Raw genomic sequence first — 111,814 nt, 5'->3', positions numbered from 1 at the left:
CAGACAGGCCCGCCGTCCACAGGCTTTCCTCGAAAGGAGACAGGTCATGCAACTCAAAGACGCCAAGCTGTTCCGCCAACAGGCTTACATCGACGGTTCGTGGGTCGACGCTGATGGTGGCAAGACCATCAACGTGAACAACCCGGCCACCAACGAAATCATCGGCACCGTGCCGAAGATGGGCGCCGCCGAGACCCGTCGCGCCATCGAAGCCGCCGATAAGGCCCTGCCGGCCTGGCGTGCGCTGACCGCGAAAGAGCGCGCCAACAAGCTGCGCAAGTGGTTCGACCTGATGATCGAGAACCAGGACGACCTGGCTCGCCTGATGACCATCGAGCAGGGCAAGCCGCTGGCCGAAGCCAAGGGCGAAATCGCCTACGCCGCCTCCTTCCTCGAGTGGTTCGGCGAAGAAGCCAAGCGCATCTACGGCGACACCATTCCGGGCCACCAGCCCGACAAGCGCATCATCGTGATCAAGCAGCCGATTGGCGTGACCGCGGCCATCACCCCGTGGAACTTCCCGTCCGCAATGATCACCCGCAAAGCCGGCCCGGCCCTGGCCGCTGGCTGCACCATGGTGCTCAAGCCCGCTTCGCAGACTCCGTACTCCGCCCTGGCCCTGGCCGAGCTGGCCGAGCGCGCCGGCATTCCGAAGGGCGTGTTCAGCGTCGTTACCGGCAGCGCCGGCGAAGTCGGCGGTGAGCTGACCAGCAACCCGATCGTGCGCAAGCTGACCTTCACCGGCTCGACCGAAATCGGTCGCCAGCTGATGGCCGAATGCGCCAAGGACATCAAGAAGGTGTCCCTGGAACTGGGTGGCAACGCGCCCTTCATCGTGTTCGACGATGCCGACCTGGACGCCGCCGTCGAAGGCGCGCTGATCTCCAAGTACCGCAACAACGGCCAGACCTGCGTCTGCGCCAACCGCCTGTACGTGCAGGACGGCGTGTACGATGCCTTCGTCGAGAAGCTGAAGGTCGCCGTGGCCAAGCTGAACATCGGCAACGGCCTGGAGCAGGGCATCACCACCGGTCCGCTGATCGACTCCAAGGCGGTCGCCAAGGTCGAAGAGCACATCGCCGACGCCGTTTCCAAGGGCGCCAAGGTCCTCTCCGGCGGCAAGCCGCACGCCCTGGGTGGCACCTTCTTCGAGCCGACCATCCTGGTCGACGTACCGAAGAACGCCCTGGTGTCCAAGGACGAGACCTTCGGCCCGCTGGCGCCGGTGTTCCGCTTCAAGGACGAGGCCGAAGTCATCGCCATGTCCAACGACACCGAGTTCGGCCTGGCTTCCTACTTCTACGCCCGTGACCTGGCCCGCGTGTTCCGCGTGGCCGAGCAGCTGGAATACGGCATGGTGGGCATCAACACCGGCCTGATCTCCAACGAAGTGTCGCCGTTCGGCGGTATCAAGGCTTCGGGCCTGGGCCGCGAAGGTTCGAAGTACGGTATCGAGGACTACCTCGAGATCAAGTACCTCTGCCTCGGCGGTATCTGAGCTGATTTTTCCGTGGGCGCGCGGGTGGCAGGCAAGAGCTGACAGCCACCTTCGCGTCGGCGTTTTCCGGTGGTAGCACCGGACAACCCGTCTGGCGGGCCGCAAGTTCCACGACAGTCGATCATCGTATGCTGTCGCGTGAGGCTTCTCCCCGCTTTCATCCTTTGATCCGGTCGCCCGATGAGCGGCCACTGAGGAAGCTATGAGCAAAACCAACGAATCCCTGCTGCAACGTCGTCAGGCCGCCGTACCGCGCGGTGTAGGCCAGATCCACCCGGTCGTCGCCGAGCGCGCCGAGAACTCCACCGTGTGGGACGTCGAAGGTCGTGAGTACATCGACTTCGCCGGCGGCATCGCAGTACTGAACACCGGCCACCTGCACCCGAAAGTGGTTGCCGCCGTTCAGGAGCAACTGACCAAGCTGTCCCACACCTGCTTCCAGGTGCTGGCGTACGAGCCCTACATCGAGCTGGCCGAAGAGATCGCCAAGCGCGTTCCGGGCAACTTCCCGAAGAAGACCCTGCTGGTCACCTCCGGCTCCGAAGCCGTTGAAAACGCCGTCAAGATCGCCCGTGCCGCCACCGGCCGCGCTGGCGTGATCGCCTTCACCGGCGCCTACCACGGGCGTACCATGATGACCCTGGGCCTGACCGGCAAGGTCGTTCCGTACTCCGCCGGCATGGGCCTGATGCCGGGCGGCATCTTCCGCGCCCTGGCTCCGTGCGAACTGCACGGCATCAGCGAAGACGAGTCGATCGCCAGCATCGAGCGCATCTTCAAGAACGATGCCCAGCCGCGCGACATCGCCGCCATCATCATCGAGCCGGTTCAGGGCGAGGGTGGCTTCTACGTCAACTCCAAGCCGTTCATGCAGCGCCTGCGCGCCCTGTGCGACGAGCACGGCATCCTGCTGATCGCTGACGAAGTGCAGACTGGCGCTGGCCGTACCGGCACCTTCTTCGCCACCGAGCAACTGGGCATCGTTCCGGACCTGACCACCTTCGCCAAGTCCGTTGGCGGCGGTTTCCCGATCTCCGGCGTTTCCGGCAAGGCCGAAATCATGGACGCCATCGCTCCCGGCGGCCTGGGCGGCACCTACGCCGGTAGCCCGATCGCCTGCGCCGCGGCCCTGGCCGTGCTGAAAGTGTTCGACGAAGAGAAGCTGCTGGAGCGTTCGCAGGCTGTTGGCGAGCGTCTGAAGGCAGGTCTGCGCGACATCCAGGCCAAGCACAAGGTAATCGGCGACGTTCGTGGCCTGGGTTCGATGGTTGCCATCGAGCTGTTCGAAGGCGGCGATCACAACAAGCCGGCTGCCGAACTGGTCAGCAAGATCGTGGTTCGTGCCCGTGAGAAAGGTCTGATCCTGCTCTCCTGCGGCACCTACTACAACGTCATTCGCTTCCTGATGCCGGTAACCATCCCGGACGCCCAGCTGGACAAGGGCCTGGCCATCCTGGCCGAGTGCTTCGACGAGCTGGCCTGAGCCTTGACGGTTTAGCCGCTGTAATGAAAAAGGCCCGCGCAAGCGGGCCTTTTTTTGTGTCCGAAATTGATGGTGCTCATGGGAAAGCGCCTAGGCTTTGGACTACGCTGCGCATTATTCCGTAGGCCTCACGCTGGCGGCATCCGAGGAAGCGCAGACCGGCAGGGACCGCTCTGGATCGGTTGTTCGTGCCGGCGTTGGGCGTCTGTCTCGAACGAGGTGATCCATGAGCGTTTCTCCTGGCGTGTTGGTTGCGGCCAGCGATCCCTGGAGCCGCGAACTGCTGGGCCAACTGGTGCTCAGCGTGCGTTGCGATGCCACAGTGCAGTTCTGCGAGGACGGGCTGGCGGCAATCGATGCCTGCAAGCGGCAACCGTTCGCCCTGGTGCTGGCTGAACAGGAACTGCCCGGCAGCGATGGCCTGGAGCTTCTGCGTCAGGTCCGCGTATTGCGCCGGGGGGCGGCGCAACCCTTCATCCTGATCAGCGCGAAGGCGGACGCGGCCAGCGTGCGCGCGGCCCTGCCGTTGGCGCCGACGGCCTATCTGGTTAAACCGTACAACGCCGAGAACCTGCGCGAACGCCTGCGCGCCCTGTTGCTGGCGCCAGGGGAGAACGTCGTCTGCGAGCTGCCGGCACTGGAGCAGAGCCTGTCGCTGGGGCGCTTTCTGCAGACCGAGCGCGACGCCACCGAGGGTGCCCCGCTGATGGGCGAAGTCGGCAAGGCGGTGAACCGCTGCATGGAGGCCGGCGACATCAACCTGGAGATGCTGGAGCAGGAGTTCGGTCATGACCCGCAGATCACCGCCTGCCTGATCTCCGCCGCCAACAGTGCCGCGCGGCACGTCGGCATGCCGTGCCAGACGCTCCTGCAGGCGCTGTCGCGGCTGGGTGTTGCCCATGCCCTGAATCTGATGCTGGCGGTGGCGCTGCAGCGTGCTGCGACGCTGGACGATCCGCTGCTCAAGGAGCATGCCGAACGCTTCTGGCAGCTCTCGCGCCACACGGCCGATGGCGCCTTTGCGCTGGCCGAGTCGCTGGGTGCGGATGCCGATCGTTGCTTCACCGCGGGCCTGCTGCATTGCCTGGGCGACCTGGCCTTGCTGCGTAGCCTGCAGGACTGGAACAGCGCGGGTGGAGCGCTCAGCGAGCGCGAAGTGGATGCAGCGCTGGCCGAGCATGGGGCAAGCTTCGGCTCGGCGTTGCGCACCCGTTGGCGCCTGCCGCTGGAGTTGCGCAACCTGATCGCGGCGGCCTACGCCCTGAACGGTGGCGTGCTCAGCCGCGAGGCGCTGATCGTCAACCTGGCCGCCAATGCGGCGCGCCTGCCGGAAGCTGAATTACCGAGCCTGTCGGAGCACAAGGCGGTGCGCATGCTGCAGCTGACGCCGGCGCAGCTGGGTTTTCTCAGCAGAAGCTGAAGAAGGGAAGGCCGCGCCTGGCGGCGCGGCCAATCACACTTAGCGCGCGGCGAGCAGTTCCTTGCCCCGCACGACGGCGGCGCGAACCTGCTTGGGCGCAGTGCCGCCGATGTGGTCGCGGGCGTTCACCGAGCCTTCCAGGGTCAGCACGGCGAACACGTCGTCGGCGATCTGGTCGCTGAACTGGCGCAGCTCGTCCAGGCTCATCTCGGCCAGATCCTTGCCGCTGTCCACGCCGTACTTCACCGCGTGGCCGACGATCTCGTGGCAGTCGCGGAAGGGCAGGCCCTTGCGGACCAGGTAGTCCGCGAGGTCAGTGGCGGTGGAGAAGCCGCGGCGGGCCGCTTCGCGCATGATCTCGCGCTTGGGCTTGATCGCCGGAACCATGTCGGCGAAGGCACGCAGGCTGTCGCGCAGGGTGTCGGCGGCGTCGAACAGCGGCTCCTTGTCTTCCTGGTTGTCCTTGTTGTACGCCAGCGGCTGGCCCTTCATCAGGGTCAGCAGGCCGGCGAGGTGACCGAACACGCGGCCGGACTTGCCGCGTACCAGCTCCGGCACGTCGGGGTTCTTCTTCTGCGGCATGATCGAGGAGCCGGTGCAGAAGCGGTCGGGCAGGTCGATGAACTGGAACTGGGCGCTGGTCCAGAGCACCAGCTCTTCGGAGAAGCGCGACAGGTGCATCATCGCCACGGCGGCGGCGGCGCAGAATTCGATGGCGAAGTCACGATCGGAAACGCCGTCCAGCGAGTTGCCGGAGATGGCTTCGAAGCCGAGCAGCTCGCAGGTGATGCTGCGGTCGATCGGGTAGGTGGTGCCGGCCAGCGCGGCGCTGCCCAGGGGCATGCGGTTGGCGCGCTTGCGGCAGTCGACCAGGCGCTCGTAGTCGCGGCTGAGCATTTCGAACCAGGCCAGCAGGTGGTGCCCGAAGGTCACCGGCTGGGCGGTCTGCAGGTGGGTGAAGCCGGGCATGATGGTGTCCGCTTCGGCTTCCGCCAGACCCAGCAGGCCCTGCTGCAGGCGGGTGATTTCGGCCAGGATCAGGTCGATCTCGTCGCGCAGCCACAGGCGGATGTCGGTGGCCACCTGGTCGTTGCGCGAACGGCCGGTGTGCAGTTTCTTGCCGGTTATGCCGATGCGGTCGGTCAGGCGCGCTTCGATGTTCATGTGCACGTCTTCCAGGTCGACGCGCCAGTCGAAGTTGCCGGCCTCGATCTCGCTCTGGATCTGCTTGAGGCCATCGATGATGGTGTCGCGCTCGGCGTCGGTCAGCACGCCGACCTTGGCCAGCATGGTGGCGTGGGCGATGGAGCCCATGATGTCGTGGCGGTAGAGGCGCTTGTCGAAGTCGACGGAGGCGGTGAAGCGGGCGACAAAGGCATCGACGGGCTCGCTGAAGCGGCCGCCCCAGGACTGGTTGGTCTTCTCTACGCTCATGGATTTCTCTCGCGGAAACGGGCAGGCGCGGCGCGCGGCCTGCATGACGGGCAAAGTGCGACGATAATAGCAGGCTGAACGACAAAACCGGCGGCGCTTTGGCGGTTGGGGTGGGGGAGTGGCCGGGAATCGCCGTGCAACCCCGGCCGATCCTTGCGCTCTCCGACAATTCCCGGCTCTGGTCGCACGCCGTGCTTGCCGCCGTGCGGACGCTTACGGAAACTGCGTCGATGCTCATACTTGCCAAGACCGGCACCCGACCGGCACCCGAAGACGACTTCTTCATTCCCGAGCTCTGCCAGCCCGAGGCGCTGTTCAGCCTGGTGGTGCTGGCCGAGATGCTGGTGCTGGTGATCGTGCTGGCCGAACCGATGACGCCCAGTTTCAACTGGGTACGCCTGTCATTGATCTCGCTTTTCGTGCAGTGGATCGTGCTGCTCTCGGCTGGCCTGCTGTGCCGCCTGCGGCCGCTGCTGGCACGCTGGCCAGCCTGGCGTGCGGGGGCGATCAGCTGCGCGCTGGTGGTGGCGCTGACCCTCGGATGCACGGCGGCGGCTGACTACCTGTCCCTGGGCGGGCCGATGTCGCGTACCGGCGAGGTGAATCTTTACCTGCGCCATGCATTGATCGCCCTCATCATGTCCACCCTGTTGCTACGCTACTTTTATCTCCTGAGCCAATGGCGGCGTCAGGAACAGGCCGAACTGCGGGCACGGATCGAGTCGCTGCAGGCGCGTATCCGTCCGCATTTCCTGTTCAACAGCCTCAATAGCATCGCCAGTCTGATCGAGCTCGACCCGGGCAAGGCCGAGCAGGCGGTGCTGAATCTGTCGGACCTGTTCCGTGCCAGCCTGGCCAAGCCGGGAACATTAATTTCCTGGGGGGAGGAACTCGAGTTGGCCAGACGCTATCTTTCCATAGAGCAGTTTCGTCTTGGCGACCGCTTGCAGCTGGACTGGCAGGTGGGTGGCGTGCCCGATGGCGTGCCGATCCCCCAGCTGACGTTGCAGCCCTTGCTGGAGAACTCGCTGATTTATGGCATCCAGCCGCGCATTGAAGGCGGACTGGTGAAGGTTGAGGCGGACTACCGTGACGGTGTATTCCAGCTCTGCGTGAGCAACCCGTACGACGAGTCGACGCAGACGTCGCCCACGAAGGGGACCAAGCAGGCGCTGCAAAATATTGCGGCGAGACTTGCGGCACTTTTCGGGCCAAAAGCTAGTCTCAGCGTCGAGCGCCGTGACGGACGGCACTACACCTGTCTACGCTATCCATGTGCGCGTCTCATGCAGGAAGCCTGAGCTTATGAATGTCCTGATCGTCGATGACGAACCCCTGGCGCGAGAGCGCCTGGCCCGGCTGGTAGGGCAAATGGACGGCTATCGCGTCCTTGAACCCTCTGCCAGCAATGGTGAAGAAGCGCTGACACTGATCGACAGCCTGAAGCCGGATATCGTCCTGCTGGATATCCGCATGCCCGGCCTGGACGGGCTTCAGGTGGCGGCCAGGCTGTGCGAGCGTGAAGCCCCGCCGGCGGTGATCTTCTGCACCGCCCATGACGAATTCGCCCTGGAGGCGTTCCAGGTCAGCGCGGTCGGCTACCTGGTCAAGCCGGTCCGCAGCGAGGACTTGGCCGAAGCATTGAAGAAAGCCTCGCGGCCCAACCGCGTGCAGCTGGCGGCGCTGACCAAGCCCCCGGCGGCCGGTGGCCCTGGCCCGCGCAGCCACATCAGCGCGCGGACTCGCAAGGGCATCGAGCTGATTCCGTTGGAAGACGTGATCTTCTTCATCGCCGACCACAAGTACGTGACCCTGCGCCACGCTGCCGGCGAGGTGCTGCTGGATGAGCCGCTGAAGGCGCTGGAAGACGAGTTCGGCGAACGCTTTGTGCGCATCCACCGCAACGCGCTGGTCTCCCGCGAGCGCATCGAGCGTTTGCAACGCACCCCGCTGGGGCACTTCCAGCTCTACCTCAAGGGGCTCAATGGCGATGCCCTGACCGTCAGCCGCCGGCATGTCGCAGGCGTACGACGACTCATGCATAACCTGTAGCGACACAGTGCCGCATTCCGCGTGAAGCCTGGGCTCCCCGCCCGGGTTTCTGCGCGCGCGAGCTGTTATGATGCGGGCAATCTCTTGCACGCTTCAATGCACGGAATTGTCCATGTCTTCTCGCGAAATCCGTATCGCCACGCGCCAGAGCGCGCTGGCCCTGTGGCAGGCCGAATACGTCAAGGCCCGCCTGGAGCAGGCCCATCCCGGCCTGGTCGTTACCCTCCTGCCCATGACCAGTCGTGGCGACAAGCTGCTCGACGCGCCGCTGGCGAAGATTGGCGGCAAGGGCCTGTTCGTCAAGGAACTGGAGACCGCGCTGCTGGAAAACGAGGCGGACATCGCCGTGCACTCCATGAAGGACGTGCCGATGGACTTCCCCGAAGGCCTGGGCTTGTACTGCATCTGCGAGCGCGAAGATCCGCGCGACGCCTTTGTCTCCAATACCTTTGCCAGCCTCGATGAGCTGCCCGCCGGCAGCGTGGTCGGCACTTCCAGCCTGCGTCGCCAGGCCCAACTCCTGGCCAGCCGCCCGGACCTGCAGATCCGCTTCCTGCGCGGCAACGTCAACACCCGCCTGGCCAAGCTGGATGCCGGCGACTACGACGCGATCATCCTCGCCGCCGCTGGCCTGATCCGCCTCGGCTTCGAAGATCGCATCCGCTCCTCCATCAGTGTCGAAGCCAGCCTGCCGGCCGGCGGCCAGGGCGCGGTGGGCATCGAGTGCCGTACCGCCGACAGCGAAATCCATGCGCTGCTCCAGCCGCTGCATCATGCGGAAACCGCCGTGCGCGTGACGGCCGAGCGCGCCCTGAACAAGCGTCTCAACGGTGGCTGCCAGGTGCCCATCGCCTGTTACGCCGTGCTCGAAGGCGATCAATTGTGGCTGCGCGGCCTGGTTGGCCAGCCCGACGGTAGCCAACTGCTGCGTGCCGAAGCACGGGCCGCGCGGGCCGACGCTGAAACGCTCGGCGTGAAGGTGGCCGACGCGCTGCTGGAGCAGGGCGCCGAGGAAATCCTCAAGGCGGTGTACGGCGAGGCCGGTCACCCGTGAGTCACTGGCGGCTGCTGCTGACTCGTCCCGAAGAGGAGTGTGCGGCACTGGCCGCGAGCCTCGCCGAGGCGGGCATCCACAGCGCCAGTCTGCCGTTGCTGGCGATCGCCCCACGGGAGGAGACCCCGGCCGAGCGCAGTCTGGTTCTTGACCTGGACCGCTACTGCGCGGTTATCGTGGTCAGCAAACCGGCGGCGCGCCTGGGACTTGAGCGGCTCGACCGCTACTGGCCGCAGCCGCCGCTGACGCAGAGCTGGTTCAGCGTGGGCGCGGCGACCGCGGCTATCCTCGAAGACTACGGCCTGACCGTGCACTACCCCGCAGACGGCGACGACAGCGAAGCCCTGCTCAGGCTGCCGGCGCTGGAGCAGGCCCTGCAGGTACATGATCCGAAAGTGCTGATCCTGCGTGGCGAAGGTGGCCGAGAATTCCTCGCCGATTGCCTGCGCGGCCAAGGCGTGGCGGTCGACTATCTGGAACTCTACCGGCGCGAAATGCCGTCTTATCCCGCGGGTGAGCTGTTGCGGCGCATCCGCGAAGAGCACCTGAACGCCGTGGCGATCAGCAGCGGACAGGGGCTGGAATATCTGCATCAGCTGGCGGCGCAGGACTGGCCGCAGGTGTGTGCTCTGCCGTTGTTCGTGCCCAGTCCGCGCGTGGCCGAGCAGGCCCGCGAACTGGGCGCGCAGCGGGTGATCGATTGTCGGGGCGCCAGCGCTGCGGCACTGATGGAGGCGCTGCGGAGCGTCGACAAGAACAATTTCTGAGCGAAGGATGGATCTGTGAGCGAAGCCGTCACTCCCCAAGAGACTCCCACTCCGACCAATCCGGCCCGTGAGCCTGCACCGCGCAAAGGCGGCACCGGCATTGCCCTGCTGGCTCTGCTGGTCGGCGCCGCCGGCCTTGCTGCGGGCGGCTGGGGTGTCTGGCAAGTCCAGCAGCTGAAGATCGCCGAGCAGCAGCGCGCTGCCCAGCTGGAGGACGCCCGCGCGCAGGCGCAGAGCGTGCAGAACAGCAACGCCCTCCTGAACAAGCGTCTGGACGCCTTGCCGAGCGCCGAAGAACTCGATGCCCGCCGCCGCCTGGTGGTGGAGCTGCAGGGCGACCAGCAGCAGCTGGCCAAGCAGCTCAAGCAGGTGCTGGGCCAGAGCCGCCAGCAATGGCGCCTGGCTGAAGCCGAGCACCTGTTGCGCCTGGCTGCGCTGCGTCTGTCCGCACTGCAGGACATCGACAGCGCGACCGAACTGGTGCAGGGCGCCGACGATATCCTGCGCGTGCAGAACGATCCGGGTGCCTTCGCTGCCCGCGCGCAACTGGCCAAGAGCCTGGAAGCGCTGCGCAGCCTGCCGCGTCCGGACCGCACCGGGCTGTTCCTGCAACTGGGCGCGCTGCGTGACCAGGCTGCACAACTGCAACCGTTGAACCCCGCCTTCAAACCCGCCGATGCCGGCACCGGGCCGAAGACCGCCTGGAGCGATGGCAACGATCGCTGGAGCGAATGGTGGGATCGCATCTCGCAGTACGTGCGCATCGACTTCAACGCCGGCCAGGACATCCGCCCGCTGCTCTCCGGCCAACAACTCGACCGCGTGCGCCTGGCCCTCAGCCTGGCACTGGAACAGGCGCAATGGGCGGCTCTGAACGGCAAGCAGGAGGTCTACCAGCAGGCGCTGAAACAGGCCCGGCAGATCGTCGGCGACTTCTTCAACGCCGATCTTGCCGACAGCCGCGCCCTGGCGACCCGCCTCGACGAGCTGAGCAGCCAGGCCGTCACCGTGCAGACGCCGGACCTGGGCCCCGCCCTCAGCTCGCTGCAGGCCTATCTCTCGCGCCGCGACGCCGCTGCCGCGCAGCAGGAAACCGTCGCGCCTGACGCGGGGGCCCAGCCATGAGCCGCGTCTATGTGCTGATCCTGGCCGTCGTGCTGGCGGCCACCCTGATCGGTCTGGCCGTTGCCGAGCAGTCGGGCTACGTGCTGATCGCCTACAAGAGCTTCCGCTACGAATCCAGCCTGTGGACCTTCCTCGCACTGCTGGTGGTGTTCTGGGCGGTCTACCTGGCGGTACGGGTGGCGATGCGTCTGCTGGGCGTGTCCGGGCGGGTGGTCAACCCCTGGTCGCGCTTCAACCGTCGCCGCCGTTCGCTGTTGGCCGAGGAGAACGGCCAGCGAGACCTCGCCGAAGGGCACTGGCAGCAGGCGCTGCGTCACCTGCGCCGCGCCGCCGAGTTGAGCGAGCGTCCGCTGCCGCACTTCCTGGGCGCTGCCCGCGCGGCCAATGAACTCGGCAAGACCGAAGAATGCGATGAGTTGCTCGATCACGCCCTGAAGCGTGAGCCGGGCGCCGAGCTGGCCGTGGGCCTGACCCGTGCCCAGCTGCTGATCAACCGTGGCGATGTCGGCCAGGCGCGTACCGTGCTGGACAAGCTGCACCAGGACCATCCGCGCCATCCCACCGTGCTGCGCCTGCTCCAGCAGCTGTACGTCAGCCTGCACGACTGGCAGGCGCTGTGCGTGCTGCTGCCCGAGTTGCGCAAGGAGCGGGTGCTGCAGAACGCCGAGCTGGCCGACCTGGAGCGCCGCAGCTGGATCGCCTCGCTGGGCGAGGCCGGCGAGCAGGGTATGGGGCAGGGCGAGCGCAGCCTGCATGCTTTGACCCAGCGCTGGCAGAGCGTGCCGTCCAATCTTCGCGCACAGCCGCCGCTGGTGGCGGCGTACGCCGAGCAGCTGCTGCGCCTGGGCGCTCCGGAAGAAGCCGAAGACGTGCTGCGCAAGGCCCTCAAGGAAGGCTACGACAGCCGCCTGGTGTACCTGTATGGCCGCGCCCGCGGTCGCGATGGCGCACACCAGCTGAAGACCGCCGAAGGCTGGCTGAAGCAGCATGGGGACGACCCTGAGCTGCTGCTCACCCTCGGTCGCCTGAGCCAGCAGAACAAGCTGTGGGGCAAGGCGCGCGAGTACCTGGAGGCCAGCATCGCCCGCCAGCGCAGCGCGGAGGCCTGCGCCGAGCTGGCGCGTCTGCTGGCGCAACTGGGCGAGGTGGAGCGCAGCAACCAGCTGTTCCAGGAAGGCCTGGGCCTGTTGGCGCCGTCGGCTTCGTTGCCGGTGGCGGCTCGGGCCTGATCCCGATGCCTGAAGAAACGGCGCCTGCGGGCGCCGTTTTGCTTTCTCAGGGCTTGTCGTAGCTGATGCGATATATCGCGCCTTTCTGGTCGTCGCTCACCAGCAGCGCGCCGTCGGGTGCCACCAGTACGTCGACGGGGCGGCCATGCACGCCGCCGTTCGCGTCCAGCCAGCCTTCGGCGAATACGCTCTGGCGCTTGAGCGAGCCGTCCTCGTTGAGCTCCACCCGCGCCACGCGATAGCCGATCTTCTGGCTGCGATTCCAGGAGCCGTGCTCGGCGATGAACAGGTTATTGCGATACTCCGGTGGGAACTGGTCGCCCGTGTAGAAGCGCAGCCCTAGCGCCGCCACATGCGGACCGAGCTTGGCTACCGGGGGAGTGAAGGCGGAGCAGGGCGTCTTGCCTTGCTCGGGGTCGGCAAGGTCGCCCTGGTGGCAGTCGGGATAGCCGAAGTCCTCGCCCACGCGGCTGACCTTGTTCAGCTCGTCGCTGGGCAGGTCGTCGCCCAGCAGGTCGCGGCCGTTGTCGGTGAACCAGAGTTGCTGCGTCTGCGGGTGCCAGGTGAAGCCGACGGTGTTGCGGATGCCGTAGGCGACCACTTCGCGGTCGCTGCCATCGAGGCTCATGCGTTGCAGGTTGGCGTAGCGTTCGCGGTCCGGGCGGCAGATGTTGCAGGGCGCTCCGACCGGAACGTAGAGCTTGTCATCCGGCCCGAAGGCGATGAATTTCCAGCCATGGGCCGTCTCGGCGGGGAATCGGGCGGGCAGCTCCTCGGGCGCAGGCGGTGCGTCGAGGTGCTTCTCGATATCGCGCAGGACCAGGACGCGGCTGATGGCCGAGACATACAGGTCGCCCTTGCGGAAGGCTACGCCCACGGGCATCTGCAGCTTCTCGGCCACCACCGAGACACGGCCGTCCGGGCGCACGGCATAGACCTTGCCAGCGCTCGAACTGCCGACGAACAGGGTGCCCGCATCGCCCCAGGCCATGGCGCGTGCGCAGGCACCTGGTCGGTAAACAGGCTGATGTGGAAGCCCTCGGGCAGTCGGATGAATCCCAGTGAGTTGTCCGAACAGGCTGGCAGGCTGATCAGACACAACAGCGCAAAAAGCGGCAGCGGACGACGCATGGCATGGATTCCCGGATGAGTGCCACCGGCAGTTTAGACAGCCGCCTTGAAACGGCGCCGGTCTTTCCTCTACCGTAGCGCCCTTCCTGCAGCAGCCCATTCAGCGGAGCCGCCATGAACCTGGCCAGCCCTCGTTCCCTGTTCTTCCTCGCCTTCATCGCCTGCGCCGCCATGCTCGGCACCGGCTTCTACCTGCAGTACGTGATCGGGCTGGAGCCCTGCCCGTTGTGCATCCTGCAGCGCATCTTCTTCGCGGGCGCCGGACTCTTCGCGTTGATCGCCGGGCTGCATGGCCGTGGCGCTCGCGTGTACTCGGTGCTGATCCTGCTCTGTTCACTGGCCGGTGCCGGCACCGCGGGCCGGCAGATCTGGCTGCAGACCCTGCCGCCGGACCAGTTGCCGGCGTGCCTGCCGCCGCTGGATTACATGCTCGAAAGCATGCCCTACACCAAGATCATCTACACCATGTTCCACGGTTCGGCCGACTGTGCCGAGGTCAGCTGGACCCTGCTCAGCCTGAGCATTCCGGAGTGGAGCCTGCTCGCCTTCATCGCGTTCTCGCTGTTCGCCATCTTCCAGTTCTTCCGCCGCGGCTGAGCGTCGCAGCCCTTTCGGCCCTGGTCTGCGCTGTGCGGCGCAGGCCAGAGAGGCCGCGGCTTGCCGATTAAACGCTCGTATTAATTTTCCGCGCACCGGTGTCTTGAAGGCAGAATCGGGCGGGCATACTCTGGATTTCCATTCCGCCGGAAAGCCGCCACCGAAGAAAACCAATTTCGCGGATGTCGAACGTCGACAGAATATTGTCCCGGGGCGGACATTGCCGGGACGGCGACAAGGGAAGTGAGGACAACATGCTCGAGAGCTGCCGTAATGCCCAGGAACGTTGGGGAGGCGTACACCAGCTGATCGACCGCTGGCTGCGGGATCGACATGAATTGGTCCGGGCATTCGATTCCCTGGACGGTGTCCAGGCGCCGAAGACCAACGCCCAAGACCTCCAGAGCTTCTGCCAGCTTCTGCTCGACTACGTGTCGGCAGGGCACTTCGAAGTCTACGAACAGCTGATGAACGAAGCGCAGGCCTTCGGTGACACCCGGGGTCTGGAACTGGCCAAGCAGATCTACCCCCGCCTCGAAACCATCACCGCCAACGCACTCAACTTCAACGATCGCTGCGACAACGGCGACTGCCGCGAAGGCACCTGCCTGACCAGCGAGTTGAAGAGCCTGCGTCAGCAACTGCACGAACGCTTCGAACTGGAAGATTGCCTGATCGAAGTGCTGCACAACGCACACGGACAGAACGTCGCCACGGTCTGATCGATCGCCTTGTGCGAAAACGGCGCGAGCGCTTTGAGCGATCGCGCCGTTTTTGTTTCAGCGACTCTCCAGCAGCTCGATCTCGAACACCAGGGGCGCGTAGGGTGGAATCAGGTCGCCCGCGCCGTCGGCGCCATACGCCAGTGCCGAAGGCACCACCACTCTCCAGCGAGCGCCTACCGGCATCGCCTGCAGCGCCGTGCGCCAACCGGGAATGACCGCGTCGAGACGGAACCATTGCGGTGAGGTGCTGGCATCGAACGGGCTGCCGTCCGCCAGGCTGCCGCTGTAGTTCACCCGTGCCTCGCGCAACTGTGGATTGCTGTTGCCGCGTCCGGCTTTCAACTCGCTGACCAATACGCCACCGGGCAATTCGCGAACACCGTAGCGGGCCTTTTCGTTGACCAGAAAACGCTTCTCCGCAGCCCTTGCGGAGTTGCTGGAATCGGTGGGCGCAGGGGAGTTTTTCTGCTCCTGATCGTGGGCGCCGAGCACCGTCGCCATACGCTCGGGCGGCAGTGCCAGCGGCTCGCCGCGATAGCTCTGGCGCAGGCCTTCCAGCAGGTCGTTGATGGCGATGTCGGGGACTTCCTGATGCAGTCTTTCGCCCAGTTGCACACCCAGGCTGTAGGCCAGTTCATCCTTGGGTGGTGCGGCGCTGGCCAGCAGAGGGGCGAGGAGCAAGCAGAGCGGGGCAAGACGAAGCATGGGTTCTCTCGGCTGTGAAATCCGCTGGAGATTATGCCGGGCGCGGCCTCCAGCTCAATCAGGACAGTGGCGAGCGGCTTCTGACGGGGCTAGTATGGGCGCAACCACGTCCGCCAGGAGGCACGTCATGTCGGCCAACAAGAAACCAGTCACTACCCCTTTGCACCTGCTGCAGCAGTTGTCCCACAGCCTGATCGATCACCTCGAAGACGCCTGCAAGCAGGCCCTCGTCGACGCAGAAAAACTCCTCGCCAAACTCGAGAAACAACGCGGCAAGGCACAGGAGAAACTGCACAACGCTCGCACCAAGCTGCAGGAAGCCAGCAAAGAGGGCAAGGCCAAGGCTCAGGCCAAGGCGAAGTCCGCCATCGCTGAGCTGGACGATGCGCTGGAAACTCTGAAGACCCGCCAGACTGAAACCCGTGCCTACATCGCTAACCTCAAACGCGATGTTCAGGAAAGCCTGAAGCTCGCCCAGGGCGTGGCAAAAGTGAAGGAAGCCGCAGGCAAGAGCCTGGCCAGCCGCAAGCCGGCCGCCGCTGCCAAGCCGGTTGCCAAGCCTGCTGCTAAAGCTGCCGCCGCGAAGCCTGCTGCCAAACCGGTTGCCAAGGCTGCTGCCGCGAAGCCCGCCGCTAAACCGGCTGCCAAGGCTGCTGCTGCGAAGCCCGCTGCCAAACCGGCTGCCAAAACTGCTGCCGCGAAGCCCGCCGCCAAGCCGGCTGCCAAAGCTGCTGCTGCGAAGCCTGCCGCAAAACCGGCTGCCAAAGCTGCTGCTGCGAAGCCCGCCGCCAAGCCGGCTGCTAAAGCTGCTGCCGCGAAGCCCGCCGCCAAGCCGGCTGCTAAAGCTGCTGCTGCGAAGCCCGCCGCCAAGCCGGCTGCTAAAGCTGCTGCTGCGAAGCCCGCCGCCAAGCCGGCTGCTAAAGCTGCTGCTGCGAAGCCCGCCGCTAAACCGGCTGCCAAGGCTGCTGCTGCGAAGCCCGCCGCCAAGCCGGCTGCCAAAGCTGCTGCTGCGAAGCCCGCCGCCAAACCGGCTGCCAAGGCTGCTGCTGCGAAGCCCGCCGCCAAACCGGCTGCCAAGGCTGCTGCTGCGAAGCCCGCCGCCAAACCGGCTGCCAAGCCTGCTGCTGCGAAGCCCGCCGCCAAACCGGCTGCCAAGCCTGCTGCTGCGAAGCCCGCTGCCAAACCGGCTGCCAAGCCTGTTGCAGCCAAGCCGGCCGCTCCGGTAGCGCCTGCCGCACCGGCTGCTCAACCGACCGCGCCGGCTGCTCCTGCCGCTGCTCCGGCCGCCAGCGCCACTCCGGCACCGGCAGCTCCGGCCAGCACCAGCAACCCCTCCTCCAGCGCTTCCTAAGGCTCAGGAGAGGCTCGCCGCGATGCGCAGGGTTTCCCGCGCATCGCGGCGCAAGCTGCCAGCGTCTCCCGCCGCTGCATCCAGCCAGCGCGACAAGTCTTCCGCTTCACCCCGTGGCCAATCCTTCGCCACGCTCTCAAGCCGCTCCAGCAGGACCTTTTCCGCGTCCAGCTCCAGTTGCTTGAGTCGTTCGCGCAGACCGGCCAGCGCCGCATCCTGCTGCGCCGCTTCGCGCCATTGCTGACGCAGCGAACGCAGCGGCACTATCACTTGATCTCGCCAGTTTCGCGCTGCGCTTTCCAAGGCACTGATGCGTGCCGGCGAAAAGGCCACGCCAGTGCTTCCCAGCCACGTCGAAGCGAGCAGCAGGCAGACATCCGCACCGCCTTCCTGCAGGGACAGGCAGGCCGCCTCAACCCCGGGGCGGGCGTAGAGTTGCAGCGCATACGACCAGACATCATCAGACATAGACCACCCACAGCGATTGCCAGGCGAAGCTGATAAACTCCGCCGCCATGATTCGACTACAAAATCTTACGCTACAGCGTGGCCCCCAGCGCTTGCTGGAAGGTGCCGAACTCACCCTGCACGCCGGACAGAAAGTCGGCCTGATCGGCGCCAACGGCGCCGGCAAGTCGAGCCTGTTCGCCCTGCTGCGCGGCCAGCTCGGCCAGGATGCCGGCGACTGCTACCTGCCGGCGGACTGGCGCATCGCGCACATGCGCCAGGAGGTCGATACCCTCGACCGCCTTGCCGTCGACTACGTGCTCGACGGCGACGTGCACCTGCGCAAGATCCAGGCGGATCTCGCCGCGGCTGAAGAGGCCCACGACGGCACCGCCCTGGCGCGCCTGCACAGCGAACTGGACAGCGCCGACGGATACACCGCCGATGCCCGCGCGCGCAAGCTGCTGGCCGGCCTGGGCTTCACGCCCGAGCAGATGGATCGCCGTGTCGGCGACTTCTCCGGTGGCTGGCGGATGCGCCTGAACCTGGCGCAGGCGCTGATGTGCCCCTCCGAACTGCTGCTGCTCGACGAACCCACCAACCACCTCGACCTCGACGCCATCCTCTGGCTGGAAGAGTGGCTCAAGGGCTACCCGGGCACGCTGCTGCTGATCTCCCACGACCGCGACTTCCTCGACGCCGTGGTGGACAACATCGCCCACCTCGAACAGCGCAAGCTGACCCTGTACCGCGGCGGCTACTCGGCCTTCGAGCGCACCCGCGCCGAACGCCTCGCCCAGCAGCAACAGGCGTACGAGAAGCAGCAGGCGCAGCGCGCCCACATGGAAAAATACATCGCCCGCTTCCGCGCCCAGGCCACCAAGGCCCGCCAGGCGCAGAGCCGGATCAAGGCGCTGGAACGCCTGGAAGAACTGGCGCCGGCCCACGTCGACTCGCCGTTCGACTTCGCCTTCCGCGAGTCCGACAAGATTTCCAGCCCGCTGCTCAATCTCTCCGAGGCCCGCCTGGGCTATGGCGAGAAGACCGTGCTGGAGAAGGTCAAGCTGCAATTGGTGCCCGGTGCGCGTATCGGCCTGCTCGGCCCCAACGGCGCGGGCAAGTCGACCCTGATCAAGACCCTGTCCGGCGACCTGTCGCTGCTCTCCGGCGAACTCGGTCGCGGCGAGAACCTCGCCATCGGCTACTTCGCCCAGCACCAGCTCGATTCGCTCGACCCCAAGGCCAGCCCGCTGCTGCACCTGGCGCGCATCGCCCCGGCCGAACGCGAACAGACCCTGCGCGACTTCCTCGGCGGCTTCGACTTCCGTGGCGATCGCTGCGACGAGCCGGTGCTGAATTTCTCCGGTGGCGAGAAGGCGCGCCTGGCCCTGGCGCTGATCGCCTGGCAGAAACCCAACCTGCTGCTGCTCGACGAACCGACCAACCACCTCGACCTGGAAATGCGCCTGGCGCTGACCCTGGCGCTGCAGGAATTCTCCGGCGCCGTGGTGGTGGTGTCCCACGATCGTCACCTGCTCAAGAGCACCACCGACGAATTCCTGCTGGTGGCCGACGGGCGCATTCGCGAGTTCGACGGCGACCTCGACGACTATGCCCGCTGGCTGGTGGATTTCCGCGCCCGGCAGGCGCCTTCCACCCCTGCCGCACCGGCCGGCGACAAGACCGACAAGCGTGCCCTGCGCCAGGCTGCCGCTGCATTGCGCCAGCAACTGGCCCCGCACAAGCGCGAGGCGGAGAAGCTGGAGAAGGAGTTGGGCAAGGTCCACGAACAGCTCGCCGAGCTGGAAGAGCGCCTGGGCGACAGTGCGCTCTACGAAGCCGCGCGCAAGGATGAATTGCGCGACCTGCTGGCCCGCCAGGCAACCCTCAAGACCCGCGAAAGCGAGCTGGAAGAGGACTGGTTGATGGCGCTGGAAACTCTCGAAGAGCTGCAACGCCAATTGGAAGCCAGCGAATGAGGGCGGGCGTGAGCCCGCCGCTGGCGCGGATCGAATCTCCCCACCACCCCTGACGGATATCCCCCACTATGGAATGGCTCACTAGCCCCGAGATCTGGGTTGCCTTTCTGACCCTGACCGCCCTGGAAATCGTTCTGGGCATCGACAACATCATCTTCATCTCGATCCTGGTCGGCCGCCTGCCGGCCGCCCAGCAACCCCGCGCACGTTTCTTCGGCCTGGCGCTGGCGATGGGTACGCGCATCCTGCTGCTGCTGTCGATCACCTGGGTGATGCGCCTGACCGCCGACCTGTTCACGGTGTTCGAGCACGGCATTTCCGGGCGTGACCTGATCCTGTTCTTCGGCGGCCTGTTCCTGCTGTTCAAGAGCACCCTGGAAATCTTCCACAGCCTCGAAGGCGCGGAAGAGGGTGGGCAGCAGGGCGGCAAGACGCGCGGCTTCATGGGCATCATCATCCAGATCGCGATCATCGATATCGTGTTCTCCCTGGACTCGGTGATCACCGCAGTCGGCCTGGTGCAGCACGTACCGGTGATGATCGCCGCGATCGTCATCTCGGTCGGCGTGATGATGCTCTCGGCCGGCACCATCAGCGCCTTCATCGACAAGCACCCGTCGCTGAAGATGCTGGCGCTGTCGTTCCTTATCGTGGTCGGCACTGTACTGATCGCCGAATCCTTCGAAGTCCACATTCCCAAGGGCTACGTGTACTTCGCCATGGCCTTCTCGCTGGCGGTGGAAGCGATCAACATCCGCCTGCGCGGCGCCATGGCGCGCAAGCGCGGCGAAGAGCCGGTGAAGTTGCGCAAGGATGTGCCGAGCTGATTGCTCCGACGTCATCGAAAAGCCCGGCCATGCGCCGGGCTTTTTATTTGTGTGTAGGAGCGGGCCATGCCCGCGATCGCGCGCATGGCGCGCTCCTACAGGTCGACTCCTTGCGATGGGAAATGCGTCTGTCGGCAACACTGGGCGGCGCTACACGACTAGGGCACACTGAGCCTCCGTAACAAATTATTGCGCCTGCCTGGGCGCCGTGAGGTTCGAGATGCTCGCCAGTACCTGGTTCGCCTTCTTCATTGCCTGCTGGGTGATCAGCCTGTCGCCTGGCGCCGGGGCGATCGCCTCGATGTCCTGCGGGCTGCAGTACGGCTTTGCGCGCGGTTACTGGAACGCGCTGGGCCTGCAGTTCGGCCTGGCCCTGCAGATCGCCGTGGTGGCCGCTGGCGTCGGCGCACTGCTGTCCGCCTCCGCGCTTGCCTTCAGTGCGATCAAATGGTTCGGCGTGGCCTACCTGGTCTACCTCGCGTACCGCCAATGGACCTCGCCGCCCCAGGCGATGGTTGCGGAAGGGGAACGCCCCATCGGCCGGCCGCTCTCCCTGGTGCTGCGTGGCTTCCTGGTCAATGCCAGCAACCCCAAGGCGGTGATCTTCATGCTCGCGGTGCTGCCGCAGTTCGTCGATCCGCACCGGCCGATGGCGATCCAGTACGTGATCATGGGCGCGACCATGATCACCGTCGACCTGATCGTCATGGCTGGCTACACCGGTCTGGCCGCCCGTGTACTGCGTGCATTGCGCTCGCCGCGCCAGCAGCGGCTGATGAATCGTACCTTCGCCACCCTGTTCGTGGGCGCCGCCGGGCTGCTCGCCAGCGTGCGCCGCGCCGCGGCCTGAGGGCCTTTGCGCCGCCTCCGCGGCGTCGTCACTGACGCCTCGGAAGCGGCCTTGCAGGACATTGTCCTTGCATAGACGGAAACCTGAGGTGACAATTTAACCTCATTCATTCTCATTTAGCTTCCGTTATGCAACCCTCCAAACTTCTCGTGTGGCTGTTGCCGCTGGTCGGCCTTTTCAGCCTTGGAGCTCAAGCCGACACGGTTGTCGACCCGTCCCAAGCCCTTCATCTGCTCAGTTATCTCGCCGCCGACTACCCGGCGACCGTTGCTGACGGCCAGGTCGTTGATACCAGCGAATACAAGGAGCAGCTGGAGTTCGTCGGCAACCTCCACGCGCTGATCCTGACCCTGCCGGCCCGCCCTGAGCGCGCCGACCTGGAAAAGGCGGCCGATGACCTCAAGCAGGCCATCGAGCAACGCCAGCCGGGCGCACAGGTCGCCCAGCAGGCGCGTCACCTGGAGGCGCGCGTCGCCGATCTCTACCAGGTGGTGCAGACCCCGGCGATCACGCCCGATCCGTCCCGCGCCGCCGACATCTACGCCCAGCAGTGCTCGATCTGCCACGGCGACGCCGGCAAGGGCGACGGCCCGGCGGGCATCGGCCTGGAGCCGCCGCCGGCCAACCTCACCGACCGTGCGCGCCTGGATCACCTGAGCCTGTACGACCTGCACAACGTCATCGGCCTGGGCGTCGCCGGCACCGACATGCCGGCCTTCGCCGACCAGCTCGATGAGCGTCAGCGCTGGGACCTGGCAACCTACGTCGCGAGCCTCAGTGCCGGCCAGGCCAAGGCCGATCCGGCCCATGCCTACCCGCTGGCGACCCTTGCCACCCAGACCCCGGCCGAAGTCGCCGAGCGCGATGGCGAGGCTGCGGCCGAGAGCTTCCGCGCCTTGCGCGCCCGCCCGCCGCTGGAACACCGTGGCCCGGCGCAGCAGATCGACTACACCAGCGCGACCCTGGACAAGAGCTTCGCGGTGTACCGCGCCGGCGACCGCGACCAGGCCTACGACCTCTCCGTGGCAGCCTACCTGGAAGGCTTCGAGCTGGTGGAAAGCTCGTTGGACAACGTCGACGCCGACCTGCGCAAGGCCACCGAGAAGCAGCTGATGGCCTACCGTCAGGCCCTGCGTGATGGCCTGCCGGAGGCTGAGGTAGCGCAGCAGCTGGAACTGGCCAAGGCCAAGCTGGCGGCTGCCGCCAAGGCTCTGAGCGGTGATTCGCTGAGCTTCTCCATCAGCTTCGTCTCGGCCCTGCTGATCCTCCTGCGCGAAGGCGTGGAAGCGATCCTGGTGCTGGCGGCCATCCTCGCCTTCCTGCGCAACACCGGGCAGGAGAAGGCCGTGCGTGGCGTCCACGTCGGTTGGGGCCTGGCCTTCGTCGCCGGCTTCGCCACCTGGGCGGTTGCGGCTTACGTGATCGATATCGGCGGCGCCCAGCGTGAGCTGATGGAAGGTTTCACCTCGCTGTTCGCCTGCGTGATGGTGCTCTGGCTCGGCGTGTGGATGCATGACCGCCGCCACGCCGCCGCATGGCAGGACTACATCCGCAGCAGCCTGGTCGGTGGCGGTGGACGCTTCGGTTTTGCCGTGCTGGCGTTCTTCTCGGTGTATCGCGAGCTGTTCGAGGTCATCCTGTTCTACGAGACCCTCTGGCTGCAGGCCGGCCCGGCCGGCCACAACGCGGTGATCGCCGGCGCGGGTACGGCCGTGGTGATCCTGATCGCCATCGCCTTCGTCATCCTGCGCGGTTCGGCGCGCCTGCCGCTGAAGCTGTTCTTCACCGTCAACGCCGCGCTGCTCTGCGCGCTGTCGGTGGTCTTCGCCGGCCATGGCGTGGTGGCGCTGCAGGAAGCCGGGGTGATCGGCACCCGCCCGGTGCCGTTCTTCGACTTCGACTGGCTCGGCATCAAGGCCGACGCCTATTCGCTGTCGGCCCAGGCCTTGGCGCTGCTGGCGGTGGTCGTGCTCTACGGCCGCAGCTACCTCAGCGAGCGCCGCAAGGCGGAGAGCATCGTCTCCTCCTGATGCGATAACCACGCGGTTCACAACGGCCAGTGCGATACTGGCCGTTGTGCTTTTCGAAGGAAGGTTTTCCCTGATGCGTATCTGGATCGACGCCGACGCCTGCCCTCGGGCGGCCAAGGAGCTGGTGGCGAAGTTCGCCTTGAAGCGCAAGCTGGAGGTGGTGATGGTCGCCGGCCAGCCCGTGGCCAAGCCGCCGTTCGCCTGCGTCAGCCTGGTGGTGGTGCCCAGCGGGATGGACGCCGCCGACGACTACCTGGTGGAGCAGGCCGAACCCGGCGACCTGGTGATCTGCAGCGACGTGCCGCTGGCCGACCGGCTGGTGAAGAAGGGCGTCGATGCCCTCGACCCGCGTGGCCGCGAGTTTGACGAGAAGAACATGGGTGAGCGCCTGGCCGTGCGCAACCTGTTCACCGACCTGCGCGAGCAGGGGCAGGTGGGAGGCGGGCAGGCGCCCTACGGCGACAAGGACCGGCAGGCGTTCGCCAATGGGCTGGACCGGCTGCTGACGCGGTTGATGCGCGAGGCGGATGCCCGCAAGCCATGAAAAAACGCCCGGCATTGCCGGGCGTTTTCATTCAAGGCTGAGCGTAGGAGCGGACTTCGTCCGCGATAGGTCCGCAACGCGCCGGAAACCATCGCGGACGGAGTCCGCTCCTGCGAGGTCAACGGCCCATCAGGCTCAGGCCAGCTCCAGCACCCGGTCGACCGCCTTGTTGATGCCGCTGGCGGCCTCGGCGATGGATTGCGCGAGCATGTAGGCGGGGGTGGTGACCAGCTTGTGGGCCTTGTCTTCGACGATCTCTTCCACGCTGCAATCGATGTGCTTGGCGCCCATCCTGGTCAGCGCCTGAGCGGTGCCTTCGTCGGTGCCGATGGTGCATTCCACGCCGGCGCCGTAGATGCGCGCGGCCATGGCCGGGGCGATGCAGATCAGGCCGACCGGCTTCTTCGCCGCGGCGAAGGCCTTGGCCAGGGCCAGCACGTCCGGCTGCACTTCGCACTGGTCACCCTTGAAGGCGAAGTCGCTGAGGTTCTTCGCGGCGCCGAAACCGCCGGGGACCAGCAGTGCGTCGAAGTCCTCGACCCTGGCTTCGCGAACGTCCTTCACCTCGCCACGGGCAATACGCGCGGATTCGACCAGCACGTTGCGGCTCTCGGCCATTTCCTCGCCGGTCAGGTGGTTCAGCACGTGGTGCTGGGCGATGTTCGGGGCGAAGCACTGCACCTTGGCGCCGCGCTGGGACAGGCGCAGCAGGGTGATCACGCTTTCGTGGATTTCAGCGCCGTCGTAGACGCCACAGCCGGAGAGGATGACGGCAACTTTCTTTTGCATGGACTGCTCCTGTTCGGGAATGCCGGGCGTGTCGCGATATGCCGCCCGGGTTGTCACCGGCGGTCGGGGCCGGCGATGGGCAAGGGGCTAGGATCAATCATCAGGGCGCGTCGGCCCTGAGGCCTTCCCATAAGCATAACGACTCGGCCGAGCCATGAACTACATCCTCTTCGCCGTACCCTTCTTTTTCCTCCTGATCGCGATCGAGTTGCTCGCGGACCGCTGGCGGGGCATCAGCACCTATCGCCTGAGCGATGCGCTGAACAGCCTCAGTGCCGGGGTGCTGTCCACCACCAGCGGACTGCTGACCAAGGGCCTGGCGCTGGTCACCTACACCCTTGCCTGGCAGCACCTGGCGCTGTTCGAACTGTCGGCGCAGAGCCTCTGGGTTTGGGTGTTCGCCTTCGTCTTCTACGACTTCTGCTACTACTGGAACCACCGCCTGGGCCACGAGCGCAACGTGCTCTGGGCCGCGCATTCGGTGCATCATCAGAGCGAGGACTACAACCTCTCCACCGCGCTGCGGCAGACCAGCACCGGCTTCCTCTTCGGCTGGATCTTCTACCTGCCGATGGCCGTCGCCGGCGTGCCGCCGCTGGTGTTCCTCACCGTCGGTGCGCTGAACCTGCTGTACCAGTTCTGGGTGCACACCCGGCACATCCCCAAGCTCGGCGTGCTCGAGTGGGTCTTCATCACGCCGTCCAACCACCGCGTGCACCACGCGCAGAACCCGGTGTACATGGATCGCAACTACGGTGGCGTGTTCATCGTCTGGGACCGCCTGTTCGGCACCTTCCAGGAGGAACTGGACGAGGAGCCGGTGGTGTTTGGCGTGACGGTGCCGCTGGCGAGCTGGAACCCGCTGTGGGCCAACCTGCAGGTCTATGCGCATTTGTGGAACGATGCACGCCGTGCCGGCAGCGTCCGGGACAAGCTGCGTATCTGGTTCATGCGCACCGGCTGGCGTCCGGAGGATGTCGCCCGGCGCTATCCCATGGTCAAGCCGGACCTGGCCGCCTTCCGCAAGTTCGAGGTGCCGCTGACGCGCGGTCGAAAGGGGTATGCCGGCGTGCAGTTCGCGACGTACGTGGTGGCCGGCACCTGGCTGCTGGGCGTGGGGGAGGGCTGGCAGGTGCTGCCGCTGGCGGTTGGCCTGGCCTGGATGGCGTTCGGGCTGTACGCCATTGGCGCCTGGCTGGAAAACCGCGCCTGGGCACTGAAGCTGGAAGTGCTGCGCCTGGCGCTCAACGTCCCGGTGCTGGCGGCATTGGTGCTGTGGGGCGGGATCGAATTGCCGCAGTGGGCGCCTTGGGCGCTGGCGGTCTACACGCTGGCGAGCCTGATCGGACTGCTGGGCCTGCGGCGCACCGAGAGGCTGCCCCAGGCCGTCTGAGGGCTCAGGTCTTGCTGGCGTTCCTGAAGCGGCGGTGCAGCCAGAGCAGCAGGCCAATGACGATCAGGCCGCCGAGCACCATCAGCTCGTACTTCTTGATGTTGCCCAGCACGCCCTCGAGCACGCTGCCAAAGTAGTAGGCCGCCGAGCCCAGCACGGTGGCCCAGACGATGGCGCCGATGCCGTTGAGCAGCAGGTAGCGTCCCGGCGGATAGCCCGACAGGCCGATGGCCACCGGCATCACGGTACGCAGACCGTAGACGAAGCGGAAGCTCAGGACCCAGACGTCCGGGCGACGGCGCACATGCTCCAGCGCCTTGTCGCCCATCTGCTGCCAGCGCGGCTTGCGCGCGAGCAGCTTGCGGCCATGGCGACGGCCGAGGAAGTACCACAGCTGGTCGCCGGCGTAGCTGCCCAGGAAGGCTACGGCGATCACGTATTCGAGCTGCATATAGCCGCGAAATGCCAGGAACCCGGCCAGAACCAGAATGGTCTCGCCCTCGAAGAAGGTGCCGAGGAACAGGGCGATGTAGCCGAAATCCTGCAGGAATTGTTGGAGCATTATCGAGGCAACGCAGCGAAATGAACGCGAAGCCTAACCCGGTTGTCGCTCCGGGGGAAGGCGTGCCAGTCGTCACCCCTGACCTGGGGCAACTCCCCGCAGCCGCCAGCCGCCGCTCGTCCGGTGCGGCGGGATGCCGCGACCAAGGGTCACTGTTACCGCTTGTTACCAATCGGTCATAATTCACGGCTATAACTGTCACACTGTGCCTGCCTGTCCAGGCCCCGGAGTACGCCGTGAGCTTCATTCCTGCCGATCGTGCCTTCCCCTTCGCCCGCCTGCGCCGCAATCGCCGCGACGACTTTTCCCGTCGCCTGGTGCGCGAGAATGTGCTGACCACCAACGACCTGATCCTTCCGGTGTTCGTCCTCGACGGCAAGAACCAGCGTGAAGCGGTGCCCTCGATGCCGGGTGTGGAGCGCATGTCCATCGACCTGCTGCTCAAGGAAGCCGAGGAGCTGGTGGAGCTGGGTATCCCGGCCATTGCGCTGTTCCCGGTGACCCCGCTGGAGAAGAAGTCCCTCGACGGCGCCGAAGCCTTCAACCCCGACGGCATCGCCCAGCGCGCCACCCGCGCCCTGCGCGAGCGCTTCCCGGAGCTGGGGATCATCACCGACGTGGCCCTGGACCCCTTCACCAGCCACGGCCAGGACGGCATCCTCGATGAAGACGGCTACGTGCTCAACGACGTGTCCGTCGATGTGCTGGTCAAGCAGGCGCTGTCCCATGCCGAAGCCGGCGCCCAGGTGGTTGCGCCCTCGGACATGATGGACGGTCGGATCGGTGCGATTCGCGAGGCCCTGGAGTCGACCGGTCACCTCAACACGCGCATCATGGCCTATTCGGCCAAGTACGCCAGCGCCTACTACGGTCCGTTCCGCGACGCCGTCGGCTCGGCCGCCAACCTCGGCAAGGGCAACAAGGCCACCTACCAGATGGACCCGGCCAACGGCGACGAAGCGCTGCACGAGATCTACGCCGACCTCGCCGAAGGCGCCGACATGATCATGGTCAAACCGGGCATGCCGTATCTCGATATCGTTCGACGGGCGAAGGACGAATTCCGCGCGCCGACCTTTGTCTACCAGGTCAGTGGCGAATACGCGATGCACATGGCCGCCATCCAGAACGGCTGGCTCAGCGAAGCGGTCATCCTGGAGTCGCTGCTGGCCTTCAAACGCGCCGGCGCAGATGGCATCCTGACCTACTTCGCCAAACGCGCTGCAGAACAATTGAAAAAGGGGGGCTGACCCCCGCCGACGAGACTTGCGATGAATACCGAAGGCCTTAGCGAAACCGAAGTTATCGACGCTGACATCACCGAGATCGCCGTGGCGGAGACCACCGAGGCGACGCCTCCGCCGCCGGAGGTGACCGCTCCTGCGGTCAACGTGGACGACAGTGCCCTCTACATTCATCGCGAGCTCTCGCAGCTGCAGTTCAACATCCGCGTGCTGGAGCAGGCGCTGGATGAGTCCTACCCGTTGCTGGAACGCCTGAAGTTCCTGCTGATCTTCTCCAGCAACCTCGACGAGTTCTTCGAGATCCGCGTTGCCGGCCTGAAGAAGCAGATCACCTTCGCCCGCGAACAGGCCGGCGCCGACGGCCTGCTGCCGCATCAGGCGTTGGCGCGCATCAGCGAGCAGGTGCACGAGCAGGTCGCCCGCCAGTACAGCATCCTCAACGACATCCTGTTGCCGGAGCTGGCCAAGCACGACATCCGCTTCATCCGCCGCCGCTACTGGACGCCGAAGATCAAGGCCTGGGTCCGCCGCTTCTTCCGCGACGAGATCGCACCCATCGTCACCCCGATCGGCCTCGATCCGACCCATCCGTTCCCGCTGCTGGTGAACAAGAGCCTGAACTTCATGGTCGAGCTCGAGGGCCTGGACGCCTTCGGCCGCGACTCGGGCCTTGCGATCATCCCGGCGCCGCGCTCGCTGCCACGGATCATCCGCCTGCCGGAAGAGGTCGCCGGAGCCGGCGACAACTACGTGTTCCTCTCGTCGATGATCCACGCCCACGCCGACGACCTGTTCCACGGCATGAAGGTGAAGGGCTGCTACCAGTTCCGCCTGACCCGTAACGCCGACCTTTCGGTGGACGCCGAGGACGTCGAGGACCTGGCCCGCGCGCTGCGCGGTGAACTCTTCTCGCGCCGCTATGGCGACGCCGTGCGCCTGGAGGTGGTGGACACCTGCCCGACGCACCTGTCGAATTACCTGCTCAAGCAGTTCGGTCTGTCCGAGACCGAGCTGTACCGCGTGAGCGGCCCGGTCAACCTGACCCGCCTGTTCAGCGTCACCGGCCTCGCCAGCCACCCGGAGCTGCAGTACCCGCCGTTCACCCCGGCGATCCCCAAGCTGCTGCAGAAGAAGGAAAACCTGTTCAACGTCCTGGGCAAGCTCGACGTGCTGCTGATGCACCCGTTCGAGTCCTTCACCCCGGTGATCGACCTGCTGCGCCAGGCCGCCAAGGACCCCAGCGTGCTGGCGATCAAGCAGACGCTGTACCGCTCCGGGGCCAACTCCGAGATCGTCGACGCGCTGGTGGAAGCCGCGCGCAACGGCAAGGAAGTGACCGTGGTGATCGAGCTGCGGGCGCGCTTCGATGAAGAATCCAACCTGCAGCTGGCCAGCCGCCTGCAGCAGGCCGGCGCCGTGGTGATCTATGGCGTGGTGGGCTTCAAGACCCACGCCAAGATGATGCTGATCCTGCGTCGCGAAGACGGCGAACTGCGCCGCTACGCGCACCTGGGCACCGGCAACTACCACGCCGGCAACGCCCGCCTGTACACCGACTACAGCCTGCTGACCGCCGACGTGGCGCTCTGCGAGGACCTGCACAAGCTGTTCAACCAGCTGATCGGCATGGGCAAGACCCTGCGCATGAAGAAGCTCCTGCACGCGCCCTTCACCCTGAAGAAGAACCTGCTGGAGATGATCAACCGCGAGGCCGCCCAGGCCGCCGAAGGCAAACCGGCGCACATCATGGCCAAGGTCAACTCGCTGACCGACCCGAAGGTCATCCGCGCGCTGTACAAGGCCAGCCAGGCCGGCGTGAAGATCGACCTGGTGGTGCGTGGCATGTGCTGCCTGCGCCCGGGGGTGCCGGGGGTTTCGCACAATATCCAGGTACGCTCGATCATTGGTCGCTTCCTCGAGCACAGCCGGATCTACTACTTCCTCAACGGCGGCGACGAGAAGCTCTATCTCTCCAGTGCCGACTGGATGGAGCGCAACCTCGATATGCGCGTGGAGACCTGCTTCCCGGTGGAAGGCAAGAAGCTGGTGCAGCGGGTGAAGAAGGAGCTGGAGTCGTACCTGGCCGACAACACCCAGGCCTGGGTGCTGCAGGCCGACGGCAGCTACGTGCGCCAGAGCCCCAGCGGCAACCAGAACGCCCGCAACTCCCAGGCGATCCTGCTGGAGCGCCTGTGCACGCCGGTGATCAGCTCGCGCTGATCTGCCGTCTGCGTAATGGAAAGCCCTGCCGTTCGCGGCGGGGCTTTTTTATGTGCGCATCAGGGGTGCTTTTCGTAGGCGCGAGCTTGCTCGCGAACCCATGCCCCGCTGCGGGGATCGTTCGCGAGCAAGCTCGCTCCTACAGGTTCCAGTATGCGTTGGGCGCCGCACACCTCCGGAAACCAGAAGGCCCCGGCGCTTGCACACCGGGGCCTTCTATCTTGCCTGGGGGTGATCAGCTCACGCTGATCGAATACCCCACGCGCTTGAGCCACTCGGCTTCCTGCTCGAAGTCCGCCTGGGTCAGCGGGTTGGCCGCCAGCCAGCCGTCCGGGAAGCGCACGTCCAGCGACTTGCCGGAGGCCTTCAGGGCCACCGCCGGCATTTCCTGGGTGCCACGGATGTGGTGGAAGAGGATGGCGAAGCGCAGCACGATGCACAGGCGGATCAGCTTGTCGCCTTCGTCGCCCAGTTCGTTGAACTTGTCCGCCGGGATGTTGCGGCGATGGCCGCGCACCAGCAGCGCCAGGGTCTGCTGGTCGACGCGGGAGAAGCCGGCCAGGTCCGAGTGTTCGAGCAGGTAGGCGCCGTGCTTGTGGTAATGATAATGGGCGATGTCCAGGCCCAGTTCGTGGACGCGGGCGGCCCACATCAGCAGTTCGCGATGGCCCTCGTCGTTCAGGTCCCAGGCCTCGGCGACCTGATCCAGGGATGCCAGGGCCTTGGCCTCGACGCGCGCGGCCTGCTCCGGGTCGACGTGATAGCGCTCCATGAGCGCGCTGATGGTGCGTTCGCGGACGTCCTCGTGGTGATGGCGGCCGAGCAGGTCGTAGAGCACGCCTTCGCGCAGGGCGCCTTCTGAGTGGTCCATGCGGCTCAGTTCGAGGGCGTCGAACAGCGCCTCGAGGATCGCCAGACCGGCCGGGAAGATCGGTCGGCGGTCGGGCTTGATGCCGTCGATGTCGAGCTTCTCGACTTCGCCCGCCTTGAACATCTTGCGCTTGAGCCAGGCCAGGCCCTCGGGGTTGATCTCGCCGTTGCCGTGGCCGCCGGCCTGGATCGACAGGCAGATGGCGCGGATGGTGCCGGAGGCGCCCACCGCCTCGTCCCAGCCCAGGCGGCGCAGGCTGTTCTCGATGCTCATCAGTTCCAGGCGCGCCGAGGTGTAGGCCTGGGCGTAGCGCGCAGGGGTGATCTTGCCGTCCTTGAAGTAGCGCTGGGTGAAGCTCACGCAGCCCATCTGCAGGCTCTCGCGCAGTTGCGATTCGAAACGCTGGCCAATGATGAACTCGGTGCTGCCGCCGCCGATGTCCACGACCAGGCGGCGACCGGCGGTGTCCGGCAGGGTGTGGGACACGCCCAGGTAGATCAGGCGCGCTTCTTCACGGCCGGAGATGACTTCCACGGGGTGGCCGAGGATCTGGTCGGCGACGCGGATGAAGTCGGTGCGGTTGCGCGCCTCGCGCAGGGCGTTGGTGCCGACCACGCGTACCGAGCCCGGCGGCATGCCGCTGATGAACTGGGCGAACTGCTTCAGGCAATCGAAGCCGCGCTGCATGGATTCGGCGGTGAGCATGCGGTCTTCGCCGATGCCGGCGGCCAGCTGGACCTTCTCGCCCAGCCGCTCAAGGATGCGTATCTCGCCGTGATCGGCCTTCGCCAAAACCATGTGGAAACTGTTCGAGCCGAGGTCGATGGCCGCGATCAAGGGAAAGGTCTTGGCTGGGGTATAGGGCATGTTTGAAGGTCCGGACGAATACAGGAGACATCCTGCCATTTTAGGCAAGGAGTGCCAATGAAGAGGGTGTCACCGATCAGCGAATGCCGCATCAGCGATAGATAGACTCAATCAGCTGTGCCTTTCGGTGCGGGCCGAGGCGGGATATGATGACGGACACTTTTTCGCATCCGATTGACGGAGAGAATACATGAGCGAACATATCGTCAATGTTACCGATGCCAGCTTCGAGCAGGACGTACTGAAGTCCGACGGTCCCGTGCTGGTCGACTATTGGGCCGAATGGTGCGGCCCGTGCAAGATGATCGCCCCGGTACTCGACGAGATCGCCAAGGACTATCAGGGCAAGCTGAAAGTCTGCAAGCTGAACATCGACGAGAACCAGGACACCCCGCCGAAGTACGGCGTGCGCGGTATCCCGACCCTGATGCTGTTCAAGGGCGGCAACGTCGAAGCGACCAAGGTTGGCGCACTGTCCAAGTCCCAGCTGGCAGCTTTCCTCGACAGCAACATCTGAGTCGAAGCCTGCATGAAAAGCCCCGCAAATCAGCGGGGCTTTTTTCTTTTTACCGCTATTTTTCCCTAGACGCTCCGAAACCCGGGTGTTAAATTCGGGCGCACAACGTTGATTTACGTTGTTCCCTGCAAGCCGTCGCCGACGCACTTCCTATTCGAATTCCAAGCGATCCTGTCCGTCATCTGCGGCACGGCTCTTCAAGCATCACGCTTGTTCCCTTTTCCCCTTTCAGCGTATTTACGTCCCCTTCTATGAATCTGACCGAACTCAAGCAAAAGCCGATTGCCGAATTGCTGGAAATGTCCGATGCCATGGGCCTGGAAAACATGGCTCGTTCGCGCAAACAGGACATCATCTTCGCGCTGCTGAAGAAGCACGCGAAAAGCGGTGAGGAAATCTCCGGCGACGGCGTGCTGGAGATTCTGCAGGACGGCTTCGGCTTCCTGCGCTCCGCCGATTCCTCGTACCTGGCCGGCCCCGACGACATCTACGTCTCGCCCAGCCAGATCCGGCGCTTCAACCTGCGCACCGGCGATACCATCATCGGCAAGATTCGTCCGCCGAAGGAAGGCGAGCGTTACTTCGCGCTGCTCAAGGTCGACACGATCAACTTCGACCGCCCGGAAAACGCGAAGAACAAGATCCTGTTCGAGAACCTGACCCCGCTGTTCCCGAACAAGCGCCTGACCATGGAAGCCGGCAACGGCTCCACCGAGGACCTCACCGGCCGGGTGATCGACCTCTGCGCCCCGATCGGCAAGGGCCAGCGCGGCCTGATCGTCGCACCGCCGAAAGCGGGCAAGACCATCATGTTGCAGAACATCGCGGCGAATATCACCCGCAACAACCCCGAGTGCCACCTGATCGTCCTGCTGATCGACGAGCGCCCGGAAGAAGTGACCGAGATGCAGCGCACCGTGCGCGGCGAAGTGGTCGCCTCCACCTTCGACGAGCCGCCGACCCGCCACGTGCAGGTCGCCGAGATGGTGATCGAGAAGGCCAAGCGCCTGGTCGAGCACAAGAAGGACGTGATCATCCTGCTCGACTCCATCACCCGTCTGGCCCGTGCCTACAACACCGTGATCCCCAGCTCCGGCAAGGTGCTCACCGGCGGTGTCGACGCCCACGCCCTGGAAAAGCCCAAGCGCTTCTTCGGCGCCGCGCGCAACATCGAGGAAGGCGGTTCGCTGACCATCCTCGCCACCGCGCTGATCGAAACCGGCTCGAAGATGGACGAAGTGATCTACGAGGAATTCAAGGGCACCGGTAACTCGGAGCTCATCCTCGACCGTCGCATCTCGGAAAAGCGCGTGTTCCCGGCGATCAACATCAATCGCTCCGGCACCCGTCGCGAAGAGCTGCTCACCGGTGAGGAAGAGCTGCAGCGTATGTGGATCCTGCGCAAGATCCTCCATCCGATGGACGAGATCGCCGCGGTCGAATTCCTGCTCGACAAGCTCAAGCAGACCAAGACGAACGATGAGTTCTTCGACTCGATGAAGCGCAGCAAGTAAGCGCCGCCGACAAATCCGTTCTGGCGTTGTTGCCTGGCCTTGCCGTACGAGATGTACTGTCTGCGGCCAGGCGCCTGGCCAGAACCGCTTCGCTCGGATTTGTCAGCGACGCTATGTGCTTCTGAGTACAACGAGGCCGGGGAAACCCGGCCTTCGTGTTTCTGCGAAGCGTTGTTAGCGGCTAAACTGTCGCATCTTCACCTTCGCATCGAGATTCCTCATGCAGTATCGCGACCTGCGCGAGTTCATCGCCGCCCTGGAGCAGCGTGGACAGCTCAAGCGCATCCAGGCGCCGGTTTCCCCCGTGCTGGAAATGACCGAGGTGTGCGACCGCACCCTGCGCGCCAAGGGCCCGGCCCTGCTGTTCGAAAAGCCCACCGGCTATGACACCCCAGTGCTCGGCAACCTGTTCGGCACGCCCGAGCGCGTGGCCCTGGGCATGGGCGCCGAGGACGTCTCCGAGCTGCGCGAGATTGGCAAGCTGCTGGCCTTCCTCAAGGAGCCCGAGCCGCCCAAGGGGCTGAAGGATGCCTGGTCCAAGCTGCCGATCTTCAAGAAGGTCATCAGCATGGCGCCCAAGGTCCTCAAGGACGCGCCCTGCCAGGAAGTGATCGAGGAGGGCGACGACGTCGACCTGTCGAAGCTGCCGGTGCAGACCTGCTGGCCCGGCGACGTTGCGCCGCTGATCACCTGGGGCCTGACCGTCACCCGCGGGCCGAACAAGGAACGGCAGAACCTGGGCATCTATCGCCAGCAGGTGATCGGCCGCAACAAGGTCATCATGCGCTGGCTCAGCCACCGCGGCGGCGCGCTGGACTACCGCGAGTGGTGCCAGAAGCACCCAGGCAAACCCTACCCGGTGGCCGTGGCCCTGGGCGCGGACCCGGCGACCATCCTCGGCGCCGTGACCCCGGTGCCGGACACCCTCTCCGAATACGCCTTCGCCGGCCTGCTGCGCGGGCACAAGACCGAGCTGGTGAAGTGCATCGGCAGCGACCTGCAGGTGCCGGCCAGCGCCGAAATCGTCCTCGAAGGGGTGATCCATCCCGGCGAGATGGCCGACGAAGGTCCGTACGGCGACCATACCGGCTACTACAACGAGGTGGACCGCTTCCCGGTGTTCACCGTCGAGCGCATCACCCGCCGGCAGAAACCGATCTACCACAGCACCTACACCGGCCGCCCGCCGGATGAACCGGCGATCCTCGGCGTGGCGCTGAACGAAGTCTTCGTGCCGATCCTGCAGAAGCAGTTCCCCGAGATCACCGACTTCTACCTGCCGCCCGAGGGCTGCTCCTACCGCATGGCGGTGGTGACCATGAAGAAGCAGTATCCCGGCCACGCCAAGCGCGTCATGCTGGGTGTGTGGTCGTTCCTGCGACAGTTCATGTACACCAAGTTCGTTATCGTCACCGACGACGACATCAACGCCCGCGACTGGAATGACGTGATCTGGGCCATCACTACGCGCATGGACCCCAAGCGCGACACGGTGATGATCGACAACACGCCGATCGACTACCTGGACTTCGCCTCGCCGATCTCGGGCCTGGGCTCGAAGATGGGCCTGGACGCCACCCACAAGTGGCCGGGCGAGACCAGCCGCGAGTGGGGCAGGGTGATCGAGAAGGACCCGGCGGTGACCCGCCGCGTCGACGAAATCTGGGCGAGCCTGGGCATCGATTGAGGCGCAGGTAACCTTGTAGGAGCGAGCTTGCTCGCGAACAGGCGAGATCAAGAGCCCTCACCCTAACCCTCTCCCGCAAGCGGGAGAGGGGACCGTTCGGTGCAGGATGAAGTCATGTGTCAGCCGGCACGGTCTAGCCCCCTCTCCCTGAGGGAGAGGGTTGGGGTGAGGGGAAAGTGCTGGCACGGAGTATCAAGAGACAGTCAGTTGCTCCGACGAAATCAAAATAACGAGAACAACGCTTGAAAGTGACCTTGCAACCCTCCGGCGCCCAGCTTGAGCTGAAGCCCGGCGAACGTATCCTCGACGGTGCGCGGCGCCTGGGCTACGAGTGCCCGCAGAGCTGCCGCAACGGCAACTGCCACATCTGCGCGGCGCTGCTGGTGGAGGGGCGCGTGCGCCAGGATGGCGAGGTGCGCGACCACGGCGAACTCTTCACCTGCCTGGCCGAGCCGCTGGAAGACTGCGTGCTGCACTGGGACGGCGTGCTCGCCCCCGGCGAGCTGCCGGTGCGCTCTCTGGCCTGCCAGCTGACCCTCTGCGAGCCGGTGGGCGGCGACGTCTGGCGGGTGCGCCTGCGCGCGCCGGCCGGCAAGCCGCCGCGTTATCACGCCGGGCAGTACCTGCTGATCGAGCGCGAGGGCAGCGATCCGGCGGCCTTCTCCATGGCCTCCGCGCCGCAGGAAGGACGCGACCTGGAGCTGCACATCCTGGCCCGCGAGAACAGCGCCATCGACCTGCTGGCGCAGTTGCAGCGCGACCGTTTCGCCCGTGTGCAGATGCCCTTCGGCGACGCGCACCTGGCCGACCTGCCCGACGGCCCGCTGGTGCTGATCGCCGCCGGCACCGGCATGGCGCAGATGCACAGCCTGATCGAATACTGCCGCGCCGCCGGCTTTAGCCATCCGGTGCACCTGTACTGGGGTGTGCGTCGTCCGGAAGACTTCTACGAGCTGCCGCACTGGGAGCAGTGGCAGGGCGTGCCCAACCTGTACCTGCACAAGATCGTCAGCGACCTGTGCGGTTGGGCGGGGCGCTGTGGCCTGCTGCATGAAGCGGTGTGCGAAGACTTCGCCGACCTCTCCGGCCTGCGCGTCTACGCCAGCGGTTCGCCGGCGATGGTCTATGGCACTCTGGATGCGTTGGTGGCGGCGGGCATGGACCCGCATCAGATGCGCGCCGACGTGTTCGCCTACGCGCCGCGGGGCTGAGCCTAAGGGGGCTTTTGTAGGATCGAGGGGGACGCCTAGTTCTTGCTCGCGAACCCGGCCCCCGCTGCGGGGCTTGTTCGCGAGCAAGCTCGCTCCTACAGGGTCACGCCCTGGATGCGTAGCGCCTCGCGACTCAGTTAAACGGAGACCCGCTGGAAAACTCTTCCTGCAACGCCGCCCGAATCCACTCCTCGAACCACGCCACGTCGGCACTGACCGGCCCCGGCGGCAGCAGCAACTGGTAGCTCTCCAGCGGCACTTCCTCGGTCAGTGGCCGCACCAAGGTGCCGGCGGCGAGTTGGTGCTTCACCAGCACCAGGTTGGCCAGGGCGATGCCGTGGCCGGCCTCGGCCATGGACAGCGCGTGGTCGTTGCTGACGTAGAGCACTTCCGGGCTCACCCGCAGGTCCAGTCCGATGGTGGACAGCCAGAGGTTCCACCATTCGCCGTCGTCCACGTGGATCAGTGCATGTTGCGCCAGGTCGCGGGCGCTGCTCAGCGGGCCGTGTTCGGCCAGGTACGAGGGTGAACACACCGGGAACACCGCCGGACGGATCAGCGTCGCGTGGCATTGCGGGTAGATGCCCGGCAGCCCGTAGACGATGCCCAGGTCCGCGCTCTTGCCGTCCACCTCGGTGAAGGTGGGGTTGGGCTCCACGGCGACCTTCAGGCCCGGCCGCTGCTGGCGCAGGGTTTCCAGACGCGACATCAGCCAGCGCTTGGTGAAGGCCGGCACCGCCATGATCTTCAGCCAGCGCGCCGAGCCGCCGGGAGCCAGCTCGTGGCCGGCGTCGGCGATCTGCTGCAGGGCTGTGGATATCTTCGCGTAGTAGCGCTGCCCGGCCGGCGTCAGGCTGACCCCGCGTGGGGTGCGTTCGAACAGCTGCACGCCCAGCCAGTCCTCCAGCAGCTTCACATGGCGGCCGATGGCCGGCTGCGTGACGTGCAGGTCCCGGGAGGCCGCGACATAGCTGCCCAGCCGGGCGGCGGCCTCGAAGGCGCGGACGGCATTGAGCGGCGGAAGGCGCTGGATCGACATGGACATGGCCTCGGTGGTGGCTGTTAGTTTTTTTAATACCGACTGTAAGAAAATTGAGCTTTTCGCTCAACTGCCTTTCTTCGAATATCCGCTTCAGGAGCACCACGATTTTCAGGGCCGAGCATACGGCCGGCGCTGCTTCCAGCGTTTCTCTAGTCCTGCCAGAACAACTACAAGATCCCCCGACCGCCAGCGTGCGGCGGACGGGAAGGATGCGGAGGTTTCACCATGAATGCCCTGCACAGCCTGCAGACGGCGGCGGTCTCGATCCGCTCCGTACGCAAGGTCTACGGCGACCCGGCCAGCGGTCCCGTCGCGCTCAAATGCGTCGACCTGGACATCCGCGACAACGAGTTCTTCACCCTGCTCGGTCCTTCGGGCTGCGGCAAGACCACTCTGCTGCGGATGATCGCCGGCTTCGAGTTCCCCACCGCCGGGGAAATCCGGCTGTACGGCGAGAACATCGCCGACCGCCCGCCGTTCGAGCGTCCGGTGAACACCGTGTTCCAGCACTACGCCCTGTTCCCGCACATGACCATTGCCGAGAACCTGGCCTTCGGCCTGGAATCGCACCCGATGGGCAAGCGCATGAGCAAGGCGGAAGTCGCCGAGCGCGTCCGCGAGATGCTCGCCCTGGTGCAGATGGAACGCTTCGCCCAGCGCAAGCCGACCCAGCTCTCCGGCGGTCAGCAACAGCGCGTCGCCCTGGCCCGCGCCCTGGCGCCGCACCCCAAGGTGCTGCTGCTCGACGAGCCGCTCTCCGCCCTCGACCTCAAGCTGCGCCAGGCCATGCGCGAAGAGCTCAAGGCGATCCAGTCCAAGACCGGCATCACCTTCATCTTCGTCACCCATGACCAGGAAGAAGCCCTGACCATGTCCGACCGCATCGCCGTGCTCTCCGAGGGCGAGGTGCAGCAGGTCGGCTGCCCGGACGAAATCTACGAGCATCCGCGCAACCGCTTCGTCGCCGACTTCATCGGTGAGACCAACTTCCTCCCGGCACGGGTCGAGAGCATCGCCGGCGACTGTGCGCAGTTCCGTATCCCCGGTGGTCAGCTGATCCAGGCGGCCAGTCGCGAGGGCCTCAAGGCCGGCGCCGAAGTCACCCTGTCGATCCGCCCGGAGCGCCTGCAACTGGTGGCCGAGGACAACCCGTCTGCCACGCCCTGCAGCATCGCCCAGCAGATCTACCTGGGCACCGACCTGCAGTACCAGGTCAGCCTGGCCGACGGCACCCGCCTGACGGTCCGCGCGCCCAACAGCGCCGGCCAGCGTCAGCGCCTGGTGGCCGGGCAACGCGCCGGGCTGCTGTTCGAAACCGGCAGCGCCAGTGTCCTGCTGGACTGAGCGGGGGTGAGCATGAACCAGATATCCACCACCGGCGGCGCGCTGGAGCGGCGCAAGGCGCTGAGGAGCTTCCTCGGCGTATCGCCCGCGCTGGCCTCCATCGGGCTGTTCCTGATCGTGCCGATCTTCATCGTGATCGGCTATTCGCTGATGCAGGCCAATCCCTATGGCGGCGTCAATCCGCACTTCAGCACCGACGCCTACGTCTCGCTGCTGTTCGAGCGCCAGCTCGACGACAGCCTGGCCTTCGCCGACTCCTACATGGTGATCGCCCTGCGCTCCATCGGCATCGCCGCCGCGACCACCTTCATCACCCTGCTGGTGGGCTTCCCGGTGGCGGTATGGCTGGCGATGCAGCCGGCGCACCGCCGTGGCCTGCTGATCTTCCTGATCACCGTGCCGTTCTGGGCCAACCTGCTGATCCGTACCTACGCCTGGATCCTGCTGCTGCGTGGCACCGGCGTGATCAACGGCACGCTGATGAGCCTCGGCATCATCCACCAGCCGCTGGACCTGCTCTACACCGACGGCGCCGTGCTGCTGGGCCTGGTCTACACCTACGCGCCCTTCGTGGTGCTGCCGATCTACGCAACCCTCGAGAAGATGGACATGCGCCTGCTCGAAGCCGCCCAGGACCTCTACGCCGGGCGCATTCGCACCCTGCGCAAGGTGGTCCTGCCGATCGCCCGTCCGGGCATCCTGGCCGGCGCCATCCTCACCTTCGTGCCCTGCCTGGGCGCGATGATCGCCCCCGAGCTGCTCGGCGGCGGCACCAAGATGATGCTCGGCAACCTGATCTTCCGGCAGTTCAGCGATGGCCGTAACTGGCCCTTCGGCGCGGCGCTGTCGCTGGTGCTGATGGCCGCGGTGATGCTGGTGCTGATGTTCTACGCGATGCGCGCCGAGCGCCTGCGCATTGCCCGGGGAGGTGAATGATGCTGTCGCTGCTGAGCAAGCGCCGTCTGGGCGTGCAGGATTTCCGTGGCTTCGGCGCCCTGAGCCTGCTGTTCTATATCTACCTCTATGCGCCCATCGTGGTGCTGGTGGTGCTCTCGTTCAACGCCAACCAGTCCGCCACCGTGTGGACCGGCTTCAGCCTCGACTGGTATCGCAGCGCCTTCGCCAACCAGGCGCTGCGCCAGGCCGCCGGCAACAGCCTGCTGATCGCCGTGTGCGCCTGTGTGATCTCCACCGCGATCGCCACCCTGGCCGCGCTGGGCACCTCGCGTGGCGCCAAGTTCAAGGGCCTGCGCCTGTCCATGGGGGCGATCATGCTGCCGCTGGTGCTGCCGGAGATCGTGGTCGGCGTCGCCACCCTGGCGCTGTTCTCCACCCTCGGCCTGTCGCTGGGCTACGGCAACCTGATCATCGCCCACACGGTGTTCTGCATCCCGTTTGCCTACCTGCCGATCCGCGCCCGGCTGAACGACATGGACCTGTCCCTGGAACAGGCCGCCGCCGACCTCTATGCCGGTCCCTGGCGGACCTTCCGCAAGGTCACCCTGCCGCTGCTGACCCCGGGGATCGTCTCCGGAATGATGCTGGCCTTCATCGTCTCGCTGGATAACTTCGTGATCTCGATGATGGTCTCCCAGGCCGGTACCACTACGTTGCCGATCTTCATCTTCGGCCTGCTGCGCATGGGCGTGACGCCCGATGTGAACGCGGTGTCGACCCTGATCCTCGGTGTTTCCGTGCTGTTCGTAACGTTGTCCTTCCTGCTTGGCAAGAAGAAAGCCTGAGCCACTTCCGGAGAATAAGATGAGCAAACTGATCGCTGCTGTAGGCGCCACCCTGACACTGGGCCTGGTGGCCCAGGTGCACGCCGCCGAACAACTGAACGTCGTCAGCTGGAGCGGCTACTTCACGCCGCAGATCCTGGAGAAGTTCGAGAAGGAAACCGGCATCAAGGTGACCGTGGATTCCTACGACTCCAACGAGACCCTGCTGGCCAAGCTCAAGCAAGGCGGCACCGGCTACGACGTGGCCATCCCCTCGCACCAGTTCATCCCGATCCTGGTGAAGGAGAAGCTGCTGGAACGCTTCGATCCCGTCAGCCAGCCGTACTACGCCAACCTCGTGGACAACCTGAAGAAGCCCACCTGGGACCCGGAAGGCGCCTACTCGGTGCCCTTCATCTGGGGCACCACCAGCGTGGTGCTGGACACCGCCAAGTACAGCGGCCCGATGGACAGCTACTCGGTGCTGTTCACCCCGCCCAAGGAGCTGCAGGGCAAGATCAACATGCTGGACTCCTCCAGCGACGTGATCGACACCGCCAGCCTCTACCTGGGCATCCCGCTGTGCAGCGAGGACCCCAAGCAGATGCAGCAGGTACTGACCCTGCTGAAGAACCAGAAGCCCTTCGTGAAGACCTACAGCTCCAAGGCGGGCTCGATCCGCGAGAACCTGGCCTCGGGCGAAGTCGACATGTCGATGTTCTGGGGCGGCTCGTCGATGCGCGCGCGTGAGATGAAGCCGAGCCTGAAGTACCTCTACCCGAAAGAAGGCGTGACCGCCTGGGTGGACAACCTGGTGATCCCGGCCGGCGCCAAGCACCCGGACAGCGCCAAGAAGTTCATCGCCTTCCTCAGCAAGCCCGAGAACTCGGCGATGACCCAGAACTTCCTCAAGCACCAGAGCCCGATCAAGGGCGTGGAACCCTTCCTCGATGCCGGCCTGAAGGATGCGCCTGAGCTGCATATCCCCGAAGGCACCAAGGTGGTGTTCAGCCAGACCTGCGGCGAAGGCGCGATCCGCCTGGCCGACCGTGTCTGGACCAACCTGATGCGCTGAGTGCGTTAGCTGGACCCCCGCGTTCGCGGGGGAGACGGGGAGTGGTGAGCGTGGTGCTTCCAGGCGCCAGGGCACCGCTCGCCCCGACGAGACGCGCTGCGAATGAGCGCAGCGCTGTCTTTCCCTGAGCGTCGGCATGCCTGGCGCCCGCACTGTCCGTGATCCGTCATCCCTGCGAACGCAGGGATCCAGTAGAACGCAAGGCAACGCCGTATGAGCCAGAACCCGCACAACGAAATCGTCCAGCTCCAGGCCCACGAACTGGCCGAGCGTATCCGCCTGCGCCAGGTGTCCTGCCGCGAAGTGATGCAGGCGCACCTGGCGCAGATCGAGCGCTACAACCCGGCGGTCAACGCCATCATCAGCCAGCAGCCTAGCGAAACCCTGCTCGCCGAGGCCGACCAGCGCGACGCCGAACTGGCCCGTGGCGAGTACCGTGGCTGGATGCACGGTCTACCCCACGCGGTGAAGGACCTCTCGCTGACCAAGGGCATCCGCACCACCCTCGGCTCGCCGCTGTACCGCGATTACCTGCCCGAGCGCGACGGCATCATGGTCGAGCGCATCAAGGCGGCCGGCGCGATCATCATCGGCAAGACCAACACCCCGGAATTCGGCCTCGGCTCGCACAGCTACAACCCGATCTTCGGTGCCACCGGCTGCGCCTACGCGCCGGACCGCACCGCCGGCGGCAGCAGCGGCGGCGCGGCGGCGGCCCTGGCGCTGCAGATGGTCCCGGTGGCCGACGGCAGCGACATGATGGGCTCGCTGCGCAACCCGGCGGCCTTCAACAACATCGTCGGCTTCCGTCCGTCCCAGGGCCGCGTGCCCTTCGACGACAGCGCCGACCTGTTCATCGACCAGCTCGGCTACGAAGGCCCCATGGGCCGCAGCGTGCGTGACGTGGCGCTGCTGCTGTCGGTGCAGGCCGGCTTCGATGCCCGCGCGCCGCTGTCCATCGCCGAATCCGGCGAGCAGTTCGCCGGCAGCCTGGAGCGCGACTTCAAGGGCGCGCGCCTGGGCTGGCTGGGCGACCTCGGCGGCCATCTGCCGATGGAACGCGGCGTGCTGGAGCTGTGCCGCAAGGCCTTCGCCGACTTCGAAGCCATCGGCTGCCACGTCGAAGACACCGCCATGGGCTTCTCCGCCGAACGCCTGTGGGATACCTGGCGCACCCTACGTCACTGGATGGTCGCCGGCTCCCTGGGCGCGACCTACGCCGACCCGGCCAAGCGCGAGCTGCTCAAGCCCGAGGCGATCTGGGAGATCGAGAACGGCCTGAAGCTCTCGGCCGTCGAGGTGTTCCGCGCCTCCGCCGCGCGCAGCGACTGGTACCGCGCCATCAGCCAGTTGTTCGAGCGCTACGATTACCTGCTGCTGCCCAGCGCCCAGGTGTTCCCGTTCGACAAGACCTGGGACTGGCCGAAGGAAATTGCCGGCAAGTCCATGGACACCTACCACCGCTGGATGGAGGTGGTGATCCCCGGCACCCTGTCCGGTTGCCCGGTGATCAACGTCCCGGTCGGCTTCAATGAACAGGGCCTGCCCATGGGCCTGCAGATCATCGGCAGGCACCAGGCCGACATGGCCGTGCTGCAACTGGCTCATGCCTACGAGCAGGCCTCGCGCTGGTACCAGCGCTGCCCGCCGCCGCTGTTGAAGGGCGACTGACCCACTTAGCCACACGTGAGGGGGACGCATGAATATCAGCTTCTTCCAGGAACTGCTTCAAAGCATCACCGAGCGCGGCCGGCAGCTGCTGGAATCGCGCGAGCCGGCGCCGGGCAATGCCCAGGCGCTGGCGCAGGCTTGCCACAAGCTGGTTTCCAGTCACGGCGAAGCCTCGGGCGTCGCCCTGGCGCAGCAGGTGCTGTGCGCCTACCGGGATTGCCCGCAGGACCAGCAGAAAGCCTTCTTCGACATCCTGCTGAAGGACTTCGCGCCGCCCCATGACGCACTGGCGCAAGCCTGCCAGCGCTACCTCGACGATCCGTCGTCGGCCAACACCACGGCGCTGTTCCAGGCCAGCGAACCGCCGCGCCAGGAACTGTTCCGCCGCCTCAACCAGGCCCCCGGCGGCACCGCCGAACTGATCGCCATGCGCCGCCTGCTGCTGCAGGAGCTCAAGGCCAGGCCGGAGCTCGCGGCGGTCGACCACGACCTGCAGCACCTGCTGGCGTCCTGGTTCAATCGGGGCTTTCTGGTATTGCGTCGGATCGACTGGTCGACGCCGGCGTCGATCCTGGAAAAGATCATCAAGTACGAAGCCGTCCACGCCATCAAGGACTGGGACGACCTGCGCAGCCGCCTGCAGCCGGCCGACCGCCGCTGCTTCGCCTTCTTCCACCCGGCCCTGGCCGACGAGCCGCTGATCTTCGTCGAGGTGGCGCTGACCCGCGCAATGCCCGGTGCAATCGCCGACATTCTTGAGGCCAAGCCAGAAGCGCATCCGGCGGAGGAGCCGGACACCGCGGTGTTCTATTCCATCAGCAACTGCCAGGACGGCCTGCGTGGCATCTCCTTCGGCAACTTCCTGATCAAGCAGGTGGTGGAGGAACTGGCGCGGGAGATACCCGGCCTGCGCCAGTTCGTCACCCTGTCGCCGGTGCCCGGCTTCCGCCGCTGGCTCGACAGCCTGGGCGACGACCCGCAACTGGGCGCGGCCGCCGCCGAGCTGCTCAAGGCGCTCAAGCCCGACGCAGCGCCACCGCCGCGCACGGAACAGCCGTTGCTGGCGCTGGCCGCTGAATACTTCCTGCACGCCAGGAACGGCGGCGGCCTGCCGCTGGACCCGGTGGCGCGCTTCCACCTGGGCAACGGCGCCCGCCTGGAGCGCCTGAACTGGCGCGGCGACCTCTCCGCCAGTGGTCTGCGCCAGGCCGCCGGGCTGATGGTCAATTACCGCTACGAACTGCGTCAGATCGAAAAGAACCACGAAGCCTACGCCAACCAGGGCGCTGTCACGGCCTCTCCCGAGGTTCGCAAACTGGCCACCCTGTCAGCGAAAACGAAACGCTAGGACCCGCACATGAACCAGAGTCTTTTCGCCGAAGTCGGCAAACACCTGCCCAGCGACCTTTCCAAGCCCTTCATCCGCACCCCGGACGGCGGCGGCTACAGCTACGCCGACATGCTGCGCAGCACCTCGCAGTTCGCCCACGCGCTGGTGGAGCTCGGCGTGCAGCCGGGCGACCGCGTCGCCGTGCAGGTCGACAAGAGCCCCGAGACGGTGATGCTCTACCTCGCCGTATTGCGCGTCGGCGCGGTCTACCTGCCGCTCAACAGCGGCTACACCGGGGAGGAGCTGCGCTACTTCCTCGACGACGCCGAGCCGTCGCTGTTCGTCTGCGCCCCGACCTTCGAGGCCCAGGCCCGCGAGCTGGCGAAGGTCAGCGGCGTGGCCCACGTGGAGACCCTGGGCGACGCCGGCAACGGCTCGCTGATGGAGCGGGTGCAGGGCAAGCCGGGGCGCTTCGCCGACGTCGAGCGCGCCGCCTCCGATCTCGCCGCGATCCTCTACACCTCCGGCACCACCGGGCGCTCCAAGGGTGCGATGATCAGCCACGGCAACCTGGTCTCCAATGCCCGCGCGCTGGTGGATTACTGGAAGATCAGCGCGGACGACTGGCTGCTCCATGCGTTGCCGATCTTCCACATCCACGGCCTGTTCGTCGCCTGCAACAGCCTGCTGATGGCCGGCGGCTCGATGCTCTTCCTGAGCAAGTTCGACGCTGCGCAGATGCTCAAGCTACTGCCGCTGGTGAACCTGCTGATGGGCGTGCCGACCTTCTACACCCGCCTGCTCGACCAGCCGGGCCTGACCCGCGAGGCGGTGGCGCACATGCGCCTGTTCATCTCCGGTTCCGCGCCGCTCACCGCCGAGACCCACAAGGCCTTCTCCGAGCGTACCGGCATGGCCATCCTCGAACGCTACGGCATGACCGAGACCGGCATGAACACCTCCAACCCGCTGGACGGCGAGCGCATCGCCGGTACCGTCGGTTTTCCGCTGCCGGGCGTCGAACTGCGCATCACCGATCCGGCCAAGGCCGAGCCGACGCTGCTGCCCCAGGGCGAACCGGGGATGATCGAAGTGCGCGGGCCGAACGTGTTCCAGGGCTACTGGCGGATGCCGGAGAAGACCGCCGAGGAGCTGCGCGCGGACGGCTACTTCATGACCGGCGACATCGGTTTCGTCGACGAGCGTGGCTACGTGCAGATCGTCGGCCGCAACAAGGACATGATCATCAGCGGCGGCTTCAACGTGTATCCGAAGGAGCTGGAAGAGATCCTCGACACCCTGCCGGGCGTGGCTGAGTCGGCGGTGATCGGCGTGCCGCACCCGGACTTCGGCGAGGGCGTGACCGCCGTGCTGGTGGCCAGCAAGGGCGAGGCGCCGACCGAGGCGCAGGTACTCGCCGCCCTGGACGGCAAGCTGGCGCGCTTCAAGCAGCCCAAGCGGGTGATGGTGGTCGACGCGCTGCCGCGCAACGTGATGGGCAAGGTGCAGAAGAACGTGCTGCGCGAGCAGTTCAAGGGGCTGTATTCCTGATACTGCGCCCAACACCGGTACCCCCTTGTAGGAGCGGGCCATGCCCGCGATCGCGCGCATGGCGCGCTCCTACAGGGGGCTTCGGCGTTTGCGCTTTCGTAGGAGCGGACTTCGTCCGCGATGCTCTTGCTTCTAGTTGAGTATTTCTGCGCCGCTTCGGTGTACGCGCGAGCATCCTGTTTCGCCCCCTCGGGCGACCTTCTTTGGCAAACGACCCAAAGAAGGCAAAGGTCTTGCCCCGGACATCCGGTTTTTCGCCTAGGCGAAAAATACCCTCGTTGAAGCGAAGTTTCAGGGGCACGCGTTGACGGGCCATCCCTGGCCCGACAACGCTCTCGCGGCATCCATGCCGCTCAACCCCTGAAACTCCGCTTCAACGAGGCCTCCTGAACGGGGCACTCGGCGTGCGCGGACATTTCTCTGGAAGCCTTCTAAAAGCCAAAGCCGAGGCGATGGTGCTCTTCGTAGGAGCGAGCTTGCTCGCGAACCGCTCAACGCCGGATCGCCCCTGTAGGAGCGCACTGGAATGAAAAAGCCCCGCATCAGCGGGGCTTTTTCGTGTCGCGGGAGGCAATCAGCGAACGGTCACCACCACCTTGCCCACCGCCTTGCGCTGGCCCAGGTGATTGATCGCATCCGCTGCCTTCTCCAGCGGATAGGTCTGCGACACCAGCGGCTTGATCCTGCCCTCGGCGAACCAGGTGAACAACTGCTGGAAATTCGCCGCATTGTCCTGCGGCTGGCGCTGGGCGAAGGAGCCCCAGAACACGCCGACCAGCGACGCGCCCTTGAGCAGGGTGAGGTTGGCCGGCAGTGACGGGATGGTGCCGCTGGCAAAGCCCACCACCAGCATGCGGCCGTTCCAGGCGATGGAGCGGAAGGCCTCCTCGAACAGGTCGCCGCCCACCGGGTCGTAGATCACGTCCACGCCCTGGCCGCCGGTAATGGCCTTGAGCTGGTCCTTCAGGCTGCCTTCGCTGTAGTTGATCAGCACGTCGGCGCCGGCGGCTTTCGCCACTTCCAGCTTGGCGTCGCTGCTGGCGGCGGCGATGACTTTCGCGCCCATGGCCTTGCCGATCTCCACCGCCGCCAGGCCGACGCCGCCGGAGGCGCCGAGTACCAGCAGGGTCTCGCCCGGCTGCAGGTTGGCGCGCTGCTTGAGCGCGTGCATGGAGGTGCCGTAGGTCATGCCGAAGGCGGCGGCACTGGCGAAGTCCATGCCGTCGGGGATCGGCATCACGTTGTAGCCAGGCACCGCCACTTCCTCGGCGAAGCTGCCCCAGCCGGTCAGCGCCATCACCCGGTCGCCGGGCTTCACGTGGCTGACCTTTTCGCCCACCGTCGCGATCACGCCGGCGGCTTCGCCACCCGGCGAGAACGGGAAGGGCGGCTTGAACTGGTACTTGCCCTCGATGATCAGCGTATCGGGGAAGTTCACCCCGGCGGCGTGCACCTGCAGCAGGACTTCGTTCTTCTTCGGCTCGGGGCTGGCGATGTCTTCCAGCACCAGGGTTTCGGCGGGGCCGAAGGCTTTGCACAGCACGGCTTTCATGCGGAGTACTCCACTCTGGGTATCGGCGCAGTGTAGGAGTGCGCGCCGAGGGGGCAAATCACCATGGTCCCGGCTTATGCCCCGATATAGCTTGGGCGGCGGCGCGAGTGTGGCTATCCTTTGGACCATCGAATCCGGAGACACCGCCTTGAGAGCTTTCCTCGCCCTGTTGCTGGTCCTTTCCTTCAGCCCCTTCGTCATGGCCTCCGAGTCCGAAGAGGGCAAGGCGGAAGACGCCAACAAGCCCGTGTTCATCGACCTCACCCCGGCGCTGGTGGGCAACTACGGCAGCGGCCCGAAGCTGAAGTACTTCAAGGCCGACATCGCGCTGAAGGTCACCGGCAAGGAGGCCTCGGAGAAGGTCGAGCACCACGAGCCGCTGATTCGCAACCAGCTGGTGATGCTGTTCGCCCAGCAGACCGACGACTCCCTCGGCAGCGTCGAGGGCAAGGAGAAGCTGCGCCAGGAGGCCCTCAAGCAGGTGCAGGACGTGCTGCAGCAGGAAGAGGGGAAGCCGCTGGTGGACGAGGTCCTCTTCAACAACCTCATCGTCCAGCCCTGATCGCGGGGCTCAGGCCCCCGCCACATCTGGCGTGTAGGAAATTTCCTAGTCACGCCTGACTTGCATCAAGCCCCATTCGCCACCGATCACCGATGATCCCTTCATGATTCGCTCGAATCAGAGCGCAGCAGACGAGGATCATCGGATGACAGGAATCGCAAAAAGCTGGCGCACCCGCGGACTGATCGTGGTGGTGGCTGCCGTGCTCGCCGCGCTGGCCTGGCAGACCTTCAAGCCGACCGGCCTCCCCGAAGGCTTCGCCAGCGGCAATGGACGCATCGAGGCCACCGAAGTCGACGTGGCCACCAAGCTGCCCGGCCGCGTGGCGGAAATCCTGGTGGACGAAGGCGACTTCGTGAAAGCCGGCGACGTGGTGGCGAAGATGGACACCCAGGTGCTCCAGGCCCAGCTCGCCCAGGCCCAGGCGGAGGTGCGGCGGGCGCAGAACGCCCAGCTCACCGCCGAATCCCTGGTGGCCCAGCGCACCAGCGAGAAATCCACCGCCGAAGCCGTGGTCGCGCAACGCCAGGCGGAACTGACCGCCGCGCAGAAGCGCTTCAGCCGCACCGAGCAGTTGGTCAAACGCAATGCCCTGCCGCAGCAGCAACTGGATGACGACCGCGCGGTGATGCAGAGCGCCCAGGCCGCGCTGGCCGCATCGCGCTCGCAAGTGGTCTCGGCCCAGGCTGGCATCGCTGCCGCGCGTTCCCAGGTGATCGAGGCGCAGTCGGCCATCGAGGCCGCCACCGCGAGCACCGTGCGCCTGCAGGCGGACATCGACGACAGCCTGCTCAAGGCACCGCGCAACGGCCGCGTACAGTACCGCGTGGCGCAGCCGGGCGAAGTGCTGGCGGCCGGCGGCAAGCTGCTCAACATGGTCGACCTGGCCGACGTCTACATGACCTTCTTCCTGCCCTCGGGCCAGGCCGGCAAGGTCGAACTGGGCCAGGAAGTGCACCTGGTGATCGATGCCGTGCCGCAGTACGTGATCCCGGCGAAAGTGTCCTACGTGGCCAGCGTGGCGCAGTTCACGCCCAAGACCGTGGAGACCGCCAACGAGCGCGAGAAGCTGATGTTCCGCGTCAAGGCGCGCCTCGATCCGGGCCTGCTGGCGAAGTACATCACCTACGTGAAGACCGGCGTACCGGGCATGGCCTACCTGCGCCTCGATCCGCAGGTTGAATGGCCGGCGCAGCTGCAGATCAAGGTCCCGCAATGAACGCCGCCGACTGCGTGGCCCGTCTGGCTGGCGTCTCGCTGCGCTATGGGCAGACCCGCGCAGTGGACGACGTCACCCTGGAAATCCCGGCCAACCGCATGGTCGGCCTGATCGGCCCGGACGGCGTCGGCAAGTCCAGCCTGCTGGCGCTGCTGGCCGGCGCGCGGAAGATGCAGGACGGCGAGATCCAGGTGCTCGGCGGCGACATGCGCGACGCCCGCCACCGCCGCGCCGTGTGCCCGCGCATCGCCTACATGCCCCAGGGCCTGGGCAAGAACCTCTACCCGACGCTCTCGGTGTTCGAGAACGTCGATTTCTTCGGCCGCCTGTTCGGCCACGACAAGGCCGAGCGCGAGCGGCGCATCGCCGACCTGCTGCACAGCACGGGGCTTGCGCCCTTCGCCGAGCGCCCGGCGGGCAAGCTCTCCGGCGGCATGAAACAGAAGCTCGGACTGTGCTGCGCGCTGATCCACGATCCCGACCTGCTGATCCTCGACGAGCCCACCACCGGCGTCGACCCGCTGTCGCGCAACCAGTTCTGGGAATTGATCGCGCGCATCCGCGCCGGCCGCGAAGGCATGAGCGTGCTGGTGGCCACTGCCTACATGGAGGAGGCCGAGCGCTTCGACCACCTGGTGGCGATGGACGAGGGCAAGGTGCTCGCCACCGGCACGCCCGCCGAACTGCGCGAGCACACCGGCACGCAGAATCTCGAAGAGGCCTTCATCGCGCTGCTGCCCGAGAGCAAGCGCGCCGGGCACCACAAGCTGGTGATTCCGCCGCGCGCGCAGAATGAAGGCGCGCCGCAGATCGCCATCGAGGCCGAGGGACTGACCTGCCGCTTCGGCGATTTCGTCGCGGTGGACCGCGTCAGCTTCCGCATCGAGCGCGGGGAAATCTTCGGCTTCCTCGGCTCCAACGGCTGCGGCAAGTCCACTACCATGAAGATGCTCACCGGCCTGCTGCCGGCCAGCGAAGGGACCTGCGCGCTGTTCGGCCAGCCGGTAAACGCCAACGACATGGCCACGCGCCGGCGCGTCGGCTACATGTCCCAAGCCTTCTCGCTGTACGCCGAGCTGACGGTGCTGCAGAACCTCGAACTGCACGCGAAGCTGTTTCACCTCCCGCACGAGCAGATCGCGCCTCGCGTGCAGGAAATGCTCGAACGTTTCGATTTGGGCAAGGTGAGCAACGAGCTGCCCGACAGCCTGCCGCTGGGCATCCGCCAGCGCCTGTCGCTGGCCGTGGCGGTGATCCACAAGCCGGAAATCCTGATCCTCGACGAGCCCACCTCGGGCGTCGACCCGGTGGCCCGCGACGGCTTCTGGGAGCTGATGGTGGAGCTGTCGCGCAACGACGGCGTGACCATCTTCATCTCCACCCACTTCATGAACGAGGCCGAGCGCTGCGACCGCATCTCGCTGATGCACGCCGGCAAGGTGCTCGACAGCGACACCCCGCAGGGGCTGATCGACAAGCGCGGCCTGCCGACCCTGGAAGCCACCTTCATCGCCTATCTGGAAGAGGCCGCCGGCAGCGCGCCGGTGCCCGACGCCACTCCCGCCCCCGAGCAGCCTGCCGCGCCCACCCGCTACCAGGGCAGCGACCGCTTCAGCTGGCTGCGCCTGTTCAGCTACGCGCGCCGCGAGGCCATGGAGCTGCGCCGCGACCCGATCCGCCTGACCCTGGCGCTGCTGGGCACCGCGCTGCTGATGTTCATCATCGGCTACGGCATCAACATGGATGTCGAGGACCTCACCTACGCGGTGCTCGACCGCGACCAGACCACCACCAGCCAGGCCTATGCGCTGAACATCTCCGGCTCGCGCTATTTCATCGAGAAGGCGCCGATCCAGAACCCCGAGGAACTGGAACGGCGCCTGCGCAGCGGCGACATCAGCCTGGCCGTGGAGATACCGCCTAACTTTGGCCGCGACCTGAAGCGCGGCGCCGACCCGGCCATCGGCGTATGGATCGACGGCGCCATGCCGACCCGGGCCAACACCGTGCTCGGCTATGTGCAGGGGCTGCACGCCAGCTACCTGGCCGACCTCGCGCGGCAAAACGGCAACGCCGCCGCCAGCGCGGCGGCCAGCACCGAAGTGCGCTTCCGCTACAACCCGGACGTGGAGAGCCTCAAGGCCATGGTGCCGGCGGTGATTCCGCTGCTGCTGATCATGATCCCGGCGATGCTCACCGCCCTGGGCGTGGTGCGCGAGAAGGAGCTGGGCTCGATCACCAACCTCTACGTCACCCCGGTCACGCGCCTGGAGTTCCTGCTCGGCAAGCAGTTGCCCTACATCGGCATGGGCATGATCAACTTCGTGCTGATGCTGGCGATGGCCGTGCTGCTGTTCCAGGTGCCGCTCAAGGGCAGCTTCCTGGCGCTGCTGGTCGGCGCGTTCCTCTACGTGGTGACCAGCACCGGCCTCGGCCTGCTGCTCTCGACCTTCATGAAGAGCCAGATCGCCGCGGTGTTCGGCACCGCCATCGCCACCATGATCCCGGCGATCCAGTTCTCCGGGCTGATCCACCCGGTGTCCTCGCTGGAAGGTGCGGCGGCGGTGATCGGCCAGCTCTACCCGACCTCGCATTTCCTCATCGTCAGCCGTGGCGCCTTCTCCAAGGCGCTGGGTTTTGCCGACCTGTGGGTCTACTACCTGCCGTTGCTGGCGATGGTGGTGGTGCTGACGTTGCTCAGCGTGGCCTGCCTGAAGAAGCAGGAGGTCTGAGATGAACACGCTGGCGAACATCTTCAACCTCGGCATCAAGGAATTCCGCAGCCTGGGCCGCGACTACGCGATGCTGATCCTGATCGCCTGGGCCTTCACCCTGGGCGTCTACAGCTCGGCCACCGGCGTGCCGGAAACCCTGCACCACGCGCCGATCGCCATCGTCGACGAGGACCAGTCGCAGCTCTCCTCGCGCATCGTCAACGCCTTCCAGCCGCCGTATTTCCGGGTGCCGGAAATGATCGGCCACGCACAGATGGACCGCGGCATGGACGTCGGCCTGTACACCTTCACCCTGGACATTCCGCCGGACTTCCAGCGCGATGTGCTGGCCGGGCGGCAGCCGGCGATCCAGGTCAACGTCGATGCGACGCAGACCGGCCAGGCCTTCTCCGGCGCCGGCTACATCCAGAACATCGTCGGCACCGAGGTGCGCGAGTTCGTCAGCCGCTACCGCGCCGAAGCGGCGATGCCGGCGGAGCTGGCGGTGCGCATGGAGTTCAACCCGAACCTGACCCAGGCCTGGTTCGGCGCGGTGATGGAGGTGATCAACCAGATCACCATGCTGTCGATCATCCTCACCGGCGCCGCGCTGATCCGCGAGCGCGAGCACGGCACGGTGGAACACCTGCTGGTGATGCCGCTGACCGCCTTCGAGATCATGATGGCCAAGGTCTGGTCCATGGGCACCGTCGTGCTGGTGGCGGCGGCGATCTCGCTGCAACTGGTGGTGCGCGGCTGGCTGGACGTGCCGATCAGCGGCTCGGTGGGGCTGTTCCTGCTGGGCGCGGCGTTGCACCTGTTCGCCACCACGTCCATGGGCATCTTCCTCGGCACCGTGGCGCGCTCGATGCCGCAGCTGGGGCTGCTGGTGATCCTCACGCTGATGCCGCTGCAGATCCTCTCCGGCGGCACCACGCCGCGCGAGAGCATGCCGGAGCTGGTGCAGCACATCATGCTGGCGGCGCCGACCACCCACTTCGTCAGCCTGGCGCAGGCGATTCTCTACCGCGGCGCGGACCTGTCCATCGTCTGGCCGCAGCTGCTGGCCATCGTCGGGATCGGTGCGGCGTTCTTCTTCTGCGCCCTCTGGCGCTTCCGCCGGACCATCGGGCAGATGGCGTAGGGGCTGCTCTTCGTAGGAGCGAGCTTGCTCGCGAACCCGCTTGACTCCGGAGCTGTCGGACAGCTTGTTCGCGAGCAAGCTCGCTCCTACACAAACGCCATCCTCACTCCACCGGCCACACGCACGTCTGGTTCCGTCCCTTGCGCTTCGCCGCATACAGCGCCTGGTCCGCCTGGGCGATCAATTGGTCCGGCTCGCTGTCCTGACCAGGCTTGGCAATGGCCACGCCGATGCTGATGGTCAGTCGCCCCAGCTCTGTCGCCGGGTGGGCGATGGCCAGTTCGGCGATGTGCTGGTGCACCCGCGCGGCCACATGGGTCGCCCCATTCAGGCTGGTATCGGCGAGGATGATCACGAACTCCTCGCCACCGTAGCGGCAGGCCGCATCGCCTTCGCGCTGCAGACAGCCGCGCAGGGCCCCGGCGACCCGGCGCAGGGCGTCGTCGCCGGCCAGGTGGCCGAGGCAGTCGTTGAACAGTTTGAAGTGGTCGACGTCGAGCATCAGGATCGCCAGCGGTGAATCGGAGCGGCGCAGGCGGCGCCATTCGCTCTGCAGCTGGCGGTCGAAGTAGCGACGGTTGAACAGGCCGGTGAGGCCGTCCTGCTGCGACTGCTTCTGCAACTGGGCTTCCAGTTGCAGGCGTTCGCCATTGTCGCGGGCCACGGCGATCAGGTACTCGCGTTCGCCCTGGCGGGCCAGCTGGGTATTGATTTCCGCCGCCTGCAGGCTGCCGTCACGGCGCTGCATCTCGCGCTGGAAGATCATCGCCAGGTTCAGCCGGTTGGCCTGCTGCACCAGCTGCAGCCAGGCGAAGAAGCCGGGGATCAGCCGTTCCGGGTCGTCGCGCAGCAGCTGGCGAAAGTCCTCGGCGCTGTAGCCCAGACTGCTGTAGGTGGCGCGATTCATGTGCAGCAGCTCGCGGGTCTGCAGGTCGAAGATGAACAGGGCGTCGCGGCTGGAGTCGGTGAGGTCCAGGACCAGTTGCAGGCGCTCGCGGCTGTCGAGCAGGTGGCCCTCGATGGCCTGGCGCTGCTCGGCTTCCAGGTTGAGCAGGCGGTTGCTGGCGCTCAGCGCGGTGGCGCGGCGGGCGTTGTCCCGCGCCAGGGCGAGGGCGGCGACCAGCAGCAGGCTGATGGTCACGGCAGCGCAGAAGACAACCGTCGGCAACGGTGTGGAGAGCGACTGCACCAGCGTCGCGCTGGGGCTGAGCTCCAGCTCGAAATTGCGATTGTTCAGCAGCTGCAACGGCAGGCGCAGGGTGTCCTCGGCCCGGCTGTCCGGCTGGTCGCGGGTATAGAGCGGCTGGCCATGTTCCAGCAGGCGCACGCTGAACAACTGGTCGTCGGCCTGCTTCAGCAGATGGTCCATCAGGTTGCCGACACGGAAGATGCCTTCCATGAAACCGTCGAATATCCGCGTACCGTCTGCGCCGCGCAGGTAGACCGGTGTGTAGAGCACGAAGCCGCGCCCGCCCTGGAGCAGCTCGATGCTGTCGCTCAAGCCTGGCTTTCCGGTGTCGCGGGCGGCGATCGCAGTGGCGTAGCCGGGGCTCATCGGCGACAGCCAGTAGTTCAGCGCCACCTCGTTGCCTTCCAGAGGCTCCACCCAGCGGATGCGCAGGCCCGCATCGGCCCACTGGATCGACTGGTAGCCGGGGAAGTTGTCGATGTAGAAGCGCGCATTGAGCTCCCACTCCGAGCGCGGGATGCGCCCGTGGTGGGTCCAGATCTGCGCCAGCAGGTTCAGGCCCTGAACCTGTTCGTGCAGGTTGGCTTCCAGCTGGTGGGCGAGGGCGCGCGCCTGGTAGCTCAGGCGTTCGCGAACCCGTTGCCGCTCGCTGCTGGCCAGCTCATGGCCGAGCCAGGCACTGGCCAGCAGCAGAACACAGAGCAGGCCGCCAAGTCCGAGATAGGTGGCAAAGGAGGACTTCAGGCGATCCATGCGGTGAATTCCGAAAGCGTTCCTTACCTAATAGCACAGTGCCATCGGTCTTTCACGGCCGGCCATTTCCGGAAATGGGCTCCTATCACCGCCGGGCCAGACCCAGCACGATCTGCCACTGCTCCTCGGTCACCGGCATTACCGACAGACGGCTGCCGCGCTGCACCAGCGGCATTTCCTCGAGGCCCGCCTGGGCCCTGAGCGCGGCCAGCGGCAGCACCGACCTGAACGCCTCGACGAAGCCCACGTCGCGGGCGGTCCAGGGGTTCTTTTCCGCGCTGGCCTTGGGGTCGTGGTAATGGCTCTGCGGGTCGAGCGCAGTGGGGTCGGGGTAGGGTTCGCCTTCGATCTGCGCGATGCCGGCGATGCCCGGTTCGGGGCAGCTGGAGTGATAGAAGAAGAACAGGTCCCCCGGCTGCATGCTGCGCATGAAGTTGCGCGCCTGGTAGTTGCGTACGCCGTCCCAGCGCGCGGTCTTCAGACGCTCGAGGTCGTGGATCGAGAGTTCGTCGGGTTCGGATTTCATCAGCCAGTAAGCGCGTGCCATTCGCGAGGGCCTCCTTGTGTGTGGCGAATTTCCGGACGCGGTCGCGAGGTCCGGCCGGGGACTAAGGGTAGGTGCTTCCCCTGCGACAAGCTGCCGGCTCGCAGGAGATTTTCTGTAGGAAGAAAATGTAGGAAAACGGCATGAACCTTGCCTGAAAGTGCCCGAAGTTTTGGCAGGCGAGCCTCCTCCGACGATCGGTTGGCGTCAGAATTGCGGGAAGCTTTTCATTGTCGGAGAATGCCGCCGTTTTTAGCTTGGCCCGCCGGACGGACAAAAAACCACCGCCGGCCATCGTGGACAGTTTGCCTGGAAGGGGGAGGCAATCGATGAAACGCAAGCCTGATCTTTTGTGGGTTCTGGTAATCCTTTTCGGCCTGGGGGTCGTCACCACCGGTTACACCCAGAGCCTCTGGGAACGCCAGGGCAATATTCCTGCCCAGGTGACTCAGCAGCCGTGATTCCCCGCCGGGTGTCGCAGGGATCGCGACGCCTGTGCGAGACGGCCATACCAGCCGCCATCCGTCACCGTGCCCATCAGCGGTACGTCCCAGCTGGCCAGTTCCAGCCGATCGACTTTCTGACATTCGTGCGCCAGACCCAATAGCGTCGGTGTGTGCCAATTTTTGCGCATGCCCAGGTACGCCAGGGTGCGGTCGTAGAAGCCTTTGCCCATCCCCAGGCGTCCGCCTTGCGGGTCGAAGCCCACCAGTGGCAGCAGCAGCAGGTCCAGTGCCCAGGCAGGGCGCTGCTGGCCGCGATTGGATACCGGTTCGGCGATGCCGAAGCGGTTGCGCGTCCAGCGTTCGCCAATGCCGACGCGCTGGAAGGTCATATGGGTCTTCGGCCAGTCCGACAGCACCGGCAAGTAGGTCGCCTTGCCGCGCTTCTGCGCCGCCTTCATCAGCGGTCGTGGGTCGATCTCGCCGTCAGCCGGCAGGTACAGGGCAATGTGCTTCGCCCGGCGAAACAGCGGATGCTGCGCGAGCTGGCGGTACAGGGCCTGGGCGGCGAGGCGTTGCTGAAGGGGCGTGAGCGTGCGCCTGGCCTGGCGCAGCTGGCGGCGCAAGGCAGGGCGGGAGAGACCGTCGGAGTGGATCATGGAAGGGTAAAGCTCCCCGGACATGCCGCTGTCGGGTTAGCCCTTGAACCCGAGAGTTCAAGGTGGTGGTTGCAGTAGGCTTTAAGGCTTTCCGTCGTGCGGACATGCACACCAGCCCAACTGGCAACCCCCGTTGTTGCAATTATCGGCTCAGGGACATCACCGACTGGCAAACACACCAGGGAACGGTGTGGATTATACCCCAAGGAAATTTCCAGGGTCAGACTTCACCCGGTTCCTTATCGGTGGTAAGGGCACGGTCCACGCGCTCGAGCAGTTCGCGCACGCGCTCGCGAGTGGAGCTGGAGTCGTGGTCCTGGCGCTCCTGCTTGTGCAGCAGGTCGTGGGTGATGTTCAGCGCGGCCATCACCGCCACGCGGTCGGCGCCGATCACTTTGCCGCTGGAACGGATCTCGCGCATCTTGCTGTCGAGATAGCGCGCGGCGCTTTCCAGGTTGACGCGCTCGTCCGGAGGGCAGGCGATGCAGTACTCCTTGTCGAGGATTTGAACGTTCAGGGTATTCGACTGGCTCATGAGTCCTGCTCCAGGGCTTTAAGACGCAAAATCATCGCTTCGACCTTCTGCCGAGCCAATTCGTTCTTCTCGATCAGATGGGCGCGTTCTTCCCGCCAGCTTTTCTCGTTCGCCCGCAGCAGCCGGTTCTCGGCCTTGAGCTGCTCCAGGCGCTGGAGCAGCTGGTCGAACTTGGCGATCAGCGCGTGCAGGTCGGCGTCTTCCATGGGTTCTCGCTTGGCTCTTCAGACTGAGAATGGGAGTGACCGCAGACTATATAGGACCGCTGTGGGGGCGGGTCAACGCGGCGACCCGTTACATGGTCTTGCACCGGGCGGCGGTGCTAGGATACGGGACCACATTCTATGCGCGGCGCCCGATGGCGCCTAGCTGCCTTACCCCGGGTTCGATCATGTCCACGTCAAGTTCCGCCTATTCCGCCTTTGCCACCCTGCTCGCCGAGGCCGCCCTGCCGATTTCTCCCGCCGAACTGCACGGCCATCTGCTCGGCCGCGTCTGCGCGGGTTCCGGTTTCGACCAGGACGAATGGCTGCAGGCCGCGGGTGAACTGCTCGGCGGCGAGCCGGGCGAGCGCCTGGGCGCGGCCCTGGGTGGCCTGCTGGGCATGGTCCAGCAGGACTTCAGCGCCGGCGAGATGGCCGTGGTGCTGATGCTGCCCAACGACGACGCGCCGCTGGCCGAGCGCGCCGCGGCCCTGGGCCAGTGGTGCCAGGGCTTCCTCGCCGGCTTCGGCCTGGCGCTGCGTTCCCCCAGCCTGTCGGATGAAGCCGACGAAGTGCTGCAGGACATCGCTGCCATCGCCCAGGTCCAGGGCGCGCTGGAAGATTCCGAAGACGGCGAGGCCGACTATATGGAAGTGCAGGAGTACCTGCGCGTCGCCCCGCTGCTGCTGTTCTCCGAATTCGGCAAGGTGCCGGCACCGGCCGAGAAACCGTCCCTGCATTGAGGTTGCTGCATGATCCGTATCGCCAAGTCGGAATACGCCCGTCGGCGCAAGGCGCTGATGGCGCAGATGGAGCCCAACAGCATCGCCATTCTCCCGGCGGCGCCGATGTACATCCGCAACCGCGACGTCGAGCACGTCTACCGCCAGGACAGTGACTTCCAGTACCTCACCGGCTTCCCCGAGCCGGAAGCGGTGATGGCGCTGATTCCCGGCCGCGAGCATGGCGAGTACGTGCTGTTCTGCCGCGAGCGCGATCCGGAGCGTGAACTCTGGGACGGCCTGCGCGCCGGCCAGGACGGCGCGATCAGCGCCTTCGGCGCCGACGATGCCTTCCCCATTGGCGATATCGACGACATCCTCCCCGGCCTGATCGAAGGCCGCGACCGCGTCTACTACGCGCTGGGCGCCAACCAGGAATTCGACCGCCGGCTGATGGACTGGATCAACGTGATCCGCTCCAAGGCCCGCCAGGGCGCGCAGCCGCCGAACGAGTTCGTCGCCCTCGACCACCTGCTGCACGACCTGCGCCTGTACAAGAGCGCCGGCGAGGTGAAGGTGATGCGCTATGCCGCCGAGGTTTCCGCCGGCGCCCACGTGCGTGCCATGCAGATCTGCCGTCCGGGGCTCTACGAGTACCACCTGGAAGCCGAGCTCGACTACGCCTTCCGCAAGGGCGGGGCGAAGATGCCGGCCTACGGCTCCATCGTCGCCACCGGCCGCAACGCCTGCATCCTGCACTACCGCGAGAATGACGCGCAGATCAAGGACGGTGACCTGATCCTGATCGATGCCGGCTGCGAGATCGACTGCTACGCCAGCGACATCACCCGCACCTTCCCGGCCAATGGCACCTTCAGCCCCGAGCAGAAGGCCATCTACGAGCTGGTGCTGGAAGCCAACATGGCGGCCTTCGATTACATCGCCCCCGGCCGCCATTGGAACGAGGCCCACGAAGCCACCGTGCGGGTCATCACCGCCGGCCTGGTGAAACTCGGCCTGCTCAGCGGCGAGGTCGACGAGCTGATCGAAAGCGAAGCCTACAAGGCCTTCTACATGCACCGCGCCGGCCACTGGCTGGGCATGGACGTGCACGACGTCGGCGAATACAAGGTCGGCGGCGAATGGCGCGTGCTCGAAGTCGGTATGTCGATGACCGTCGAGCCGGGCATCTATATCGCCCCGGACAATACCGACGTGCCGAAGAAATGGCGCGGCATCGGCGTGCGCATCGAGGACGACGTGGTGGTGACCAAGACCGGCTGCGAAATCCTGACCAACGGTGTGCCAAAGACCGTTGCCGAGATCGAGGCGCTGATGGCGCAAGCCAAGGTCCAGGCCGCCTGACATGCACCGTACGCAACTGGCCATCATCGGTGGCGGACTGGTCGGCGCGAGCCTGGCGCTGATTCTCCAGGCTGGTGCCCGCGAGCGAGGCTGGCGGATCGTGCTGGTCGAGCCCTTCGCCCCCGGCGATGCCTACCAGCCCAGTTACGACGCGCGCTCCTCCGCGCTGTCTTTCGGCAGCCGGCAGATCTACGAGCGCCTGGGACTCTGGCAGCAGATCGCCCAGCGCGCCGAGCCGATCTCGCAGATTCACGTCTCCGACCGTGGCCGCTTCGGCTCCGCCCGTCTGACTGCGGTGGAAGAGGGCGTTCCGGCCCTCGGCTACGTGGTGGAGAACGCCTGGCTCGGCCAGTGCCTGTGGCACGCGCTGGACCCGGAGGTGGTGAGCTGGCGCTGCCCCGCCGAAGTGCGGCGGATGGAAGCGCTGGGCGATGGCTACCGCCTGACCCTGGACGACGACACGCAGCTGGACTGCGACCTCGCCGTGCTGGCCGACGGCGGCCGCTCCGGACTGCGCGAGCAGTTGGGGATCAACGTGCGCGCCTCGTCCTACGGACAGACCGCGCTGATTGCCAATGTCAGCCCGTCCGAGTCCCATCGCGGCCAGGCTTTCGAACGCTTTACCGAGAACGGCCCGCTGGCCCTGCTGCCCTTGCCGGATAACCGCTGTGCGCTGGTCTGGACCCGCAACGGCCGCGATGCCGAGCGCCTGCGCGAACTGTCCGATGCAGCCTTCCTCGCCGAGTTGCAGGACGCCTTCGGTTATCGCCTGGGTGCCTTCCGTCAGGTTGGGGCGCGCCATGGCTATCCGCTGAGCCTGATTGAGGCCGAAGAGCAGATTCGCCCGCACCTGGTGGTGCTGGGCAACGCCGCCCACAGCCTGCACCCGATTGCCGGGCAGGGCTTCAACCTGTCGCTGCGCGATGCCCAGGCCCTGGGCGACCGGCTGCTGCAGGAAGAGGCCGCGCCGGGCGATTTCGCCGTGCTGCAACGCTATCTGGACGGCCAGCGCCTGGACCAGCAGATGACCGTCGGTTTTTCCGACCGCGTCACCCGCCTGTTCTCCAACGCCCAGCCGCTGCTCGCCACCGGCCGCAACCTGGGGCTGCTCGGCCTCGACCTGCTGCCGCCGGCCAAGCGCTGGTTCGCCCGCCAGGCCATGGGCCTGGGCGCCCGCCCGGTGTGACAGCCCCCAGCCATAAGGAAATTCGATGCACGCGGATCTGGTAATAGTCGGCGCGGGAATGGTCGGCAGCGCCCTGGCCCTGGCCCTGGAAGGCAGCGGCCTGGACATCCTGCTGCTGGATGGCAGCCCGCTGAGCGTCAAACCGTTCGACCGCGAGGCGCCTTTCGAGCCGCGCGTCAGCGCCCTGTCCGAGGCCAGCCGGCGCATCCTCCAGCGCCTGCACGCCTGGGACGGCATCGCCGCGCGTCGCGCCGAACCTTATCGCGAAATGCAGGTGTGGGACGGCTCCGGCACCGGGCAGATCCACTTCAGCGCCGCCAGCGTGCACGCCGAAGTGCTCGGCCATATCGTCGAGAACCGCGTGGTGCAGGATGCTCTGCTGGATCGCCTGCATGACTCCGCCCTCGGCCTGCTGCCCGGCGCCCGTCTTGAACAGCTTCGCCATTCCGGCGACGACTGGCTGCTGACCCTGGCCGATGGCCGGGAAATCCGCACGCCGCTGGTGATCGCCGCCGACGGTGCCAACTCCGCCGTGCGCCGCCTGGCTGGCTGCGCCACCCGCGAGTGGGATTACCTGCACCACGCCATCGTCACCAGCGTGCGCTGCGAGAAGCCGCACCTGGCGACTGCCTGGCAGCGCTTCACCGACGACGGCCCGCTGGCCTTCCTGCCGCTGGCGAAGGAGGGCGATGCGCACTGGTGCTCGATCGTCTGGTCGACCACGCCGGAGCAGGCTGAAAAGATCATGGCGCTGGACGACGACGGCTTCCGCGCCGCGTTGGGACGGGCCTTCGAATACCGCCTGGGCGCTATCGAACATGCCGACCGCCGTCTGTGCATTCCGCTGCGCCAGCGCCACGCCAAGCGCTATGTGGAACCGGGGCTGGCGCTGATCGGCGACGCTGCGCACACCATCCACCCGCTGGCCGGGCAGGGCGTGAACCTCGGCTTCCTCGATGCCGCAGTGCTCGCCGAGGTGATCCTGCATGCCTACGAGCGCGGCGAGAACATCGCCGAAGAGCGCGTGCTGAGCCGCTACGAGCGCCGCCGGATGCCGCACAACCTGGCGATGATGGCGGCGATGGAAGGTTTCCAGCGCCTGTTCCAGGCCGACCCACTGGCGGTGCGCTGGCTGCGCAATGCCGGGCTGCGGCTGGTGGACAAGCATCACGAGGCGAAGGGCATGTTCGTGCGGCAGGCGCTGGGGCTGTCGGGGGATTTGCCGGGGCTGGCGCGAGTGTAGAAGGCAGCCTTCGGCCCCCTCACCCTAACCCTCTCCCGGAGGGAGAGGGGACTGATCGGCGTAAGCTGAATGTTCCGAGCTCGCCGGCTAACTCTTTGAGTAACCACGCACTCCGAACTGCCCCCTCTCCCTTTGGGAGAGGGCTGGGGTGAGGGGCTCTTGCTCTGTATCCCCGCGACCCCGCACCGCACCCTACCGAAACACCCCGACACACCTGCGCGACCCAATGGCAAATGCGGTTCCTTATCATTTGCGGGGTATCTTCACCGCAAAGGACACGCCCATGCTCATGCGCAAAGGTCTTCTCGCCACCCTCCTGCTGGCCGCCATCGGTAGCACTGCCCAGGCCGCCGACGAAGTGGTGGTCTATTCCTCGCGCATCGACGAGCTGATCAAGCCGGTGTTCGACGCCTATACCGAGAAGACCGGGGTGAAGATCAAGTTCATCACCGACAAGGAAGCGCCGCTGATGGCGCGGATCAAGGCCGAAGGCGCCAACACCCCGGCCGACCTGCTGCTGACCGTCGACGCCGGCAACCTCTGGCAGGCCGAGAAGATGGGCATCCTGCAGCCTTTCGACTCGCCGGTGCTGGATGCCAACATCCCACCGCAGTACCGCTCCGGCACTGACAGCTGGACCGGCCTGTCGCTGCGCGCGCGCACCATCGTCTACTCCACCCAGCGGGTGAAGCCCGAGGAGCTGAGCACCTACGAGGCGCTAGCGGACAAACAGTGGGAAGGCCGCCTGTGCCTGCGCACGGCGAAGAAGGTCTACAACCAGTCGCTGACTGCCACCCTGATCGAGACCCACGGCGAGCAGAAGACCGAGCAAATCCTCAAGGGCTGGGTGGGCAACTTGGCCACCGACGTGTTCTCCGACGACACCGCGCTGCTCCAGGCCATCGCCGCCGGTCAGTGCGACGTTGGCATCGTCAACACCTATTACTTCGGCCGCCTGCACCAGGAGAAGCCGGACCTGCCGGTGAAACTGTTCTGGCCGAACCAGGGCGACCGTGGCGTGCACGTCAACCTGTCGGGCATCGGCCTGACCAAGTACGCGCCGCACCCGGAGGCGGCGAAGAAGCTGGTGGAGTGGATGACCGGCCCGGAGGCCCAGGCGCTGTTCGCCGGCATCAACCAGGAATTCCCGGCCAACCCGAAGGTGGAGCCTTCGAAGGAAGTGGCGGCCTGGGGCGCGTTCAAGGCCGACAGCATCCCGGTGGAAATCGCCGGCAAGCGTCAGGCCGAAGCGATCAAGCTGATGGATCGCGCCGGCTGGAACTGATGGGTAGCTCTCAGGGCGCGGGCTGGTACTGTACTGACAGCGGCTTGCCGCTGTCCGCCAGCAGGCAGGTGAAGTGTCCGTCCAGCTGTTCGCCCTTGCGCAGGGTGGCGCGCAGCGCCTTGCTGGCGACCACGCCCTTGACCTCGCCGGTGTAGCTTTCCTCCCGCACGCTGCTGGCATCCAGCCAGGTCTGCTGCCAGCGTTGCTGCATCGTCGGATCGCTGGCAAAGGAGCGCGAGGCCAGGTCCATGCAGGCTTCGAGCGAGCTCGGTGGCTCGGCAAAGGCGGCGCCGCACAGCGAGCAAAGCAGCAGGGCGGGGAGGGTTGGGGTGAGCCGCATGGGGTTTCTCCTGAGGGACGGCGGTGGCAAAGTGGCCGATTCGACCGCTCTACCTTGCGCTTTATCCCTGCATCCTCGCGATCAGTTGATTTCGAGTCTGCGAGCGGATATTTCCCGGTGTCATTCGGATACGCCTGACACTGATGCTCTTCAAGCGAGAGCGCCCACGGACGTTTCTGGATAACCCGTTACATGCGCTTCAACCGCTGGTATCCCATCACCTTCATCGTTGCCGCCCTGGTATTGCTGCCGATCAGCGTGCTGCTGCTGAGCTGGGCGGAGATCGACCGGGAAATCTGGGCGCACCTCTGGGATACCCAGCTACCGCGCCTGCTGGGCAACACGCTGGTGCTGGTCGGCGGCGTCGGCGTTGGGGTGACGCTGCTGGGCGTGAGTCTCGCCTGGCTCACCAGCCTCTGCGAATTCCCCGGCCGGCGCTGGCTGGACTGGGCGTTGATGCTGCCCTTCGCGGTGCCGGCCTACGTTCTGGCGTTCGTCTTCGTCGGCCTGCTGGACTTTGCCGGACCGGTGCAGACGCTGCTGCGCGAGTGGTTCGGCAGCGGCCTGCGGCTGCCCCGGGTGCGCTCCACCGGCGGGGTGATCATCGTCCTGGTGCTGGTGTTCTACCCCTACGTCTACCTGCTGGCGCGCACCGCCTTCCTCGCCCAGGGGCGCGGGCTGACCGAGGCGGCGCGGGTCCTCGGGCTGTCGCCCTGGATGGCGTTCTGGCGGGTCGCCCTGCCCATGGCGCGGCCGGCCATCGGCGCGGGCCTTGCCCTGGCGATCATGGAGACCCTGGCGGACTTCGGCACCGTCTCGGTGTTCAACTTCGATACCTTCACCACTGCGGTGTACAAGACCTGGTATGGCTTCTACAGCCTCTCCAGCGCCACCCAGTTGGCCAGCCTGCTGCTGCTCTTCGTCATGCTGGTACTGCTGGGCGAGCGTTACAGCCGGGGCCGCAGCGGAGTGCCCAGCGAGCGGCCGCGTGGTGCTGCCCTGTATCGCCTGCATGGTTGGAAGGCGTTCGCGGCGACGGCCTGGTGCCTGCTGGTATTCGCCTGCGCCTTCGTCATTCCGCTGCTGCAACTGCTGGCCTGGTGCTGGCAGAAGGGCCGCTTCGACCTCGACGAGCGTTACTGGGGGCTGATCCTGCACAGCCTTTACCTGGGCGCGCTTGCCGCGCTGTTGACGGTGGCGGTGGCGCTGTTGCTGGCCTTTGCCCGCCGCTTGTCGCCCACCGCGGCGGTGCGTTCGGCGGTCGGTATTTCCAACCTTGGCTACGCGCTGCCCGGCTCGGTGCTGGCGGTGGCGATCATGCTGGCCTTCAGCTGGCTGGATAACCATGCGGTGATCCCGCTGTCCTCCGCCTTGGGCGGCGCCGGCAAACCCCTGCTGCTGGGCAGCCTCGGCGCGCTGCTGGTGGCCTACCTGATCCGCTTCATGGCGGTGGCCCACGGCCCGCTGGAGGGCGCCCTGGCGCGTATCCGTCCGTCGCTGCCGGAGGCATCGCGCAGTCTCGGAGTGGGCGGAGCGGGACTATTCTTCAGGGTCTACCTGCCCCTGTTGCTGCCGGGGACGCTGAGCGCCGCGCTGCTGGTGTTCGTCGATGTGCTCAAGGAAATGCCCGCGACGCTGCTGATGCGCCCCTTTGGTTGGGACACGCTGGCCGTGCGCGTCTTCGAAATGACCAGCGAGGGCGAGTGGGCGCGGGCCGCGTTGCCGGCCCTGACGCTGGTGCTGGTGGGGCTGTTCCCGGTCATCGGCCTTATCCGTCGTTCAGCCCGCGCGGCCGGTTGCGCCGATCGCTGAGATTCGACCGTCGGACCCGCTGTCCACGGGCCGGTCATGCGACTACAATGCGCGCGTTTCGTGCGGGCCGTACTCGCGCTCCGCACCCGCCTCGCCCGGAAGGAGACCACCCATGGGACAGCGCACACCGCTCTATGATTTGCACGTCGCCCTCGGCGCCAAGATCGTCGATTTCGGCGGCTGGGACATGCCGCTGCACTACGGTTCGCAAGTCGAAGAGCACCACCAGGTACGTCGCGACTGCGGCGTGTTCGACGTTTCCCACATGACCGTGGTCGACGTCACCGGTCCGCAGGCGAAGGAATACCTGCAACGACTCCTGGCCAACGACGTCGAACGACTGCAAACCCCGGGCAAGGCGCTGTACAGCGGCATGCTCAACGACCGTGGCGGGGTGGTTGACGACCTGATCGTCTACCTCGGCGTGTACGGCTACCGCGTGGTGGTCAACGCCTCCACCCGCGACAAGGACATGGCCTGGATGCAGGCCCATACCGAAGGCTTCGACGTCACCCTGACCGAGCGCGCGGACCTCGCCATGCTGGCCGTGCAGGGCCCGAATGCCCGCGAGAAGACCGCCGAGCTGGTCACCCCCTCGCGCGCCGCGCTGATCCGCGAACTCAAGCCCTTCCAGGGCAAGGCCGACGGTGACTGGTTCATCGCCCGCACCGGCTATACCGGTGAGGACGGCCTGGAAATCATGCTGCCGGCCGCCGAGGCGCCGGGCTTCCTCAACGAACTGGTCGGCGCCGGCATTGCCCCGGCGGGCCTGGGCGCGCGCGATACCCTGCGCCTGGAAGCCGGGATGAACCTCTACGGCCAGGACATGGACGAAGACATCTCCCCGCTGGCCGCCAACATGGGCTGGACCATCGCCTGGGAGCCGGCCGGGCGCGACTTCATCGGCCGCAAGGCGCTGGAAGCGCAGAAAGCTGCGGGCGATACGCCCAAGCTGGTCGGTCTGGTGCTGGAAGAGCGCGGCGTGCTGCGCGCCCACCAGGTCGTGCGCGTCGCCGGTGTCGGCGATGGCGAGATCACCAGCGGCAGCTTCTCCCCGACGCTGGGCAAATCCATCGCCCTGGCCCGCGTGCCGGCGGCCACCGGCGACCGCGCCGAAGTGGAAATCCGTGGCAAGTGGTACCCGGTTCGCGTCGTTCAGCCGAATTTCGTGCGTCATGGCAAAGCCCTGATCTAAATTGCATGATCTAACTTGAATAGGGCGGCACCGCCGCCCGTCGCCCAGTCACCGAGGAAAAACAACATGAGCAATATCCCCGCCGACCTGCGTTACGCCGCCAGCCATGAGTGGGCGCGCCTGGAAGCCGACGGTACCGTGACCGTGGGCATCTCCGACCACGCCCAGGAAGCCCTGGGCGACGTGGTCTTCGTCGAACTGCCGGAAGTGGGCAAGACCCTCGCCGCCGGCCAGGAAGCCGGTGTGGTCGAGTCGGTGAAGGCCGCCTCGGACATCTATGCCCCGGTGGGCGGCGAAGTCATCGCCGTCAACGACGTGCTGGCCGACACCCCTGAAGAAGTGAACAACGACCCGTACGGCTCCTGGTTCTTCAAGCTCAAGCCGAGCAACCCGGCCGAGCTGGACAAGCTGCTGGACGCCGCCGGCTACCGCGCTGCCAGCGACGCCGACGCGTAAGACACCGCTGTACACACAGGCCTCGATTCGTCGGGGCCTGTTCTTTTCAGGCACGACCTTTCGAGAGCCGACGCCATGTCGAACACCCCTTCGCTGTCCCAGCTGCACCAGCCCGACGCCTTCCTCGCCCGCCATCTGGGCCCTGATGCCGTCGAACAACAGGCCATGCTCGACACGCTAGGCGTCGCCAGCCGCGATGACCTGATCGTGCAGACGGTGCCGCCGGCCATCCGCCTGAACCGGCCGCTGGACCTGCCTGCCGCGCTCGACGAGCAGGGCGCGCTGGCGAAGCTGAAGGGTTACGCGCAGAAGAACGAGCTGTGGACCAGCCTGATCGGCACCGGCTACTACGGCACCCTGACCCCTACGGTCATCCTGCGCAACGTGCTGGAGAACCCGGGCTGGTACACCGCCTACACGCCGTACCAGCCGGAAATCGCCCAGGGTCGTCTCGAATCCCTGCTGAACTTCCAGCAGATGACCATCGACCTCACTGGCCTCGACCTCGCCAGCGCCTCGCTGCTCGACGAAGCCACCGCCGCCGCCGAGGCCATGGCCCTGGCCAAGCGCGTGGCCAAGTCCAAGAGCAACCTGTTCTTCGTCGACGCCCAGTGCCACCCGCAGACCATCTCCGTGGTGCAGACCCGCGCCGACGCCTTCGGCTTCGAGGTGGTGGTCGATGAGGTGGAGAACCTCGGCCAGCACGCGGTGTTCGGCGCGCTGCTGCAATACCCCGATACCCGTGGTGAGATCCGCGACCTGCGCAGCCTGATCGACGCGCTGCACGCCCAGCAGGCCATCGCCTGCGTGGCCAGCGACCTGCTCGCGCTGCTGCTGCTCACCCCCCCGGGCGAGCTGGGCGCCGACGTGGTGCTGGGCAGTGCCCAGCGCTTCGGCGTGCCGATGGGCTATGGCGGCCCGCACGCGGCCTTCTTCGCCTGCCGCGACGAATACAAGCGCGCCATGCCCGGCCGGATCATCGGCGTGTCCAAGGACGCCCGTGGCAACACCGCGCTGCGCATGGCCCTGCAGACCCGCGAGCAGCACATCCGCCGCGAGAAGGCCAACTCCAACGTCTGCACCTCGCAGGTGCTGCTGGCCAACATCGCCAGCCTGTATGCCGTCTACCACGGCCCGCAGGGTCTGAAGCGCATCGCCCAGCGTGTGCACCGCCTGACTGCCGTGCTGGCCGCCGGCCTGACCGCCAAGGGCGTGAAGATCGTCAACCAGCACTTCTTCGACACCCTGACCCTGGACGTCGGCGCGCAGCAGCAGGCGATCATCGAGCGCGCCCGCGCCGCCCGCGTGAACCTGCGCATCGACGGTGAGGACCGCCTGGGTGTGAGCCTGGACGAAACCAGCAGCGCCGACACTCTCGCTACTCTATTCGACATCCTGCTGGGTGCCGGCCACGGCCTGGACGTCGCCCAGCTCGACGCCGGCAAGGTTGCCGATGGCATCCCCGCCGATCTGCAGCGCAGCAGCGGCTACCTGACCCACCCGGTGTTCAACCGCCACCACAGCGAAACCGAGATGCTGCGCTACCTGCGCCAGCTCGAAGGCAAGGACCTGGCGTTGAACCAGGCGATGATCCCGCTGGGCTCCTGCACCATGAAGCTCAACGCCACCAGCGAGATGATCCCGATCACCTGGCCGGAATTCGCCAGCCTGCACCCCTTCGTGCCCCGTGAGCAGGCCGAGGGCTACCGCCTGATGATCGAGGAGCTGGAGCGCTGGCTCTGCGCGATCACCGGCTTCGACGCGATCTGCATGCAGCCCAACTCCGGCGCCCAGGGCGAGTACGCGGGCCTGCTGGCGATCCGCAAGTACCACGAGAGCCGTGGCGATGCGCATCGCAACATCTGCCTGATCCCGTCCTCGGCCCACGGCACCAACCCGGCCTCGGCGATCATGGCGAGCATGCGCGTGGTCATCGTCGAGTGCGACAAGGGCGGCAACGTCGACCTGGAAGACCTCAAGCGCAAGGCCGAGGAAGCCGGTTCGCAGCTGTCCTGCCTGATGATCACCTACCCGTCCACCCACGGCGTGTACGAGGAAGGCATCCGCGAGATCTGCGAGGTGATCCACGCCCATGGTGGCCAGGTCTACATGGACGGCGCCAACCTCAACGCCCAGGTCGGCCTGGCGCGCCCGGCGGATATCGGCGCCGACGTGTCGCACATGAACCTGCACAAGACATTCTGCATCCCCCACGGCGGTGGCGGTCCGGGCATGGGCCCTATCGGCGTGAAGAAGCACCTCGCGCCCTTCGTCGCCAACCACCCGGTGATCCGCATCGAAGGCCCGAACCCGCTGAACGGCGCGGTGAGCGCCGCGCCCTGGGGTAGCGCCAGCATCCTGCCGATCAGCTGGATGTACATCGCCATGATGGGCCCGCAGCTGGCGGATGCCACCGAGGTGGCAATTCTCAATGCCAACTACGTGGCCAGCAAGCTCGACGGCGCCTTCCCGGTGCTCTACCGCGGCCGCAACGACCGCGTCGCCCACGAATGCATCCTCGACCTGCGTCCGCTCAAGGCACAGACCGGGATCAGCGAGGAAGACGTGGCCAAGCGCCTGATGGACTACGGCTTCCACGCGCCGACCATGTCCTTCCCGGTGCCCGGCACGCTGATGGTGGAGCCGACCGAGAGCGAGTCCAAGCATGAGCTGGACCGCTTCATCGAGGCGATGCTGTCGATCCGCGGAGAAATCGCCAAGGTCGAGAGCGGCGAATGGCCGGCCGAGGACAACCCGCTCAAGCGTGCGCCGCATACCCTGGCGGACGTGACAGGGCTGTGGGAGCGCCCGTACGAGATCGCCGAGGCGGTGACGCCGACCGAGCATACCCGCGCCTTCAAGTACTGGCCGGCGGTGAACCGCGTGGACAACGTCTACGGCGACCGCAACCTGTTCTGTGCGTGTGTGCCGGTGGATGACTATCGCGAGTGATCGCTGAGTCGAACTGAAAAAGCCGCCTTCGGGCGGCTTTTTCGTGGTGATGATTTCGCCGCTATGGACGGGCTTTTCGTAGGAGCGAGCTTGCTCGCGAATTGTCCCAGTGGCGGAGGCGCCTGTAACCACGTTTCGTAGGAGCGGACTTCGTCCGCGATGCTGCTGCTCTTCGTAGGGCGAATAACGCCTCTAGCGTTATCCGCCGTCTTGGCTTTGGGTGTTTCTGCGCCGCATCGGCGTGCGCTGAAAGATTTTATTTCGCCCCCTCGGGCGAGTTACTTCTTCCAAACGCCGAAGAAGTAACCAAGAAGGCTTGCCCCATCATCCGGGTCCCGCTTCGCGGGACTCCCCTCGCTCCATCGAAGTTTCAGGGGCACGCGTCGACGGGCCATCCCTGGCCCAACGACGCTCTCGCGGCATCCATGCCGCTCAACCCCTGAAACTCCGATTCCACTCGGCCTCCTGAAGGGGCCGTTCGGAGTGCTCGGATGTTTTTCTGGAAGTCTTAAGGAGCCAGAACCAGAGCCAGAGCCAGAGCCAGAGCGTGGCGCTCTGGCTCCCGTAGGAGAGACGGGGGCGCCTAGCCCTTGTCCGCGAAATCCCGCGCGGAGGACCCCGTTGCTACAGGAAAACGTCAGGGCCTTGCGCCTCCTGTGGCGAACCTGGCTGATCTGCCGGTGCATCGCGGGCATGGCCCGCTCCTACAGGGAGGCAGTCAGCACGAGGGAATGGCGCTGGGCGGGCGGAGTAACCCGATCCTCCCGCCGGCCCCGCCAGCAGGGAACGGCCCGTGGCGAGCGCCAGGGGCCGCGTCGGTGGGGTTCAGTGGGCAGGTGCATCGTCGCCGCGGGCCAGGATGGCGTTGGCCAGGTCCATGTCGCTGCGATCACGCAGGCTGGGATTGTCGTTGCGCAGGCGGGTCAGGGCGGATTCAAGGTAGGGGCCACGGATCGCACCGTCGCTGGCGACATAGGCGCTGGCGTCGTCCTGGGCGGCGACGATCAGTTTGTGGTCATGCCTGAAGGTCAGGTAGAGCGACGCGGTGGTCGCGCCGGACGAGATGATATCGCGCAGGAAGTCATCGGCCAGGGCCGAGGTAACGGGCAGGGCGAGCAGGGCGAGTACGGTGGCCAGTTTGGCGGTGTGCATCAGAATCACCTCCGGAGGGTCCGTGTACAGGTGAGATGCGCGGGGTTTGCGGGGAGTTCCACCTTTGCGCCGGGCGGCGCGCACTGTGTGGGGAGGCAGCGCGCGCCGTGGCGGTCAGCGTTGGCTGGCGAGCAGGGCGGTGGCCAGTTCCGCGTCGCTGGCGTTGGCCAGCGCCGGGTTGCCGGTGCGCATCTGCTGCAGCGCGGCCTCAAGGTAGGGGCCGCGAATGGCGCCATCGGTGGCGATGAAGCTGGCGGCATCGTCCTGGGCCGGGCCAACCAGTTTGTGGTCGTCGCGGCTGGTCAGGTAGCTCGAGGCGGTGGTGGCGCCGGAGGTCAGGACCGAGTGCCAGAAGTCGCTGTCTTCGGCCATGGCCGAGGCCAGCGGGAATAGGGTGAACGCAATGACGGCGGGGATGAAGCGGCGACGCATGGTAACTCCTTGGTTGAGTGCGTCTGTCAGAGCGTTTGCCGCTTCCCGAGTTCCCGCCTGCTCGTCGGAAGATTCACTCACGCTTGAGCGTGGGATCGTCCGGATTCTGTTGCTCCAGTTCCGCCAGCAGCATCTGCACTTTCTGCATCTGCCCGGTCTCGCGCAGGTAGCCGATCAGCGCCAGGCGTGCCGTACGGTTGGCCGGGTGGCGCTGCAGCAGTGCCTCCAGCTCATGGGCGGCGGCGTCGGCTTCGCCGCTGTCGTGCAGGGCGATGGCCAGCACGTAGCGGAACTGGTCGTCGTCCGGCGACAGGCGCACCGCTTCACGCAGCTCCTTGAGCGCCGCCGGGCGCTCGCCCTGGCGCACCAGGGCGAGGCCCTTGACGTGGTGCAGCAGCCCGGCGGACGGATGCTGGCGCAGGGCGTCGTCGAGCAGTTGGCCGGCATCGGCCTGGCGACCGTTGGCTTCCAGCCACTGGATCAGCGTGACGGTGGCCGGCAGGAAGTCCGGGTTGTGCTGTATCGCCGCGCGGAGCGCCGGCTCCACCTGGTCGCTCCGACCGGTGCGCTGGTAGAGCATGGCGAGGTTGAGGTTGGCCTCGGCGCGCTCCGCCAGGCTCTTATGGACGTCCTCGTATTCGCGCAACCCCTTGTCCAGGGCCTCGTCGAGGCCGGGGCGAGCCTGCGGCGGCAACTGCGACAACTGCCAGGCCGCGGTGATGCGCACGGCACGGATCGGGTCATTCAGCAGGGGAGCCATCAGGGGCACCAGCACCAGGGCCTGCTGCGGCCCATTGGCGAGAGGCATGACGACGTTGATGGCGGCCGTGCGCACCAGCGGATCGGGGTCCTTCAGGCCCTGCGCCGCCAGCTCCAGCGAACGGGGGCTGGGGTAGTCAGGCAGTTCGGCCAGCAGCGTCGCGCGGCGGATCGCCGGCAGCTCGGGCGAGGCCAGCAGCAGGTGCAGCGCGCGGGAGGCGCCCGGCTTGCCGCCACGGGCCTTCCAGAGGGTGTCGTCGTAGCGTGGCGTGGGATTGCCCGAGGCGTTCGGCCTGGCCGGCTGTTCGCTGGCGTACCACTGCTGGAACTGCTCGGCGATCTTCTTCGCCGGGGTGTCCTTGTGGCAGGCCAGGCAGGCGTCGGGCGCGCCGATGCGCCGTGCGTGCGCAGGGTCGGGCAGGCTGAAGCCGTGGTCGTGGCGGTAGTCGTTGACCATGTAGTAGCGGCCCGGCATGTGACAGGACGTGCACTGCGCGCCGGGGCTGCCGGGTTCGTGGTGATGGTGCTCAGGCGAGTCGTAGTTCTTCGCCTTCAGGCCCTTGCCGTCGATCTGCGGGCGCACCGGCTTGCCGGCGGTGTTGTGGCATTGCAGGCAGACGCCATTGCCCGGCGCCTTCAGCTCGCCGCTGTGGGGATTGTGGCAGTCGGTGCACTGCACGCCCTTGGCGAACATCTTGCTCTGGGTGAAGGAGCCCCATTCGAAGACCTCGTCCTTGATCTTGCCGTCGATCTCGTAGAGCTCGCGGGTCAGGGTGCTGGGCAGGTAGTCGTCCATGAAGCGGTTTTTGTTCTGGTAGCCGTCGCCCAGCGGCGCGCGGCGGGCGTGGCAGCGTGCGCAGGTTTCCACCACGGTGCTCTGGCTGGCATTTTTCAGCGGCACCTCGAAGCCCTTGTCGGCGCTGCGATCCGGTTTCTGCGCCCATTCCAGGTGCTTCGATGCCGGGCCGTGACAGGCCTGGCAGCCGACGCCGAGGCTGTTCCAGTGGCTGGCGAAGCTGTCGGTTTTGGCGTCGTAATTGCGCTTGAAGCCGGTGGTATGGCACTCGACGCACATGAAGTTGGCGTTCTGCGCCGGACGGGTCCAGTGCAGCTCGTCCTTGTAATCGATGCGTTGGCCGGGCATCAGCTGGAACCAGTGCTGCTTGCGGCTATCCCAGGCGACGCCGAGGGCCTGCAGGCGGCCGCCCGGGTACTCCAGCAGATACTGCTGCAAGGGTTCGATGCCGAAGGTGTAGGCCACCTTGAAGTCCGCCGGCTTGCCGTCGTTGCCAGGGGTATTGACCCAGTATTCGTCGCCCTTGCGGAAGAAACGGGTGGTCTCGACCTCGCCCTTGAAGGTGACGTCGGCGAAATCGCCGAGCACGTTGCCTTCGCTGGCCGGCTTCATCGCCTGCTGGTGATGGGAGCCCTGCCAGTCCTTGGTCTGTGTCTGGTGGCACCCGGTGCAGGTGGATTCGGCAACCAGTTGCGCGGATTGCGGCGCAGGTGTCGGCGCCTGTGCAGCCGGTGCGGAGTTCTGGACCGGCGGATGGCCGCTCGGCAGGGTGACGCCGTTGTCCTGCTCAACCCAGATCCAGGCGCCGACGGTGGCCGCCAGCAGCAGCCCGGCCACCACGGCGAGCCAGGTGCGGCGCGGTGCGGACGGTTGGGGCGCGTGGGGAGTGGGGCGAGGCTTCTTGGTCTTGTGGGACATGGACATCCGTTGTTCCGCGACGACTCCAGGGGTAAGGGAGCTTCCGCGAGCAGGGGGAGGCTGTCAACGCGGGCGGGCCGTCTTCGTCGTGGGGTGGCGGCCCGCCACTATGTCGGGATGAGGCTCAGGGCTGGCGTATTTCCGCGACCCGCGCGCTGTCGACTTTCACCTCCGGATTGCCGAACTGCGCGGTGAGGTAGTTCACCAGGGTGGCGATCTGCTCGTCATTGAGCGTCCCCGCGAAGCCCGGCATGAACAGCTCCTGGTCGCCGACCTTGCGGTGCACGCCGCCGAGTACCACCTGCACCAGGTTGTCCGGTTGCAGGGCGCCGACCGCGCTGTTCTTCAGCAGCATCGGGTAATAGCCGTCCTTCACCCCTTCGCCGCTCCAGGAGTGGCAGCTGGCGCAATTGCCCAGGTAGAGGCGGGCGCCGTCGACCTGATTTTGCGTGGCGAAGTCCTGGCCGCGCAGGGTGACCACGTCCTCGGCCGGCTTGCCCCACTGGAAGCGCGCCTTGCGCTCGCCATCGCTGAACGCCGGGACGCTGCGCAGGTAGGTGGCGATGGCTTGCAGGTCCGCTTCCGTCAGGTACTGGAAGCTGTGCTCCACCGCCTCGCCCATGGGGCCCGCGGCCTGGGCCTTGCCCGGCACGCCGCCGGTCTTGAGGTACTGCACGATCTCCGCGTCGCTCCAGCCGCCGATGCCGCTGTGGGTGTCGGGGGTGATGTTGAAGGCGTACCAGCCGCCCAGGGCGGCACCGGCGAGGAAGCCGGTGCCCTGTTCGTTCATGGCCTTCTCCTGGAAGGCCATGCCGCGAGGGGTGTGGCAGGTGCCACAGTGGGCCAGGCCCTGGACCAGGTAGGCGCCACGGTTCCAGGCGGCACCCTGCTTCGGATTGTTCTGGTAGACCGCATCGTCGTGGAACAGCAGGTTCCAGATTGCCAGTGGCCAGCGCACGTCCAGCGGCCAGGCGATGTCCGAATCCTGGTTGGGCTGCGCCACCGCCTGCACGCCGCCGTTGAGGAACCAGGCGTAGAGCGCCTTCATGTCGTCGTCGTTGATCTTCGCGTAGGCGGTGTAGGGCATCGCCGGGTAGAGGCGGGTGCCGCCCTTGGCCACGCCGTCGCGCAGGGCGCGGGCGAAGTCGTCGTAGCTGTAGCTGCCGATGCCGGTTTTCGGGTCGGGTGTGATGTTGGTGGAGTACACCGCGCCCAGCGGCGTGGTCAGCGGCAGGCCGCCGGCGAAGGGCTTGCCGCCCGGCGCGGTGTGGCAGGCGGCGCAGTCGCCGGCACGGGCCAGATACTCGCCACGTTGCAGCAGTTCCTGTGGCGCCGGGTCCAGCGCATTGGCGGCGTGGCCCGAAAGAGGGGCAGCGAGTAGGGCGAGGAGTGCCAGGGTTTTCATCGTCAGGCCTCCCGCTTCAGCTGGTCGGCCAGGCGCAGGGCCAGGGCGGCGATGGTCAGGGTGCAGTTCACCGAGCCGACGGTGGGCATCACTGCGCTGCCGGCGATGAACAGGTTGGGGTGGTCGTGGCTGCGGCAGTGGCTGTCGACCACCGAGTCCTTCGGGTCGGCGCCCATCAGGGTGGTGCCGGTGATGTGGTTGTTGTTGGCGAAGTTGTCCTCGAACACCACCTCGGTGCCGCCCAGCAGTTTCGCCGCATGGGTGTACACCTCGCGGGTGTGCGCCGCGCTCTTGTGCACGTAGTCGTCCATCGCGTAGGTGAACTCCGGCTTGGGGATGCCCACGGCATCGCGCTCGCTGGCGCTGGGGACGATACGGTTCTCCGGGTGCGGCAGGATTTCGTGGAAGCTGTCGAAGCGCACGAAGCGCGCGGCACGGTCGCGGATCTGCGCTTCCAGCTCGCGGCCCAGCAGCAGCGGGCCCTTGCGGATCAGCTCGGCGGCCACCTGGTCGGTGCGCGAGAGGTTCGAAAGGTGGATCTTCTTCGAGGCGTACTGGCTGCGGAACGCGCCATCGCGGAAGCCCACCATGGAGGTCATTTCCTGCGGCCCACGGCCTGGCCAGAGCTTCTCGTCGGCATAGAACTGCACGGCGGTGCCGGGGTGGTCCATGAGGTTGCGGCCGACCATGTCCGAGCTGTTGCCGATCTCCGACATCAGCATCAGCTTGGGCGTCTCGATGCCGTTGGCGGCGAGGATGAAGGTGTCGCCTTCGACCCGGTGCTCGTTGCCCTGCGGGTCCTTGTACAGCGCGGCGCTGATCTTGCCGCCGTCGCCCTTCTCCAGCTTGAACACCACGGCGTTTTCCACCAGTCGCGCGCCGGCGGCTTCGGCCTTCTCGACGTGGACGATGCCGTTGTACATGGCGCCGATGGGGCAGATCGGCATGCAATTGTTGTTGCCGCAGCAGGTGGGCCGCGCGTCGTAGGGGCGGCTGTTGCGCGCCACCGGCTCGGTGACTACGCGGTAGCCATTGGCGTTGAGCAGGGTCTTGATGCGCTGCTCGTTCCACGACAGCGGCAGTGGCGGCATGGGGTAGGGCTGGCTGCGCGGAGAGTCGAGTTCCTCGTCGCCCGGCCCCCAGACGCCCAGCTCCTCCTCGGCGCGCTGGTACCAGGGTTCGAGCTCCGCGTACTCGATGGGCCAGTCGCGGCCCACGCCGTAGAGGCTCGCCAGCTTGAAGTCGTTGGGCAGGAAGCGCCAGGCCGAGGCCGCCCAGTGCCAGGTGGTGCCGCCGACCACGCGCAGATACTGCACGTCGTAGGGGTGGGTGCCCTTCTGGATCAGGTAGTGGTTGTCCGGCTTGAACTGCGGGTGCGGCGCGTGCGGGCTGGACGGGTAGGCCGCCTGGTTGTCGGACTTGTCCGCCTGGTTGCGGAAGCGCTCGACGATCTCCCAGCGCGCCATGCGCGGCCCGGCCTCGAGGATCAGCACGTCCTTGCCGGCCAGCGCCAGTTGATGAGCCACCAGTGCCCCGGCGACGCCGGAGCCGACCACCACGAAATCCGCGCGTTGCGTCTCGGCCATGTTCACACCTCCCGCTCGGCCGGCTGGGCCGCCCAGAAACCCGGCTTGTTCGGGCAGTAGCTGCGGATCACCAGCACGTCGTCCACCGCCTTGAACATCAGCGCCTGCTCATAGCTGATCAGCGTGGCGTTGCTGGCATCGCCGATCTGCCCCAGGTACCAGCCACCGAGGATCTGCCGGGCCAGCCACTGCTGGCGCTCGCCCCAACTGGCGGGCGGGTCGGCCAGGTGCGCCTGCAGCTCGGCGAGACTCTGCTTGAGCGCGGTATCGCGCTGGGCCAGCGCTTCGAACAGGCGCTGACCGATGCGCGGGTCGAGGTTGCTGCGGCCGGTCAAGCGCTGGGAGAGGGTCATGAAACTGGCCAGCTCCGCCTCGGCCTGGGGCGTCAGCGCGGCCCAGGTGCGGACAGCGGGGCTGAGCAGTACGCTGCCGACAGCCGCGGCGGTGCAGGCCGCCGCCAGCAGTTGACGACGGGAAAGGGGGAAGTCGGGCAATTGAACGTCGGACATGCAGACCTCTCTGGCACCAGGCAAGGGCGGCGGCGGTCGGACGCCGCCTGCGTCGTGTCGTTCGAAACGGAGTGCGGCCACCGGGCCGGTCGGGGTGGCGAGAGCGGGCCGCGCCCCTTAGTATTGCCGCTTGTTCAGATTCTGCATGGGCGGATCGACCCGCCGGCGGCCACCGCGAGCCGCGCCGCAGAGCCTCACCGGATAAAACAGCACCGATGAAACAGTACCTCGACCTCATGCGCCACGTGCGCGAACACGGCACCTTCAAGAGCGACCGCACCGGCACCGGCACCTACAGCGTGTTCGGCCATCAGATGCGTTTCGACCTGGCCGAAGGCTTCCCGCTGGTGACCACCAAGAAGTGCCACCTGAAATCGATCATTCATGAGCTGCTGTGGTTCCTCAAAGGCTCGACCAACATCGCCTACCTGAAGGAAAACGGCGTCTCCATCTGGGACGAGTGGGCCGACGAGAACGGCGACCTCGGCCCGGTCTACGGCTACCAGTGGCGCTCCTGGCCGGCGCCGGACGGCCGCCATATCGACCAGATCGCCAACCTGATGGCGATGCTGAAGAAGAACCCGGACTCGCGCCGCCTGATCGTCTCCGCCTGGAACCCGGCGCTGATCGACGAGATGGCCCTGCCGCCGTGCCATGCGCTGTTCCAGTTCTACGTCGCCGACGGCAAGCTCAGCTGCCAGCTCTACCAGCGCTCGGCCGACATCTTCCTCGGCGTGCCCTTCAACATCGCCAGCTATGCGCTGCTGACCCTGATGGTCGCGCAGGTCGCGGGCCTGCAGCCGGGCGAGTTCATCTGGACCGGCGGTGACTGCCACCTGTACGCCAATCACCTGGAGCAGACCGACCTGCAGCTGACCCGCCAGCCGCTGCCGCTGCCGACCATGAAGATCAACCCCGAGGTGAAGGACCTGTTCGACTTCCGCTTCGAGGACTTCGAGCTGGTCGGCTACGAGTCCCACCCGCACATCAAGGCGCCGGTCGCTGTCTGACCTGACCTTGTGAAGAAAAGGCCGGCGCAATGCCGGCCTTTGCGTTTCAGTCGTGCCTTCTTTCGCCGTCCTCTCCTGGCTGCTTGGTGGTATTCAGTTTGTGAATAATGGTTTCGCATAGCGATACCTGGTTCCGTGAATTAGTGGGCTGTTTGCTATGCTGGCCGTCTTTCCCCTTCCAAGGGAGGGGAGGAGGACCCGTGACGGCAGATTATTCTCGCTGTCCTGGCCGGCCCGCTCTGCGATGGGGCTTGCAAGCACAACAAGAAGGGGACCGCCATGCAGCCTTTCAGCTTTGCCACCACCGCGCAGATCCTCTGCGAGAGTGGCTCCGCCGCCCGCCTGGGTGAACTCTGCCGCGAGCGCGGCGCCCAGCGCGTCCTCATCGTTACCGACCCTGGAATTACCCGGCTGAACATGCTCGACGATGTTCTACCGGGCTTCGCGAGGGCTGGCGTGGCGGTGGAAGTCTTCGACCAGGTACTGGCCGACCCGCCGGAAGGCGTGGTGCTGGCCGCCGCGGGGCAGGCGCACAGGATGGCCGCGCAGCTGGTGATCGGCTTCGGTGGCGGCAGCTCGATGGACGTGGCCAAGCTGGTGGCGCTGCTGGCGCACCAGCTGGCGACGCAGGGCCTCAAGGATATCTTCGGCGTCGGCAACGCCCGCGGCCCGCGTCTGCCGCTGATCCAGGTGCCGACCACCGCCGGCACCGGTTCCGAAGTCACCCCCATCGCCATCGTCACCACCGGCGAGACCACCAAGATGGGCGTGGTCAGCCCGCATCTGCTGCCGGACCTGGCGGTGCTCGACGCCGACCTCACCCTCGGCCTGCCGCCGGCAGTCACCGCCGCCACCGGCATCGACGCCATGGTCCACGCCATCGAGGCCTATACCAGCAAGCTGAAGAAGAACCCGCTGTCCGACCTGCTGGCCCGCGAAGCGCTGCGTCTGCTGGCGCTGAATCTGGATGAGGCGGTGAACAACGGCCGCAACCGCGAGGCGCGCCAGGCCATGCTGCTGGGCGCCTGCCTGGCCGGACAGGCCTTCGCCAATGCGCCGGTGGCCGCGGTGCACGCGCTGGCCTACCCGCTGGGCGGGCACTTCCACATTCCCCATGGCCTGAGCAATGCACTGGTGCTGCCGGAAGTGATCCGCTTCAATGCGCCCAATGCCGGTGCGCTGTATGCCGAACTGGCGCCGCTGCTGCTGGGTGAGCGCCTGCGTACGGATGCCGACCGCACCGAGCAATTCATCGCCGAACTGGCCGAACTCAGCCCGCGCTGTGGCCTGCCCTCGCGCCTGCGTGACGCCGGTGTGCCGGAAGACAGCCTGCCGCGCCTGGCCGCAGACGCGATGTTGCAGCAGCGCCTGCTGGTGAATAATCCCCGCGAGGTCAGCGAGCGCGATGCGCTGGCCATCTACCGAGCCGCCTATTGAGAGAGCGATGAGCGAACAGCATCCCAGCCGCGCCGATTACGCGCACTTCCAGCCGATCACCACCCGCTGGCATGACAACGACATCTACGGCCACGTGAACAACGTGACCTACTACGGCTTCTTCGACACGGCGGTGAATACCTACCTGATCGAGCGCGGCGGCCTGGATATCCACGACGGCGAGGTGGTGGGCTTCGTGGTCAGCTCCAGCTGCGACTACTTCGCGCCGGTGGCCTTTCCCGAGCGCATCGAGGTTGGCCTGCGGGTCGGCAAGCTGGGCAACAGCTCGGTGCAGTACGAACTGGCGATCTTCCGCGAAGGTGAGGAACTGGCCTGTGCGGCGGGCAGGTTCGTGCATGTGTTCGTCGACCGCGCGAGCAACGGCCCGGTGCCGATCCCGGTGCCGTTGCGCGAGGCGATGGAAGTATTGCTCCGCGCCTGAACGGCTTTTCGTAGGAGCGGACTCCGTCCGCGATGCTCTTGCTCTTCGTAGGGCGAATAACGCCTCTGGCGTTATCCGCCGTCTTGGCTTTGGGTGTTTCTGCGTCGCTTCGGCGTACGCTGGAAGATTTTATTTCGCCCCCTCGGGCGAGTTACTTTCTCAAACGACAGAAAGTAACCAAAGGTCTTGCCCCTGCATCCGGCCCCGGCTTCGCCGGGGTTCCCTCCTTCCATCGAAGTTTCAGGGGCCCGAACTAGGCGTCCCCCCGTCGAAGGGCCATCCCTGGCCCATCGCGGCTCTCGCGGCATCCATGCCGCTCAACCCCTGAAACTCCGATTCCACTCGGCCTCCTGAAGGGGCGCTCGGCGTGCGTGGGTGTTTCGCTGGAAGTCTTCAAGAGCCAGAAAAGGGGGGCGATGCTCTTCGTAGGAGCGGGCCATGCCCGCGAAATCCTTCGCGGATGGATTCTTCTCTTACCGGAAAACACCCATGCTGAGCGCCCGCGTAAGAGCGGACTTTGTCCGCGATGGGCGCGATGCCATATGGAAAGGGCAGCGCTCACCACCCCATCGGATAATGCTGAATCCGGCAGGGCTTGGGATTGCCGTCGTTCTTGCACTCTCCATCCAGGTACTGATAGCGCATCCACACCCGCTGGCCCGGCTTGGGCCAGTGCCTGCGCGCAATCATGCTCTGGTAATCGGCGCTCTCCGGCGCGAAGGCGATCACTTCGCCGCGAATCGGGCACTCGGTCGACGCCGCCTGGGCCTTCACCGACTCCACCCGCCCCTTCAGGGCAGGGTGGGGCTGGGTCACCGTCCCGGTGATCTCCACCTCCATCCGGCAGACCTGCCAATTCGCCGCCTGAGCGCAGGGTGCAATGAACAGAGGCAGGAACAGTCCAGCAGCAACTTTCACGACAAGAACTCCTTGTAGGCAGTGATCCTTCACCCGCAAGCCTATACCAGACGCGCCGGGTGGGCGGGCGGCCACCGGTCGAGCTGAGCGCGCTGCTCTCGGTGCTGCCGGCTCGCCAGGCCTGAAATGAAAGAGCCCGCCGGAAGGCGGGCTCTTTCTGGGCTCAACGCAGCATCAATCGTCGTCGTGATGCTTGTGTTTGTGCTTATGGTGGCCCTTGGCCTTGTGATAGCCGTTGTCGTGGTGGCCATCGTTATCGTCGTCGTCATCGTTGTTCTTGTCGGCCATGTGGTTACCCAGCGCGCCGCCCGCGGCGCCGCCCAGGCCTGCTCCGATGGTGCCGCCGGTGGAACCGCCGACCTTGTTGCCGATGACCGAGCCGCCAGCTGCACCCAGGCCGCCACCAATGGCTGCCTCGGTCTTGTTGCCGTTCTTCGCGCCCATTGCACCGCCGGCCGCGCCGCCGACGCCCGCGCCGATGGCCGCGCCGGTGGAGCCGCCCAGGGCGCCGCCAACCACGTTACCGAGTGCGCCGCCCACACCGCTGCCAATCGCAGCCTTGGTGTCATCGGCCATGGCGTGGCTGGCCAGGAGAGCCAGCGCCAGAACAGAAAGAGTCTTACGCATCTTGCGAACCTGAATCCTGAATGGAGAGTAGGGGTGGGGAATTGTCCCGCACACAAAACAGCCGGGCAATCTTTGCCCGGCTGTCAGTCATCGCTTCCGTGGACTGATCGCGGTTTGTATTGCGCAGATCAATCCCAGTCGCGGTGGTGGTGCCTGTGGTGCTTGTACCAGCCGCGATGGCGACCGTTATCGTGCCAGTCACGGTCGTAGTAGCGGGCACGACGGTAGCCGTGATGGTAGTCATCATCGTCGTCGTCGCGGTTGTTGTCGGCGTAGTGGTTGCCCAGTGCGCCGCCCGCGCCGCCACCCAGGGCCGCGCCGATCAGGCCGCCAGTAGTACCGCCCATCTTGTTGCCGATCACCTGGCCGCCGGCTGCGCCCAGGCCACCGCCGATGGCGGCTTCTGTCTTGTTGCCGTGGCGGGCACCGACCGCACCACCGGCCGCACCGCCGAGACCACTACCAATGGCGGCGCCGGTGCTGCCACCGACCGACTGGCCGATGACCGAACCCAATACCCCGCCCAGGGCGCCACCGACGCCGGCACGGGTGTCGCCGTCCGCGAAGGCGGTGCCACCAACCAGCGCAAGAGACAACAGGAGCATCGAGGAGTATTTCATAGAGAGGATCTCTCTGTGGGGATGTTGGAAGCGATCCTCGGTTCGTGCGAAGGCTCTGACAAGGCACTTCCGACGAATAACACGACTTTCATCAAATAATGCAAGTATTTGATTTAAGGTCGGAACTTTTTCGATTTTGGGTAGTCTGAGTGTTATTCCAGGGCTTTGTTTTTCGTGTGTTTTTGACGCAAGGTGCCATTGCAATGATGGCTTTTCACGCGACTCCCTGGTGCCCTTCCGAGTTTACCTTTCATTCCCTTCCTACGTGATGCAATTCCGGCGGATTCTTCGCAGGACATGGCCTCAGTGTGTCCGTGAAAATGTGTTGGCAGTCAGGGGCTACAGGCTCAGGCCGATGCGCTTTTCGTTAGGACCGAGGGGGACGCCCAGTCCTTGCTCGCGAACAGAGTTTCCCGGCCACATCAGGGTTGGGAGGTTCGCGAGCAAGCTCGCTCCTACAAGATCAAGAGCCCGTCACCCCAGGCATTCCCGGGATGACGGACGATCACAGGATCCGCAGGCTCGGCCGCGCCTTCTCGAAGCGGATGGCGACGAACTTGGAGGTCGGGGTGTAGCTGCCCACGCCGTGGCTTTCCAGCGGCACCAGCGGGTTGGTCTCCGGGTAGTAGGCCGCCGCCTGGCCCGCGGGGATGTCGTAGGCCAGCAGGGTGAAGCCGCTGACCCGGCGTTCCACGCCGTCCGCCCAGAGCGACACCATGTCCACCTTCTCACCTGGCTCGAAGCCCAGACGGCGGATGTCCGCTTCGTTGGCGAACACCACTTCGCGCTGGCCGCGCACGCCGCGGTAGCGGTCGTCAAGGCCATAGATGGTGGTGTTGTACTGGTCGTGGGAGCGCAGCGTCTGCAGGATCAGGTGCGGCTCCTGGCCGGTCTTGCGGACCTTCTCGTGGACCAGGTCCGCCGGCAGCGGGTCGCTGTGGAAGTTGGCCTTGCCGCTGGCGGTGTTCCAGCGCCGCTCGGCGGCAGCGTTGCCCAGGTGGAAACCGCCCGGATGCGCCACGCGGCGGTTGAAGTCGGTGAAGCCGGGGATGGTGTCGGCGATCAGGTCGCGGATGCGGTCGTAATGGGCGATCAGCGCATCCCAGTCCACCGGATGGTTGCCCAGGGTGGCCTTGGCGATGCCGGCAATGATCGCGGGCTCCGAGCGCATCTGCTTTGAGGACGGCTCCAGCTGGCCAAAGGAGGCGTGGATCATGCTGAAGGAGTCTTCCACGGTCACCGCCTGCGGACCCTCTGCCTGGCGGTCGATGTCGGTGCGGCCCAGGCACGGGAGGATCAGCGCGTCACCGCCTACGGTGAGGTGGCTGCGGTTGAGCTTGGTGCTGATCTGCACGGTCAGTGCGCAGCGTTGCAGGGCACTGTGGGTGCGTGCGCTGTCCGGGGTGGCCTGGGCGAAGTTGCCGCCCAGGCCGATGAAGACTTTCGCCTCGCCCTTGAGCATCGCCTCGATCGCCTCGATCGTGTTGTGGCCGTGCGCGCGCGGCACCTTGAAGCCGAAACGGCCTTCGAGGGCGTCGAGCAGCGCCGCGGGCGGGCGGTCGTTGATGCCCATGGTGCGGTCGCCCTGCACGTTGCTGTGGCCGCGTACCGGGCACAGGCCGGCGCCGGGGCGGCCGACGTTGCCGCGCAGCAGTTGCAGGCTGACCAGTTCCTGGAGGGTCGGCACCGAGTGGTGGTGCTGAGTCAGGCCCATGGCCCAGCAGACGATCACGCGTTCGGCGCGGCGGTACATGATCGCGGCCTGCTCGATCTCGTCGAGGCTGAGGCCCGACTGCTGGACGATGTGGTCCCAGGGGGTGTCATCCACCGTGGCCAGGTAGGCCTCGACGCCCTGGGTGTGCTCGGCGATGAAGGCATGGTCGAACACCGCCGGCTCGCCCTTGGCCTGGGCCTCGCGTTCCCATTGCAGGAGGAACTTGGCGATGCCGCGCACGGCCGCCATGTCGCCACCCAGCGCCGGGCGGAAGAACGCGGTGTTCAGCGGCTCGGAACCGTTGGTGAGCATCTCCAGCGCGTTCTGCGGATGCTGGAAACGCTCCAGGCCGCGCTCCTTGAGCGGGTTGAAGGCGACCACCTGGGCGCCGCGCTGCACCGCCTCGCGCAGTGGTTCGAGCATGCGCGGATGGTTGGTGCCGGGGTTCTGGCCGAACACGAAGATCGCGTCGGCGTGCTCGAAATCGTCGAAGGTCACGGTGCCCTTGCCGACGCCGACGCTCGCCCCGAGGGCCACGCCGCTGGCCTCGTGGCACATGTTCGAGCAGTCGGGGAAGTTGTTGGTGCCGAAGGCGCGGACGAACAACTGGTAAAGGAAGGCGGCTTCGTTGCTGGCCCGGCCCGAGGTGTAGAACTCGGCCTGGTCGGGGCTTTGCAGCGCATTCAGGTGCCGGGCGATGAGGGCGAAGGCATCGTCCCAGGCGATCGGCAGGTAGCGGTCGGTGGCCCGGTCGTAGCGCATCGGCTCGGTCAGGCGGCCCTGGTATTCGAGCCAGTAGTCGCTCTGCTCGCGCAGCGCGCTGACGCTGTGGCGGGCGAAGAAGGCGGCGTCCACCCGGCGCTTGGTGGCTTCCCAGTTCACCGCCTTGGCGCCGTTCTCGCAGAACTTCACCCGGCCGTCCTCGGGGGAGTCGCCCCAGGCGCAGCCGGGGCAGTCGAAGCCGCCGTTCTGGTTGGTCTTGAGCAGGGCGCGCAGGTTCTTGAAGGGCTGCTTGCTGTCCAGCCAGAAGCGCGTGACGCTGATCAGCGCGCCCCAGCCGGCGGCCGGGCCCGTGTAGGGCTGGTAGCGGGGTTTTTCGTGTTGCAGGCTCATGAAGACTCTTTCGTTAGACGGCTTTCGGCGCCGGGCTGTAGACCCGGGGGGCGTTGCGGTGGGGCAGGTGGATCAGGTTCAGGTTGTGCCGGCGGGCCCACTGCACGGTAAGGGCTGTGGGCGCGGAGAGGCTGACCAGGGTGGAGAGCCCCGCGCGCACCGCCTTGTGGATCAGCTCCAGGCTGCAGCGGCTGGTGACCACGGCAAAGCCATCGCGCGCGTCCAGGCGCTGGCGCTTGAGGGCGCCGATCAGCTTGTCGAGGGCGTTGTGGCGGCCGATGTCCTCGCGGCACAGGCGGATCTCGCCGCTGCCATCGACGAACAGCGCGGCGTGCACGGCGCCGCTGCGCCGGGCGATTTCCTGGGCAGCGTTTACCCGCTCGCGCAGGCCGTCGAGGTGTGCGGCGGGCGGCAGCGGGGCGGACGGCAGCACCGGCAGCTTCGGCAGCGCCTGGTCCAGCGCCTCGACGCCGCACAGGCCGCAGCCGGTATTGCCGGCCAGTTGCCGGCGTTGCTCCTTGAGTGCCCAGAAGGCGCGGCTGCTCACCTGCACCTCGGCGGCAATGGCATCGCCATGGGGAGTCAGGCGGATGTCATAGATGTCGTCGATGGACTCGATGAAGCCAGCGCCGAGGCTGAAGCCGTGAACGAAGTCTTCCAGGTCGTTCGGCGAAACCATCATCACGGCCTGGCTGAGGCCGTTGTAGGCAATGGCGAGGGCGATTTCGTCGGCCAGCGGGGCGCTGCCGGTGTCGTTCTCCGGGGTGAGTTCGGCGTAGGCATAGCCTTCGGCGGACGTGTCGGGAGCCCGGTCCTCGGCGGCGGCCGGGTGGGCGATCAAGCAAGGCATGGGCTGAGCCCTATGGTTCTCTAATAATAGCGCCAGACTAGGCCGTTCCGTCGGGGGCGTCTAATGGGTAGTTTCGATACCGTGATCGACGCCGTCTATCACTCGCCCGGAGAACCGTCCAGCAAGGTAGCCGCTTCGTGGAAACAGGCCTCGGCCAACGCCGAGCGCGGCTCGCCCCGGCGAATGATCAAGCCCAGCGGGGAGAGGGTGCGGGCGTCCTCTATCGGAGTGAGAGTGAAGTGCTCGCCCTGGGCGTCCAGCCCGCTGCCCAGCGGCATGATCGCGCAGCACAGGCCACGCTCCACGGCTTGCAGCAACTGGTGCACGGCGTCGGTTTCCAGGCGTGGCTGGGGTGTCAGGCCACGGCTGCGGAAGCCGTGGTCGATGGACTGGCGAAAGTGCATGCCGGTGGCGAGCAGGCCCAGGGGCAGGTCCGCCAGTGCCTCCCAGGCGAGGCTCGGACTGTCGAACTGGAAGTGCCGGCAATCGTGCAGCAGGCCCATGCGCGTGCTGGCCAGCTCCAGCCCTTCGAAGTGCTCGCGGTCCAGGCGGTCGAGGTAGGACAGGCCGAGGTCCAACTGGTTGCGGGCGAGGCCTTCGAGGATGTTCTCCGAGCTCAGTGCGTAGAGCTGGAAGCGCAGTTCCGGGTGGCGCTGGGCGAACAGTTCGATCAGCCGCATGGGGTCGAAGCCCGCCAGCGGCACCAGCCCCAGGCGCAGCGTGCCGACCAGTTGGCCACGGCAGGCGGCAGCCTCGGCATACAGGCCATCGTGGGCGGCCAGCAGGCTGCGCGCCCAGGCCAGCACGCGCTCGCCGGCTTCGGTGAAGCCTTCGAAGCGCTGCCCGCGCCGCACCAGTTCCAGGCCCAGCTCTTCCTCCAGATTGCGCAGGCGCATCGACAGGGTCGGCTGGGTGACATGGCAGCGTACTGCTGCCTGGCCGAAGTGTCGCGTCTCGTCGAGGGCACAGAGGAACTTGAGCTGTTTGATGTCCATCGGGGGATGGCTCCGGAAAGCGGCGTCTGTCGGATGAAGGCGGGCTGGGAAGAATCCGGCGGGCGCTGTCGATCTTGCCGACTAGACTCCAACCCCTCGCGGTCCGCCCAATGCCGGCCGCCTGTCACTGTAACCGTAGGGAGGTTGGATATGGGCATTTTTGCGTTCGTGAAGGAAGCCGGTGAGAAACTCTGGGAAAGCATTGTGGGCCAGGAGGCACAGGCTGCCGAATCGCTCAAGGAGCACATCGCCAAGGTCGGCCTGGGCAACCCGGCCATCCAGGTCAGCGTCGAGGGCGACAAGGTGATCGCCACCGGCGAGGTGGCCAGCCAGGAAGAGAAGGAAAAGATCCTGCTCACCCTGGGCAACGTCGCTGGCGTCTCCGGTGTCGAGGATCACATCACCGTCGCGGCTCCCGCACCGGAAGCGCGCTTTGTCACGGTGAAGAAGGGCGACACCCTGAGCGCCATCGCCAAAGCCGAGTACGGCAATGCCAATGCCTACATGAAGATCTTCGAGGCGAACAAGCCGATGCTCAGTCACCCGGACAAGATCTATCCCGGCCAAGTGCTGCGGATTCCGGCGTAGCGTAAAGGAGCCCGGCCCAGTGCCGGGCTCTTTCATTTCCGGCGAGCGGGAATCAGAGCCCCTCGATCAGCGTCCGGTAGCTGTCCTGGGCGGCGAATTCCTCGGTGTCCTTGAGCGCGCCACGGCTGTCGGGCTGACGCACCGCCAGCAGGTGGCCGACGCCGAACTGCCGCGCCGCGCGCAGGATCGGCAGGCTGTCGTCGATGAACAGGCTGCGCGCCGGGTCGAAACCGATATCGGCCTGCAGCGCTTGCCAGAATTGCGGGTCTTCCTTGGGGTAGCCGTAGTCGTGGGAGCTGATCAGGCGGTCGAACCAGGGTTCGAGCTCGACCCGCTCCAGCTTCAGCGACAGCGAATCGCGGTGGGCGTTGGTGATCAGCACCGCGCGCTTGTCGTGCAGGCGCAGGGCGGCGAGGAACAGGTCGGCGTCCGGACGCAGGGCGATCAGATGGGCGACTTCGCGCTTGAGGTCGCGGACCGACAGCTTCAGCTCGCGGGTCCAGAAATCCAGGCAGTACCAGTTGAGCTGTCCGGCGTGGTCGCGGAACAGTGGCAGCAGTTCGGCGTCGGCCTGCTCACGGCTGATGCCGTGGTGTTCGGCGTAGCGCCTGGGTAGGTGCTCGAGCCAGAAATGATTGTCGAAGTGCAGGTCGAGCAGGGTGCCGTCCATGTCGAGCAGGACGGTATCGATGGCTGACCAGGGCAGGCTTGGCATGGTGGGCTCGGTAACAGGGTGTCGTAATTGCGCAGCGGATCGGCAGGCGCCGCGCAACATCCGACACGGACAATCGGAAAAGGCGGGTTATCATAGCCGACCCGGCCACCCCCAGGAGTCGCCCCATGCGTCAGAAACCCACGGTGCTCGCCCGCGAGATCGTCGCCAAAAGCCGACTGTTTGCCGTCGAGGAGCTGCAATTGCGCTTCTCCAATGGCGTGGAGCGCACCTATGAACGCCTGGTGGGCAAGGGGCAGGGCTATGGCGCGGTGATGGTGGTCGCGATGCTCGACGCCGAGCACGTGGTCCTGGTCGAGGAATACTGCGCCGGGGTCGACGAGTACCAGCTGTCGCTGCCCAAGGGGCTGGTGGAGCCGGGCGAGGACATCCTCGCCGCGGCCGACCGCGAGCTCAAGGAGGAGGCGGGCTACGGCGCCGGCGAGCTCGAATACATCACCGAGCTGTCGCTGTCGCCTGGCTACATGAGCCAGCGCATCCAGGTGGTGCTGGCGCGCAATCTCTACCCCGAGACCCTGCCCGGCGACGAGCCGGAGCCGATGCGGGTGGACAAGATCAGCCTGCGCGAGCTCTCCAGCCTCGCCCAGCATGCCCAGTTCAGCGAAGGACGCGCTCTGGCCGCGCTCTATCTGGTGCGCGACCTGCTGACCCAACGAGGGGAGTACCAGCCGTGATGCACGCCTTTCTGCCTGCGGTCATCGACCTGGTGCACAAGGCGGGCGACGTGATCCTGCCGTTCTGGCGCAGCGACCTGGACGTCGAGCAGAAGGCCGACGAGTCCCCGGTAACCGCCGCCGACCTGGCCGCCCACCGCCTGCTAGCCGACGGCCTGCGCGCGCTGGCGCCGGAGGTGCCGGTGCTGTCGGAGGAGGACTGCGACATCCCCCTGGAGCAGCGCTCCCAGTGGACCCGCTGGTGGCTGGTGGACCCGCTGGACGGCACCAAGGAATTCATCGCCGGCAGCGAGGAGTTCACCGTCAATGTGGCGTTGATCGAGCGCGGCCGCGTGGTGTTCGGCGTCGTCGGCGTTCCCGCCAGCGGCCGTTGCTACTACGGTGGCGCAGCGCTTGGCGCGTGGCGTGAGGAGCGTGGTGGCGAGCCGCAGGAGATCAGCGTGCGGGTCAGCCCGGCCGAGGCATTCACCGTGGTGGCCAGCAAACGCCATTCGAGTCCCGCCCAAGAGCGCCTGCTGGCCGGACTGGCCGAGCGATTTGGAGATCTGGAACTGGCCAATATCGGCAGTTCGCTGAAGTTCTGCCTGCTGGCCGAGGGCTCGGCGGACTGCTATCCGCGCCTGGCGCCGACCTCGCAATGGGATACGGCAGCGGCCCAGGGGGTGCTGGAAGGCGCCGGCGGCGAAGTGCTCGACCTGCATGGCCAGACCTTCACCTACGAGGCGCGGGAGACGTTGCTCAATGAATCGTTCCTCGCCCTGCCGCAGGCCGCGGAATGGCGCGGGGAGCTGATCCAGTTGGCGCGGGCGCTGGACTGAATCGTAGGGCGTATAACGTCGAACGTTATACGCCCTACAACTCATCAGACTCCCGTAGGAGCGGACTCTGTCCGCGATACTCTTGCGCCGGGCTATCGCGGACGGAGTCCGCTCCTACAAAAGCTCCACACGCCTCACCGTGGGCGCAGCCTTCTTGCAAGGCATTTGCTTTTTTTGATGTTCGCGAGCAATAACTAGCTATCCCTTCGCTCCTACAGAATCCTCCTGCGTATCGATCCATGCCTGAATTACCCGAAGTCGAAACCACCCGCCGGGGCATCGCGCCCTACCTCGAAGGCCAGCGCGTCAGCCGCGTGATCGTCCGTGAACGCCGCCTGCGCTGGCCGATCCCGGAGGATCTCGACGTGCGCCTGTCCGGGCAGCGCATCCTGCAGGTGGAGCGGCGCGCCAAGTACCTGTTGCTCAACGCCGAGGCCGGCACGCTGATCAGCCACCTGGGCATGTCGGGCAGCCTGCGTCTGGTCGAGTGCGGGCTGCCGGCTGCGCGCCACGAGCATGTGGATATCGAGCTGGAGTCGGGCATGGCGCTGCGCTACACCGATCCCCGGCGCTTCGGCGCGCTGCTCTGGAGCCAGACGCCGCTGGAGCACGAACTGTTGCGCCACCTCGGGCCCGAGCCGCTGACCGACGCCTTCGAGGGCGAGCGGCTGTACCAGATGTCCCGCGGCCGCAGCATGGCGGTGAAACCCTTCATCATGGACAACGCGGTAGTGGTCGGCGTGGGCAACATCTACGCCACCGAGGCGCTGTTCGCCGCCGGCATCGACCCGCGCCGCGAGGCCGGCACTCTCTCCCGTGCCCGCTACCTGAAGTTGGCGCAGGAGATCAAACGCATCCTGGCGATCGCCATCGAGCGCGGCGGCACCACGCTGCGCGACTTCGTCGGCGGCGACGGCCAGCCGGGCTACTTCCAGCAGGAGCTGTTCGTCTACGGACGCGGCGGCGAGTTCTGCAAGGTCTGCGGCTCGACCCTGCGCGAGGTCCGTCTCGGCCAGCGCGCCAGCGTGTACTGTCCGCGCTGCCAACGCTGACCCTTCCTGCCGCCGTTAATCTGTCGCTCTAAAATAATCCATAACAACAATGGCCCCTCCCGAGGGGGCCACCAGGTGATTCATGTCCGGTAATTATCTGCCCCGCAATCCGCTGGCCGAGGCGCTCGGCCATGCCATGCTGCGCGTCGCGGGCTGGCGCATCGAGGGCTCGCTGCCCGCCCTCGACAAGTTCGTGGTGATCGGCGCCCACCACACCTCCAACTGGGACTTCATGCTGTTCCTCGCCGCCAAGTTCGTGCTGCGCCTGAATGCCCGCTGGTTCGGCAAGCACACCCTGTTCCGCGGTCCCTGGGGCGGGCTGATGCGGCGCTGGGGCGGTATTCCGATCCAGCGCCACCTCAAGCTCAATACCGTGGACCAGGCGGTGCAGGCCTTTCGCGACAGCCGCGAGATGATGCTGATCCTCTCGCCGGAGGGCACGCGCAGGAAGGTCGAGCGCTGGAAGATGGGCTTCTACCATATCGCCCGTGGTGCGGGCGTGCCCATCGTCCTGGCCGCGCTGGACTATCCGGGGCGGCGCATCGTCATCGGCGAGCCGTACTGGCCGACGGGAGATGAGGCGGCCGATCTGCGTCGGATGCTGGATTTCTACCGGCCGTTTGTACCGAAAAAGCCTGAATATGCATTCTTCGGCGATTGAAGGCTGTCACGCGACAAGTCACGGAGCGCTGTTATAGTTAATGGCAGTCTGCCTGCCCAACTACATAAAAAGGACTTCTCTCCATGAACCTGTTTCGCACCACCGCCGTTGTCCTGGCTCTGACCTGCGGGCTGTCGTCGATGCCGGCCGTCGCCGAAGAAGTGGTGGCTTCCAGCGCCAGCGGCGATCCGCTCTATACCGTCGAGGCGCCGCCCGCATACGCCATGATGGGTGACCTGATCTTCGCCCGTCCGCTGCTGATCGCCGCGACCGTGGTGGGCGCCGCGGCGTTCGTGGTGACCCTGCCGTTCAGCGCGCTGGGTGGCAACGTCAAGGAAGCCGGCGAGGCGCTGGTGGTCGAGCCGGGCAAGTCCGCCTTCGTTCGCTGCCTGGGCTGCACCAAGAGCGGCTACAAGCAGGACTGAGTTCTGCCCACCGGGGCGGCCGCGTCCGGGCCGCCCGTCACATCGAACGCATCCCCGGCGATGCGTTGAGCCCAGCAGGTAACGTATGGATACGACCCGGCTGAAGAAGCACCTGCGTCCGGTGCTTCTGTCGCTGGTTGCCGTTGGTCTTGGCTATGGCTTCTGGTCCAGTGCCGGTCTGCTGCAGTTGGGCGCGGGGCTGGCATTGTTCCTGTTCGGCATGCAGTGCCTGGAAGAGGGCCTGCGTGACCTGGCTGGCAGCCAACTGGAACGTTGGCTGGAGAAAAGCACCGCGACCCGTGGCAAGAGCCTGCTGTTCGGCCTGGTCGGCACCTTCCTGCTGCAATCCTCCACTCTGGTTTCCCTGCTCACCATCGCCTTCATCAGCACCGGGCTGATCCAGCTGGCCGGCGGCATCGCCATTCTCTTCGGCGCCAACCTCGGCGCCACCAGCGGCATCTGGCTGCTCGCCCTGGCCGGGCAGAACCTTAGCCTGAGCCCGCTGGCACTGCCGCTGCTGGTGTTCGGCGTGCTGATGGGCTTCAACGGCGACAAGAGCAAGGCCGCCGGGCGCATCCTGTTGGGCGTCGCCTTCATCTTCCTGGGCATCGACCAGATCAAGGAGGGCTTCTCCAGCTTCGGCGACGCCCTGGACACCCGCGAACTGCAATCCGAGGGCATGCTCGGCGCGCTGCTGTTCGTCACCTTCGGCGCGCTGATCACCGTGGTCCTGCAATCCAGCCACGCCACCCTGATGCTCACCCTGGCGGCGCTGGCCGGTGGGCAACTGGAGCTGGGCCAGAGCCTGGCCATCGCCATCGGTTCCAACGTCGGCAGCAGCGTCACCACCGCCTTCGTCGGCTCCCTGGGCGGCAACCGCAGCGGGCAGCGGCTGGCATTGGCGCACGTGTTGTTCAACGTGGTGACCGGTGTGTTGACCTTCATCCTGCTCTCGCCCCTGACCTGGCTGGTGCACGCGCTGGTGACGCCGTTTGGGCTGTCGGACAACCCGATGATCCAGCTGGCGCTGTTCCACACGCTGTTCAACGGCATGGGCGTGCTGCTGTTCTGGCCGCTGCAGGGCGCGCTGGCCAAGGCGCTGGTGCGCTGGCTGCCGGAGATGGAAGAGCCGACGGTGCTGATCACCGACATGGCGCCGGCCCTGCCGAGCATCGAGCGCACCCATGCGCGCTACCTCAACGAGCGGGCGCTGGACTCCGCCGACGCCTCGGCCAGCGCGGTGCTGCAGGAGCTGCGTCACCTGGGCCGGCTGAGCATCGAGGTAATCTGCCACGCCTTGTACCTGCCGGTGGAGATGCTCACCCAGCCGCGTGTGGATGAAAGCCAGCTGCAGGCCGCGCCGGACCGTCACGCGCTGTCCGCGGAAGTGCTCTACCAGCGTCATATCAAGGGCGTCTATGGCGACCTGCTGAGCTTCATGGGGCGCCTGGAGGTACCGCTGGACGAGGAGCACCAGCGGCTCTGGCTGTCCTGCCAGGTGGTGGCGCTGCAACTGGTGGATGCGGTGAAGGACGCCAAGCACCTGCAGAAGAACCTCGGCCAGGCGCTGCAAGGCGAGCCTTCGTCCATGCGCGAGGCTTACGTGGAGCTGCGCCGCCATCTGCTCGGCATGCTGCGGGAAGTGCGGGCGATGGGCGTGCTGATCGGCGGTGAGTTACCGGAAGACGCGCTCCTGGCGCGCCTGCAATTGCTCGACGAAAGCGCCGCGGCGTTCGACGCGGCCTTCCGCCAGCGCCTGTTCGCCGCCGTGCGCCAGCAGGATTTGGACGGCCTGCAGACCAGTTCGCTGATGAACGATCTCGGCTACGTTAGCCGCATCGTCCAGAGCCTGCGCAACGTGCTGCAACTGGGCACCGAGCACGGTCTGTTCGAGCCGCAGGACGACGAGGCTCCAGCGCTCATCCTCTCCTGATCAGCGCATCGGCATCGCCAGTTCGGTAGCGATGCCAATGCCGCGCGGATCGCTGGCCGTCTGCACCTCGCCGGACTTCTTGTTCCACAGCAGCACCTGCTGGTTGCCATAGGCGCGGCCGACATCCTTGAGCGTATAGCCACGGCGGTTCAGCTCGGCCATCTGGCTGCCGCTGAAGGCGCGCGGTTCGTGCTCGATCACGTCCGGCAGGTACTGGTGGTGATAGCGCGGGGACGACACCCACTGCTGGATCGGCTTGCCGTCCAGGTAGTCCAGCATCGACAGCAGCACCATGCTGGGAATGCGGCTGCCGCCGGGGGTGCCGAAGGCCGCCAGCTCGTTGGAGCTTTCGATGAAGCTCGGGCTCATGCTCGACAGCGGGCGCTTGCCGGAGGCCACGGCGTTGGCCTGGCTGCCGGCCAGCTGATAGGCGTTGGCGCCGCTGACATCGGTGGCGAAGTCATCCATCTCGTCATTGAGCAGCACGCCGGTGCCGGGCACGGTGAAGGCGGCGCCGAACGGCAGGTTGACCGAAAGGGTCGCGGCCACCGCGTTGCCGTCCGCATCCATGACCACGAAGTGGGTGGTGTGGTCGCCCTCGCGCCAGGCGGGCGCCGGAGGCAGGGACGAGCTGGGAGTGGCGCGCTGCGGGTCGATGCCACCGGCCAGGCGCTTGAGGTAATCGGGCGCGAGCAGTTGCGGCACCGGGTTGGCGACGCGATCGGGGTCGCCCAGCAGGCCGCGATCGCGGTAGGCGCGGCGCAGCGCCTCCACCACATAGTGCGCGCGCTGCACCGGGTCGGCCTTTTGCCACGGCAGTTGCTGCAGCATCCCCAGGCTCTGGGCCAGGGCCACGCCGCCGGCGGAGGGCGGCGGTGCGCTGATGAGCTCACGCCCATCATTCAGTGGGTAACGCAGAGCCGGGCGCTCCACGGTGCGGTAGCTGGCCAGGTCCTCCAGGCTCCAGACGCCGCCGGCGGCGCGCACGCCCTGCACCAGCTTGTCGGCGGTTTCGCCTTCGTAGAAGCCGATCCGGCCATAACGGGCCAAACGCTCCAGGGTGCGTGCCAGCTCCGGCTGGCGCACCAGGTCCCATTCTTCGGGCAGGTTGCCGCTGGGAAGGAAGATGCGCGCGGTTTCGCGGTCCTTGCGTATCGCGTCCAGGCGCCAGGAGGCGCGGTCGATGTAGATGCGGTCAACGGAGACGCCGTCGGTGGCCAGGCGGATCGCCGGCACCAGATTATTCGCCAGGGTCTTCCTGCCGTAGCGGCTGGTGATATCCGCCAGCGCCGCGGGCAGGCCGGGGATGCCGGCGGCCAGCGGGCCATTGAGCGACAGCTGCGGGTCGACCTTGCCGTTGCGCTCGTACATCCGCGCGTGGGCGGCCAGCGGGGCGCGCTCGCGGGCGTCGATGAAACGGTAGGTCGGCGGGTCGCCAGCCTGGCGCAGCAGGAAGAAGCCGCCGCCGCCCAGGCCCGAGCCATAGGGTTCGGCCACCGCCAGCGCGGCGCTGATGGCCACGGCGGCGTCGAAGGCGTTACCGCCGTCGGCGAGGGTTTCCAGGCCGGCCACGGTGGCGGCCGGATGGGCAGTGGCAACGCCGGCCTGCGCCGGGTGTTCCGCGGCATGCAGGGCGGCGCTGAGCAGCAGGAGGCTGCAGAAGCCGAGCAGGGTGGCGCGGGAGCGGATATTCAACAGGGACATGGCATCTCACGAACCGCCGGCTGCACCGGCTGGAAAACCTGATTGGGCGGACTAGGGAGGATAGACAATCCCACGGCCCAAGGGTTTGTGAGAGCTCAATGAAAAAGTGTCGAACCGCGCGGGATCAGGCCTTGCCGGTGAGCTTCTTGTACTTCTCCATCAACTGCTCCTTGCTCTCGACGTTGTTCTCGTCGAGGGGGATGCAGTCGACCGGGCAGACCTGCTGGCACTGCGGCTCGTCGTAGTGGCCGACGCACTCGGTGCACAGGTTCGGGTCGATCACGTAGATCTCCTCGCCCTGGGAGATCGCGGCATTGGGGCACTCGGGTTCGCAGACGTCGCAGTTGATGCAATCGTCGGTGATTTTCAGGGACATCGAATAACTCCGGCCATGTCCGGGGGCATGGCTGTCAGCAACAGGAATGCTGGAATTGTGCCGCATCGGGGGCTTGCGCGCACCTGCCGGCTGACCGACCAGCCCATGAAGAATTCGCAGGAATGCGCAAAGCGCCGCAGGAAGCTGAAAGATCGGCGGCTTGCGACAGCCCTAGTCTGGCGTCGAACCGAACCCGGCCGGCGGTGGCCGCCGGGGTCAAGCCACAGTCGTCAGAAAGGAAAAGCGCACCATGAATGCTCTCGAACACTTTGCTCGGCTCAGCGGTTGCCAATGGATCGACGGACAACTGCGCCCGGGCTCAGGCGGCGCAAGCCAGGAGGTCCTGGACCCGGCCACCGAGCAGTGCATCGGCCAGATCAGCGACGCCAGCCGCGAGGAGGTCGAGCGCGCGGTCGCTGTGGCCAATCGTGCCCAGCAACTGTGGAACCGCAGCAATGGCCTGCATCGCGCCGAAGCGCTGCACGCGGTGGCCGCGGAGATCCGCCGGCAGCAGCCGCTGGTAGCGGAGATGCTCACCCGCGAGATCGGCAAGACCTACAAGGAGTCCTTCGATGAGGTGTCCTGGTCCGCCACCGCAGTGGACTACTACGCGGAGCTGGGCCGCCATGAGATCGGCCGGGTCACGGGCCCGGTGGTGGACGGCCAGTTCAACTTCTCGCTGAAGGAGCCGCTGGGCGTGGTGGTGCTGATCCTGCCCTTCAACTATCCGCTCTGCCTGCTCTGCTGGCAGGCCGCCGCGGCGCTGGCGGCGGGCAACTCGGTGATCATCAAGCCGTCCGAGCTGACCTCGCTGACTACCCTGCAGTTCGTCCAGGCCTTCGCCGCGCTGGGCGAGGGCCTGGTGCAGGTGCTGACCGGCGGAGCCGAGGTTGCCCAGCAACTGGTACGGCACCCCAACACGCACATGGTGGCGTTCACCGGCGGCATCGAGACCGGGCGCATCGTCGCCCGCGAATGCGCCGGGCTGTACAAGCGCACCCTGATCGAAACCTCGGGCAACGATCCCTTCATCGTGATGCCCTCGGCGCCGCTGGACATCGCCGCGCGCGGCGCCGCCTTCGGCGCCTACCTCAACTGCGGCCAGGTCTGTGCCTCGTCGGAGCGCTTCTATGTGCACGACGCGGTCTACGACGCCTTCGTCGAACGGCTGGCCTATCATGCCGGGCGCATCCGCGTCGGCAACGGCCTGGACAAGGTGGACATGGGCCGCTCGCCTCCAAGGTGCAGCGCGAGCGCTACGAGCGCATTCTCCACCGCGCCATCGAGCAGGGCGCCCGCGTCGCCGCCGGTGGCGGTCGCCCGCGCGGCCTGGAGCGGGGCTGGTTCGCCGAGGCGACCGTGCTGCGTGACGTGCGTCCGGAGATGGACATCCTGCATGACGAGAGCTTCGGCCCGGTGGCGCCGATCTGCCGGGTCGAAAGCCTGGACGAGGCGCTGAAGCTCTCCAACGACTCGCGCTACGGCCTCGGCTCGACCATCTACACCACCGACCTCGAGGAAAGCATGCGCGCCGTGCACGCGCTGGAGGCCGGCATGGTGTGGGTCAACGCACCGCTGCTGGACAACGACGCCGGTCCGTTCGGTGGCCGCAAGCAGTCGGGCATGGGGCGCCAGCTGGGGGCCGAGGGGCTGGATACCTTCCGCCACAGCAAGTTCGTGATGATGGACCCGGCAGCCTCGGCGCAGGACTTCTGGTGGTTCCCGTTCCGCGACGAGGAAGCCTTCCCCGGTACGCGCTGAGCCGGTAGCCGAAGCAAACACTCCGCCGCGCCGGCACGGGCGGCGGACCTTTCTGGATGAGGGCCGAAAAGATGCAAGAACAAACGGGCGAACTGGAAAGACGTCTGCGGTTGCTGGAAGACCCGGATGAGCAAGGCGAAGACTTCGATGCGATGAGCTGGTTCTGGCTGCTCCTGCTCGGGCTGGTCCTGCCGGTGGTGGCGCTGGTAGCGGGGTGGTACGCATGAACGGACACCTATCCGCGACCTCGGCAGCCGCCGGGGGCGCCACCAGTGCCGCCGTCGAGGCGGACAAAAGCGCCCTGCCGCTGCTGCGCAGCGAACGCACCTGGGGCAGCTGGAAATTGGGCATCTCGCTGGCCACCGCGGCGGCGGCGACCTGGTGCTATCTCATCGGCGGCTACGTCGGCGCCTACCTGCCGTTCGTCAGCGGCTCGATCTCCCTCAGCGCCGGCTGCATGATCGGCATGCTGCTGGTGGCGCTGGCCGTGGTGCCGGTGTGCATGCGTTTCGGCGTCGACTCGATCGCCTCGGTCAAGCCGCAGTTCGGCAACCGTGGTTGGGTGCTGGTCAGCGCCATGCAGTTCATCTCGATCGTCGGCTGGAACTCCCTGCTGCTGATCTTCTTCGCCAAGTCGACCACCCAGTTGCTGCTGGCGCTGGGGGTGATTCAGGACGGCAGTGGTGCCTTGCTGGTGCCGATGACCATCCTGCTGGCCTGCTCGCTGGTGTTCTGCTTCCTGCTCAAGGGTTCCAGCGGGGTCGACCGGGTCGCCAAGATCCTGGTGGTGCATGTGCTGGTGGGCTTCTGGATGCTCTACATAATCGTCAGCCAGCGCTGGGGCGAGCTGGCCAGCGCGGTGCCTGCGTCCGCCTCGCCGGACCGCCTGTGGAACTACACCACCGGGGTTGAGATCGGCATTGCCTCGCTGCTGTCCTGGTGGCCGTACATGGGGGCCATGGTGCGGATGGCGCCGAAGGGCCGAACGGCGGCGCTGCCGATCATGCTCGGCATGTCGGCGCCGGTGCCGGCCCTGAGCCTGATCGGCATCGCCGGGGTGCTGGTGTTGCAGGTGTCCGATCCGTCGGAGTGGCTGCGCAGCATCGGCGGGCCGACCTACGGCATCGTCGCGCTGCTGTTCGTCGCTGCCGCCAACCTCGGCACCGCGGTGGCGGGTGTCTATGCCTCGGCCATCGGCCTGCAGCACTTCAAGGCGCTGGAGCGACTGTCCTGGCCGGCGATCCTGCTGATCACCCTTCTGCCGGTGGCGCTGGTCGGGTTGATCATCCCGGAGCTGTTCTTCGCCAACTTCGGCACCTTCCTCGCCTTCATCGGGGTCGGCTTCGCGCCGCTGTGCGGCATTCAGATCGCCGATTACTACCTGATGCGCCGGCGCCGGATCGTGGTGCGCGCACTGTTCGACAATGGTCCGGACAGCCCCTACCGCTTCTGGCTCGGGGTCAACCCGGCGGCAGTGCTGGCGATGGCCGCGGGGTGCGCGACCTATGTCGTCCTGCTCGATCCGCTGACCTACGAAAGCCATGGCCCCTATGCCTTCACCACCGCTTCGCTGCCGTCGGTGCTGGTCGCGGCGGTGGTGTATGGCCTGCTGACTCGGCTCTGGATCATGCCGGCAGGCAAGGGCGGCTACCGCTGAGGCCGCGCCCGGGGCCCGCTCGCCGGGCTCCGGCTGTCAGTCTCCGCCGCGCTGGCGGAAGCGTCCGGGGGGTTCCCGGCAGGTACGGTGGAAGCACGCGGTGAAGTGGCTCTGGCTGGAGAACCCGGTGGCCAGGGCCACGTCGCTGATACGCGCGTCGGTTTCCCGCAGCAGCACCTTGGCGCGCTCGATGCGCCGCTGCAGCAGGTAGTGGTAGGGCGACACGCCCATGGCCTTGCGGAAGGTGTGGGCGAAGTGACAGGGGCTGCTGTGCGCCGCCGTGGCGATGTCTTCCACCGAGATGTTCTGTGCCAGGCTCGCCTCGACGAAGTCCAGCGCTGCCTTGAGCTTGTGCGGCGAGAGCGCCAGGCGCTCGTCCGGTTCCTCCGTCAGCAGGTTGCAGTGGCCGCGCAGCAATTCCAGGCAGAAGGTCTGCGTCAGGGCCTGCACATAGGCCCGTGAGCCGGGCTTGTTGCCATGCAGCTCATCCAGCAGGCCCAGGCCGATGTTGTAGATCGCCGGGTTCTCCAGGCCGATGCCGTCGTTCAGTTCGAAGGCCGGGAAGTCCGCCTCGCGCGCCGTGCGCCGCAGTACCTGCGGGTCGAGGCAGACGTGCAGGGAGTCGATCGCCGACGACCATTCCCAGGCGTTCTCCTGGTTCGCCGACATGATCGAGATCTGCCCCGGGCGGCTGTGTCCGCGCAGCCATTCGCCATTGAGACGGACGCCGAGATCGCCGGGCGTTTCCAGGTGTATGACGATGAAGTGCGCCGCCAGCGGTGGCGGTTCGATGTGCCCACGGTTGGGGTGCAGGTGGCGGCGGGCGGTGATCGACGTCCAGCCGTGGCTGTCGCTGGAGGTTTGCGCGGGGGTGGGCATGAAGCTCGCCCACTCCTGCGGTGAAAGCGCATCGGGGTGCTGGCTCTTGCGGAGCATGGCCTCGCCTCTTGTTGTTCTTCTTGAGGAGACGTGTCCGTGTCGTTCGGCGGAATGTGCCCCAGGGGCGAGCAAGGTGCGGCGGGGCTCTGCTGTTCTAGCAGAAAAGCCGGGCCTGGGGGAGGCCCGGCGTGCGGTCGGGGACCGGTGGCGCGGTCAGCGCTTGAAGCGCTCGGCCAGGGCGCTGGCCACGGCGGGATGGACGAACTTGGCGATGTCGCCGCCCAGCGCCGCGATTTCGCGCACCAGGGTGGAGGAGATGAAGGAGTACTTCTCCGACGGGGTGAGGAACATGCTCTCCAGGTCGGGGGCGAGCTGGCGGTTCATGTTCGCCAGCTGGAATTCGTACTCGAAGTCCGACACCGCGCGCAGGCCGCGCAGCAGGATGTTGGCGTTCTGTTCCTTGGCGAAATGCGCGAGCAGCGAGGAGAAGCCGACCACTTCGACATTGGGCAGGTGCGAGGTTACCTGGCGGGCCAGCTCGACCCGTTGCTCCAGCGGGAACAGGGGGTTCTTCTTGGGGCTGGCGGCGACGGCAATGATCACCTGGTCGAACAGACGCGAGGCGCGTTCGACCAGATCGGCATGGCCTTTGGTGATGGGGTCGAAGGTACCCGGGTACAGCACTCGATTCATCGCGGCGTCCTGGTCGGCTCTTGTTGGCAGGCTGGGCATCAGCGGGGCGGATGGTAACGCAGCATGTCCGTGGGGCCAAGCGACCTTGGTAGTGCTTCCGCGCGCGGACTACCTGAGTTTATAGCTGACGGACCGGTCAGTCACGCGCAGGCCCCGTTCCAGAGCCTGCGCATGGGTTTGCCGGTTGTTGAGCCCTTGTAGGAGCGAGCTTGCTCGCGAACAGAGCTTCCCGGAGACATCGGGGCTGGGCAGTTCGCGAGCAAGCTCGCTCCTACGAAGAGCTATCCGGCGCGGACGGTCGGGGTTTCGTATCAGGCCTTACCCAGTCGCTCGGCCAGCGCGGCGCTGAGCTGCGCGGTGAGGCCGTACACCGACAGCTGCGGGTTGGCGCCGATGCTGGTGGGGAACAGCGAGCCGTCGTGGATCGACAGGTTCTGCAGCTGGTGGTGACGGCCGAGGCTGTCGCACACCGCCTGTTTCGGGTCCTCGCCCATGGCGCAGCCGCCCATCACGTGGGCGCTGCCCAGGCGGGTGCGGTACAGCTCCAGGCTCAGGCCGTCGATCAGCGCGTGGGCTTCCTTGGCGCTCTTAACATACCCGGCGTCGGCATGCAGCGGCAGCACGGCCTTGGCGCCGGCGGCGAACTGAATGTCGGCCATGGTGTGGAAGGCGCGGCGGATGCCGTCCCAGGTGTAGTCGGTCATCTGGTAATCCAGCACCGGGGTGTCGTCGCCGCGCAGGCTGACGGTGCCGACCGCACTGTCGGGGTGGAAGCCGTCGCGCATCAGCGCCAGGATCACGTTGGTGTGCGGCAGCTGCTCCATGCGCAGGGCGTTGTCCTCGCCGAAGCGGCCGAGCAGCGTGGCGCTCAGCGAGGGCTGCAGCGGTGGCACTTCGAGCTTGTAGGACATGCGCCCGGTGGCGCCGTCGTCCCACTGGAAATGGTCGGAGTAGATCGACTGCGGCGCGCCGTAGAAGGGGTTGATCACCTCGTCGAACAGCCCGGCGCTGAAGTTCACCACGTGCAGGAAGGTGCGCTGGCCGACGCGGCCGTTCGGGTCCGGCGCCTTGGAACGCAGGAGGATCGCCGGGGTGTTGATGCCGCCGCCGGAGAGCACGTAGTGGCGCGCCTTGACGGTGATCTTGCGGCCGGTCGGGGCGACGCAGCGCTCGTCCATGGCCAAGCACTCCAGGCCACTGACCTTGTCGCCGTCGATCAGCAGGCGGTTGGCGCGGGCGAGGTAGAGCAGCTCGCCGCCCTTGTCCAGGGTGGCCGGAATGGTGGTGACCAGCATCGACTGCTTGGCGTTGGTCGGGCAGCCCATCCCGCAGTAGCCTAGGTTCCAGCAGCCGCGCACGTTGCGCGGGATGACCTTCCAGTGCAGGCCGAGCTTGTCGCAGCCCTTGCGGATCACGTCGTTGTTGGCGTTCGGCGGCAGGGCCCAGGGCGCGACGCCCAGGCGCTGTTCCATCTTCTCGAACCAGGGTGCCATCTCGGCCACGCTGTGGCCCTTGACGCCGTGCTCCTTGGCCCAGTGTTCCAGGGTCAGGTCCGGCGTGCGGAAGCTGGAAGTCCAGTTGACCAGGGTGGTGCCGCCCACGGCGCGGCCCTGGAGGATGGTGATGGCGCCGTCCTTGCTCATCCGGCCGATGCCTTCCTGGTACAGGGTCGGGTAGGCCTCGGCTTCCTGCATCTTGAAGTCGGAGCTGGTGCGCAGCGGGCCTTCTTCCACCAGCAGCACCTTGTAGCCGGCGGCGCTGAGGGTTTCGGCGGTGGTGCCGCCGCCCGCGCCGGTGCCGACGATCACCACGTCGGCCTCGAGGGTCAGGTCCTTGTCCAGGCGGGAGCCGTCATGGACTTTCCAGCCACCGGCCAGGCCGGCAGCGAACAGATCGGGTACAGGCATCGGGATTCTCTCAGGCGAATTCTTGTTGTTCTGGCCGGGTCAGACCTTCGGCGGGCCGGGGTAGCCGCAATGGCCCCAGGACTCCGGGCGGCCGTACCAGGCCATCAGGACCAGTTGCAGCAGCGAGCTGTGGCCCATCTTCAGCAGCGAGATCGAGCTGTTCTGCCAGCGTTCGAGGAAGTGCTTCACGTCGGCGGCGCTGGCGTTGTCCCAGCTGCCCCAGATGCCGGTCAGCGGGCCGCGGGTGATTGGCAGGGCGAGCACGTCGAACAGCTGGACGGTGAGCTTGAGCATTTCCGGAGAGAGACGGTTCAGGCTGAAGTCGAGGCTTTCCAGGGTGCCCTTGACCGCGTCGGCCATGCGCTCGGCGGGCACGGCGCCGGCCAGCATCACCGGGATCAGCGCGCGCAGGAAGGGCATGTCGGAGTCGCGCAGGACCTTGTAGCCATTGGCCGGAACGCTGGCCGAGCAGCCGCTGAGCGTGGCAGTGACGCCGGCGGTGGCGAGGAAGGCGCCACCGAGCAGGCCGATTTTGAGAACGCCGCGCCGGGACAGGCCCGGTGCGCTCAGGGAGGTGTCTGTCATTCTTGTTCTGTCACCTTTGTAGAGGGCACCTGTGAGGGAACGCCGCCGGGGTTGCCGGCGGCCGGGAAGATCAGCGGACGAACAGCTTGTACACCAGCTTCTGCAGCGCCTTGCCGTAGGGCGGGTAGATCACCCGGGCGGCGTTGAAGCGCGGCTTGGCGAATACGCCCTTGGCCTTGCTGAAGGTCAGGAAGCCTTCGTGGCCGTGGTAGTGCCCCATGCCGGACGGGCCGATGCCGCCGAACGGCATGTCGTCCTGGGCCACGTGCAGCAGGGTGTCGTTCAGGCATACGCCGCCGGAGTGGGTCTGCGCCAGCACGTAGTCCTGTTCGCGCTTTTCGTAGCCGAAGTAGTACAGGGCCAGCGGGCGGTCGCGCTCGTTGATGTAGCTCAGCGCCTCGTCGAGGGTCTGGTAGGGGATCACCGGCAGCAGCGGGCCGAAGATTTCCTCCTGCATCACCTTCATCTCGTCGCTCACGTTCAGCAGCAGCGCCTGCGGCAGACGACGGCCCTGGGCCTGCGGGAACAGCGGGATGACGGTGGCGCCGCGTGCCTTGGCGTCGGCCAGGTAGCCGTTCAGGCGCGACAGCTGGCGCTCGTTGATGATCGCGGTGTAGTCCGGGTTGTTCTCCAGTTTCGGGAAGAAGCCCTGCACCACCTGGCGGTAATGGTCGACGAACTCGTCGACGCGGTTGTGCGGCACCAGCACGTAGTCCGGCGCCACACAGGTCTGCCCGGCGTTGAGCGACTTGCCGAAGGCGATGCGCTCGGCGGCGTCCTTCATCGGCACGCTGGCGGAGACGATGGCCGGCGACTTGCCGCCCAGCTCCAGGGTCACCGGGGTGAGGTTCTCGGCGGCAGCGCGCATCACGTGCTTGCCGATGCTGGTGGCGCCGGTGAACAGCAGGTGGTCGAAGGGCAGCTTGGAGAAGGCCACGCCCACTTCCACCTCGCCTTCGACGACCGCGACCATGTCCTCGGGGAATATCTTCGCCAGCAGCGCCTTGAGCATGCGCGCGGTGGCGGGAGTGGACTCGCTCATCTTGATCATCACGCGGTTGCCGGCGGCCAGGGCGCCGGTCAGCGGGCCGATGGCGAGGAACAGCGGGTAGTTCCACGGCACGATCACGCCCACCACGCCCAGCGGCTGGTAGATGACCTTGGCCGAGGCCGGCTGGAACAGCATGCTCACGCTGCGCCGCGACGGCTTCATCCACTTCTTCACGCGCTTGGCCGCGTAGTGCACGCCGTGCAGGCTGGGCATCACCTCGGCGAGCAGCGTTTCGTCGGCGGAGCGATTGCTGAAGTCGCTGTTGATCGCCTCGATGATCGCCTGTTGCTCGCTGACCAGCAGGTTGGCGAGGCTCTTCAGCCAGGCGATGCGCTGGCCGGCGTCGGGCATCGGGTTGGCGCGATAGGCCTGACGCTGGCGTTCGAGAAGGGATTCCAGCTGGCTGATCTGCTGCTGGCTCTGCTGCAGGTAGGCGATGTCGGCGACCATGACGGGGCTCCTTGGCGGAAGCGACTGGGGAAGCGTCCGGTGGGTGGGTGCTTCGGGTTGTTGTGCTGTCGCTGGATTTTTAGAGCAATTACTCTAGACTGTCAATCAGCATGACTGACCGGCTTCGCCTGGCCCAGCCAACGAAAAGTTGGGATGCGCCGGCGCAGGTGTTACGCGGTAGCAATCGGTGTACCTTTGCCGCGCATTTTTCGTTTTCACGAGTTCCGCGAATGGCCCCACGCATCAAGACCCGCGAGCGCATCGCCCAGGCCAGCCTGGAGCTGTTCAACGCCCAGGGCGAACGCAGCGTCACCACCAACCACATCGCCGCGCACCTGGGGATTTCGCCGGGCAACCTGTACTACCACTACCGCAACAAGCAGGCGATCATCGCCGAGCTGTTCGCCGAGTACGAAGGGCATGTGGACCAGTTCCTGCGGGTGCCGGAAGGCCGTGCGCTAACGGTGGAGGACAAGCTCTACTACCTCGAGTCGCTGCTGGCGGCGATGTGGCGCTATCGCTTCCTGCACCGCGACCTCGAGCACTTGCTCGACGCCGACCCGGAGCTGGCCGCCAACTACCGCAGCTTCGCCCGCCGCGCGCTGGTCAACGCCAAGGCCGTTTATCGCGGTTTCGTCGACGCCGGCATCCTGCTGATGGACGACACCCAGCTCGAAGCCCTGACCCTGAACGCCTGGATCATCCTCACCTCCTGGGTGCGTTTCCTTTGTACCACCCGCGAAGTGGCCGGCGACCTCAGCGAAGCCGAACTGCGCCGAGGCCTCTACCAGGTGCTGGCGCTGGAAAGCGGGCACATCGCTCCGGATGCGCGCGAGGCGGTGGCGGCGGTGTTCGATCGGTTGTATGTGCCGTTGGGAGAGTGATGCGGCGAGGGGCTGATCGGCGGATAACCGCAAGCGGTTATTCGGACCGGTCCCCGTAGGGCGCATAACGCGCCAGCGTTATCCGCCGCTTTTCAGATATCCGCCTTGCGCGGCCCCGGAACCCTCGGCCGGCGCAGCGCGATGCCATGGCGCAGGAAGAATCCCTCCACGCCCTCGGTGGCATCGGTATAGAGCGTGCGTTGCGGATGGTCCGCCAGGAAGCGCGCCATCAGCAGGCGCCCGACGCCGCGCGACTGGAAGCCCGGCAGCACGGCGATCTCCGCCAGCCAGGTGGTCTGCGCCGTCTCACTCTCTGCTCGCAGCAGACCGATGACCTGCTCGCCCTCCTGGGTCAGCAGGGTGTAGCTGGAGAACTCGTAGAGCTCGCGAAGCTCCTGCAGCGTACCCGGCGAGCCCCAACCCACCGCACGGTAGAGCGCGGCGATTCCGGCGCACTGCGCATCGCTCAGTGTCGGGTTGTGCAGAATCGTCAGCGGCGTGTCGGTCATGGCATCACTCCTGTTCGGCCTTCCCGTCCTGGGTACACCTCCAGTCTGCCCCATTGCCTCCACAGCGGGCTGATTCAAGACAGTCAGGCGCCGTGTCGGTGCCGCAGCCACTGCGGGATGCGGCGCTCCAGATAGTAGTCCGGCCGGCCCGGCGAGCCGCCGATGAAGCCGACATGGCCGCCGCGGGCCAGCAGCTCCAGTTCGGTGGAGGCCGACAGCTCGCCCGCCTGCGGAATGCTCCGGGCGTGGATGAAGGGATCGTCGCTGGACTGGATGACCAGGGTCGGCACGCGGATGCCGCCCAGGTAATAGCGACTGGAGGCCCGTCGGTAGTAGTCGTGCACGTCGGCAAAACCGTGCAGCGGCGCGGTTACCCGGTCGTCGAAATCCCAGAAGGTGCGCATGCCGTCCAGCGGGCCGAGGCGCTCCAACGCGGCGAGATTCTCAGCGTGGCCGCCAGCGGCGAAGGCCTGGCGCTTGGTCTGTACATAGGCCACCAGCTCGCGCATGAAGTGCGCCTGATAAACCTTGGAGAAGCCAATACCGATGCGGTCGGCGCACTGGTCCAGGCGGAAGGGCACTGATACCGCCACCGCGCCGCGCAGCGGGCAGCTTTCCGAGGACTCGCCCAGGTACTTGAGCAATACGTTGCCGCCCAGCGAATAGCCCACTGCGTAGAGCGGCGCCATCGGCCGCTTGGCGCGGACGTGGGCGACCACCGACGCGAGGTCCTCGCTGACGCCCGAGTGATAGCCGCGCGGCAGCAGGTTCGACTCGCCCGAACAGCCACGCCAGTTCAGCGCGACGCTGGCCCAGCCCTGGGCGGCCAGTTGCTGCTGCAGGCCGAGGATGTAGTGCGATGACGAGGAACCCGTGAGCCCGTGCAACGCGACGACCAGTGGCGTGTCGGCCTCGTGCAAGCCGTGCCAGTCCAGGTCGATGAAATCGCCGTCCTCCAGCCACAACCGCTCGCGGCTGCGCTCGAGTGCCGGCAACTGGCGCAGCAGCGAGCCGTAGAGGGTCTGCAGGTGCGGGCCGGGCAGCCACCAGGCGGGTTTGAAAGGGGCGTTCATGGGCGGGGTGTGTGGCAAGTGGAAGGCCAGTTTAGCGCCATCCACTTGCCGGCGGAGCGCCGGGCTTCAGGCTTCTCGCTGCCACAGCGCGTAATGCACCGCGCCGGCCTTCTTCTCTCGGTGCAGGCGCCAGTTGGCCGGCAGGCCGAGGCTGGAGGGTACGGCTTCGCTTTCGGTGTAGACCCACGCGTCCTTGGCCAGCCAGCCGCGTTCTTCCAGCAGGCGGCAGGCGTTCTGCAGCAGGTCCTGGTGGAAGGGCGGGTCGAGGAACACCAGGTCGAACGGAGCGGCCGGTTGGCTTTCCAGGTAGCGCAGGGCGTCGGTCAGCAGGACCTGGCCGCTGCTGCACTGAAGGGTCGCGAGGTGGCCGCGCAGGGCGGTGGCCGCTTCGGCGTTGGTGTCCAGCGCGAGGCCCGCGCTGGCGCCGCGGGACAGGGCTTCGAGGAACAACGCGCCGCTGCCGGCGAAGGGGTCCAGTACGCGGGCACCGGGCACGTAGGCCGCCAGCCAGTTGAACAGGGTTTCGCGCACACGGTCCGGCGTCGGGCGCAGGCCCGGGCCGTCGGGGAAGGCGAAGCGCCGGCTGCGCCACTCGCCGCCAATGATGCGCAGCTGGCCCTGGCCGCCATGGGGCTTCTGTGCGGCGCGCGGGGCGCCGCCGTGACCTTTGCTCATCAGTGCTCCGGTACGCCGGCGGGTTGCTCGGCGGGTTTGTCGGTGGGCGGCGGCAGGGGTTTCTGCGGCACGGTGGGGCCGGCGGTGACGATGACGAAGCCGTCCGGGTCGAGGTGGCGGCGCATGGCCTGCTTCACCTGTTCTGCGCTCAGGCCCTGGACCTGGCTGAGGAAGGTTTCCAGGTAGTCCAGCGGCAGATCGTAGAAGCCGATGGCGCCCAGCTGGCCGACGATGTCGGCGTTGCTCGCGGTGGACAGCGGGAAGCTGCCGGCCAGCTCGCGCTTGGCGTCGTCCAGCTCCTTCTGGGTCGGGCCCTTGTCGAGGTAATCGCGGACGATGTCCTGGACCAGCTTGAGGGTGCCTTCGCTCATTTCGGCGCGGGTTTGCAGGCCGATGGTGAACGGTCCGCGCGATTGCATGCCGGTGAAGCCGGAATACACGCCGTAGGTCAGGCCGCGCTTTTCGCGCACCTGGTCCATCAGCCGGGTGCCGAAGCCGCCGCCGCCGAGGATCTGGTTACCCAGGTAGAGCGCGGCGTAGTCCGGGTCGTTACGGGTGATGCCCAGTTGCGCCAGCGTCAGCTGGGTCTGCTTGGACGGGAACTCGATGTGGGTGAGGCCGGCCTTGGGCGTCTGCGGCTCGGCCGGGGCCGGCAGGGCGGGGCCCTTGGGCAGCGACTGGGACACGCGGTTGGCGATGCCTTCGGCCTGTTCGCGGGTCAGGTCACCGACCAGCGCGATGACCACGTTGCCGGCGGCGTAGCCCTTCTGGTGGAAGGCGCGCAGCTGGGCGGTGGTGATCTTCGGGATCGACTTCTCGTTGCCGTCGCTGGAGTGGGCGTAGGGGTGGTCGCCATAGAGCCGCTTGAACAGTTCCAGGCCCGCCAGCTTGCCGGGGTTCTGTTTCTGGTACTCGAAGCCGGCCATCACCTGGTTCTTGATGCGCACCAGGGCGTCCTCGGGGAAGGTCGGCTGGCCGATCACCTGGTCGAACAGCGCCAGCGCGGCGTCGCGCTTGGCCGGTTCGCTCAGGCTGCGCAGGCTGGCCACGGCCATGTCGCGGTAGGAGCCGTTGCCGAAGTTGGCGCCCAGGTCGTCGAAGCCGGCGGCGATGGCGCTGGTGTCCTTGCCGGGCACACCTTCGTTGAGCATGGCGTTGGTCAGCATGGCCAGGCCGTAGGCGTCGCCGTCCTGGCTGCTGCCGGCGGCGAAGGTCAGGCGCAGGTCGAACATCGGCAGCTCATGGGCTTCGACGAAGAGCACGCGGGCGCCTTCGGCGGTCTTCCACTGCTGGATGTTCAGCTTGCGGTGACCGGGCGCCTTGCCGGCGGCTTCGGCGAGGGATTGCAGGCCGGTGGGCGCGCTCGGCTCGATGGCCGGCTTGGCGACCCCGGTATCGGCGGCAGGTCGGGAAACGAACAGCACCAGTCCGGCGATCAGCGCGATGACGATCAATCCGACCAGTGCGTAGCGCAGGCCATTGCGTTCACTCATGGCTCGGCTCCTTGTCGGTGGCGACTTCCGGCAGGACCTGGGCGAGGGTCAGGCGGGAGCGGGTGAAATAGGTGCGGGCGGCTTTCTGGATGTCCTCGGCGGTGACCGCCTGCAGGGACTCCAGGTCCTGGTCGGCGACTTTCCAGGACAGGCCGACGCTTTCCAGCTCGCCGATGGTGCTGGCCTGGCTGGCGATGGAGTCGCGCTCGTAGACCAGCCCGGCGATGACCTGGGCGCGCACGCGCTCCAGTTCTTCCTGGCTCGGCGGGGTCTTCTTCAATTCGTCCAGTTGCTGCCAGAGCGCGGTTTCGACCTGGTCGAGGGTCTTGCCGGTCTGCACGTTGGGCGTCGCGCTGAGGAAGAACAGGCTGTCGCCACGGGCGAAGGCGTCATAGGAGGCGGAAGCGCCGGTGACGACTTCCGCGCCGCGCTCCAGGCGCGAGGACAGGCGGGCGCTGTAGCCGCCGTCGAGGATTGCCGTGAGCAGGCGCAGGGCGTTGACCTCGCGCGGGTTGTCGGTGCTGCCCAGGCTCGGCACGTTGAAGCCCATGATCAGGCTCGGCAGCTGGGTGCGCACGTGCAGGGTCAGGCGGCGTTCGCCCGGCTCGGCCAGTTCCAGCGGCTTGCGTGCCGGGGGCAGCTCGCGCTTGGGAATCTCGCCGAAATACTTCTGTGCAAGGGCCTTCACCTCGTCGCCGCTGACGTCGCCGACTACCACCAGGGTGGCGTTGTTCGGCGCGTACCAGGCTTCGTACCAGCGGCGCAGGTCGTCGTTGGTCATGCGCTGCAGGTCGGCCATCCAGCCGATGGTCGGCGTGCGGTAGCCGCTGGCGGGGTAGGCGGCGGCCTTGAAGCGTTCGAAGGCCAGCGCGTTGGGCTTGTCGTCGGTGCGCATGCGGCGCTCTTCCTTGATCACCTCGATCTCGCTCTTGAACTGGTCGGCCGGCAGGGCGAGGTGTGCCATGTGGTCGGCTTCCAGTTCCAGCGCCACCGGCAGGCGGTCGCGGGCCAGCACCTGGTAATAGGCGGTGTAGTCGTCGGTGGTGAAGGCGTTCTCTTCCGCGCCGAGCTCGCGCAGCACCAGGGATGCCTCGCCGGGGCCGAGCTTGCGGCTGCCCTTGAACATCATGTGCTCCAGGGCGTGGGACAGGCCGGTCAGCCCGGGCGTCTCGTAGCTGGAGCCGACCTTGTACCAGAGCTGGGAGACCACCACGGGGGCGCGGTGGTCTTCGCGGACCACGACCTTCAGGCCATTGTCCAGGGTGTATTCATGGGTGGGCTGCGGATCTGCGGCCACCGCCATCAACGGCAGCAGCAGGGAGCCGAGCAGCAGGCCGGCATGGCGGCGTGCAGGGGTTTTCATCGTCGAATGAACCTTTCGGGCTATCCGCAGGGTCTATGCAGGCTGGCGACCAGCCTCTTAACCCCGGCGGGCGAGGAGATGCTAGGATACCCATCCGTTTTCCGGGCGGCCATGTTCAGGGCTTCTCAAAGCTGTTTCGAGGCTTTTTTGCTGCCTGTATCCGTGGCGTCCCCTAGAGATTCGATCCCTACATGTTTGGTTCCAACGACGACAAGAAGGCCCCGCCAGCCGGGGAAAAGAAGGGTCTGTTCAGCTGGTGGCGCAAGAAGCCGCAGGCCGAGGAGCAACCCGCCGCGCAAGCCGAGCCGCAGGTTGAACAGCCTGTCGCCGCCGAACCGATTTCCGCACCCGAGCAGGCCCCGGTCGCCCAGGTCGAGCCGGCAGCCCCGCGTGTCGAGCCAATCCCGGAGCCGACCCCGGAGCCGGTGCTCGACGTGGTGCCCGCCAGCGTTCCCGTCGAGCCGGTAAAGCAGCCCGAGCCGCAGCCGCCGGTCGTTGCCGAAGTGCCGCAGCCGGTCGCCGAGCCCGTGCAAACCGTACAGCCCGTCGAACCGCCGCCGGCTCCGGTCGCCGCGCCGGTACAGCCCGCGCCCGTGGCGCCTGTCGTAGTCGCCCAGCCGGAGCCGCAACCCACGCCCGAGGCTCCCGTCGCTGTCG

Annotated in this window: 98 protein-coding genes, 1 other RNA gene and 2 pseudogenes; 60 read left to right on the top strand and 41 right to left on the bottom strand. The window is 66.5% G+C overall.

Features of this window, described 5'->3' with window-relative positions; all coding sequences use genetic code 11:
- The first annotated feature begins 46 nt into the window (after positions 1 to 46).
- The 3 genes from gabD to J5M67_RS13205 all read left to right on the top strand — a co-directional run bounded on the left by gabD (position 47) and on the right by J5M67_RS13205 (position 4,401).
- Complete coding sequence (gene gabD, locus J5M67_RS13215; protein ID WP_207885784.1) at positions 47 to 1,498, top strand: NADP-dependent succinate-semialdehyde dehydrogenase; 1,452 nt, start codon at positions 47 to 49, stop codon at positions 1,496 to 1,498.
- A 202-nt stretch (positions 1,499 to 1,700) separates the two neighbouring features.
- The gene (gene gabT / locus J5M67_RS13210; protein ID WP_207885783.1) at positions 1,701 to 2,981 is read left to right on the top strand and encodes a 4-aminobutyrate--2-oxoglutarate transaminase; all 1,281 of its coding nucleotides are present in this window, start codon (positions 1,701 to 1,703) and stop codon (positions 2,979 to 2,981) included.
- Positions 2,982 to 3,207: 226 nt separating this feature from the next.
- Positions 3,208 to 4,401, top strand: coding sequence for an HDOD domain-containing protein (locus J5M67_RS13205; protein WP_207885782.1), 1,194 nt, complete (start codon positions 3,208 to 3,210; stop codon positions 4,399 to 4,401).
- A gap of 39 nt (positions 4,402 to 4,440) precedes the next feature.
- Here the strand turns inward: J5M67_RS13205 and argH are convergent, their stop codons facing one another.
- Positions 4,441 to 5,835: an argininosuccinate lyase gene (argH, locus tag J5M67_RS13200; RefSeq protein ID WP_207885781.1), complete on the bottom strand. Its 1,395-nt coding sequence runs from the start codon at positions 5,833 to 5,835 to the stop codon at positions 4,441 to 4,443.
- 230 nt (positions 5,836 to 6,065) lie between these two features.
- Here argH and J5M67_RS13195 point away from each other — a divergent pair, with 230 nt between their 5' ends.
- The 6 genes from J5M67_RS13195 to J5M67_RS13170 all read left to right on the top strand — a co-directional run bounded on the left by J5M67_RS13195 (position 6,066) and on the right by J5M67_RS13170 (position 12,062).
- Positions 6,066 to 7,136: a sensor histidine kinase gene (locus J5M67_RS13195; protein ID WP_207885886.1), complete on the top strand. Its 1,071-nt coding sequence runs from the start codon at positions 6,066 to 6,068 to the stop codon at positions 7,134 to 7,136.
- A 4-nt stretch (positions 7,137 to 7,140) separates the two neighbouring features.
- Positions 7,141 to 7,887: an alginate biosynthesis regulator AlgR gene (algR, locus tag J5M67_RS13190; RefSeq protein WP_207885780.1), complete on the top strand. Its 747-nt coding sequence runs from the start codon at positions 7,141 to 7,143 to the stop codon at positions 7,885 to 7,887.
- A gap of 112 nt (positions 7,888 to 7,999) precedes the next feature.
- Positions 8,000 to 8,941 (top strand): hydroxymethylbilane synthase, encoded by a 942-nt coding sequence (gene hemC / locus J5M67_RS13185; RefSeq protein WP_207885779.1) that lies wholly within the window; start codon positions 8,000 to 8,002, stop codon positions 8,939 to 8,941.
- Positions 8,938 to 9,708 (top strand): uroporphyrinogen-III synthase, encoded by a 771-nt coding sequence (locus tag J5M67_RS13180; protein ID WP_207885778.1) that lies wholly within the window; start codon positions 8,938 to 8,940, stop codon positions 9,706 to 9,708. The genes hemC and J5M67_RS13180 overlap by 4 nt, the downstream gene beginning before the upstream one ends.
- 15 nt (positions 9,709 to 9,723) lie before the next feature.
- Positions 9,724 to 10,833, top strand: a complete 1,110-nt coding sequence (locus J5M67_RS13175) for a uroporphyrinogen-III C-methyltransferase (protein ID WP_207885777.1) — start codon at positions 9,724 to 9,726, stop codon at positions 10,831 to 10,833.
- Positions 10,830 to 12,062 carry a heme biosynthesis protein HemY gene (locus J5M67_RS13170; RefSeq protein WP_207885776.1) on the top strand — a complete coding sequence of 411 codons (1,233 nt, stop codon included), beginning with the start codon at positions 10,830 to 10,832 and terminating at the stop codon, positions 12,060 to 12,062. Before J5M67_RS13175 ends, J5M67_RS13170 begins: the two co-directional genes overlap by 4 nt.
- Positions 12,063 to 12,108: 46 nt before the next feature.
- On the opposite strand, the gene J5M67_RS13165 is transcribed toward J5M67_RS13170, so the two are convergent.
- Entirely contained in the window at positions 12,109 to 13,053 is a 945-nt protein-coding gene (locus tag J5M67_RS13165; protein ID WP_243434651.1) for a sorbosone dehydrogenase family protein, read from the bottom strand.
- A gap of 254 nt (positions 13,054 to 13,307) precedes the next feature.
- On the opposite strand from J5M67_RS13165, the gene J5M67_RS13160 reads away from it, so the two are divergent.
- Both J5M67_RS13160 and rsd read left to right on the top strand, forming a co-directional pair.
- Positions 13,308 to 13,790 (top strand): disulfide bond formation protein B, encoded by a 483-nt coding sequence (locus tag J5M67_RS13160; protein WP_207885775.1) that lies wholly within the window; start codon positions 13,308 to 13,310, stop codon positions 13,788 to 13,790.
- 254 nt (positions 13,791 to 14,044) lie between these two features.
- On the top strand, positions 14,045 to 14,512 hold the full coding sequence (gene rsd, locus J5M67_RS13155) for a sigma D regulator (protein WP_207885774.1): 468 nt from the start codon (positions 14,045 to 14,047) through the stop codon (positions 14,510 to 14,512).
- A 57-nt stretch (positions 14,513 to 14,569) separates the two neighbouring features.
- Here the strand turns inward: rsd and J5M67_RS13150 are convergent, their stop codons facing one another.
- Positions 14,570 to 15,220 carry an FKBP-type peptidyl-prolyl cis-trans isomerase gene (locus J5M67_RS13150; protein WP_207885773.1) on the bottom strand — a complete coding sequence of 217 codons (651 nt, stop codon included), beginning with the start codon at positions 15,218 to 15,220 and terminating at the stop codon, positions 14,570 to 14,572.
- A gap of 127 nt (positions 15,221 to 15,347) precedes the next feature.
- On the opposite strand from J5M67_RS13150, the gene J5M67_RS13145 reads away from it, so the two are divergent.
- Positions 15,348 to 16,571: an AlgP family protein gene (locus tag J5M67_RS13145; RefSeq protein ID WP_207885772.1), complete on the top strand. Its 1,224-nt coding sequence runs from the start codon at positions 15,348 to 15,350 to the stop codon at positions 16,569 to 16,571.
- A 3-nt stretch (positions 16,572 to 16,574) separates the two neighbouring features.
- Here J5M67_RS13145 and J5M67_RS13140 read toward each other — a convergent pair whose 3' ends face one another.
- Positions 16,575 to 17,039, bottom strand: coding sequence for a TIGR02444 family protein (locus J5M67_RS13140; protein ID WP_207885771.1), 465 nt, complete (start codon positions 17,037 to 17,039; stop codon positions 16,575 to 16,577).
- 47 nt (positions 17,040 to 17,086) lie between these two features.
- Between J5M67_RS13140 and J5M67_RS13135 the strand changes: the two genes are divergently transcribed.
- The 5 genes from J5M67_RS13135 to J5M67_RS13115 all read left to right on the top strand — a co-directional run bounded on the left by J5M67_RS13135 (position 17,087) and on the right by J5M67_RS13115 (position 23,248).
- The gene (locus J5M67_RS13135; RefSeq protein ID WP_207885770.1) at positions 17,087 to 18,997 is read left to right on the top strand and encodes an ATP-binding cassette domain-containing protein; all 1,911 of its coding nucleotides are present in this window, start codon (positions 17,087 to 17,089) and stop codon (positions 18,995 to 18,997) included.
- A gap of 68 nt (positions 18,998 to 19,065) precedes the next feature.
- Positions 19,066 to 19,824 (top strand): TerC family protein, encoded by a 759-nt coding sequence (locus tag J5M67_RS13130; RefSeq protein ID WP_207885769.1) that lies wholly within the window; start codon positions 19,066 to 19,068, stop codon positions 19,822 to 19,824.
- Between the two features lie 220 nt (positions 19,825 to 20,044).
- The gene (locus J5M67_RS13125; protein WP_207885768.1) at positions 20,045 to 20,674 is read left to right on the top strand and encodes a LysE family transporter; all 630 of its coding nucleotides are present in this window, start codon (positions 20,045 to 20,047) and stop codon (positions 20,672 to 20,674) included.
- A 128-nt stretch (positions 20,675 to 20,802) separates the two neighbouring features.
- Positions 20,803 to 22,704, top strand: coding sequence for a cytochrome c/FTR1 family iron permease (locus J5M67_RS13120; RefSeq protein WP_207885767.1), 1,902 nt, complete (start codon positions 20,803 to 20,805; stop codon positions 22,702 to 22,704).
- Positions 22,705 to 22,777: 73 nt separating this feature from the next.
- Positions 22,778 to 23,248, top strand: a complete 471-nt coding sequence (locus J5M67_RS13115) for a YaiI/YqxD family protein (RefSeq protein ID WP_207885766.1) — start codon at positions 22,778 to 22,780, stop codon at positions 23,246 to 23,248.
- Positions 23,249 to 23,383: 135 nt separating this feature from the next.
- On the opposite strand, the gene elbB is transcribed toward J5M67_RS13115, so the two are convergent.
- Entirely contained in the window at positions 23,384 to 24,037 is a 654-nt protein-coding gene (gene elbB, locus J5M67_RS13110) for an isoprenoid biosynthesis glyoxalase ElbB (RefSeq protein ID WP_207885765.1), read from the bottom strand.
- Positions 24,038 to 24,191: 154 nt separating this feature from the next.
- Here elbB and J5M67_RS13105 point away from each other — a divergent pair, with 154 nt between their 5' ends.
- The gene (locus J5M67_RS13105) at positions 24,192 to 25,430 is read left to right on the top strand and encodes a sterol desaturase family protein (RefSeq protein WP_207885764.1); all 1,239 of its coding nucleotides are present in this window, start codon (positions 24,192 to 24,194) and stop codon (positions 25,428 to 25,430) included.
- A 4-nt stretch (positions 25,431 to 25,434) separates the two neighbouring features.
- Here the strand turns inward: J5M67_RS13105 and J5M67_RS13100 are convergent, their stop codons facing one another.
- On the bottom strand, positions 25,435 to 25,995 hold the full coding sequence (locus J5M67_RS13100; RefSeq protein ID WP_207885885.1) for a DedA family protein: 561 nt from the start codon (positions 25,993 to 25,995) through the stop codon (positions 25,435 to 25,437).
- Positions 25,996 to 26,228: 233 nt separating this feature from the next.
- On the opposite strand from J5M67_RS13100, the gene hemB reads away from it, so the two are divergent.
- Together hemB and ppk1 are read left to right on the top strand one after the other, a co-directional pair.
- Entirely contained in the window at positions 26,229 to 27,242 is a 1,014-nt protein-coding gene (hemB, locus tag J5M67_RS13095; protein ID WP_207885763.1) for a porphobilinogen synthase, read from the top strand.
- Between the two features lie 21 nt (positions 27,243 to 27,263).
- Positions 27,264 to 29,456 (top strand): polyphosphate kinase 1, encoded by a 2,193-nt coding sequence (gene ppk1, locus J5M67_RS13090; RefSeq protein ID WP_207885762.1) that lies wholly within the window; start codon positions 27,264 to 27,266, stop codon positions 29,454 to 29,456.
- A gap of 235 nt (positions 29,457 to 29,691) precedes the next feature.
- Here ppk1 and ppx read toward each other — a convergent pair whose 3' ends face one another.
- Positions 29,692 to 31,194, bottom strand: a complete 1,503-nt coding sequence (ppx, locus tag J5M67_RS13085) for an exopolyphosphatase (protein WP_207885761.1) — start codon at positions 31,192 to 31,194, stop codon at positions 29,692 to 29,694.
- Between the two features lie 190 nt (positions 31,195 to 31,384).
- Between ppx and trxA the strand changes: the two genes are divergently transcribed.
- The 4 genes from trxA (at position 31,385) to J5M67_RS13065 (ending at position 36,123) form a co-directional block, all read left to right on the top strand.
- Positions 31,385 to 31,711 carry a thioredoxin TrxA gene (gene trxA, locus J5M67_RS13080; protein ID WP_015475045.1) on the top strand — a complete coding sequence of 109 codons (327 nt, stop codon included), beginning with the start codon at positions 31,385 to 31,387 and terminating at the stop codon, positions 31,709 to 31,711.
- A 251-nt stretch (positions 31,712 to 31,962) separates the two neighbouring features.
- Positions 31,963 to 33,225 (top strand): transcription termination factor Rho, encoded by a 1,263-nt coding sequence (rho, locus tag J5M67_RS13075; RefSeq protein ID WP_207885760.1) that lies wholly within the window; start codon positions 31,963 to 31,965, stop codon positions 33,223 to 33,225.
- 220 nt (positions 33,226 to 33,445) lie between these two features.
- Positions 33,446 to 34,912 (top strand): 4-hydroxy-3-polyprenylbenzoate decarboxylase, encoded by a 1,467-nt coding sequence (gene ubiD / locus J5M67_RS13070; RefSeq protein ID WP_207885759.1) that lies wholly within the window; start codon positions 33,446 to 33,448, stop codon positions 34,910 to 34,912.
- Positions 34,913 to 35,154: 242 nt separating this feature from the next.
- Complete coding sequence (locus tag J5M67_RS13065; protein ID WP_207885758.1) at positions 35,155 to 36,123, top strand: CDP-6-deoxy-delta-3,4-glucoseen reductase; 969 nt, start codon at positions 35,155 to 35,157, stop codon at positions 36,121 to 36,123.
- Positions 36,124 to 36,256: 133 nt separating this feature from the next.
- Here the strand turns inward: J5M67_RS13065 and J5M67_RS13060 are convergent, their stop codons facing one another.
- Positions 36,257 to 37,162 (bottom strand): LysR substrate-binding domain-containing protein, encoded by a 906-nt coding sequence (locus tag J5M67_RS13060; protein WP_207885757.1) that lies wholly within the window; start codon positions 37,160 to 37,162, stop codon positions 36,257 to 36,259.
- Between the two features lie 228 nt (positions 37,163 to 37,390).
- Here J5M67_RS13060 and J5M67_RS13055 point away from each other — a divergent pair, with 228 nt between their 5' ends.
- The 7 genes from J5M67_RS13055 to J5M67_RS13025 all read left to right on the top strand — a co-directional run bounded on the left by J5M67_RS13055 (position 37,391) and on the right by J5M67_RS13025 (position 45,857).
- Positions 37,391 to 38,509: an ABC transporter ATP-binding protein gene (locus tag J5M67_RS13055; RefSeq protein WP_207885756.1), complete on the top strand. Its 1,119-nt coding sequence runs from the start codon at positions 37,391 to 37,393 to the stop codon at positions 38,507 to 38,509.
- Positions 38,510 to 38,521: 12 nt separating this feature from the next.
- On the top strand, positions 38,522 to 39,445 hold the full coding sequence (locus J5M67_RS13050) for an ABC transporter permease (RefSeq protein ID WP_207885755.1): 924 nt from the start codon (positions 38,522 to 38,524) through the stop codon (positions 39,443 to 39,445).
- The gene (locus tag J5M67_RS13045; RefSeq protein ID WP_207885754.1) at positions 39,445 to 40,251 is read left to right on the top strand and encodes an ABC transporter permease; all 807 of its coding nucleotides are present in this window, start codon (positions 39,445 to 39,447) and stop codon (positions 40,249 to 40,251) included. The genes J5M67_RS13050 and J5M67_RS13045 overlap by 1 nt, the downstream gene beginning before the upstream one ends.
- A 19-nt stretch (positions 40,252 to 40,270) precedes the next feature.
- A complete protein-coding gene (locus J5M67_RS13040; protein ID WP_207885753.1) occupies positions 40,271 to 41,305 on the top strand; it encodes an extracellular solute-binding protein in 1,035 nt (344 codons plus the stop codon).
- A 213-nt stretch (positions 41,306 to 41,518) separates the two neighbouring features.
- A complete protein-coding gene (locus tag J5M67_RS13035; RefSeq protein ID WP_207885752.1) occupies positions 41,519 to 42,976 on the top strand; it encodes an amidase in 1,458 nt (485 codons plus the stop codon).
- Positions 42,977 to 43,004: 28 nt separating this feature from the next.
- Entirely contained in the window at positions 43,005 to 44,324 is a 1,320-nt protein-coding gene (locus J5M67_RS13030; RefSeq protein ID WP_207885751.1) for a malonyl-CoA decarboxylase, read from the top strand.
- Between the two features lie 9 nt (positions 44,325 to 44,333).
- Positions 44,334 to 45,857, top strand: a complete 1,524-nt coding sequence (locus J5M67_RS13025; RefSeq protein WP_207885750.1) for a malonyl-CoA synthase — start codon at positions 44,334 to 44,336, stop codon at positions 45,855 to 45,857.
- A gap of 574 nt (positions 45,858 to 46,431) precedes the next feature.
- Here J5M67_RS13025 and J5M67_RS13020 read toward each other — a convergent pair.
- Positions 46,432 to 47,409 carry an NADPH:quinone oxidoreductase family protein gene (locus J5M67_RS13020; RefSeq protein ID WP_207885749.1) on the bottom strand — a complete coding sequence of 326 codons (978 nt, stop codon included), beginning with the start codon at positions 47,407 to 47,409 and terminating at the stop codon, positions 46,432 to 46,434.
- Positions 47,410 to 47,608: 199 nt separating this feature from the next.
- Between J5M67_RS13020 and J5M67_RS13015 the strand changes: the two genes are divergently transcribed.
- From J5M67_RS13015 to J5M67_RS13000, 4 genes are all read left to right on the top strand, one after another.
- A complete protein-coding gene (locus tag J5M67_RS13015; RefSeq protein ID WP_243434655.1) occupies positions 47,609 to 47,971 on the top strand; it encodes a flagellar basal body-associated protein FliL in 363 nt (120 codons plus the stop codon).
- Positions 47,972 to 48,116: 145 nt separating this feature from the next.
- Positions 48,117 to 49,190, top strand: coding sequence for an HlyD family secretion protein (locus J5M67_RS13010; RefSeq protein WP_207885747.1), 1,074 nt, complete (start codon positions 48,117 to 48,119; stop codon positions 49,188 to 49,190).
- Positions 49,187 to 51,922 (top strand): ribosome-associated ATPase/putative transporter RbbA, encoded by a 2,736-nt coding sequence (rbbA, locus tag J5M67_RS13005; RefSeq protein ID WP_207885746.1) that lies wholly within the window; start codon positions 49,187 to 49,189, stop codon positions 51,920 to 51,922. Before J5M67_RS13010 ends, rbbA begins: the two co-directional genes overlap by 4 nt.
- 1 nt (position 51,923) lies before the next feature.
- The gene (locus tag J5M67_RS13000) at positions 51,924 to 53,048 is read left to right on the top strand and encodes an ABC transporter permease (protein ID WP_207885745.1); all 1,125 of its coding nucleotides are present in this window, start codon (positions 51,924 to 51,926) and stop codon (positions 53,046 to 53,048) included.
- A 103-nt stretch (positions 53,049 to 53,151) separates the two neighbouring features.
- On the opposite strand, the gene J5M67_RS12995 is transcribed toward J5M67_RS13000, so the two are convergent.
- Both J5M67_RS12995 and J5M67_RS12990 read right to left on the bottom strand, forming a co-directional pair.
- Positions 53,152 to 54,990, bottom strand: coding sequence for a diguanylate cyclase (locus tag J5M67_RS12995; RefSeq protein WP_207885744.1), 1,839 nt, complete (start codon positions 54,988 to 54,990; stop codon positions 53,152 to 53,154).
- 85 nt (positions 54,991 to 55,075) lie between these two features.
- Entirely contained in the window at positions 55,076 to 55,537 is a 462-nt protein-coding gene (locus tag J5M67_RS12990) for an EVE domain-containing protein (protein ID WP_207885743.1), read from the bottom strand.
- 326 nt (positions 55,538 to 55,863) lie between these two features.
- Between J5M67_RS12990 and J5M67_RS29770 the strand changes: the two genes are divergently transcribed.
- Complete coding sequence (locus tag J5M67_RS29770; RefSeq protein ID WP_279381568.1) at positions 55,864 to 55,995, top strand: hypothetical protein; 132 nt, start codon at positions 55,864 to 55,866, stop codon at positions 55,993 to 55,995.
- On the opposite strand, the gene J5M67_RS12985 is transcribed toward J5M67_RS29770, so the two are convergent.
- The 4 genes from J5M67_RS12985 to J5M67_RS12970 all read right to left on the bottom strand — a co-directional run bounded on the left by J5M67_RS12985 (position 55,983) and on the right by J5M67_RS12970 (position 57,377).
- The gene (locus tag J5M67_RS12985; RefSeq protein WP_207885742.1) at positions 55,983 to 56,636 is read right to left on the bottom strand and encodes a 5-formyltetrahydrofolate cyclo-ligase; all 654 of its coding nucleotides are present in this window, start codon (positions 56,634 to 56,636) and stop codon (positions 55,983 to 55,985) included. The two genes, J5M67_RS29770 and J5M67_RS12985, sit on opposite strands and share 13 nt — an antisense overlap.
- 9 nt (positions 56,637 to 56,645) lie before the next feature.
- Positions 56,646 to 56,824, bottom strand: a non-coding RNA gene (gene ssrS, locus J5M67_RS12980) — 6S RNA.
- Positions 56,825 to 56,856: 32 nt separating this feature from the next.
- Entirely contained in the window at positions 56,857 to 57,171 is a 315-nt protein-coding gene (locus J5M67_RS12975; protein ID WP_152219347.1) for a cell division protein ZapA, read from the bottom strand.
- Complete coding sequence (locus tag J5M67_RS12970; RefSeq protein ID WP_207885741.1) at positions 57,168 to 57,377, bottom strand: TIGR02449 family protein; 210 nt, start codon at positions 57,375 to 57,377, stop codon at positions 57,168 to 57,170. The genes J5M67_RS12975 and J5M67_RS12970 overlap by 4 nt, the downstream gene beginning before the upstream one ends.
- 185 nt (positions 57,378 to 57,562) lie before the next feature.
- On the opposite strand from J5M67_RS12970, the gene J5M67_RS12965 reads away from it, so the two are divergent.
- The 5 genes from J5M67_RS12965 (at position 57,563) to J5M67_RS12945 (ending at position 63,175) form a co-directional block, all read left to right on the top strand.
- The gene (locus tag J5M67_RS12965; protein WP_207885740.1) at positions 57,563 to 58,117 is read left to right on the top strand and encodes a UPF0149 family protein; all 555 of its coding nucleotides are present in this window, start codon (positions 57,563 to 57,565) and stop codon (positions 58,115 to 58,117) included.
- Between the two features lie 9 nt (positions 58,118 to 58,126).
- Positions 58,127 to 59,461, top strand: coding sequence for a Xaa-Pro aminopeptidase (gene pepP, locus J5M67_RS12960; protein WP_207885739.1), 1,335 nt, complete (start codon positions 58,127 to 58,129; stop codon positions 59,459 to 59,461).
- A 1-nt stretch (position 59,462) separates the two neighbouring features.
- Positions 59,463 to 60,647, top strand: coding sequence for a 2-octaprenyl-6-methoxyphenyl hydroxylase (ubiH, locus tag J5M67_RS12955; RefSeq protein ID WP_207885738.1), 1,185 nt, complete (start codon positions 59,463 to 59,465; stop codon positions 60,645 to 60,647).
- A 25-nt stretch (positions 60,648 to 60,672) separates the two neighbouring features.
- The gene (locus J5M67_RS12950) at positions 60,673 to 61,890 is read left to right on the top strand and encodes a 2-octaprenyl-3-methyl-6-methoxy-1,4-benzoquinol hydroxylase (protein ID WP_207885737.1); all 1,218 of its coding nucleotides are present in this window, start codon (positions 60,673 to 60,675) and stop codon (positions 61,888 to 61,890) included.
- A 283-nt stretch (positions 61,891 to 62,173) separates the two neighbouring features.
- Complete coding sequence (locus tag J5M67_RS12945) at positions 62,174 to 63,175, top strand: Fe(3+) ABC transporter substrate-binding protein (protein WP_207885736.1); 1,002 nt, start codon at positions 62,174 to 62,176, stop codon at positions 63,173 to 63,175.
- 10 nt (positions 63,176 to 63,185) lie between these two features.
- On the opposite strand, the gene J5M67_RS12940 is transcribed toward J5M67_RS12945, so the two are convergent.
- Positions 63,186 to 63,515, bottom strand: a complete 330-nt coding sequence (locus J5M67_RS12940; RefSeq protein ID WP_207885735.1) for a hypothetical protein — start codon at positions 63,513 to 63,515, stop codon at positions 63,186 to 63,188.
- Positions 63,516 to 63,707: 192 nt separating this feature from the next.
- Here J5M67_RS12940 and J5M67_RS12935 point away from each other — a divergent pair, with 192 nt between their 5' ends.
- The 4 genes from J5M67_RS12935 (at position 63,708) to gcvP (ending at position 69,930) form a co-directional block, all read left to right on the top strand.
- Positions 63,708 to 65,327, top strand: coding sequence for an iron ABC transporter permease (locus J5M67_RS12935; RefSeq protein WP_207885734.1), 1,620 nt, complete (start codon positions 63,708 to 63,710; stop codon positions 65,325 to 65,327).
- Positions 65,328 to 65,439: 112 nt separating this feature from the next.
- A complete protein-coding gene (gene gcvT, locus J5M67_RS12930) occupies positions 65,440 to 66,522 on the top strand; it encodes a glycine cleavage system aminomethyltransferase GcvT (RefSeq protein ID WP_207885733.1) in 1,083 nt (360 codons plus the stop codon).
- A 66-nt stretch (positions 66,523 to 66,588) separates the two neighbouring features.
- Entirely contained in the window at positions 66,589 to 66,978 is a 390-nt protein-coding gene (gene gcvH / locus J5M67_RS12925) for a glycine cleavage system protein GcvH (RefSeq protein ID WP_045213109.1), read from the top strand.
- Positions 66,979 to 67,053: 75 nt separating this feature from the next.
- A complete protein-coding gene (gene gcvP / locus J5M67_RS12920) occupies positions 67,054 to 69,930 on the top strand; it encodes an aminomethyl-transferring glycine dehydrogenase (RefSeq protein ID WP_207885732.1) in 2,877 nt (958 codons plus the stop codon).
- An 825-nt stretch (positions 69,931 to 70,755) separates the two neighbouring features.
- Here the strand turns inward: gcvP and J5M67_RS12915 are convergent.
- The 6 genes from J5M67_RS12915 to J5M67_RS12890 all read right to left on the bottom strand — a co-directional run bounded on the left by J5M67_RS12915 (position 70,756) and on the right by J5M67_RS12890 (position 77,487).
- Positions 70,756 to 71,082: a DUF2388 domain-containing protein gene (locus tag J5M67_RS12915; RefSeq protein WP_207885731.1), complete on the bottom strand. Its 327-nt coding sequence runs from the start codon at positions 71,080 to 71,082 to the stop codon at positions 70,756 to 70,758.
- A 114-nt stretch (positions 71,083 to 71,196) separates the two neighbouring features.
- Entirely contained in the window at positions 71,197 to 71,514 is a 318-nt protein-coding gene (locus J5M67_RS12910) for a DUF2388 domain-containing protein (protein ID WP_207885730.1), read from the bottom strand.
- Positions 71,515 to 71,587: 73 nt separating this feature from the next.
- A complete protein-coding gene (locus tag J5M67_RS12905) occupies positions 71,588 to 73,993 on the bottom strand; it encodes a tetratricopeptide repeat protein (protein ID WP_207885729.1) in 2,406 nt (801 codons plus the stop codon).
- A 118-nt stretch (positions 73,994 to 74,111) separates the two neighbouring features.
- Positions 74,112 to 75,392: a cytochrome c gene (locus J5M67_RS12900; RefSeq protein ID WP_207885728.1), complete on the bottom strand. Its 1,281-nt coding sequence runs from the start codon at positions 75,390 to 75,392 to the stop codon at positions 74,112 to 74,114.
- 2 nt (positions 75,393 to 75,394) lie between these two features.
- The gene (locus J5M67_RS12895) at positions 75,395 to 76,978 is read right to left on the bottom strand and encodes a GMC family oxidoreductase (RefSeq protein WP_207885727.1); all 1,584 of its coding nucleotides are present in this window, start codon (positions 76,976 to 76,978) and stop codon (positions 75,395 to 75,397) included.
- A 2-nt stretch (positions 76,979 to 76,980) separates the two neighbouring features.
- Positions 76,981 to 77,487: a sugar dehydrogenase complex small subunit gene (locus J5M67_RS12890; RefSeq protein ID WP_207885726.1), complete on the bottom strand. Its 507-nt coding sequence runs from the start codon at positions 77,485 to 77,487 to the stop codon at positions 76,981 to 76,983.
- 215 nt (positions 77,488 to 77,702) lie between these two features.
- On the opposite strand from J5M67_RS12890, the gene J5M67_RS12885 reads away from it, so the two are divergent.
- The 3 genes from J5M67_RS12885 (at position 77,703) to J5M67_RS12875 (ending at position 80,376) form a co-directional block, all read left to right on the top strand.
- On the top strand, positions 77,703 to 78,497 hold the full coding sequence (locus tag J5M67_RS12885) for a thymidylate synthase (protein WP_207885725.1): 795 nt from the start codon (positions 77,703 to 77,705) through the stop codon (positions 78,495 to 78,497).
- Positions 78,498 to 78,776: 279 nt separating this feature from the next.
- A complete protein-coding gene (locus J5M67_RS12880) occupies positions 78,777 to 79,934 on the top strand; it encodes an iron-containing alcohol dehydrogenase (protein ID WP_207885724.1) in 1,158 nt (385 codons plus the stop codon).
- 7 nt (positions 79,935 to 79,941) lie between these two features.
- Positions 79,942 to 80,376, top strand: a complete 435-nt coding sequence (locus J5M67_RS12875; protein ID WP_207885723.1) for a thioesterase family protein — start codon at positions 79,942 to 79,944, stop codon at positions 80,374 to 80,376.
- Positions 80,377 to 80,934: 558 nt separating this feature from the next.
- Here J5M67_RS12875 and J5M67_RS12870 read toward each other — a convergent pair.
- The 6 genes from J5M67_RS12870 to J5M67_RS12845 all read right to left on the bottom strand — a co-directional run bounded on the left by J5M67_RS12870 (position 80,935) and on the right by J5M67_RS12845 (position 87,213).
- Positions 80,935 to 81,294 carry a hypothetical protein gene (locus J5M67_RS12870; RefSeq protein ID WP_243808055.1) on the bottom strand — a complete coding sequence of 120 codons (360 nt, stop codon included), beginning with the start codon at positions 81,292 to 81,294 and terminating at the stop codon, positions 80,935 to 80,937.
- Between the two features lie 174 nt (positions 81,295 to 81,468).
- Entirely contained in the window at positions 81,469 to 81,921 is a 453-nt protein-coding gene (locus tag J5M67_RS12865) for a glycine zipper domain-containing protein (protein WP_207885722.1), read from the bottom strand.
- A gap of 128 nt (positions 81,922 to 82,049) precedes the next feature.
- Positions 82,050 to 82,541 carry a hypothetical protein gene (locus tag J5M67_RS12860; protein ID WP_207885721.1) on the bottom strand — a complete coding sequence of 164 codons (492 nt, stop codon included), beginning with the start codon at positions 82,539 to 82,541 and terminating at the stop codon, positions 82,050 to 82,052.
- A 505-nt stretch (positions 82,542 to 83,046) separates the two neighbouring features.
- The gene (locus tag J5M67_RS12855; protein WP_207885720.1) at positions 83,047 to 85,368 is read right to left on the bottom strand and encodes an FdhF/YdeP family oxidoreductase; all 2,322 of its coding nucleotides are present in this window, start codon (positions 85,366 to 85,368) and stop codon (positions 83,047 to 83,049) included.
- Positions 85,369 to 85,381: 13 nt separating this feature from the next.
- Complete coding sequence (fdhD, locus tag J5M67_RS12850) at positions 85,382 to 86,218, bottom strand: formate dehydrogenase accessory sulfurtransferase FdhD (RefSeq protein WP_207885719.1); 837 nt, start codon at positions 86,216 to 86,218, stop codon at positions 85,382 to 85,384.
- Between the two features lie 98 nt (positions 86,219 to 86,316).
- Positions 86,317 to 87,213 carry a LysR family transcriptional regulator gene (locus J5M67_RS12845; RefSeq protein WP_207885718.1) on the bottom strand — a complete coding sequence of 299 codons (897 nt, stop codon included), beginning with the start codon at positions 87,211 to 87,213 and terminating at the stop codon, positions 86,317 to 86,319.
- Between the two features lie 150 nt (positions 87,214 to 87,363).
- Between J5M67_RS12845 and lysM the strand changes: the two genes are divergently transcribed.
- Positions 87,364 to 87,801 carry a peptidoglycan-binding protein LysM gene (gene lysM / locus J5M67_RS12840; protein ID WP_207885717.1) on the top strand — a complete coding sequence of 146 codons (438 nt, stop codon included), beginning with the start codon at positions 87,364 to 87,366 and terminating at the stop codon, positions 87,799 to 87,801.
- 52 nt (positions 87,802 to 87,853) lie between these two features.
- Here the strand turns inward: lysM and yrfG are convergent, their stop codons facing one another.
- Positions 87,854 to 88,516, bottom strand: a complete 663-nt coding sequence (yrfG, locus tag J5M67_RS12835) for a GMP/IMP nucleotidase (RefSeq protein WP_207885716.1) — start codon at positions 88,514 to 88,516, stop codon at positions 87,854 to 87,856.
- A 125-nt stretch (positions 88,517 to 88,641) separates the two neighbouring features.
- Here yrfG and nudE point away from each other — a divergent pair, with 125 nt between their 5' ends.
- The 6 genes from nudE (at position 88,642) to J5M67_RS12805 (ending at position 94,097) form a co-directional block, all read left to right on the top strand.
- Positions 88,642 to 89,208 carry an ADP compounds hydrolase NudE gene (nudE, locus tag J5M67_RS12830; protein WP_207885715.1) on the top strand — a complete coding sequence of 189 codons (567 nt, stop codon included), beginning with the start codon at positions 88,642 to 88,644 and terminating at the stop codon, positions 89,206 to 89,208.
- Positions 89,208 to 90,026: a 3'(2'),5'-bisphosphate nucleotidase CysQ gene (gene cysQ, locus J5M67_RS12825; protein WP_207885714.1), complete on the top strand. Its 819-nt coding sequence runs from the start codon at positions 89,208 to 89,210 to the stop codon at positions 90,024 to 90,026. Before nudE ends, cysQ begins: the two co-directional genes overlap by 1 nt.
- Before the next feature lie 239 nt (positions 90,027 to 90,265).
- Positions 90,266 to 91,078 (top strand): bifunctional DNA-formamidopyrimidine glycosylase/DNA-(apurinic or apyrimidinic site) lyase, encoded by an 813-nt coding sequence (mutM, locus tag J5M67_RS12820; RefSeq protein WP_207885713.1) that lies wholly within the window; start codon positions 90,266 to 90,268, stop codon positions 91,076 to 91,078.
- Between the two features lie 82 nt (positions 91,079 to 91,160).
- Entirely contained in the window at positions 91,161 to 91,739 is a 579-nt protein-coding gene (locus tag J5M67_RS12815) for a lysophospholipid acyltransferase family protein (RefSeq protein WP_207885712.1), read from the top strand.
- A gap of 83 nt (positions 91,740 to 91,822) precedes the next feature.
- Positions 91,823 to 92,164: a multidrug transporter gene (locus tag J5M67_RS12810; RefSeq protein WP_207885711.1), complete on the top strand. Its 342-nt coding sequence runs from the start codon at positions 91,823 to 91,825 to the stop codon at positions 92,162 to 92,164.
- Positions 92,165 to 92,249: 85 nt separating this feature from the next.
- On the top strand, positions 92,250 to 94,097 hold the full coding sequence (locus tag J5M67_RS12805; RefSeq protein ID WP_207885710.1) for a Na/Pi cotransporter family protein: 1,848 nt from the start codon (positions 92,250 to 92,252) through the stop codon (positions 94,095 to 94,097).
- Here J5M67_RS12805 and J5M67_RS12800 read toward each other — a convergent pair whose 3' ends face one another.
- A complete protein-coding gene (locus J5M67_RS12800) occupies positions 94,098 to 95,801 on the bottom strand; it encodes a gamma-glutamyltransferase family protein (protein ID WP_207885709.1) in 1,704 nt (567 codons plus the stop codon).
- Positions 95,802 to 95,925: 124 nt separating this feature from the next.
- Positions 95,926 to 96,177 carry a YfhL family 4Fe-4S dicluster ferredoxin gene (locus J5M67_RS12795; RefSeq protein WP_207885708.1) on the bottom strand — a complete coding sequence of 84 codons (252 nt, stop codon included), beginning with the start codon at positions 96,175 to 96,177 and terminating at the stop codon, positions 95,926 to 95,928.
- Positions 96,178 to 96,427: 250 nt separating this feature from the next.
- Here J5M67_RS12795 and J5M67_RS29930 point away from each other — a divergent pair.
- The 3 genes and pseudogenes from J5M67_RS29930 (at position 96,428) to J5M67_RS12780 (ending at position 99,595) form a co-directional block, all read left to right on the top strand.
- Positions 96,428 to 97,938: pseudogene (locus J5M67_RS29930) on the top strand (aldehyde dehydrogenase).
- Positions 97,939 to 98,009: 71 nt separating this feature from the next.
- Positions 98,010 to 98,165 (top strand): hypothetical protein, encoded by a 156-nt coding sequence (locus J5M67_RS12785; protein ID WP_207885706.1) that lies wholly within the window; start codon positions 98,010 to 98,012, stop codon positions 98,163 to 98,165.
- Positions 98,162 to 99,595, top strand: a complete 1,434-nt coding sequence (locus tag J5M67_RS12780) for a cytosine permease (RefSeq protein ID WP_207885705.1) — start codon at positions 98,162 to 98,164, stop codon at positions 99,593 to 99,595. The genes J5M67_RS12785 and J5M67_RS12780 overlap by 4 nt, the downstream gene beginning before the upstream one ends.
- Before the next feature lie 36 nt (positions 99,596 to 99,631).
- Here the strand turns inward: J5M67_RS12780 and J5M67_RS12775 are convergent, their stop codons facing one another.
- The 5 genes from J5M67_RS12775 to J5M67_RS12755 form a co-directional block, all read right to left on the bottom strand.
- Positions 99,632 to 100,531, bottom strand: coding sequence for an AraC family transcriptional regulator (locus J5M67_RS12775; RefSeq protein WP_207885704.1), 900 nt, complete (start codon positions 100,529 to 100,531; stop codon positions 99,632 to 99,634).
- 156 nt (positions 100,532 to 100,687) lie between these two features.
- Entirely contained in the window at positions 100,688 to 101,167 is a 480-nt protein-coding gene (coaD, locus tag J5M67_RS12770) for a pantetheine-phosphate adenylyltransferase (RefSeq protein WP_207885703.1), read from the bottom strand.
- 311 nt (positions 101,168 to 101,478) lie between these two features.
- A complete protein-coding gene (locus J5M67_RS12765) occupies positions 101,479 to 103,074 on the bottom strand; it encodes a GMC family oxidoreductase (RefSeq protein WP_207885702.1) in 1,596 nt (531 codons plus the stop codon).
- A gap of 39 nt (positions 103,075 to 103,113) precedes the next feature.
- The gene (locus J5M67_RS12760) at positions 103,114 to 103,659 is read right to left on the bottom strand and encodes a twin-arginine translocation pathway signal protein (protein WP_207885701.1); all 546 of its coding nucleotides are present in this window, start codon (positions 103,657 to 103,659) and stop codon (positions 103,114 to 103,116) included.
- A 70-nt stretch (positions 103,660 to 103,729) separates the two neighbouring features.
- Entirely contained in the window at positions 103,730 to 105,160 is a 1,431-nt protein-coding gene (locus J5M67_RS12755) for a coniferyl aldehyde dehydrogenase (RefSeq protein ID WP_207885700.1), read from the bottom strand.
- Positions 105,161 to 105,390: 230 nt separating this feature from the next.
- Here J5M67_RS12755 and J5M67_RS12750 point away from each other — a divergent pair, with 230 nt between their 5' ends.
- Positions 105,391 to 106,044, top strand: a complete 654-nt coding sequence (locus J5M67_RS12750; RefSeq protein ID WP_207885699.1) for a TetR/AcrR family transcriptional regulator — start codon at positions 105,391 to 105,393, stop codon at positions 106,042 to 106,044.
- Between the two features lie 92 nt (positions 106,045 to 106,136).
- Here the strand turns inward: J5M67_RS12750 and J5M67_RS12745 are convergent, their stop codons facing one another.
- From J5M67_RS12745 to J5M67_RS12725, 5 genes are all read right to left on the bottom strand, one after another.
- A complete protein-coding gene (locus J5M67_RS12745) occupies positions 106,137 to 106,553 on the bottom strand; it encodes a GNAT family N-acetyltransferase (RefSeq protein ID WP_207885698.1) in 417 nt (138 codons plus the stop codon).
- Between the two features lie 83 nt (positions 106,554 to 106,636).
- Positions 106,637 to 107,626, bottom strand: coding sequence for a hydrolase (locus tag J5M67_RS12740; RefSeq protein ID WP_207885697.1), 990 nt, complete (start codon positions 107,624 to 107,626; stop codon positions 106,637 to 106,639).
- Positions 107,627 to 107,692: 66 nt separating this feature from the next.
- Positions 107,693 to 108,301 carry a 16S rRNA (guanine(966)-N(2))-methyltransferase RsmD gene (gene rsmD, locus J5M67_RS12735; RefSeq protein ID WP_207885696.1) on the bottom strand — a complete coding sequence of 203 codons (609 nt, stop codon included), beginning with the start codon at positions 108,299 to 108,301 and terminating at the stop codon, positions 107,693 to 107,695.
- Complete coding sequence (locus J5M67_RS12730; protein ID WP_207885695.1) at positions 108,301 to 109,794, bottom strand: pitrilysin family protein; 1,494 nt, start codon at positions 109,792 to 109,794, stop codon at positions 108,301 to 108,303. Before J5M67_RS12730 ends, rsmD begins: the two co-directional genes overlap by 1 nt.
- A complete protein-coding gene (locus J5M67_RS12725) occupies positions 109,787 to 111,157 on the bottom strand; it encodes a pitrilysin family protein (protein ID WP_207885694.1) in 1,371 nt (456 codons plus the stop codon). Before J5M67_RS12725 ends, J5M67_RS12730 begins: the two co-directional genes overlap by 8 nt.
- 191 nt (positions 111,158 to 111,348) lie before the next feature.
- Between J5M67_RS12725 and J5M67_RS12720 the strand changes: the two are divergent.
- A pseudogene (locus J5M67_RS12720) lies at positions 111,349 to 111,814 on the top strand (signal recognition particle-docking protein FtsY); the annotation flags it as partial.

Origin of the sequence: Pseudomonas sp. 30_B (assembly GCF_017491605.1) — a bacterium.
Taxonomy (GTDB): domain Bacteria; phylum Pseudomonadota; class Gammaproteobacteria; order Pseudomonadales; family Pseudomonadaceae; genus Pseudomonas.
Note: the sequence above shows the minus strand (reverse complement) of the source record. Positions and strands in the feature narration are given on the sequence as shown.

Excerpts from the sequence above, each read along its gene's own strand:
- gabD (WP_207885784.1), top strand. The coding sequence starts at position 47 with ATGCAACTCAAAGACGCCAAGCTGTTCCGCCAACAGGCTTACATCGAC.
- gabT (WP_207885783.1), top strand. The coding sequence starts at position 1,701 with ATGAGCAAAACCAACGAATCCCTGCTGCAACGTCGTCAGGCCGCCGTA.
- J5M67_RS13205 (WP_207885782.1), top strand. The coding sequence starts at position 3,208 with ATGAGCGTTTCTCCTGGCGTGTTGGTTGCGGCCAGCGATCCCTGGAGC.
- argH (WP_207885781.1), bottom strand. The coding sequence starts at position 5,835 with ATGAGCGTAGAGAAGACCAACCAGTCCTGGGGCGGCCGCTTCAGCGAG.
- J5M67_RS13195 (WP_207885886.1), top strand. The coding sequence starts at position 6,066 with ATGCTCATACTTGCCAAGACCGGCACCCGACCGGCACCCGAAGACGAC.
- algR (WP_207885780.1), top strand. The coding sequence starts at position 7,141 with ATGAATGTCCTGATCGTCGATGACGAACCCCTGGCGCGAGAGCGCCTG.
- hemC (WP_207885779.1), top strand. The coding sequence starts at position 8,000 with ATGTCTTCTCGCGAAATCCGTATCGCCACGCGCCAGAGCGCGCTGGCC.
- J5M67_RS13170 (WP_207885776.1), top strand. The coding sequence starts at position 10,830 with ATGAGCCGCGTCTATGTGCTGATCCTGGCCGTCGTGCTGGCGGCCACC.
- J5M67_RS13165 (WP_243434651.1), bottom strand. The coding sequence starts at position 13,053 with ATGGCCTGGGGCGATGCGGGCACCCTGTTCGTCGGCAGTTCGAGCGCT.
- J5M67_RS13160 (WP_207885775.1), top strand. The coding sequence starts at position 13,308 with ATGAACCTGGCCAGCCCTCGTTCCCTGTTCTTCCTCGCCTTCATCGCC.
- rsd (WP_207885774.1), top strand. The coding sequence starts at position 14,045 with ATGCTCGAGAGCTGCCGTAATGCCCAGGAACGTTGGGGAGGCGTACAC.
- J5M67_RS13150 (WP_207885773.1), bottom strand. The coding sequence starts at position 15,220 with ATGCTTCGTCTTGCCCCGCTCTGCTTGCTCCTCGCCCCTCTGCTGGCC.
- J5M67_RS13145 (WP_207885772.1), top strand. The coding sequence starts at position 15,348 with ATGTCGGCCAACAAGAAACCAGTCACTACCCCTTTGCACCTGCTGCAG.
- J5M67_RS13140 (WP_207885771.1), bottom strand. The coding sequence starts at position 17,039 with ATGTCTGATGATGTCTGGTCGTATGCGCTGCAACTCTACGCCCGCCCC.
- J5M67_RS13135 (WP_207885770.1), top strand. The coding sequence starts at position 17,087 with ATGATTCGACTACAAAATCTTACGCTACAGCGTGGCCCCCAGCGCTTG.
- J5M67_RS13130 (WP_207885769.1), top strand. The coding sequence starts at position 19,066 with ATGGAATGGCTCACTAGCCCCGAGATCTGGGTTGCCTTTCTGACCCTG.
- J5M67_RS13125 (WP_207885768.1), top strand. The coding sequence starts at position 20,045 with ATGCTCGCCAGTACCTGGTTCGCCTTCTTCATTGCCTGCTGGGTGATC.
- J5M67_RS13120 (WP_207885767.1), top strand. The coding sequence starts at position 20,803 with ATGCAACCCTCCAAACTTCTCGTGTGGCTGTTGCCGCTGGTCGGCCTT.
- J5M67_RS13115 (WP_207885766.1), top strand. The coding sequence starts at position 22,778 with ATGCGTATCTGGATCGACGCCGACGCCTGCCCTCGGGCGGCCAAGGAG.
- elbB (WP_207885765.1), bottom strand. The coding sequence starts at position 24,037 with ATGCAAAAGAAAGTTGCCGTCATCCTCTCCGGCTGTGGCGTCTACGAC.
- J5M67_RS13105 (WP_207885764.1), top strand. The coding sequence starts at position 24,192 with ATGAACTACATCCTCTTCGCCGTACCCTTCTTTTTCCTCCTGATCGCG.
- ppk1 (WP_207885762.1), top strand. The coding sequence starts at position 27,264 with ATGAATACCGAAGGCCTTAGCGAAACCGAAGTTATCGACGCTGACATC.
- ppx (WP_207885761.1), bottom strand. The coding sequence starts at position 31,194 with ATGCCCTATACCCCAGCCAAGACCTTTCCCTTGATCGCGGCCATCGAC.
- trxA (WP_015475045.1), top strand. The coding sequence starts at position 31,385 with ATGAGCGAACATATCGTCAATGTTACCGATGCCAGCTTCGAGCAGGAC.
- rho (WP_207885760.1), top strand. The coding sequence starts at position 31,963 with ATGAATCTGACCGAACTCAAGCAAAAGCCGATTGCCGAATTGCTGGAA.
- ubiD (WP_207885759.1), top strand. The coding sequence starts at position 33,446 with ATGCAGTATCGCGACCTGCGCGAGTTCATCGCCGCCCTGGAGCAGCGT.
- J5M67_RS13060 (WP_207885757.1), bottom strand. The coding sequence starts at position 37,162 with ATGTCGATCCAGCGCCTTCCGCCGCTCAATGCCGTCCGCGCCTTCGAG.
- J5M67_RS13055 (WP_207885756.1), top strand. The coding sequence starts at position 37,391 with ATGAATGCCCTGCACAGCCTGCAGACGGCGGCGGTCTCGATCCGCTCC.
- J5M67_RS13050 (WP_207885755.1), top strand. The coding sequence starts at position 38,522 with ATGAACCAGATATCCACCACCGGCGGCGCGCTGGAGCGGCGCAAGGCG.
- J5M67_RS13045 (WP_207885754.1), top strand. The coding sequence starts at position 39,445 with ATGCTGTCGCTGCTGAGCAAGCGCCGTCTGGGCGTGCAGGATTTCCGT.
- J5M67_RS13040 (WP_207885753.1), top strand. The coding sequence starts at position 40,271 with ATGAGCAAACTGATCGCTGCTGTAGGCGCCACCCTGACACTGGGCCTG.
- J5M67_RS13035 (WP_207885752.1), top strand. The coding sequence starts at position 41,519 with ATGAGCCAGAACCCGCACAACGAAATCGTCCAGCTCCAGGCCCACGAA.
- J5M67_RS13030 (WP_207885751.1), top strand. The coding sequence starts at position 43,005 with ATGAATATCAGCTTCTTCCAGGAACTGCTTCAAAGCATCACCGAGCGC.
- J5M67_RS13025 (WP_207885750.1), top strand. The coding sequence starts at position 44,334 with ATGAACCAGAGTCTTTTCGCCGAAGTCGGCAAACACCTGCCCAGCGAC.
- J5M67_RS13020 (WP_207885749.1), bottom strand. The coding sequence starts at position 47,409 with ATGAAAGCCGTGCTGTGCAAAGCCTTCGGCCCCGCCGAAACCCTGGTG.
- J5M67_RS13015 (WP_243434655.1), top strand. The coding sequence starts at position 47,609 with ATGGCCTCCGAGTCCGAAGAGGGCAAGGCGGAAGACGCCAACAAGCCC.
- J5M67_RS13010 (WP_207885747.1), top strand. The coding sequence starts at position 48,117 with ATGACAGGAATCGCAAAAAGCTGGCGCACCCGCGGACTGATCGTGGTG.
- rbbA (WP_207885746.1), top strand. The coding sequence starts at position 49,187 with ATGAACGCCGCCGACTGCGTGGCCCGTCTGGCTGGCGTCTCGCTGCGC.
- J5M67_RS13000 (WP_207885745.1), top strand. The coding sequence starts at position 51,924 with ATGAACACGCTGGCGAACATCTTCAACCTCGGCATCAAGGAATTCCGC.
- J5M67_RS12995 (WP_207885744.1), bottom strand. The coding sequence starts at position 54,990 with ATGGATCGCCTGAAGTCCTCCTTTGCCACCTATCTCGGACTTGGCGGC.
- J5M67_RS12990 (WP_207885743.1), bottom strand. The coding sequence starts at position 55,537 with ATGGCACGCGCTTACTGGCTGATGAAATCCGAACCCGACGAACTCTCG.
- J5M67_RS29770 (WP_279381568.1), top strand. The coding sequence starts at position 55,864 with ATGAAACGCAAGCCTGATCTTTTGTGGGTTCTGGTAATCCTTTTCGGC.
- J5M67_RS12985 (WP_207885742.1), bottom strand. The coding sequence starts at position 56,636 with ATGATCCACTCCGACGGTCTCTCCCGCCCTGCCTTGCGCCGCCAGCTG.
- J5M67_RS12975 (WP_152219347.1), bottom strand. The coding sequence starts at position 57,171 with ATGAGCCAGTCGAATACCCTGAACGTTCAAATCCTCGACAAGGAGTAC.
- J5M67_RS12970 (WP_207885741.1), bottom strand. The coding sequence starts at position 57,377 with ATGGAAGACGCCGACCTGCACGCGCTGATCGCCAAGTTCGACCAGCTG.
- J5M67_RS12965 (WP_207885740.1), top strand. The coding sequence starts at position 57,563 with ATGTCCACGTCAAGTTCCGCCTATTCCGCCTTTGCCACCCTGCTCGCC.
- pepP (WP_207885739.1), top strand. The coding sequence starts at position 58,127 with ATGATCCGTATCGCCAAGTCGGAATACGCCCGTCGGCGCAAGGCGCTG.
- ubiH (WP_207885738.1), top strand. The coding sequence starts at position 59,463 with ATGCACCGTACGCAACTGGCCATCATCGGTGGCGGACTGGTCGGCGCG.
- J5M67_RS12950 (WP_207885737.1), top strand. The coding sequence starts at position 60,673 with ATGCACGCGGATCTGGTAATAGTCGGCGCGGGAATGGTCGGCAGCGCC.
- J5M67_RS12945 (WP_207885736.1), top strand. The coding sequence starts at position 62,174 with ATGCTCATGCGCAAAGGTCTTCTCGCCACCCTCCTGCTGGCCGCCATC.
- J5M67_RS12940 (WP_207885735.1), bottom strand. The coding sequence starts at position 63,515 with ATGCGGCTCACCCCAACCCTCCCCGCCCTGCTGCTTTGCTCGCTGTGC.
- J5M67_RS12935 (WP_207885734.1), top strand. The coding sequence starts at position 63,708 with ATGCGCTTCAACCGCTGGTATCCCATCACCTTCATCGTTGCCGCCCTG.
- gcvT (WP_207885733.1), top strand. The coding sequence starts at position 65,440 with ATGGGACAGCGCACACCGCTCTATGATTTGCACGTCGCCCTCGGCGCC.
- gcvH (WP_045213109.1), top strand. The coding sequence starts at position 66,589 with ATGAGCAATATCCCCGCCGACCTGCGTTACGCCGCCAGCCATGAGTGG.
- gcvP (WP_207885732.1), top strand. The coding sequence starts at position 67,054 with ATGTCGAACACCCCTTCGCTGTCCCAGCTGCACCAGCCCGACGCCTTC.
- J5M67_RS12915 (WP_207885731.1), bottom strand. The coding sequence starts at position 71,082 with ATGCACACCGCCAAACTGGCCACCGTACTCGCCCTGCTCGCCCTGCCC.
- J5M67_RS12910 (WP_207885730.1), bottom strand. The coding sequence starts at position 71,514 with ATGCGTCGCCGCTTCATCCCCGCCGTCATTGCGTTCACCCTATTCCCG.
- J5M67_RS12905 (WP_207885729.1), bottom strand. The coding sequence starts at position 73,993 with ATGTCCATGTCCCACAAGACCAAGAAGCCTCGCCCCACTCCCCACGCG.
- J5M67_RS12900 (WP_207885728.1), bottom strand. The coding sequence starts at position 75,392 with ATGAAAACCCTGGCACTCCTCGCCCTACTCGCTGCCCCTCTTTCGGGC.
- J5M67_RS12895 (WP_207885727.1), bottom strand. The coding sequence starts at position 76,978 with ATGGCCGAGACGCAACGCGCGGATTTCGTGGTGGTCGGCTCCGGCGTC.
- J5M67_RS12890 (WP_207885726.1), bottom strand. The coding sequence starts at position 77,487 with ATGTCCGACGTTCAATTGCCCGACTTCCCCCTTTCCCGTCGTCAACTG.
- J5M67_RS12885 (WP_207885725.1), top strand. The coding sequence starts at position 77,703 with ATGAAACAGTACCTCGACCTCATGCGCCACGTGCGCGAACACGGCACC.
- J5M67_RS12880 (WP_207885724.1), top strand. The coding sequence starts at position 78,777 with ATGCAGCCTTTCAGCTTTGCCACCACCGCGCAGATCCTCTGCGAGAGT.
- J5M67_RS12875 (WP_207885723.1), top strand. The coding sequence starts at position 79,942 with ATGAGCGAACAGCATCCCAGCCGCGCCGATTACGCGCACTTCCAGCCG.
- J5M67_RS12865 (WP_207885722.1), bottom strand. The coding sequence starts at position 81,921 with ATGCGTAAGACTCTTTCTGTTCTGGCGCTGGCTCTCCTGGCCAGCCAC.
- J5M67_RS12860 (WP_207885721.1), bottom strand. The coding sequence starts at position 82,541 with ATGAAATACTCCTCGATGCTCCTGTTGTCTCTTGCGCTGGTTGGTGGC.
- J5M67_RS12855 (WP_207885720.1), bottom strand. The coding sequence starts at position 85,368 with ATGAGCCTGCAACACGAAAAACCCCGCTACCAGCCCTACACGGGCCCG.
- fdhD (WP_207885719.1), bottom strand. The coding sequence starts at position 86,218 with ATGCCTTGCTTGATCGCCCACCCGGCCGCCGCCGAGGACCGGGCTCCC.
- J5M67_RS12845 (WP_207885718.1), bottom strand. The coding sequence starts at position 87,213 with ATGGACATCAAACAGCTCAAGTTCCTCTGTGCCCTCGACGAGACGCGA.
- lysM (WP_207885717.1), top strand. The coding sequence starts at position 87,364 with ATGGGCATTTTTGCGTTCGTGAAGGAAGCCGGTGAGAAACTCTGGGAA.
- yrfG (WP_207885716.1), bottom strand. The coding sequence starts at position 88,516 with ATGCCAAGCCTGCCCTGGTCAGCCATCGATACCGTCCTGCTCGACATG.
- nudE (WP_207885715.1), top strand. The coding sequence starts at position 88,642 with ATGCGTCAGAAACCCACGGTGCTCGCCCGCGAGATCGTCGCCAAAAGC.
- cysQ (WP_207885714.1), top strand. The coding sequence starts at position 89,208 with ATGCACGCCTTTCTGCCTGCGGTCATCGACCTGGTGCACAAGGCGGGC.
- mutM (WP_207885713.1), top strand. The coding sequence starts at position 90,266 with ATGCCTGAATTACCCGAAGTCGAAACCACCCGCCGGGGCATCGCGCCC.
- J5M67_RS12815 (WP_207885712.1), top strand. The coding sequence starts at position 91,161 with ATGTCCGGTAATTATCTGCCCCGCAATCCGCTGGCCGAGGCGCTCGGC.
- J5M67_RS12810 (WP_207885711.1), top strand. The coding sequence starts at position 91,823 with ATGAACCTGTTTCGCACCACCGCCGTTGTCCTGGCTCTGACCTGCGGG.
- J5M67_RS12805 (WP_207885710.1), top strand. The coding sequence starts at position 92,250 with ATGGATACGACCCGGCTGAAGAAGCACCTGCGTCCGGTGCTTCTGTCG.
- J5M67_RS12800 (WP_207885709.1), bottom strand. The coding sequence starts at position 95,801 with ATGTCCCTGTTGAATATCCGCTCCCGCGCCACCCTGCTCGGCTTCTGC.
- J5M67_RS12795 (WP_207885708.1), bottom strand. The coding sequence starts at position 96,177 with ATGTCCCTGAAAATCACCGACGATTGCATCAACTGCGACGTCTGCGAA.
- J5M67_RS12785 (WP_207885706.1), top strand. The coding sequence starts at position 98,010 with ATGCAAGAACAAACGGGCGAACTGGAAAGACGTCTGCGGTTGCTGGAA.
- J5M67_RS12780 (WP_207885705.1), top strand. The coding sequence starts at position 98,162 with ATGAACGGACACCTATCCGCGACCTCGGCAGCCGCCGGGGGCGCCACC.
- J5M67_RS12775 (WP_207885704.1), bottom strand. The coding sequence starts at position 100,531 with ATGCTCCGCAAGAGCCAGCACCCCGATGCGCTTTCACCGCAGGAGTGG.
- coaD (WP_207885703.1), bottom strand. The coding sequence starts at position 101,167 with ATGAATCGAGTGCTGTACCCGGGTACCTTCGACCCCATCACCAAAGGC.
- J5M67_RS12765 (WP_207885702.1), bottom strand. The coding sequence starts at position 103,074 with ATGCCTGTACCCGATCTGTTCGCTGCCGGCCTGGCCGGTGGCTGGAAA.
- J5M67_RS12760 (WP_207885701.1), bottom strand. The coding sequence starts at position 103,659 with ATGACAGACACCTCCCTGAGCGCACCGGGCCTGTCCCGGCGCGGCGTT.
- J5M67_RS12755 (WP_207885700.1), bottom strand. The coding sequence starts at position 105,160 with ATGGTCGCCGACATCGCCTACCTGCAGCAGAGCCAGCAGCAGATCAGC.
- J5M67_RS12750 (WP_207885699.1), top strand. The coding sequence starts at position 105,391 with ATGGCCCCACGCATCAAGACCCGCGAGCGCATCGCCCAGGCCAGCCTG.
- J5M67_RS12745 (WP_207885698.1), bottom strand. The coding sequence starts at position 106,553 with ATGACCGACACGCCGCTGACGATTCTGCACAACCCGACACTGAGCGAT.
- J5M67_RS12740 (WP_207885697.1), bottom strand. The coding sequence starts at position 107,626 with ATGAACGCCCCTTTCAAACCCGCCTGGTGGCTGCCCGGCCCGCACCTG.
- rsmD (WP_207885696.1), bottom strand. The coding sequence starts at position 108,301 with ATGAGCAAAGGTCACGGCGGCGCCCCGCGCGCCGCACAGAAGCCCCAT.
- J5M67_RS12730 (WP_207885695.1), bottom strand. The coding sequence starts at position 109,794 with ATGAGTGAACGCAATGGCCTGCGCTACGCACTGGTCGGATTGATCGTC.
- J5M67_RS12725 (WP_207885694.1), bottom strand. The coding sequence starts at position 111,157 with ATGAAAACCCCTGCACGCCGCCATGCCGGCCTGCTGCTCGGCTCCCTG.